General features: G+C 72.0%; 81 protein-coding genes (1 of these 81 only partly in view). 48 read left to right on the top strand and 33 right to left on the bottom strand.

Translation table 11 applies throughout. From position 1 onward, the window contains the following. Nucleotides 1–136 precede the first annotated feature (136 nt). From G407_RS27890 to metZ, 5 genes are all read right to left on the bottom strand, one after another. Nucleotides 137–1909 (bottom strand): SulP family inorganic anion transporter, encoded by a 1773-nt coding sequence (locus G407_RS27890; RefSeq protein WP_043539856.1) that lies wholly within the window; start codon nucleotides 1907–1909, stop codon nucleotides 137–139. Next, nucleotides 1906–2361, bottom strand: coding sequence for a DUF6691 family protein (locus tag G407_RS27885; RefSeq protein ID WP_043539855.1), 456 nt, complete (start codon nucleotides 2359–2361; stop codon nucleotides 1906–1908). The genes G407_RS27890 and G407_RS27885 overlap by 4 nt, the downstream gene beginning before the upstream one ends. A gap of 12 nt (nucleotides 2362–2373) precedes the next feature. Continuing rightward, a complete protein-coding gene (locus tag G407_RS0114715; RefSeq protein WP_029031421.1) occupies nucleotides 2374–2817 on the bottom strand; it encodes a YeeE/YedE family protein in 444 nt (147 codons plus the stop codon). A 118-nt stretch (nucleotides 2818–2935) separates the two neighbouring features. Then, entirely contained in the window at nucleotides 2936–3841 is a 906-nt protein-coding gene (locus G407_RS0114710) for a bifunctional helix-turn-helix domain-containing protein/methylated-DNA--[protein]-cysteine S-methyltransferase (RefSeq protein ID WP_029031420.1), read from the bottom strand. Between the two features lie 80 nt (nucleotides 3842–3921). Then, nucleotides 3922–5133: an O-succinylhomoserine sulfhydrylase gene (gene metZ / locus G407_RS0114705; protein ID WP_029031419.1), complete on the bottom strand. Its 1212-nt coding sequence runs from the start codon at nucleotides 5131–5133 to the stop codon at nucleotides 3922–3924. Nucleotides 5134–5322: 189 nt separating this feature from the next. Here metZ and G407_RS0114700 point away from each other — a divergent pair, with 189 nt between their 5' ends. From G407_RS0114700 to hisS, 9 genes are all read left to right on the top strand, one after another. Further along, on the top strand, nucleotides 5323–6360 hold the full coding sequence (locus tag G407_RS0114700) for a Glu/Leu/Phe/Val dehydrogenase dimerization domain-containing protein (protein ID WP_029031418.1): 1038 nt from the start codon (nucleotides 5323–5325) through the stop codon (nucleotides 6358–6360). Nucleotides 6361–6623: 263 nt separating this feature from the next. Continuing rightward, a complete protein-coding gene (locus G407_RS0114695; protein ID WP_029031417.1) occupies nucleotides 6624–9932 on the top strand; it encodes a maltotransferase domain-containing protein in 3309 nt (1102 codons plus the stop codon). Between the two features lies 1 nt (nucleotide 9933). Continuing rightward, nucleotides 9934–13212, top strand: coding sequence for a maltose alpha-D-glucosyltransferase (gene treS, locus G407_RS0114690; RefSeq protein ID WP_029031416.1), 3279 nt, complete (start codon nucleotides 9934–9936; stop codon nucleotides 13210–13212). Beyond that, nucleotides 13212–15419, top strand: coding sequence for a 1,4-alpha-glucan branching protein GlgB (gene glgB, locus G407_RS0114685; RefSeq protein WP_029031415.1), 2208 nt, complete (start codon nucleotides 13212–13214; stop codon nucleotides 15417–15419). The genes treS and glgB overlap by 1 nt, the downstream gene beginning before the upstream one ends. 7 nt (nucleotides 15420–15426) lie before the next feature. Continuing rightward, entirely contained in the window at nucleotides 15427–17538 is a 2112-nt protein-coding gene (glgX, locus tag G407_RS27880) for a glycogen debranching protein GlgX (protein WP_043539854.1), read from the top strand. 236 nt (nucleotides 17539–17774) lie between these two features. Continuing rightward, complete coding sequence (gene treZ / locus G407_RS0114675) at nucleotides 17775–19538, top strand: malto-oligosyltrehalose trehalohydrolase (protein ID WP_029031414.1); 1764 nt, start codon at nucleotides 17775–17777, stop codon at nucleotides 19536–19538. Further along, complete coding sequence (gene malQ, locus G407_RS0114670; protein ID WP_029031413.1) at nucleotides 19538–21559, top strand: 4-alpha-glucanotransferase; 2022 nt, start codon at nucleotides 19538–19540, stop codon at nucleotides 21557–21559. The genes treZ and malQ overlap by 1 nt, the downstream gene beginning before the upstream one ends. A 202-nt stretch (nucleotides 21560–21761) precedes the next feature. Further along, complete coding sequence (treY, locus tag G407_RS0114665; RefSeq protein ID WP_052341402.1) at nucleotides 21762–24491, top strand: malto-oligosyltrehalose synthase; 2730 nt, start codon at nucleotides 21762–21764, stop codon at nucleotides 24489–24491. Nucleotides 24492–24574: 83 nt separating this feature from the next. Then, entirely contained in the window at nucleotides 24575–26077 is a 1503-nt protein-coding gene (gene hisS / locus G407_RS0114660) for a histidine--tRNA ligase (protein WP_029031411.1), read from the top strand. A 3-nt stretch (nucleotides 26078–26080) separates the two neighbouring features. Here hisS and G407_RS0114655 read toward each other — a convergent pair whose 3' ends face one another. Continuing rightward, nucleotides 26081–26524: an iron-sulfur cluster assembly scaffold protein gene (locus G407_RS0114655; protein ID WP_029031410.1), complete on the bottom strand. Its 444-nt coding sequence runs from the start codon at nucleotides 26522–26524 to the stop codon at nucleotides 26081–26083. A gap of 176 nt (nucleotides 26525–26700) precedes the next feature. Here G407_RS0114655 and folE point away from each other — a divergent pair, with 176 nt between their 5' ends. The 3 genes from folE to G407_RS27875 all read left to right on the top strand — a co-directional run bounded on the left by folE (nucleotide 26701) and on the right by G407_RS27875 (nucleotide 29201). After that, the gene (gene folE / locus G407_RS0114650) at nucleotides 26701–27339 is read left to right on the top strand and encodes a GTP cyclohydrolase I FolE (RefSeq protein ID WP_029031409.1); all 639 of its coding nucleotides are present in this window, start codon (nucleotides 26701–26703) and stop codon (nucleotides 27337–27339) included. A 187-nt stretch (nucleotides 27340–27526) separates the two neighbouring features. Continuing rightward, complete coding sequence (hisI, locus tag G407_RS0114645) at nucleotides 27527–27961, top strand: phosphoribosyl-AMP cyclohydrolase (protein WP_029031408.1); 435 nt, start codon at nucleotides 27527–27529, stop codon at nucleotides 27959–27961. 157 nt (nucleotides 27962–28118) lie between these two features. Beyond that, nucleotides 28119–29201, top strand: a complete 1083-nt coding sequence (locus G407_RS27875; RefSeq protein ID WP_084327546.1) for a patatin-like phospholipase family protein — start codon at nucleotides 28119–28121, stop codon at nucleotides 29199–29201. A gap of 19 nt (nucleotides 29202–29220) precedes the next feature. Here the strand turns inward: G407_RS27875 and G407_RS0114635 are convergent, their stop codons facing one another. The 3 genes from G407_RS0114635 to G407_RS0114625 all read right to left on the bottom strand — a co-directional run bounded on the left by G407_RS0114635 (nucleotide 29221) and on the right by G407_RS0114625 (nucleotide 30894). Next, nucleotides 29221–29520, bottom strand: coding sequence for a hypothetical protein (locus G407_RS0114635; protein WP_029031407.1), 300 nt, complete (start codon nucleotides 29518–29520; stop codon nucleotides 29221–29223). Between the two features lie 67 nt (nucleotides 29521–29587). Further along, nucleotides 29588–30091: a methyltransferase family protein gene (locus G407_RS30570; protein WP_084327545.1), complete on the bottom strand. Its 504-nt coding sequence runs from the start codon at nucleotides 30089–30091 to the stop codon at nucleotides 29588–29590. 101 nt (nucleotides 30092–30192) lie between these two features. Beyond that, nucleotides 30193–30894: a PhoH family protein gene (locus G407_RS0114625; RefSeq protein ID WP_029031406.1), complete on the bottom strand. Its 702-nt coding sequence runs from the start codon at nucleotides 30892–30894 to the stop codon at nucleotides 30193–30195. Between the two features lie 523 nt (nucleotides 30895–31417). Here G407_RS0114625 and G407_RS0114620 point away from each other — a divergent pair. Beyond that, the gene (locus G407_RS0114620) at nucleotides 31418–31651 is read left to right on the top strand and encodes a hypothetical protein (RefSeq protein ID WP_029031405.1); all 234 of its coding nucleotides are present in this window, start codon (nucleotides 31418–31420) and stop codon (nucleotides 31649–31651) included. A 10-nt stretch (nucleotides 31652–31661) separates the two neighbouring features. Here G407_RS0114620 and G407_RS0114615 read toward each other — a convergent pair whose 3' ends face one another. Both G407_RS0114615 and crtD read right to left on the bottom strand, forming a co-directional pair. Beyond that, nucleotides 31662–32420, bottom strand: coding sequence for a hypothetical protein (locus G407_RS0114615; protein WP_245259092.1), 759 nt, complete (start codon nucleotides 32418–32420; stop codon nucleotides 31662–31664). Between the two features lie 128 nt (nucleotides 32421–32548). Next, entirely contained in the window at nucleotides 32549–34132 is a 1584-nt protein-coding gene (gene crtD, locus G407_RS0114610) for a 1-hydroxycarotenoid 3,4-desaturase CrtD (protein WP_052341400.1), read from the bottom strand. Between the two features lie 119 nt (nucleotides 34133–34251). Between crtD and G407_RS0114605 the strand changes: the two genes are divergently transcribed. From G407_RS0114605 to G407_RS0114530, 16 genes are all read left to right on the top strand, one after another. Then, on the top strand, nucleotides 34252–35121 hold the full coding sequence (locus G407_RS0114605; RefSeq protein WP_029031402.1) for a polyprenyl synthetase family protein: 870 nt from the start codon (nucleotides 34252–34254) through the stop codon (nucleotides 35119–35121). Between the two features lie 36 nt (nucleotides 35122–35157). Next, nucleotides 35158–36267, top strand: a complete 1110-nt coding sequence (locus G407_RS0114600; protein ID WP_029031401.1) for a methyltransferase — start codon at nucleotides 35158–35160, stop codon at nucleotides 36265–36267. A gap of 128 nt (nucleotides 36268–36395) precedes the next feature. Further along, nucleotides 36396–37352, top strand: a complete 957-nt coding sequence (gene bchC / locus G407_RS0114595) for a chlorophyll synthesis pathway protein BchC (protein ID WP_029031400.1) — start codon at nucleotides 36396–36398, stop codon at nucleotides 37350–37352. Then, nucleotides 37349–38296, top strand: a complete 948-nt coding sequence (locus tag G407_RS0114590) for a chlorophyllide a reductase iron protein subunit X (RefSeq protein ID WP_052341399.1) — start codon at nucleotides 37349–37351, stop codon at nucleotides 38294–38296. Before bchC ends, G407_RS0114590 begins: the two co-directional genes overlap by 4 nt. Nucleotides 38297–38310: 14 nt before the next feature. Next, nucleotides 38311–39909 (top strand): chlorophyllide a reductase subunit Y, encoded by a 1599-nt coding sequence (gene bchY, locus G407_RS27865; RefSeq protein ID WP_084327543.1) that lies wholly within the window; start codon nucleotides 38311–38313, stop codon nucleotides 39907–39909. Continuing rightward, a complete protein-coding gene (gene bchZ / locus G407_RS0114580) occupies nucleotides 39909–41360 on the top strand; it encodes a chlorophyllide a reductase subunit Z (protein ID WP_029031398.1) in 1452 nt (483 codons plus the stop codon). The genes bchY and bchZ overlap by 1 nt, the downstream gene beginning before the upstream one ends. Beyond that, nucleotides 41357–41623, top strand: coding sequence for a hypothetical protein (locus tag G407_RS0114575; protein ID WP_029031397.1), 267 nt, complete (start codon nucleotides 41357–41359; stop codon nucleotides 41621–41623). Before bchZ ends, G407_RS0114575 begins: the two co-directional genes overlap by 4 nt. Nucleotides 41624–41814: 191 nt before the next feature. After that, on the top strand, nucleotides 41815–42045 hold the full coding sequence (gene pufB / locus G407_RS0114570; protein WP_029031396.1) for a light-harvesting antenna LH1, beta subunit: 231 nt from the start codon (nucleotides 41815–41817) through the stop codon (nucleotides 42043–42045). Nucleotides 42046–42056: 11 nt separating this feature from the next. Then, nucleotides 42057–42239: a light-harvesting antenna LH1, alpha subunit gene (gene pufA / locus G407_RS0114565; RefSeq protein ID WP_029031395.1), complete on the top strand. Its 183-nt coding sequence runs from the start codon at nucleotides 42057–42059 to the stop codon at nucleotides 42237–42239. 141 nt (nucleotides 42240–42380) lie between these two features. Then, nucleotides 42381–43208, top strand: a complete 828-nt coding sequence (gene pufL / locus G407_RS0114560) for a photosynthetic reaction center subunit L (RefSeq protein ID WP_029031394.1) — start codon at nucleotides 42381–42383, stop codon at nucleotides 43206–43208. A gap of 16 nt (nucleotides 43209–43224) precedes the next feature. Further along, the gene (gene pufM, locus G407_RS0114555) at nucleotides 43225–44199 is read left to right on the top strand and encodes a photosynthetic reaction center subunit M (protein WP_029031393.1); all 975 of its coding nucleotides are present in this window, start codon (nucleotides 43225–43227) and stop codon (nucleotides 44197–44199) included. Then, nucleotides 44196–45302: a photosynthetic reaction center cytochrome PufC gene (pufC, locus tag G407_RS0114550; RefSeq protein ID WP_052341398.1), complete on the top strand. Its 1107-nt coding sequence runs from the start codon at nucleotides 44196–44198 to the stop codon at nucleotides 45300–45302. Before pufM ends, pufC begins: the two co-directional genes overlap by 4 nt. 31 nt (nucleotides 45303–45333) lie before the next feature. Then, the gene (locus G407_RS30565) at nucleotides 45334–46101 is read left to right on the top strand and encodes a hypothetical protein (protein ID WP_052341397.1); all 768 of its coding nucleotides are present in this window, start codon (nucleotides 45334–45336) and stop codon (nucleotides 46099–46101) included. A gap of 419 nt (nucleotides 46102–46520) precedes the next feature. Then, nucleotides 46521–47735 (top strand): cell wall hydrolase, encoded by a 1215-nt coding sequence (locus G407_RS0114540; RefSeq protein WP_052341396.1) that lies wholly within the window; start codon nucleotides 46521–46523, stop codon nucleotides 47733–47735. 99 nt (nucleotides 47736–47834) lie between these two features. Further along, nucleotides 47835–49019, top strand: a complete 1185-nt coding sequence (locus G407_RS0114535; protein ID WP_029031390.1) for a pyridoxal phosphate-dependent aminotransferase — start codon at nucleotides 47835–47837, stop codon at nucleotides 49017–49019. A 67-nt stretch (nucleotides 49020–49086) separates the two neighbouring features. Next, nucleotides 49087–49707, top strand: coding sequence for a YdeI/OmpD-associated family protein (locus G407_RS0114530; RefSeq protein ID WP_029031389.1), 621 nt, complete (start codon nucleotides 49087–49089; stop codon nucleotides 49705–49707). Nucleotides 49708–49758: 51 nt separating this feature from the next. On the opposite strand, the gene G407_RS27855 is transcribed toward G407_RS0114530, so the two are convergent. Next, the gene (locus G407_RS27855; RefSeq protein WP_043539848.1) at nucleotides 49759–50553 is read right to left on the bottom strand and encodes a ceramidase domain-containing protein; all 795 of its coding nucleotides are present in this window, start codon (nucleotides 50551–50553) and stop codon (nucleotides 49759–49761) included. Between the two features lie 191 nt (nucleotides 50554–50744). On the opposite strand from G407_RS27855, the gene xth reads away from it, so the two are divergent. Next, nucleotides 50745–51527 (top strand): exodeoxyribonuclease III, encoded by a 783-nt coding sequence (xth, locus tag G407_RS0114520; protein ID WP_029031388.1) that lies wholly within the window; start codon nucleotides 50745–50747, stop codon nucleotides 51525–51527. 7 nt (nucleotides 51528–51534) lie between these two features. Here the strand turns inward: xth and G407_RS30560 are convergent, their stop codons facing one another. From G407_RS30560 to G407_RS0114465, 11 genes are all read right to left on the bottom strand, one after another. Further along, nucleotides 51535–51924: a hypothetical protein gene (locus G407_RS30560; RefSeq protein ID WP_052341395.1), complete on the bottom strand. Its 390-nt coding sequence runs from the start codon at nucleotides 51922–51924 to the stop codon at nucleotides 51535–51537. Next, nucleotides 51921–52283 carry a TfoX/Sxy family protein gene (locus G407_RS0114510; RefSeq protein WP_029031387.1) on the bottom strand — a complete coding sequence of 121 codons (363 nt, stop codon included), beginning with the start codon at nucleotides 52281–52283 and terminating at the stop codon, nucleotides 51921–51923. Before G407_RS0114510 ends, G407_RS30560 begins: the two co-directional genes overlap by 4 nt. Nucleotides 52284–52299: 16 nt before the next feature. Next, nucleotides 52300–52689 (bottom strand): Fe-S cluster assembly scaffold SufA, encoded by a 390-nt coding sequence (sufA, locus tag G407_RS0114505; RefSeq protein ID WP_029031386.1) that lies wholly within the window; start codon nucleotides 52687–52689, stop codon nucleotides 52300–52302. A 107-nt stretch (nucleotides 52690–52796) separates the two neighbouring features. Beyond that, the gene (locus G407_RS0114500; RefSeq protein ID WP_029031385.1) at nucleotides 52797–53129 is read right to left on the bottom strand and encodes a type II toxin-antitoxin system RelE/ParE family toxin; all 333 of its coding nucleotides are present in this window, start codon (nucleotides 53127–53129) and stop codon (nucleotides 52797–52799) included. A 12-nt stretch (nucleotides 53130–53141) separates the two neighbouring features. Further along, nucleotides 53142–53471, bottom strand: coding sequence for a hypothetical protein (locus G407_RS0114495; RefSeq protein ID WP_029031384.1), 330 nt, complete (start codon nucleotides 53469–53471; stop codon nucleotides 53142–53144). A gap of 104 nt (nucleotides 53472–53575) precedes the next feature. After that, on the bottom strand, nucleotides 53576–53977 hold the full coding sequence (locus tag G407_RS0114490; RefSeq protein WP_029031383.1) for an SUF system Fe-S cluster assembly protein: 402 nt from the start codon (nucleotides 53975–53977) through the stop codon (nucleotides 53576–53578). An 18-nt stretch (nucleotides 53978–53995) separates the two neighbouring features. Then, nucleotides 53996–55249, bottom strand: coding sequence for a cysteine desulfurase (locus G407_RS0114485; RefSeq protein WP_029031382.1), 1254 nt, complete (start codon nucleotides 55247–55249; stop codon nucleotides 53996–53998). 53 nt (nucleotides 55250–55302) lie between these two features. After that, nucleotides 55303–56607 (bottom strand): Fe-S cluster assembly protein SufD, encoded by a 1305-nt coding sequence (gene sufD / locus G407_RS0114480; RefSeq protein WP_029031381.1) that lies wholly within the window; start codon nucleotides 56605–56607, stop codon nucleotides 55303–55305. After that, nucleotides 56607–57359 (bottom strand): Fe-S cluster assembly ATPase SufC, encoded by a 753-nt coding sequence (sufC, locus tag G407_RS0114475; protein WP_029031380.1) that lies wholly within the window; start codon nucleotides 57357–57359, stop codon nucleotides 56607–56609. Before sufC ends, sufD begins: the two co-directional genes overlap by 1 nt. Nucleotides 57360–57472: 113 nt before the next feature. Further along, on the bottom strand, nucleotides 57473–58945 hold the full coding sequence (gene sufB, locus G407_RS0114470) for a Fe-S cluster assembly protein SufB (protein WP_029031379.1): 1473 nt from the start codon (nucleotides 58943–58945) through the stop codon (nucleotides 57473–57475). 62 nt (nucleotides 58946–59007) lie between these two features. Continuing rightward, nucleotides 59008–60174: a cysteine desulfurase family protein gene (locus G407_RS0114465; RefSeq protein WP_029031378.1), complete on the bottom strand. Its 1167-nt coding sequence runs from the start codon at nucleotides 60172–60174 to the stop codon at nucleotides 59008–59010. Nucleotides 60175–60485: 311 nt separating this feature from the next. On the opposite strand from G407_RS0114465, the gene G407_RS27845 reads away from it, so the two are divergent. Continuing rightward, complete coding sequence (locus G407_RS27845; RefSeq protein WP_052341394.1) at nucleotides 60486–61244, top strand: alpha/beta fold hydrolase; 759 nt, start codon at nucleotides 60486–60488, stop codon at nucleotides 61242–61244. A 31-nt stretch (nucleotides 61245–61275) separates the two neighbouring features. Here the strand turns inward: G407_RS27845 and G407_RS0114455 are convergent, their stop codons facing one another. Further along, nucleotides 61276–61806, bottom strand: a complete 531-nt coding sequence (locus tag G407_RS0114455; RefSeq protein ID WP_084327541.1) for a VOC family protein — start codon at nucleotides 61804–61806, stop codon at nucleotides 61276–61278. 150 nt (nucleotides 61807–61956) lie between these two features. On the opposite strand from G407_RS0114455, the gene G407_RS27840 reads away from it, so the two are divergent. Together G407_RS27840 and G407_RS31225 are read left to right on the top strand one after the other, a co-directional pair. Beyond that, nucleotides 61957–62691, top strand: a complete 735-nt coding sequence (locus G407_RS27840; RefSeq protein ID WP_052341393.1) for an HAD hydrolase-like protein — start codon at nucleotides 61957–61959, stop codon at nucleotides 62689–62691. Between the two features lie 67 nt (nucleotides 62692–62758). Further along, nucleotides 62759–63088 (top strand): excalibur calcium-binding domain-containing protein, encoded by a 330-nt coding sequence (locus tag G407_RS31225; RefSeq protein WP_084327540.1) that lies wholly within the window; start codon nucleotides 62759–62761, stop codon nucleotides 63086–63088. Between the two features lie 36 nt (nucleotides 63089–63124). Here G407_RS31225 and ppdK read toward each other — a convergent pair whose 3' ends face one another. Continuing rightward, nucleotides 63125–65803 (bottom strand): pyruvate, phosphate dikinase, encoded by a 2679-nt coding sequence (ppdK, locus tag G407_RS0114440; RefSeq protein ID WP_029031375.1) that lies wholly within the window; start codon nucleotides 65801–65803, stop codon nucleotides 63125–63127. Between the two features lie 255 nt (nucleotides 65804–66058). Next, complete coding sequence (glyS, locus tag G407_RS0114435) at nucleotides 66059–68308, bottom strand: glycine--tRNA ligase subunit beta (RefSeq protein ID WP_029031374.1); 2250 nt, start codon at nucleotides 68306–68308, stop codon at nucleotides 66059–66061. A 291-nt stretch (nucleotides 68309–68599) separates the two neighbouring features. On the opposite strand from glyS, the gene argS reads away from it, so the two are divergent. The 5 genes from argS to scpB all read left to right on the top strand — a co-directional run bounded on the left by argS (nucleotide 68600) and on the right by scpB (nucleotide 74876). Then, nucleotides 68600–70360, top strand: a complete 1761-nt coding sequence (gene argS, locus G407_RS0114430) for an arginine--tRNA ligase (protein WP_029031373.1) — start codon at nucleotides 68600–68602, stop codon at nucleotides 70358–70360. Nucleotides 70361–70408: 48 nt separating this feature from the next. Then, nucleotides 70409–72049 carry an SPOR domain-containing protein gene (locus G407_RS0114425; protein ID WP_029031372.1) on the top strand — a complete coding sequence of 547 codons (1641 nt, stop codon included), beginning with the start codon at nucleotides 70409–70411 and terminating at the stop codon, nucleotides 72047–72049. 180 nt (nucleotides 72050–72229) lie between these two features. Continuing rightward, a complete protein-coding gene (gene nagZ, locus G407_RS0114420; RefSeq protein WP_052341392.1) occupies nucleotides 72230–73261 on the top strand; it encodes a beta-N-acetylhexosaminidase in 1032 nt (343 codons plus the stop codon). Between the two features lie 38 nt (nucleotides 73262–73299). Then, entirely contained in the window at nucleotides 73300–74130 is an 831-nt protein-coding gene (locus G407_RS0114415; RefSeq protein WP_029031370.1) for a segregation and condensation protein A, read from the top strand. Next, nucleotides 74127–74876, top strand: coding sequence for an SMC-Scp complex subunit ScpB (scpB, locus tag G407_RS0114410; RefSeq protein ID WP_043539846.1), 750 nt, complete (start codon nucleotides 74127–74129; stop codon nucleotides 74874–74876). The genes G407_RS0114415 and scpB overlap by 4 nt, the downstream gene beginning before the upstream one ends. Nucleotides 74877–75188: 312 nt before the next feature. Here scpB and parE read toward each other — a convergent pair whose 3' ends face one another. Further along, the gene (parE, locus tag G407_RS0114405; protein WP_029031368.1) at nucleotides 75189–77270 is read right to left on the bottom strand and encodes a DNA topoisomerase IV subunit B; all 2082 of its coding nucleotides are present in this window, start codon (nucleotides 77268–77270) and stop codon (nucleotides 75189–75191) included. A gap of 187 nt (nucleotides 77271–77457) precedes the next feature. Here parE and G407_RS0114400 point away from each other — a divergent pair, with 187 nt between their 5' ends. Further along, entirely contained in the window at nucleotides 77458–77883 is a 426-nt protein-coding gene (locus tag G407_RS0114400) for a SufE family protein (RefSeq protein ID WP_029031367.1), read from the top strand. A gap of 19 nt (nucleotides 77884–77902) precedes the next feature. Here the strand turns inward: G407_RS0114400 and G407_RS0114395 are convergent, their stop codons facing one another. The 4 genes from G407_RS0114395 to G407_RS0114385 all read right to left on the bottom strand — a co-directional run bounded on the left by G407_RS0114395 (nucleotide 77903) and on the right by G407_RS0114385 (nucleotide 80818). After that, nucleotides 77903–78697, bottom strand: coding sequence for a thymidylate synthase (locus G407_RS0114395; RefSeq protein WP_029031366.1), 795 nt, complete (start codon nucleotides 78695–78697; stop codon nucleotides 77903–77905). Between the two features lie 101 nt (nucleotides 78698–78798). After that, nucleotides 78799–79182: a hypothetical protein gene (locus G407_RS0114390; RefSeq protein ID WP_052341391.1), complete on the bottom strand. Its 384-nt coding sequence runs from the start codon at nucleotides 79180–79182 to the stop codon at nucleotides 78799–78801. A gap of 70 nt (nucleotides 79183–79252) precedes the next feature. Further along, nucleotides 79253–79546: a hypothetical protein gene (locus G407_RS30555; protein WP_156917594.1), complete on the bottom strand. Its 294-nt coding sequence runs from the start codon at nucleotides 79544–79546 to the stop codon at nucleotides 79253–79255. A gap of 150 nt (nucleotides 79547–79696) precedes the next feature. Further along, complete coding sequence (locus G407_RS0114385; protein ID WP_029031364.1) at nucleotides 79697–80818, bottom strand: baeRF3 domain-containing protein; 1122 nt, start codon at nucleotides 80816–80818, stop codon at nucleotides 79697–79699. Between the two features lie 231 nt (nucleotides 80819–81049). On the opposite strand from G407_RS0114385, the gene G407_RS0114380 reads away from it, so the two are divergent. Further along, a complete protein-coding gene (locus G407_RS0114380; RefSeq protein ID WP_029031363.1) occupies nucleotides 81050–81484 on the top strand; it encodes a GlcG/HbpS family heme-binding protein in 435 nt (144 codons plus the stop codon). An 18-nt stretch (nucleotides 81485–81502) separates the two neighbouring features. Here G407_RS0114380 and G407_RS0114375 read toward each other — a convergent pair whose 3' ends face one another. Next, nucleotides 81503–82057: a cupredoxin domain-containing protein gene (locus tag G407_RS0114375; RefSeq protein WP_029031362.1), complete on the bottom strand. Its 555-nt coding sequence runs from the start codon at nucleotides 82055–82057 to the stop codon at nucleotides 81503–81505. A gap of 175 nt (nucleotides 82058–82232) precedes the next feature. Here G407_RS0114375 and G407_RS0114370 point away from each other — a divergent pair, with 175 nt between their 5' ends. From G407_RS0114370 to G407_RS0114335, 8 genes are all read left to right on the top strand, one after another. Next, complete coding sequence (locus G407_RS0114370) at nucleotides 82233–82595, top strand: hypothetical protein (RefSeq protein ID WP_029031361.1); 363 nt, start codon at nucleotides 82233–82235, stop codon at nucleotides 82593–82595. 431 nt (nucleotides 82596–83026) lie between these two features. Further along, entirely contained in the window at nucleotides 83027–83731 is a 705-nt protein-coding gene (locus G407_RS32740) for a cold-shock protein (protein WP_029031360.1), read from the top strand. A gap of 330 nt (nucleotides 83732–84061) precedes the next feature. Then, nucleotides 84062–84310 (top strand): hypothetical protein, encoded by a 249-nt coding sequence (locus G407_RS0114360; protein WP_029031359.1) that lies wholly within the window; start codon nucleotides 84062–84064, stop codon nucleotides 84308–84310. Beyond that, a complete protein-coding gene (locus G407_RS0114355) occupies nucleotides 84307–84846 on the top strand; it encodes a DUF1523 family protein (RefSeq protein ID WP_029031358.1) in 540 nt (179 codons plus the stop codon). Before G407_RS0114360 ends, G407_RS0114355 begins: the two co-directional genes overlap by 4 nt. A 7-nt stretch (nucleotides 84847–84853) precedes the next feature. Then, nucleotides 84854–85966 (top strand): phosphoribosyltransferase domain-containing protein, encoded by a 1113-nt coding sequence (locus tag G407_RS0114350; protein WP_029031357.1) that lies wholly within the window; start codon nucleotides 84854–84856, stop codon nucleotides 85964–85966. After that, nucleotides 85963–86736 (top strand): HAD family hydrolase, encoded by a 774-nt coding sequence (locus G407_RS0114345; protein WP_029031356.1) that lies wholly within the window; start codon nucleotides 85963–85965, stop codon nucleotides 86734–86736. Before G407_RS0114350 ends, G407_RS0114345 begins: the two co-directional genes overlap by 4 nt. Continuing rightward, nucleotides 86736–87815, top strand: a complete 1080-nt coding sequence (locus tag G407_RS0114340) for a cysteine protease StiP domain-containing protein (RefSeq protein ID WP_029031355.1) — start codon at nucleotides 86736–86738, stop codon at nucleotides 87813–87815. The genes G407_RS0114345 and G407_RS0114340 overlap by 1 nt, the downstream gene beginning before the upstream one ends. Then, on the top strand, nucleotides 87812–88771 hold the full coding sequence (locus tag G407_RS0114335) for an HpcH/HpaI aldolase/citrate lyase family protein (RefSeq protein ID WP_210163117.1): 960 nt from the start codon (nucleotides 87812–87814) through the stop codon (nucleotides 88769–88771). Before G407_RS0114340 ends, G407_RS0114335 begins: the two co-directional genes overlap by 4 nt. A 7-nt stretch (nucleotides 88772–88778) precedes the next feature. Here the strand turns inward: G407_RS0114335 and G407_RS0114330 are convergent, their stop codons facing one another. Continuing rightward, on the bottom strand, nucleotides 88779–89146 hold the 3' portion of the coding sequence (locus G407_RS0114330) for a CoA-binding protein (RefSeq protein WP_029031353.1). It continues 193 nt past the right edge of the window; the window shows 368 of its 561 coding nt (coding positions 194–561); its start codon lies beyond the right edge, outside the window — the gene reads right to left on this strand; its stop codon occupies nucleotides 88779–88781.

The raw sequence follows: 89146 nt of genomic DNA, 5'->3' as shown, positions 1-89146 counted from the left end.
GCTGCCGGAGGCCTCCTCCGCCGCGGCGCTGGCGCGCCGCTCCATGAACACCTGTGATTCTGGGTCCCGGACTTGCTTCGCAATCCGGGATGACAGGGCGGCATCCTCCCTGGCGGGGAGGTGGCGGGTGGCGCGCCTACGCCGCCGCGCTGTCCCCGCGCGTCGCCGCCCGGGTCACGGCGGGGGAGAGCGCCAGCATGGCTTGATGCTGCGTGAGGAAGACGCGGCCCGTCAGGTGCTCCAGGAAATGGCTGCGGGCGAGGCGGTCCATGACCGGGCCCTTCACCTCCGACAGGTGGAGCGCGATGCCCTGCGCCTCCAGCCGGTGCATGATCAGCTCGAGGCTCTCGAGCGCGCTCATGTCGATCTCGTTGATCGCCGTGCACTGCAGGACGACGTGCGCGAGCGCCGGGCGCGCGGCCACCTGCTCCAGCACGAATTCCTCGGTGGCGCGGGCGTTGGCGAAGTTCAGGCTCTCGTCGATGCGCATGGAGAGCACCCGCTCGTCGGTGACGACGCGATGACGGAGGATGTTGCGGAAGTGCTCCGTGCCGGGCACCTGGCCGACGATGGCGATGTGCGGGCGCGAGGTGCGCCACAGCAGCAGCGCGATCGAGAGCACGACGCCGGTGACGATCCCCGCCTCCACCCCGAAGCCGAGCGTCACCAGGATGGTCGCGAGCATCGGCGCGAAGTCGTGGCGCGAGTAGGTCCAGGCCCGCTTCAGGGCGCCGAGGTCGACGAGGCTGAGCACGGCGACGACGATCGTCGCGGCGAGCGTGGCGATCGGCAGGAAGTGCAGGAGCGGCGTCAGGAACAGCGAGGCCAGCGCGATGCCCACCGCCGTGAAGGCGCCGGCGGCCGGCGTCTCGGCGCCGGCGTCGAAGTTCACCACGGAGCGCGCGAATCCGCCCGTCACCGGGTAGCCGCCGGAGAAGGCGGAGGCGACGTTCGCCGCGCCGAGCCCGATCAGCTCCTGGTTCGGCACGATCGACTGGCGCCGCTTGGCGGCGAGGGTCTGCGCCACCGAGACGGATTCGACGAACCCGATCACCGAGATCAGGAGCGCGGGCGCCAGCAGCGAGAGGAAGAGGCTCGCCTCCACCACCGGCACCGAGAACGGCGGCAGGCCCGCGGGGATCGCGCCGACGACGGCGACGCCCTTGTCGTCGAGGTCGAGCGCGACGACCGCGAGGATGCTCGCGGCGACCGCGATCACCGGCCCGCCCCGGGCGACGAGGCCCGCCGCGTAGTCGGACAGGCCGAGCCTGCGCAGGGCGGGCTTCAGCCCGGAGCGCACCCAGAACAGGAAGGCCGTCGCGGCGACGCCGATCGCGAGCGTCCAGGGGTTCGTCTCCGGCAGCGCCGCGAGGACGGACGCACCGACCTCGACGAGGGTGTGCCCGCCGGCCTGGACGCCGAGGATGTGCTTGAGCTGCGAGGCGGCGATGATCAGGCCGGAGGCCGTGATGAAGCCCGAGATCACCGGGTGCGAGAGCAGGTTGGCGATGAAGCCGAGCCGGAACACGCCGAGCAGCACCAGCATCACGCCCGACATCAGCGCCAGCGCCGCCGCCGCGACGACGTACTCCGCCGTTCCCGGCGTCGCCACCTCCGACACCGCCGCGGCGGTGAGGAGCGAGATCACCGCGACGGGACCCACCGCAAGCGCCCGGCTCGTGCCGAAGATCGCGTAGAGCACGAGCGGCAGGATCGAGGCCCAGAGCCCGACGACCGGCGGCAGGCCGGCGAGGAGCGCATAGGCCAGCGACTGCGGGATCAGCATGATCGTCACGATCACGGCCGCGACGAGATCGCTCGTGAAGGTGCGCGTGTCGTAGCGCCGGCCCCAGTCGAGGATCGGCAGGGCGCGCGCGAGGCGGGCGGGGAGCTTTCCGGAGGAGGTCATGGCCGGCTCGCGGCCGCGGCATCGTCGCCGCGGGCGGGGTTACGGGCTTCGCGCACCTTCACGCCGGCCCACAGGCCCAGCAGCATGGCCGGCACGAAGACGAGCGTGCCCGGCGCCAACAGCGGCAGCGCGGTGATGGCGGGGCCGGGACAGAAGCCGCCGATGCCCCAGCCGATGCCGAACACGACCGCGCCCGTCAGCAGCCGCCCGTCGATCAGCTTCGTGCCCGGCAGCTCGAAGCGCTCCATCAGCACGGGCGCCCGACGGCGCAGCACGAGGCGGAAGCCGAGGAAGGTCACGAGCACGGCAGCGCCCATGACGAAGGCGAGGCTCGGGTCCCAGGCCCCGAAGAGGTCGAGGAAGGCGAGCACCTTGGCGGGGTCCGCCATGCCCGAAACGATGAGGCCGATCCCGAAGAGGAGGCCCGCGAGGAAGCCGACGAGGCTGCGCATGATCTCTCTCCCTCAGCCGATCACGTGACGCACGACGAAGACCGTCGCGATCGCGGCGGCCATGAAGGTGAGCACCGCGACGAGCGAGCGCGGCGAGAGCCGCGCGAGGCCGCACACACCGTGTCCCGAGGTGCAGCCGGAGCCCAGCGCCGACCCGAAGCCCACGAGGAGACCGGCGAGCGCCATCACCGGCAGGTTGTCCGAGACAGTCTGCCGGACCGGCTCGCCGGTGGCGAGCCACACGAGCGGCGCGGCGGCCAGCAGCCCCGCGAGGAAGGCGAAGCGCCAGTTCCGGTCGGCGGCGGGAACCGCCACCGCGCTCATCGCGCGGGCGGCCACGCCGATGATGCCGGCGATGCGCCCGAGGAAGAGCATGAGGAGGACGGAGGACAGGCCGATCAGCCCGCCGCCGATCAGGGCGGCGAGGGGGGTGAACTCGGTCGGGGGGAGTGGCACGGGGGATCTCTCCGAAGGCACGGGTCGTCGGGAGGGGCGCCCGAGCGAGCGCCCCCGTGCCTCCTATCTATGAGATAGTCCTAAATTAGTCAATACTAAACAAAGAGATCGCCCGCGCTCACGCCACGCGCGCCGCCTCCCAGCCCAGGATCGCGCGCTTGCGGGTCAGCCCCCAGTGGTAGCCCGTCAGCGCGCCCGAGCGGCCGACGACGCGGTGGCACGGCACGACGAAGGAGATCGGGTTGCGGCCCACCGCCGCGCCGACGGCGCGGGCCGCCGACGGCTTGCCGATCGTCTCCGCCACGGCGGAATAGGTCGTGGCGCGGCCGAAGGGGATGCCGAGCAGCGTGCGCCAGACGCGCACCTCGAAGTCGGTGCCGATCAGCACGACGTCGAGGGGCTGGTCGGGCCGCCAGCGGCCGGAGTCGAACACGCGCTCGGCGTAGGGAGCAGTCGCCTCCTGGTCGGCGACGAAGATCGCCCGCGGCCAGCGGCGGCGCATGTCGGAGAGGGCGGCGCAGCGGTTGCCCTCGTCGACGAAGCCGAGCCCGGCGAGGCCGCGCGGCGTCGCCACCACGATCGCCTCGCCGAAGGGGGAGGGGTGATAGCCGTAGGAGAGCGTCAGGCCCGCGCCCTTGGCCTTGTAGTCGCCCGGCGTCATGGCCTCGTGATTGACGAAGAGGTCGTGCAGCCGGCCGGGCCCCGACAGGCCGAGCTCCAGCGTCGTGTCGAGCACGCTCGCGGAGGAATCGAGCAGCCGCTTGGCGTTGTCGAGCGTGATTGCCTGCAGGAAGGCCTTGGGCGAGAGCCCGGCCCAGCGCCGGAAGAGATGGTGGACGTGGCTCGTCGAGAGGCCGACGTGGTCGGCGATCGCCTCGAGCGAGGGCTGGTCGCGCCAGTTCTCGGAGATGAAGGCGATGACGCGGCGCACGACGTCGTAGTCGGCGCACAGCGCGGCGGGCGTCGCCGGTGCGTCGCGCGTGCGGTCGATGTCGGGGTCGAGGGTCCGGGCGATGTCGAGCATGGCGGATGAGCTCCTTGCACGCAGGGACCCTAGAGCCCCTCCCGCGTGCGCGACACCCGAAAACGCCGGTGCGCTCGCCGTCAGGCTGCCGCGGTCGCGTCGGCGGCCGCCTGCGCGGCGCGCAGCACGTCGGCGACGAGGTCCTCGGGGTGCTCCAGGCCGGCGGAGAGGCGCAGCATGCCCTCGCCGATGCCCATCGCGGCCCGCTCCTCGGGTGTGAAGCGCTCGTGCGTGGTGGTGGCCGGATGGGTGACGAGGCTCTTCGCGTCGCCGAAATTGTTGGACACCTTGATCACCTCCAGCGCCCGGCCGAAGGCGAAGGCGCCGCGCTTTCCGCCGGCGACGTCGAGCGCGAGCACGGTCCCGCCGCAGGTCATCTGGCGCCGGCAGAGGTCGTGCTGCGGCGAGGAGCTCAGGCCCGGATAGCGCACGCGCACGATGCCCGGCGCGCCGTCGAGCGCCTCGGCGATGGCGAGCGCGTTCGCGGCCTGCTGGCGCACACGCAGGGACAGCGTCTCGAGGCTCTTGAGCATGACCCAGGCGTTGAACGGCGAGAGCGCCGGGCCCGTGTGCCGCAGCCAGGGCTGGATGCGCTCCTCGATGAGGGCCTTCGATCCGAGCACGATGCCGCCGAGACATCGCCCCTGCCCGTCGATGTGCTTCGTCGCGGAGTAGGTGACGACGTCCGCGCCGAGCGCGAGCGGGTTCGAGACGGTCGGGATGCCGAGCGCGTTGTCGACGACGAGGATCGCCTCCGCCTCGCGCGCGATCCGCGCGATGGCGGCGATGTCGACGAGGTCCATCGTGGGGTTGGCGGGGCTCTCGAGGAAGATCGCCGCCGTCTCCGGCCGCACCGCGGCGCGCCAGGCGGCGGGATCGGTGCCGTCGACGAAGGTGGTGGTGATGCCGAACTTCGGCAGGATCTCCGCCAGGACGAAGCGGCAGGAGCCGAACAGGACGGATCCGGAGACGACGTGGTCCCCCGCTTTCAGCGGTCCCATCAGCGCCGCCGCCACCGCGGCCATGCCCGAGCCCGTCGCGCGCGCGGCCTCGGCGCCCTCGAGCGCGGCCATCCGCTCCTCGAACATCGCCACCGTCGGGTTGCCGAAGCGCGAGTAGACGAACCCCTCCGCGCCCTTGGCTTTGAACCGCGCCTCCGCGGTCTCCATGTCCGGGTAGACGAAGCCCTGGGTCAGGAACAGCGCCTCGGACGTCTCGCCGAACGGCGAGCGATGCGAGGCGGCGTGAACCGCGAGCGTTTCCGGGCGGAGCGGCGGGCGCTGGGTAGTCATCGGACGGTCATCTCGTTCTGTATAACGAACGATGCAAGGTTTGCCGGAAGCCGCGCCCGAGCGCAAGCCCTTTCGCCGGCGTTCCGTTTCCCGTGCACGATTGCGGGGAACGGCGGCCCGCCAGCTTGTGCGTGCGTCGGAACGGGGGCACGGTCCCGGCGGTTTCGCAAACCGAGGAGGACCCGACGCGTGCCCGTATTCGCCCACCCCGAGTTCGACGGCCACGAGCGCGTGCTTTTCGCGCACGACGCCGAGACCGGCCTGAAGGCCATCATCGCCGTTCATTCGACCCGCCTCGGCCGCGCCGCAGGCGGCTGCCGCATGTGGCCCTACGGCAGCGAGGAGGAGGCGCTGTCGGACGCGCTGCGGCTGTCGCGTGGCATGACCTACAAGAACGCGGTGGCCGGGCTCGATCTCGGGGGCGGCAAGTCCGTGATCATCGCCGATCCGCGCACGCAGAAGACGCCGGCGCTGCTGCGCGCCTTCGGCCGCGCCGTCGACGCGCTGGGCGGCCTCTACACCACCGCCGAGGACGTCGGCGTGAGCGTCGAGGACATGGAGATCGTGCGCCAGGCGACCACGCACGTGGCCGGCCTCTCGAGCGGGCCGCACGCGTCGGGCGATCCCTCGCCGGTGACGGCGCGCGGCGTGTTCGAGGGGATGCGCCGGGCACTCGCGGTGGCGACGGGCTCGGACGCCCTCGCAGGGCGCACGGTCGCGGTGCAGGGCCTCGGCCATGTCGGCCGGCACCTGTGCGCGCTGCTCCACGCCGCGGGCGCGCGCCTCGTCGTCGCCGACATCGACGCGGCGCGCCTCGCCGATGCCGAGCGCAGCTTCGACGCCCGCGTCGTCGCCCCCGACGCGATCGCCGCCGTCGAGGCCGACGTGTTCGCGCCCTGCGCGCTCGGCGGCGTGCTCGACGACGCCACGATCCCGCGGCTGCGGGCGCGGATCGTCGCGGGCGCGGCGAACAACCAGCTGGCGCGGCCCGAGCACGCCGAGGCGCTGCACGCGCGCGGCATCCTCTACGTCCCGGACTTCGCGCTCAACGCCGGCGGAATCATCAACGTCGCCCGCGAGATCGAGCGGCGCACGGACGCCGGCTGGCTGGAGGAGCGGCTCGCCGCGATGGTGGGCAACATCGAGGCGATCCTACGCGAGGCGCAGGCGAAGGACGTCTCCCCAAACGGCGTCGCCGAGGCCTTCGCCCGCCGGCGGCTCGGCTGAGCTGGCGCGGCGCGACGCCCCGCCGCAGGCTTGCGCGACGGCCGTGCTCTTGCTTAGCTTCGACGACGTCCGTGGGAACTCGCGCCTAGGCCGCGTGTTGACCGCCACCGGGAGAGCCCGCATCCGCCGGGCTCGCGACGCGCGAAACGAGAGTCTCGACGCCGGGCGGCACGGCCGCCCATCCCTTGCGCGCGCGGTTCTCGCGCGCGTCCACCGAAACCGACGACGACGCCGACACGAGACGAGCGAACACGCGAGGGACGATGGCCGATACCCCCATCCAGAAAGCGCCGCGCATCTACTACATGCACCACCGGCTGGTCGGGCCGCTCGGGCGTTTCGTCGACCATTTCGACCGGGTGCGACGCCTGGGCTTCGACCACGTGCTCGTCTCGCCGATCTACGCCCCCGGGCGCGCCGGCGACGTCTTCTTCCCCGCCGACCACGACGCCGCCCATCCCGCGCTGGAGACGGATTACGGCGCGAACGACGTGGTTCGCTGGCTCGTCGAGAAGGCGGGCGAGCGCGGCCTCTCCCTGATGCTCGACCTCGCGCCGCAGAGCTTCGCGCTGGAGCACCCCTTCGTCGAGGCCGCGCCGGACTGCTTCACCGTGCGCCGCGAGACGCCGATGGGCATCGTCGACCCGCGCCATCCGGCGAGCCCGCAGGGCACCGCGATGTCCCGGATCGCCGACGCCTGCGGCGAGCGGCTCGCGCAATTCTGGACGCCGAGGCTCGCCGCCTATGCCGAGTTCGGGGTGGCGGGCTTCCGCGCGCTCAAGCCGGCGACGCCGACGGCCGACCTCTGGGGCCGGTTGATGGCGGTGGCGCGCGACGTGAAGCGCGACACGGTCTTTATCGCCGACACCACGGGCGTGCCCCGCCCCGACATCACGGGCCTGCGCGGCATCGGCTTCGACCACACGCTGTCCTCGCTGGCTTGGTGGGACTACCGCGCCGGCTGGTACCTGGAGGAGCACGAAGCGCTCGCCTCCATCGCCCCGCCGATCGCGACGGTGGAGGCGCCCTTCGCCACGCGGCTCGCCGAGCGGGTGCGCGACAATCGCGGGCTTCGCCCTGCCTACGACCGGGCGCTCCACGCCGCCGCCGCGCTCGGCTGCGGGCTGCTGGCGCCGATGGGCATCGAGGTCGCCGCGCGCCGCCCGATGGACGCCGTCGTCTCGACGCCGGAGGACTACGACCGCGCCGCCGGCGAGGCGCCCTTCGACCTCACCGAGATGGTGGAGCGGGTGAACCGCCTCGTCGAGAGGACGCCGCTCCTGCGCCAGCGGCCGCTCCTGCGCCCGCTCACCGGCCCGTCCGCGCGCGTCACCGGCTTCCTGCGCACGGCGCGCGACCCGCGGATCGCCGAGGAGGCGCTCCTGGTCGCCATCAACCCGGATCTCTACGAGCCCAACGACGTCTTCGCGGCGAAGCTGCGCGGTCAGATGGGCGGCAGGTTCGGCGCCTTCGCGCCGGTCGAGGCGGGCGCCTCCGACGTCACCGCCTCCGCGGGTGACCTGATCGCGCTCCATCCCGGTGAGGCGTTCGTCGCCCGCGCCGAGCGCGCGGCTCCGGTGAAGGTCGGCCGCCAGCCGGGCAAGCGGGCGGTGACCACGGCCGCCACGAAGTGGCCGCGCATCCTCGTCGACAACCTCTCGCCCTCGGTGGACGAGGGGCGCTACGCGGTTAAGCGCGTCGTCGGCGACGCGATGGCGGTCGAGGCGGACGCGCTCATGGACGGGCACGAGGTGCTCGGCGTCGAGCTGCAATGGCGCGCCGTCGATGAGCAGGACTGGCGTCGCGCGCCGATGGAGCCCATCGGCAACGACCGCTTCCAGGGCATGCTCTTCCTCGAGCGGATGGGCCGGCACGAATACGTCGTCGAGGCCTGGCACGACGTCTACCAGACCTTCTGCCGTGACCTGACGAAGAAGTTCGACGCCAAGGTCGACTACGGCCTCGACCTGATCGAGGGCCGCCAGTACCTCGACGCCGCGCGCAAGCGATCCTCGGGCGAGCTCGCCTCGGGGCTCGAGGAGATCCTCGCACGGTTCGACCGGGCCGAGGGCGACGAGCGCGTGCACGTGCTCCTCGCCCCGCAGGCGCGCACCCTGATGCGCGAGGCCGACGATCGCCCCCACGTGGCGCGCTCCTACGCCCAGCCGATCGAGGCGGACCGGACGCAGGCGCATTTCGCGAGCTGGTACGAGCTGTTCCCGCGCTCGATGAGCGGCGACCCGCATCGCCACGGGACGCTGCGGGACGTCATCCCCGAGCTGCCGCGCGTGCGCGACATGGGCTTCGACGTGCTCTACTTCCCGCCGATCCACCCGATCGGCAAGAAGAACCGCAAGGGCAAGAACAACACCCTCACGCCGGGGCCCGAGGATCCGGGCTCGCCCTACGCCATCGGCGCACCGGAGGGCGGCCACGACGCGCTGCACCCGGAGCTCGGCACGTTCGAGGACTTCCGCGCGCTGCGCGCCGCGGCGGAGGAGCACGGGCTCGAGATCGCGCTCGACTTCGCCATCCAGTGCTCGCCGGACCACCCGTGGCTGAAGGAGCATCCGGGCTGGTTCGACTACCGGCCGGACGGCTCGATCAAGTACGCGGAGAACCCGCCCAAGAAATACGAGGACATCGTCAACGTCGACTTCTACAAGCCGGAATCGGTCCCGGACCTGTGGACGACCTTGCGCGACGTCGTGCTGTTCTGGTGCAAGGAGGGCGTGCGCACCTTCCGCGTCGACAATCCGCACACCAAGCCCTTGCCGTTCTGGCAATGGATGATCGCCGACGTGAAGGCGCAGTACCCGGACGCGATCTTCCTGTCGGAGGCCTTCACCCGGCCGAAGATGATGTACGGCCTGGCCAAGCTCGGCTTCACCCAGTCCTACACCTACTTCACCTGGCGCAACACCAAATACGAGCTGCAGTCCTACTTCGAGGAGCTCGCGAGCGAGGCGCCGAAGGACTTCTTCCGCCCGAACCTGTTCGTCAACACGCCGGACATCAACCCGTACTACCTCCAGAGCTCCGGGCGCGCCGGCTTCCTCGTGCGCGCCTGCCTCGCCGCGACGCTCGGCGGGCTGTGGGGCGTGTATTCCGGCTTCGAGGTGCTCGAAGGCGAGCCCGTGCCGGGCAAGGAGGAATACAAGGATTCGGAGAAGTACGAGATCAAGGCGCGCGACTTCTCGATGCCCGGGAACATCGTCGCCGACATCACCCGGCTCAACCGGATCCGGCGCGCCAACCCGGCGCTGCACACGCACACCAACACCCGCTTCTACAACGCCTTCAACGACGAGATCCTGTACTGGGGCAAGCCCTCGCGAGAGGGCGACGACATGATCCTCGTCATGGTCAACCTCAACCCGCACGTGGCGAACGCCTGCGATTTCGAGGTCCCGCTCTGGGAGTTCGGCCTGCCCGACGACGGCGCGGTGATGGTCGACGACCTCGTCGCCGACCGCGCCTTCGTCTGGCACGGGAAGACGCAGCACATCCGCCTCGACCCGTTCGAGTATCCCTTCGTCATCTGGCGTATCCGACCGCATCAGGGGGCCTGACTTGCCGCGCAAGAAGTCGCTCATCACGAACACCGATCCGCTCTGGTACAAGGATGCGGTGATCTATCAGCTGCACGTGAAGTCGTTCTTCGATTCCAACAACGACGGGATCGGCGATTTCGAGGGGCTGCTGCAGAAGCTCGACTACATCACCGAGCTCGGCGTCACCTGCATCTGGCTCCTGCCGTTCTACCCGTCGCCTCGGCGCGACGACGGATACGACATCGCGGACTATCGCAGCGTCCATCCGGAATACGGCAAGGCGCGCGACTTCAAGCGCTTCGTCGAGGAGGCGCACGCGCGCGGCCTGCGCGTGGTCACGGAGCTCGTGATCAACCACACCTCCGACCAGCACCCCTGGTTCCAGAAAGCCCGGCACGCCAAGCCGGGCTCGGCGGCGCGGGACTTCTACGTCTGGTCGGACGACGACAAGAAGTACTCCGGCACCCGCATCATCTTCGTCGACACCGAGAAGTCGAACTGGACCTGGGATCCGGTAGCCAACGCCTATTTCTGGCACCGCTTCTACAGCCACCAGCCGGACCTCAACTTCGACAACCCGCGGGTGCTGAAGGAGGTCTTCTCGATCATGCGCTTCTGGCTCGACATGGGCGTCGACGGGCTGCGGCTCGACGCGGTGCCCTATCTCGTCGAGCGCGAGGGCACCAACAACGAGAACCTGCCCGAGACCCACGACATCCTCAAGAAGATCCGCGCCGAGCTCGACGCCACCTATCCGGACCGGATGCTGCTCGCCGAGGCGAACCAGTGGCCGGAGGACACGCAGGACTATTTCGGCGAGGGCGACGAATGCCACATGGCGTTCCACTTCCCGCTGATGCCGCGCATGTACATGGCGATCGCGCAGGAGGACCGCTTCCCGATCACCGACATCATGCGCCAGACGCCGGAGATCCCGGAGAACTGCCAGTGGGCGATCTTCCTGCGCAATCATGACGAGCTCACCCTCGAGATGGTGACCGACAAGGAGCGCGACTACCTCTGGAACACCTACGCGTCCGAGACCCGGGCGCGCATCAACCTCGGCATCCGCCGCCGCCTGGCGCCGCTGCTGCAGCGCGACCGCCGCCGGGTCGAGCTGATGAACTCGCTGCTGCTGACCATGCCCGGCACGCCGGTGATCTACTACGGCGACGAGATCGGCATGGGCGACAACATCTTCCTCGGCGACCGCGACGGCGTGCGCACGCCGATGCAGTGGTCGCCGGACCGCAACGGCGGCTTCTCGCGCGCCGACCCGGCGCGGCTGACGCTGCCGCCGATCCAGGACCCGCTCTACGGCTACGACCGCGTCAACGTCGAGAGCCAGGAGCGCGACCCGTCCTCGCTGCTCAACTGGACGCGCCGCATGCTCGCCGTGCGCAAGCAGCATCCGTCCTTCGGCCGCGGCGCGATCCGCTTCCTGCGGCCCGCCAACCGCAAGATCCTGGCCTACCTGCGCGAGCTCGACGGCGACACGATCCTGTGCGTCGCCAACGTCTCGCGCCAGGCGCAGGCGGTGGAGCTCAACCTCGCCGAGTTCGCCGGGCGCATCCCGGTGGAGCTCTCGGGCGGCGCCTCGTTCCCGCAGCTCGGGCAGTTGCCCTACCTGCTCACCCTGCCGCCCTACGGCTTCTACTGGTTCCAGCTGTCGGAGACGGTCGAGCCGCCGCAATGGTCGACGGCCACCGCCGGCATCGAGCCCGAGCACCTCACCTTCGTGGTGCGCCGCGGCGTCGCCGAGGTGGTCGAGGGCAGGGCGCGCGACACGCTCGTGCGCGACGTGCTGCCGGGCTATGCGCCGCAGCGGCGCTGGTTCCAGCGCAAGGACCAGGCGATCGCCGGGGTCGAGCTGATCGGCGCCATGCCGCTGCCGGGTGCGGGCAAGGACATCCTGATGGCGCTCGTCGAGATCACGACCGCGGCGGGGTCGGAGCGTTACGCGCTGCCGCTCGCGATCTCGTGGGACGACGAGGCGCCCGCGCCCTTCGCGCCGCAGCTCGCGATGGCGCGGGTACGCATGGGCCGGCGCGTCGGCTACCTCACCGACGGCTTCGCCATGCCCGGCTTCGCCCGTGCGCTGACGCAGGGCCTCGCGGAGGAGTCGGTGCTCCAGACGGAGACGGGCGAGATCCGCTTCCGCGCCACCTCGCACTTCGCCGAGCACGCGCCCGAGGCCGACGCCGAGATCGAATGGCTCACCGCAGAGCAGTCGAACTCGACGCTGATCGTCGGCCGCCAGGCCGTGTTCAAGCTCCTGCGCAAGCTCACGCCGGGCGTCCATCCCGAGGCGGAGATGAGCCGCTACCTCACCGAGAACGGCTTCTCCAACGCGCCGCCGCTGCTCGGCGAGGCGGTCCACGTCGCCGCCGACGGCACGCCGACGACGCTCGCCATCGTCCAGGGCTTCGTGCTCAACCAGGGCGACGGCTGGCAGTGGACGCTGAACTATCTCGACCGCACCATCGACGAACTCTCGGCACATACCGAGGAGGACGAGGAGGAGAACGGCCACCGCTTCGAGACCTACGCCGCCTTCGCCGGCAACCTGGGCCGCCGGCTCGCGGAGATGCACGCGATCCTCGGGCGCGAGACGGACGATCCGGACTTCAGCCCCGAGACCGCGGATGCCGCCGAGGCGGAGCGCGTGCGCGCGAGCGTGCGCGGCCAGCTCGAGGCGGCCTTCGCCGCCATCGAGGCCTACGGCGAGTGGGAGAACGAGGAGGACGCGGCCCAGGCGCGCATCCTGCTCGACAACCGCGCGCGGCTCCTCTCCCTCGTCGACGAGAAGGCCGCCGCGCTCGCCGGCACGCGCCGCATCCGCGTCCACGGCGACCTGCATCTTGGGCAGGTCCTGGTGGCCGGCAGCGACGTCATGATCATCGACTTCGAGGGTGAGCCGGCCAAGCCCATCGCCGAGCGCCGCGCCAAGGCGAGCCCGCTGCGCGACGTCGCCGGCGTCATCCGCTCGTTCGACTACGCGGCCTCGAACCTGAAGAAGCACCGCCATACCCCGCAGGGGCCGATGACGGAGGCGCGCGGCGCGCAGCTGCGCTCGCTCTTCCGCCAGGTCGCCGAGGACGCCTTCCTCGCCGCCTACGCGGAGGTCGACCCGGACGGCGTCGCCAACCCGGCGCTGCTCGACCTCTTCGTGCTCGAGAAGGCGGCCTACGAGATCACCTACGAGGCGGCCAACCGGCCGGCGTGGCTGGACGTCCCGCTCAACGGGTTCGCCCACGTGGCCGAGCGCCTGCTCAACGCCAACGAGGAGCCATCCTGATGACCCAAGCCACGCACGCACCGGAGATCGAGGGCGTCGAGGCCGCGGCGATGGAGGCGCTCGCCGGGCGCCTCACCGACCCGTTCGCCTTCCTCGGCATGCACGACACGGGGCAGGGCCCCGCCGTGCGCGCCTTCCTGCCCGGGGCGGAGGCGGTCGAGGTCGTCTCGCGCGAGAACGGCGAGACCCTGGGGCGCCTGAGCCAGGTGCGCGAGGGCCTCTATGCCGGGCTCGTCAGCCGTCGCGAGCGCTACAGGCTGCGCGTCACCTGGCCGGGCACGGTCCAGGAGACGGAGGACCCCTATTCCTTCGGCATGGTGCTCGGCGACCTCGACCTGCACCTCTTCTCGGAAGGCGCGCATTGGGATCTCGCCGAGCGCTTCGGCGCGCAGCCGATGGAGCACGAGGGCGTGGAGGGCGTCGCCTTCTCGGTCTGGGCGCCGAACGCGCGGCGCGTCTCGGTTATCGGCGACTTCAACTCCTGGGACGGCCGGCGCCACCCGATGCGGCTGCGCCATTCAGCCGGCGTGTGGGAGCTGTTCGTGCCGCGCATCGGCCCGGGCGAGCGCTACAAGTTCGAGATCGTCGGCAAGCACGGCGAGACGCTCACGCCCAAGGCCGATCCGCTGGCGCGGCGCACCGAGACTCCGCCGGCGACGGCCTCCATCGTCGCCGCGCCCCACGCCTTCCGCTGGACGGACGAGGAGTGGATGGCCAAGCGCGGCGCGCGTCAGGCGCCGACGCGGCCGATGGCGGTCTACGAGGTGCATCCCGCCTCCTGGCTGCGGCCGGAAGGCGAGCCGCAGGGCACGCTCGACTGGGACCAGCTCATCGACACGCTGATCCCCTACGTCGCCGACCTCGGCTTCACGCATATCGAGCTGATGCCGATCATGGAGCACCCGTTCGGCGGCTCCTGGGGCTACCAGCCGCTGTCGATGTTCGCGCCGTCGGCGCGCTACGGCACGCCGGAGGGCTTCGCGCGCTTCGTCGACGCCTGCCATCGCGCCGAGCTCGGCGTCATCCTCGACTGGGTGCCCGCCCACTTCCCCACCGACCCGCACGGGCTCGCCCGCTTCGACGGCACCGCGCTCTACGAGCACGAGGACCCGCGCGAGGGCTACCACCAGGACTGGAACACCTACATCTACAACATGGGCCGGCGCGAGGTGCAGGGCTTCCTCGTCGCCTCGGCGCTGTGGTGGGTGGAGACCTTCCACGTCGACGCGCTGCGCGTCGACGCGGTCGCCTCGATGCTCTACCGCGACTACTCGCGGGAGCACGACCAGTGGATTCCCAACCGCTTCGGCGGGCGCGAGAACCTCGAGTCGATCGACTTCCTCAAGCGCATGAACGAGATCGTGCAGGAGCGCGCGCCCGGCGCGATCACGATCGCGGAGGAATCGACCGCGTTCCCCGGCGTCTCGCAGCCGGTCTCGAAGGGGGGGCTCGGCTTCTCCTACAAGTGGAACATGGGCTGGATGCACGATACGCTGCATTACATCCAGCGCGAGCCTCTGTATCGCTCCTATCACCACAACGAGCTGACCTTCGGGCTCGTCTACGCGTTCTCCGAGAAGTTCGTGCTGCCGATCTCCCACGACGAGGTCGTGCACGGCAAGGGCTCGCTGATCGGCAAGATGCCCGGCGACGAGTGGCAGAAGCTCGCCAACCTGCGCGCCTATTTCGGCTTCATGTGGACGCATCCCGGCAAGAAGCTGCTCTTCATGGGCTGCGAGATCGGCCAGCACCGCGAGTGGAACCACGACGGCGAGATCGAGTGGGCGCTCCTCGAGAACCACTCCCACGCCGGCCTGCAGATGCTGGTGCGCGACCTGAACAAGCTCTACGCCCGCGAGCCGGCGCTGTTCACGACGGACGCCGAGCCCTCCGGCTTCGAGTGGATCGTCGGGGACGACGCGCGGAACTCCGTCTTCGCCTACCTGCGGCGCGGGACGGGGGACGCCAGGCCGCTGCTCGTGGTGCTCAACATGACCCCGGTGCCGCGCCACGAGTACCGCATCGGCGTGCCCGAGGGCGGCACCTGGAGCGAGATCCTCAACACGGACGCGCAGCTCTACGGCGGGACCAACCTCGGAAATGCGGGTGCGGTGCGCACGGAAGCGATTCCCGCGCACGGGCGGAGCCATTCGGTCGGTATCACGTTACCCCCGCTCGCGGCGGTCGTCTTCCGCCATCAGGCCTGAGGAATCCATGCCCCTTCTCCCCGACCGGCTCTCTCCCGGCTCCGCCTATCCCCTCGGCGCGACCTGGGACGGGCTCGGCGTGAACTTCGCCGTCTTCTCGGCGCATGCCGAGCGCATCGAGCTGTGCATCTTCGACCCCACGGGCCGGCGGGAGATCGCACGCTACGACCTGCCGGAATGGACCGACGAGGTCTGGCACGGCTACCTGCCGCACGTGAAGCCGGGGCTGCTCTACGGCTTTCGCGCGCACGGGCCCTACGAGCCCCAGCGCGGCCACCGGTTCAACCCCAACAAGCTCCTCGTGGACCCCTACGCCAAGGCGCTCCACGGGGAGACCCGCTGGACGGACGCGCTGTTCGGCTACCGCGTGCTGTCGCCGCGGGGGGACCTGTCCTACGACCGGCGCGACAGCGCTCCGGCGGTGCCCAAGGCCGTCGTCGTCGACGACTCGTTCTCCTGGGGCGACGACCGGCCGCCGAACGTGCCCTGGTCCGAGACCGTGATCTACGAGGCGCACGTGAAGGGGCTCACCAAGCTCCTCGACGACGTGCGCATCCCCGAGCGCGGCACCTATTCCGCGCTCGCGCACCCCGCCGTGATCGAGCATCTGAAGCGGCTCGGCGTCACCGCGATCGAGCTCCTGCCGATCCACGCCTTCCTGCAGGACCGGTTCCTGCAGGAGAAGGGGCTGACGAACTACTGGGGCTACAACACGCTCTCGTTCTTCGCCCCCGAGCCGCGCTACATCGTGCCGGGCGGGGACAACAACGACCTGCGCATCGCCATCCGCCGCCTGCACGCGGCGGGCATCGAGGTGATCCTCGACGTCGTCTACAACCACACCTGCGAGGGCGGCGAGCTCGGGCCGACGCTGTCCTGGCGCGGCCTCGACAACGCCAGCTACTATCGCCTCCTGCCCGACGACCCGCGCCACTGCATCAACGACACGGGCACCGGCAACACGGTCAACCTGTCGAACGCGCGCGTGCTGCAGATGGTGATGGACAGCCTGCGCTACTGGGCGACGTCCTACCGCGTCGACGGCTTCCGCTTCGACCTCGGCGTCACGCTCGGGCGGGAGCCGCACGGGTTCGACCCCGGCGCTGGCTTCTTCGACGCGCTGCGGCAGGACCCGATCCTGTCGCGCAAGAAGCTGATCTCCGAGCCCTGGGACATCGGGCCCGGCGGCTACCAGCTCGGCCACCACCCGCCTTCCTTCGCCGAGTGGAACGACCGCTTCCGCGACGGCGTGCGGCGCTACTGGAAGGGGGACGGCGGCCTGCGCTCGGACCTCGCGGCGCGGCTTTCGGGCTCGGGCGACCTGTTCGATCGGCGCGCCCGGCGACCGTGGGCCTCGGTGAACTTCGTCGCCGCCCACGACGGCTACACGCTGGCCGACATCGTCGCCTACGAGGAGAAGCACAACGAGGCCAACGGCGAGGACAACCGCGACGGCCATTCGGACAACCACTCCCGCAACTGGGGCGTGGAAGGGCCGACGGACGATCCCGAGGTCCTCGCGGTCCGGGCCCGGGTGATGCGCTCGCTCCTCACCACCGTCTTCGCGGCGCTCGGCACGCCGATGATCCTCGCCGGCGACGAGTTCGGTCGGAGCCAGGGGGGCAACAACAACGCCTACGCGCAGGACAACGAGATCTCCTGGCTCGACTGGAGCACGGCGCGCTCGGACGCCGGCGAGGCGCTCACCGCGTTCACGGCGCGGCTCGCGGCGATCCGGCGCGACCACCCGATCATCCGCTGCCGGCGCTTCCTCTACGGCCAGGAGATCGCCGAGGGCATCCGCGATCTCGACTGGTTCGACGAGAACGGCGGCACGCCGTCGCCGGAGGACTGGAACGACCACGAGAAGCGCGCGCTCGTCATGCGCCGCGCCATGCGCCGCGACGACGGCGCGATCGAGATCGTCGCCTTCCTGCTCAACGGCTCGGACGAGCCGATCCGGTTCACGCTGCCCGGGCCCGCGAACGGCTGGCGGCTCCTCGTCGACTCCGCCGATCCGGACCGCCCCGAGGAGAGCCTCGGCGAGCCCGCCTACGAGGTGCTCGACCGTGCCGCGGTCCTCCTCGCCGCGACGATCCCGCCGGAGGGCGGGGGATGAGCGCGCCGAGCCCGCGTCCTCCCCGGCGGGGAGAAGTCCGCGCGCAGCGCGGGCGGTGGGGTCGTGCGGTGTGCGGTCGAGCCGGTCCGCCGCCCCCCCACCCTCCGGCCTGCGGCCGTCGTCCTCCCCTGCGGGGAGGAGGCGGGTGCGGAATTTGCATATAGGCTGACCCGATCGCCTGACCCGATCGCCTGACCCGATCGCCTGATCCGATCCCCTCGACGAGGACACCACCCATGGCCCGCCATTCACACCCCACGCTCTGGGGCGCGAGCCTGGTCTCACCGGGCCGAACGCGCTTTCGCCTGTGGGCGCCGATCCAGCGGCAGCCGCACCTCGTGATCGAGGGGCGCGATCCCGTGCCGATGGACAAGCAGGACGCCGGCTGGTTCGCCGTCGAGGTCGACTGCGGCGCCGGCACGCCCTACCGCTACCGGCTCGACGACGGCCTGCACGTCCCCGATCCCGCCTCGAAGGCGCAGCGCGGCGACGTGCACGACCCCTCGCTCGTCGTCGACCCCCACGCCTACGCGTGGCGGAACGACGCCTGGATGGGCCGGCCGCTCGAGGAGCTCGTCCTCTACGAGCTGCACGCCGGCCTGCTCGGCGGCTTCGACGGCGTGCGCCGGCACCTCCGGGCTCTCGCCGATCTCGGCGTCACCGCCATCCAGCTGATGCCGATCGGCGAGTTCCCCGGTGCGCGCAACTGGGGTTACGACGGCGTGCTGCCCTACGCGCCGGATGCCGCCTACGGCACGCCCGACGACCTGAAGCGCCTCGTCGACGAGGCGCACGGGCTCGGGCTGCAGGTCTTCCTCGACGTCGTCTACAACCACTTCGGCCCGGAGGGGAACTACCTGCACGCCTTCGCCGAGCCGTTCTTCCGCAGCGACATCGAGACGCCGTGGGGCGCGGCGATCGACTTCCGCCGGCACGAGGTCCGCCGCTACTTCGCCGACAACGTGCTGATGTGGCTGATGGAATACCGGATCGACGGCCTGCGCTTCGACGCCGTCCACCAGATCCGCGAGAAGGACTGGCTCGACGAGATGGCGGCCGAGGTCCGCCGCACGATCGAGCCCGGGCGGCACGTGCATCTCGTGCTCGAGAACGAGGAGAACGACCCCGGCTATCTCGGCCGCGAGATCGACGCGCAGTGGAACGACGACTTCCACCATTGCGTCCACGTGATGCTCACCGGCGAGGACCAGTCCTACTACGGCAACTACGTCCGCGACACGGCCGGCAAGCTGGCGCGCGCGCTCGAGGAAGGCTTCGTCTACCAGGGCGAGGCGCCGGAGAACGGGGAGGGCGGGCCGCGCGGGGGCCCGTCCGGGCACCTGCCGCCCACCGCTTTCGTCTCGCACATCCAGAACCACGACCAGGTCGGCAACCGCGCCTTCGGCGACCGGCTCGCGGCGCTGGTCGAGCGCAAGGCGCTCGATGCCGCGGTGGCGCTGCACCTGCTCTGCCCGCAATTGCCGATGATCTTCATGGGCGAGGAGACCGGGGCGAAGGAGCCGTTCCTGTTCTTCACGGACTATCACGACGCGCTCGCCGATTCCGTGCGCGAGGGGCGCCGGCGCGAGTTCGCGGCTTTCGCCGAGTTCGCCGATCCGCAGACCCGCGCCCGCATCCCCGACCCGAACGCGCCCGAGACCTTCGCGCGCTCGCGCCCGGCGATCGCGGGGGAGGGCGGCGACGAGGCGGTGCTCGCGCTCTACCGCCGGCTCCTCGCCGCGCGGGCCGAGCGGATCGCCCCGCGGCTCGCGGGCGCGCGGGCCGAGAGCGCGCAGGTCGTCGACGCGAAGGTCGTCGTCGGCCGCTGGCGCATGGGCGACGGAGCGCGCCTGACGCTCCTCTCCAACCTCGGCGCGATCCCCGCACCGCTCGGGTCCGTCTCCCTGCCGGAGGCCGAGCCCTTCGTCGTCGTCGGCGCGCCGCTCGTCGAAGGCGGCGTCCCCGCCCATACCACCATCGCCTGGCTGGAGGCCGCCTGATGGCCGACGCGCTCCACGCGCTCGCCGAGCAGGCGGGCCTGCACATCCGCTGGGAGGACTTCAAGGGTCGTCCGCAGCAAGTCTCGCCGGAGACGCTGCGGCGCGTCCTCGCCGCGATGGGCCTCCCCGCCGAGACCGACGGCGACGTCGCCGACAGCCGCGCGCGCCTGCGCGAGGAGGCCGGCGCGGGGCTCGCCTTCCTCACGACCGAGGTGGGGCAGCCGACGCCGCTGCCGCCGGCCTTCGCGCAGAGCGCGGTCGCGGTGCTGCGCCACGAGCACGGCGGGCGGCGCGAGATGCGCCTCGTCCCTTCCGCCGGCGGCATGAGCCTGCCGCCGGTGCTGGAGCCGGGCTATCACGGCGTCGAGATCGGCGATCATCACCTCACGCTCGCGGTCGCGCCGGAGCACGGGGTGCGGGTGGAAGACGCGGCGGGGGGCCGCGCGATCTTCGGGCTCGCGGCGCAGATCTACTCCCTGCCACCGCGGGCGGGAGAGGAGTTCGGCGACTTCGGTTCGCTCGCCGCCTTCTGCGAGGCCGCCGGGCGCGGCGGCGCGGACGTGGTGGCCATGAGCCCGACGCACGCGGGCTTCGCCGCCGACGCGACGCGCTTCAGCCCCTACTCGCCCTCGACGCGCCTGTTCCACAACGTCCTCTACGCCGACCCCACCGCCGTCTTCGGCGATGTCGACCTGCCCGGCGAGGCACCGCCGCGCGGCGATCTCGTCGACTGGGAGGCCGGCGCCCGCATCAAGCTCGCGCGGCTGCGCGCGCTGTACGACCGCTTCGCGGCCTCTGGAGACGCGTCGCACCGGGCGGACTTCGCCGCCTTCCGGGCGCAGGGCGGCTCGCTGCTCGAGAACCACGCCCGCTACGAGGCGCTGCACGCGCGCCTCGGCGGCGCGGGCTTCCACGACTGGCCGGAGCCCTACCGCGACCCGGGGAGCGCCGCGGTCGAGGACTTCTGCCGGGAGCACATGGACGAGGTCGTCTTCCACGCCTTCCTGCAATGGCTCTGCGAGCGCTCGCTCGCCGACGCGCAGGCGCGTGCGAAGGGCGCGGGGATGGCGATCGGCCTCGTCGCGGACCTCGCGGTCGGGATGGACGGCGGGGGCAGCCACGTCTGGTCCCGGCGCGAGGACGTGCTCGACGGACTCTCCATCGGCGCGCCGCCGGACCTGCTCGGGCCGACGGGGCAGGACTGGGGGCTGACCAACTTCTCGCCGCGCGCGCTCCAGGCGACGGGGTTCCAGCCCTTCCTGGCGACGCTGCGCGCGGCGATGCGCTGCGCGGGCGGCGTGCGCATCGACCACGCGATGGGGCTGCGGCGCCTGTGGGTCGTGCCGCAGGGCACGACGCCCCACGAGGGCTGCTACATCTCCTATCCCGAGGAGGACATGCTGCGGCTCGTCGCGCTCGAGTCGCACCGCTCCGGCGGTCTCGTCATCGGCGAGGACCTCGGCACGGTGCCGCCCGGCTTCCGGCCGAGGCTCGACCGCGCGGGCGTCCTCGGCATGCGCGTGCTCTGGTTCGAGCGCGAGGGGGACGGCGGCTACACCCCGCCGCCCGCCTACGCCCGCCACGCCGCCTCGATGACGACCACGCACGACCTGCCCACCGTCGCCGGCTGGTGGCGCGGCAACGACGTGGCCTGGCGCGAGCGCGTCGGTCACGGCGACGCCGCCTTCCACGAGGCACAGCGGACGGAGCGCGACGCGGACCGGTCGAAGCTGTGGGGCGCGTTCGTAGACGCCGGCACGGCGCTGGGCGAGCCGCCGCCGATCGAGGAGACCGATCCCGTCGTCGATGCCGCACTCGGCTTCGTGGCGAAGACCGCGTCGAACCTCGCGATCCTCCCGGCGGAGGATCTGCACGGCCTCGTCGAGCAGCCGAACCTGCCCGGAACCCTCGACGAGCACCCGAATTGGCGTAGACGGCTTCCGTCCGAGGCCCTCGACCACCCGGCCGCCCGCCACCGCATGGCGCTGCTCGCGCGGGCGCGGCCGCGGGGGAAGACATGAGCCGCGCCGGCTCCTCCCCCGTCGGGGGAGGTGGACCGGCGCCGCAGGCGACGAGACGCAGGGGGTGCGCCGAAGGCGCGCTTCGGTAGAGCCGAAACGGGACGCGTCGAGCCGGGGGACCCCGCCCCTGGCTCGCGGCGCTCGCCGTCCCCGCCCCGACGGGGCGGGAGCGAGACGGCGCACAGGACAAGAGGCCCGAGGGATGACGCACGACACACCGATCGCCCCGCGCGTGCCGCGCGCCACCTACCGGCTCCAGCTGCGTCGGGAGTTCCCGTTCGAGGCGGCGGAGCGGGTCGTGCCCTACCTCGCGGCGCTGGGGATCAGCCATCTCTACCTCTCGCCGATCCTCGCCTCGCGCCGGGGCTCGGTGCACGGCTACGACGGGGTCGACTTCACCGACGTCGACCCCGAGATCGGCGGCGAGGAGGGGCTGCGGGCGCTCGTCGCCGCCGCGCGCCGGCACGGGATGGGGCTCATCGCCGACATCGTGCCCAACCACATGGCGGTCGGCGGGGCGGACAACCGGTTCTGGCTCGACGTGCTGGAGAACGGGCAGGCGAGCCGCTACGCCCACTACTTCGATATCGACTGGAACACCCCCGATCCCGTCCTCGAGGGCAAGGTCGCCGCCCCCTTCCTGGGCGTGCCCTACGGCGAGGCGCTGGCGAACGGCGAGATCGCGATCGTCTTCGATCCGCGGATGCGCCGCCTGTGCGCCGCCTACTACCATCACCGCTTCCCGCTGAACCCCGGCGACTACGGCGAGATCCTGCGCGCCGGCGACCCCGCGCTGGTTCCGCTGGCGGAGCGCTTCGACGAGGCACGCACGCCGGAGGCCTTCAAGGAAGCGCGCCTGTCGCTCGCCCGCGAGGCGGGCGAGACGCTCGAGGCGGCGCTCGCGCGCGTGTCGGAGCCCGCGACGCTCCACCCGATCCTCGAGCGCCAGAACTGGCGCCTCTCCTGGTGGCGCACGGCGGGCGACGAGATCAACTGGCGGCGCTTCTTCGACATCACGGAGCTCGCGGGGCTCAGGGTCGAGGAGGCGGACGTGTTCGAGGGCGTGCACGCCGAGATCTTCCGGCTCTACGCCGAGGGCCTGATCGACGGGCTGCGCATCGACCACGTCGACGGCCTCGCCGACCCTGCCGGCTACGGCCGGCGCCTGCGCGAGCGGCTCTCCGAGCTCGAGCCCGAGCGCCCGCCGGAGGCGCCGCGCGGGCCGGCGATCGTGCTCGTGGAGAAGATCCTCGCGCACGACGAGACGCTCCCCACGGATTGGGCGGTCGACGGCACCACCGGCTACGAGTTCATGGACGCGGTGGGCGGGCTCCTGCACGACCCGGACGGCGAGGAGATGTTCACCGACCTGTGGAGCGAGATCTCCGGCCGCTACCCGGACTTCGCCTCCGAGGAGCTCGATGCGCGCAACGAGATGCTGGTGCGCAACTTCGCGGGCCAGCTCGACGCCGTCGCGCACGCCTTCCACGACCTCGCCCGGCTCGACCTCGAGACCCGCGACGTCACCTACCACGCGCTGCGCCGCGCGCTGGTGGCCCTGGTCGCCGCCTTCCCGGCCTACCGCACCTACGCCACCGCGGGCGCGGCGCCCGGCGCGGACGCGCCGATCCTGGAGCGCGCCGTCGCCGCCGCCAAGGACATGGCGGGACCGGGCGAGGCGCCAATCGTCGATCTCGTCGCCGGCTGGATCTCGGGCGTCGGCGTCGCCGACCAGGAGATCCGCGCCCGCGCAGTCGTCGCCTTCCAGCAGCTCTGCGCGCCCGTCGCGGCGAAGTCGGTCGAGGACACGGCTTTCTACCGCTACGGCCGGCTCGTCTCGCGCAACGAGGTCGGCTCCGACCCGGGGCGCTTCGCCGTCTCGCGCGACGCCTTCCACGCGCAGTCGATGGAGCGCGCCGAGCTGTTCCCATACTCCATGATCGCCACGGCGACCCACGACCACAAGCGCGGTGAGGACGTGCGCGCCCGCCTCGCGGCCCTCTCCGAGGTCCCCGCCGAGTGGGCCGACCGGGTGGGCTCCTGGCTCGACATCAACAAGCGCCACACGCGCGACGCCGTCGATCCGGCGGACGAGTACGTCCTCTACCAGATGCTGCTCGGCGCCTGGCCCTACGGGCTTTCGCCCGACGACGCCGAGGGCGTCGGGCGGCTCGGGGCGCGGCTCGTGCGCTGGCAGGAGAAGGCCCTGCGCGAGGCGAAGCTCAATTCGTCCTGGACCGAGCCGGACGCGGACTACGAGGCCGCCTGCGCGAGCTTCGTCGAGGCGGTCACCGATCCCGCGGTGGCGCCGGCCTTCCTCGCCTCCGTCCACGCCTTCGCCGAGGCGCTGGCACCCGCCGGCGCGGCGAACGGGCTCGTGCAGGCCTTCCTGCGCTCGACGGCCCCCGGCGTCCCGGACTGCTACCAGGGCCGCGAGTTCTGGGACTTCTCCCTCGTCGACCCCGACAACCGCGACCCGGTCGACTACGAGGCCCGCGAGGCGGCGCTCGCGGACGGGTCCGCGCTCGCGGATCTCGCCGCGCGGTTCCGCGACGGACGCGTGAAGCAGCGCGTGATCGCCCGCTGCCTCGAGGCCCGCCGCGCGCTGCCGGACCTGTTCGCGGAGGGCGAGTACATCCCGCTGGGGGTGCGCGGACGGCGCGCGTCGCACGTCGTCGCCTTCGCGCGCCGTCGCTCCTCCTCGCTCGCGATCGCGGTGGCGGGGCGGCTGATGGGCGGGGCGCTGATCGGCGGCGCGGCGCTCGCGCCGGCCGCCGAGTGGTGGGGCGACACGCGCCTCGTCCTGCCGGACGACCTCGTCGACTCGCAGCTCGGCGACGCGCTCGGGGACGGCGCGCGGACCTTCGGCGGGGAAACGCCGGTCGCCGACCTGCTCCCGATCCTGCCCGTCGGCCTCTGGACCGCCGCCTGACGCCGCACGCCGGAGCCATGCGGGTTGCCCACGGGGCGCACGCGCGCTATCGCGTGGCGCTCGGAACACGGGCAGGACGGATCATGGCCAAGTCTGGCAAGAACGACGACGCGAAGGCGAGCCGGCTGAAGGCGCGGGTGCCGCGAGGCTTCGTCGACCGCGGCCCCGGCGAGCTCGCCGCCGCCGAGCGGATGCTCGCCGAGATCCGCGCGGTCTACGAGCTCTACGGCTTCGAGGCGGTGGAGACGCCGCTCGTCGAGTACACCGACGCGCTCGGCAAGTTCCTGCCCGACCAGGACCGCCCGAACGAGGGCGTATTCTCGTTCCAGGACGAGGACGAGCAGTGGCTGTCGCTGCGCTACGACCTCACCGCGCCGCTCGCCCGCTACGTCTCGGAGAACTTCGAGGCGCTGGCGAAGCCCTACCGCTCGTATCGCGCGGGCTGGGTCTTCCGCAACGAGAAGCCCGGCCCGGGCCGCTTCCGGCAGTTCATGCAGTTCGACGCCGACACGGTGGGCGCGGCCTCCGTCGCGGCGGACGCCGAGATGTGCATGATGGCCGCCGACACGCTCGACCGGCTCGGGCTCGCCGGCCGGTACGTCGTCAAGGTCAACAACCGCAAGGTCCTCGACGGCGTGATGGAGGCGATCGGCCTGTCCGGCGAGGACGAGGCGGGGCGCCGCCTCGTCGTGCTGCGGGCGATCGACAAGCTCGACAAGGTCGGCGCCGAGGGCGTGCGTGCGCTGCTCGGCGAGGGGCGCATGGACCCGAGCGGGGACTACACCAAGGGCGCCGGCCTCGACCCGGCCCGGGCCGAGCGTGTCGTCGCCTTCACCGAGGCCGCGCGCGCCACGCTGGACGAGACCTTCGCGGCGCTGGAGGCGGTCGTCGCCGGCTCCGAGCGGGGCGGGGAGGGCGTCGCGGAGCTGCGCGACATCGCCGCCCAGATCGCCGCGGCGGGCTACGCCGACCGGGTGAAGGTGGACCCCTCCGTCGTGCGCGGCCTCGAGTACTATACCGGCCCGGTCTTCGAGGCGGAGCTGACCTTCCCCGTGACGAACGAGGACGGCGTGCCGGTGCGCTTCGGCTCGATCGGCGGGGGCGGGCGCTACGACGGCCTCGTGGGCCGCTTCCGGGCCGAGCCCGTGCCGGCGACGGGGTTCTCCATCGGTGTCTCCCGGCTCCTCTCGGCGCTCAGGCTCGTGAACAGCCCCATCGTCGCCGGCGCCGAGCCGCAGGCGCCGGTGGTGGTGCTGGTGATGGACCGCGAGCGCGTCGCCGACTACCAGCGCCTCGTCGCGACCCTGCGCAATGCCGGGATCCGAGCGGAGATGTATCTCGGCTCGGCCGGCATGAAGGCGCAGATGAAGTACGCCGACCGCCGCCGGAGCCCCTGCGTCGTCATCCAGGGCTCGGACGAGCGCGACCGCGGCGAGGTCCAGATCAAGGACCTGGTCGAGGGCGCCAAGGCCTCCGCCACGATCGAGACCAACGAGGAATGGAAGGCCGCGCGCCCGGCCCAGGTCTCCGTCCCGGAGACGACGATGGTCGACGCCGTGCGCGAGATCCTCGCCCGGCATCGGTGAGGCTCACGCCACCTTCGCGGCCTTGCCCTCGATCTCGTCGAGCGCCTTCACCACGGCGTCGAAGGTGAGCAGCGTCGAGGCGTGGCGGGCCTTGAAGCCGCGCACGGGCTCGAGCACGGCACACTCGGCCCAGTCGCCGCCGGGCGGCGGGCCGTCCTCCTTCAGCATCGCCCGCATCGCGTCCCGCAGCGCGCGCAGCTCGCCGGTTGTCTTGCCCACCACGTGCCGCGCCATGATCGAGGACGCGGCCTGCCCGAGGGCGCAGGCCTTCACCTCGTGGGCGAAGTCCACGACATGCCCGTCCTCGACGACGAGGTCGACCGTCACGGTCGAGCCGCAGAGCTTCGAGCGCACGGTTGCGCTCGCCTGCGGCGCGGGGAGCCGGCCGAGGCGCGGGATGTCCGCCGCGAGAGCCAGGATCCGTGCGTTGTAGATGTCGTCGAGCATGGCAACGTCCGGCTCGTCATTTCCGCGTCGAGGCCCAATATAGGTCGGAGAACCTCGGAGCGCGAGGGATCGGGCAGGGCCCACGCGTCCTTCGCTGCGGCCATGTGCCGCGAAGCGCCATCCGAGGCGGGAGCCGGCGCGTAAGCGTGGGCATGAACAGAGCGGGAGGCGCCACAATGGATGCCGTGGTTAAGACCTTGTCCGCGCGTGTGGATGCGCACGACGCCGGCGAGAAGACGATCATCAAGCCCAGCCGCGAGGAGGCGGAAGCGGCGGTGCGCACGCTGATCGCCTATGCCGGCGACGACCCGGACCGGGAGGGGCTCAAGGAGACGCCCAAGCGCGTCGCCAAGGCCTATCGCGAGCTCTTCGGCGGCTACGAGGAGGATGCGGGCGCGGTGCTCGCCAAGGTCTTCGAGGACGTCGAGGGCTACGGCGACATGGTGCTGGTGCGGGACATCCCGTTCCATTCGCATTGCGAGCACCACATGGTGCCGTTCCACGGCTCGGCCCACATCGCCTACTTCCCGACGAAGGGGGTGGTGGGGCTCTCCAAGCTCGCCCGCGTGGTCGACGTCTTCGCCAAGCGCCTGCAGACGCAGGAGACGATGACCCAGCAGATCGCCGACGCCATCGAGGACGCGCTGCGCCCGCGCGGCATCGCCATCCTGATCGAGGCCGAGCACATGTGCATGTCCATGCGCGGCGTGCGCAAGGCCGGCGCCTCGACGGTGACGACCGTCTTCACCGGCGTGTTCCGCGAGGAGCCCGCCGAGCAGGCCCGGTTCTTCACGCAGGTGCGGCTGGGGAAGTGAGCGAGCCGGCGCGGGCGTGACCGGGCGGGGCACGCGCCCCGCCCCGGATGCGAAGGGTGTGCGCCGAGGGCCGCCGAGGGCGCTCCCCTGCAGGGACGGAGCGTCTGACCGGCCTTGACGCGCCCGCCGTGCGCGAGCCACCTGTGCGCCCGGCCTCCGCCGGCCGTTCTCTCACCGGACGAGCCCGATGACGCACGCGACCTTCCCCGCCGCCCGAGACAAGCACGCCCTCGAGGAGGGCGAGACCCTCGCCCCGCGTTTCGGGGCCGACGGGCTCGTCACGGCCATCGCCGTCGACGCCGACACGGGCGAGATCCTGATGCTCGCCCACATGAACGACGAGGCCCTGGCGAAGACGCTGGAGACCGGCGAGGCCTGGTACTGGTCGCGCTCGCGCGGGGCGCTCTGGCACAAGGGTGCGACGTCCGGCCAGGTGCAGACGCTCGTGGAGATGCGGGTCGATTGCGACCAGGACGCGCTCCTGCTGCGCGTGCGCGTCGGCGGCGACGGCGGCTGCTGCCACACCGGCCGGCGGGCGTGCTTCTATCGGCGCGTCGTCCCCGGCGAGGGCGGGCCGCGGCTCGTTCCTGTCCCGGCGGGGGACGAGAACGGAGCGGCCTAAGCTACGCTTTTTTCGCGATCTCCCGCATCGATCCACAATGGTCACGCGTTGTTCAAGCCTCCTTCATCGATCGGGGGAGACGATGCGTGACGGTGGTGAGGAGTGCGGCATGCTGCTGGGAGACCTGGCGCGGAGAGCCTTCGGAGGGACGAGCTCGATGGGCGCGAGCATCGCTGAGACCGCGCCGGGCCCTGTTCTGGCCGAGCCCGTGACGTCCGCCGCCGAGGCGACCGCGCCGGAGGCGGCGACCGCGACCACGCTCGCCAGGAAGCCGCCGCGCTCGCGCAGCCGCCTCAAGATCGGCATCGCGCTCGGCGGTGGAGCCGCGCGGGGGTGGTCTCACATCGGAGTCCTGCGGGTGCTCTCCGAGGCCGGCATCGAGCCGGACGTGATCGCCGGCTCTTCCATCGGCGCCGTCGTCGGCGGCTGCTACGCGGCGGGCAAGCTCGACGATCTCGAGGGTTTCGCGCGCGGCCTGACCAAGCGCCGGGTGCTCGGCCTCCTCGACTTCCACATCGGCGCATCGGGCCTGATCGCCGGCCATCGACTGAAGCGGCTGCTCGAGGTGGACCTCGGCGGGCTGCGCATCGAGGACCTGTCGCGCAGCTTCGCGGCGATCGCCACGGAGCTCGGCACCGGCCACGAGGTCTGGCTGACCAAGGGCCCTCTCGTCCAGGCGGTGAACGCGTCCTACGCGCTGCCCGGCATCATCGACCCGGTGCGCATCGGCGGGCGCCTCTTGATGGACGGCGCGCTGATCAACCCCGTCCCGGTGACGACCGCCCGCGCGCTCGGTGCGGATCTCGTCGTCTGCGTCAATCTCAACGGCGATCTCAAGCTGCGCGGGACGACGATCCAGTCGCTCGAGCCGCATCCGGAGGACGAGGAGGAGGACGAGATGGTCGAGGCCGTGATCGAGGAGCCGCGGCGCTGGGGCCTGTTCGGCCCCGTCCGCGGCGCCGCCGATCGCGTGCGCAACCGCCCGGCACGCCCGCGCATCGGTCCCGGCGTGGCGAGCGTGATGATCGACGCCTTCAACATCACGCAGGACCGCATCTCGCGCTCCCGGCTCGCGGGGGACCCGCCGGACCTGATGGTCTCGCCGAAGCTCGGCGCGGTCGGCCTGTTCGAGTTCCACCGCGCGGCCGAGGTCATCGATCTCGGCGCCCAGGCGGCGCGGCGGATGCTGCCGGACCTGCAGGAGCTCCTCGCCGAGGCCGAGCGCCAGCTCGCGCGCTGAGCCGGGTCGCGTGTCCCGCTCACGTGGCCGGGCAGGCCTCGCCGGTGCGCCGCCAGTTCATCACGTTGATGGCGATCGTGCATTCCGCGAGCCGTCCGGAGAGGCAGACCCGCTCGCCGGGCTCGAAGGCGCGCCCGAAGGCGCGGCACATGCAGGCGTGCGGGCCGAGCAGCGGCTGTGCCCCGGGGGCCGTCACCGGGGCGGTGGGCCGCGTTGCGGCTCCCTCCTGCGCCACCGCGGAGTTCGCGAGCGTGCCGAGGACGACGCTCAGGGCGCAGGCGCGCGCGAGGCGTGCGGCGTGGCGGGCGAGGCGGGTCATCGACGCGTCTCCCTCATCGAGGCGTGCGTCATGCTCCCGCCGCGGGTCCGCGGCTGTCAAGCGCCCGTCACGCGCCCGCGATGTCGCGCCCGACGTCCCCCCTCGGGCGGCGCGGCGGGCCGATCCAGCGCGGCGTGCGCCGCGCCCACTCCGCGAACTCGGCCCCGAAGGCGTCCGCCAGCGCGCGTTCCTCGGGCCGCACCACGAGGAGCGTCATCGCCGCGAGGTAGAGCCCGACGCCGAGCACCGCGGCGAGGGGCGACCAGAGCGCGAAGCTCGCGAGCGGGATCACGAAGGCGAGGTAGATCGGGTTGCGGCTCACCGCGAAGCTCCCGCTCGTCACGAGCCGGCGCGGATCGCCGAAGCTGGACGCGCGCAGGGCGAGCCCCATCTCGCGCTGGAAGCAGGCGACGAGGCCGATGAACAGCGCACCCGCGCCCGCAAGCAGAAGGAGACGCGGCGAGGGCGCCGCGAGATCGGCTGCGAGCCTTGGAGCGAGCGCGAGCGCGAGGCCGAAGGTGGCCGCCCAGGCGGCGCCCGCGACGATCGCGCTGCGGTGGGGCAAAGTCATGGGTTCGTCCTTCCGGGGGCACGGTCCGGCATGCACGCCATCCTGACGCCCGAGCCCTGAAGGAAGGGTGGACGCGCGCCCGCTGCCGGCGCGCGCCCCCGTCACACCGCCGCGTGGGCTCCCTCCAGCGCCGAGAAGGCCCGCACCCACATGGCGCACACGCCCGAGCGGACGATGTCGCCGGCGCCGAACTCGACGATCGGCACCGGAAGCGCCTGGGCGCGGATCATGGCGATGACCTGGGCGAGGCCGGACGTCTCCCTCAGGTCGCATTGCGAGACGTCGCCGTTGATCACCGCGGTGCAATCCTCGCCGAGCCGCGTGAGGAAGGTCTTCATCTCCTGGAGCGTCGCGTTCTGCGCCTCGTCGAGCAGCACGAACGTGTCCGACCAGGAGCGCCCGCGCATCACCTCGAAGGGCACCATCTCGATCTCGCCGTTCTTCACCGCGATGTCGAAGGCCCCGCGCCCGATCCGCTCGCGGATCGTCTCGACGACCGGCGCGGCCCAGGGCGCGAACTTCTCCTCGAGCGAGCCCGGGAAGAAGCCGAGCGAGCGGCCGGCGGGGACGTTGGGGCGGGTGAGGACGATGCGGCCGATCCGCCTCTGGCGGTAGAGATCGGCGGCATGGGCGGCGGCGATCCAGGTCTTGCCGGTGCCGGCGGGCCCGAGGACGATCGTCTGCGGGTTGGCCTTCAGGGCCGCGAGGTAGGCGGCCTGCGTCGCGTTGAGGGGCTTGATCGGAGCGAGCGCCCGCTCGTGCTCGAACTTTCCGCTGGCGAGACCTCCGTGGAGCTCGACGATCTCACCGGATTCGAAGGAGCGACGGGTGCGGCGCTTCTGCTTGTCGTAACGCTTGCTCAACGGCCTGTCTCCTTGGCGGCGACGCGGGACCACCGCCCCGGGCGCCGCGTCGGAGCGTCCGGAACGTCTCGCGAGGAGGGGAGTGGTGCGGGCAGGAGCGGGCGGTGACGAGGGGGCGCGCCGACGGGTCTCGGCTTGTGCCGTGATCGCGAAAGGGAAGGTCTGCGCGACGCTTCACACGATCCTCGTCGGTTCGAGGGACCCGCTCCGAAAAGCAAGGTGCCCGATTCGTATGACAGTTTAGTTCACACGCCCGGGAGGAGGCGAGTCCGGGTGCCCGGCGTGTCGAGATCCGCCTCCCCGCCGGGAGAACGCCGCTGCGTTCCGGAAGGTCCGGCCGCCTCGCCTCCGGCGGCCTCCGCGCCATTCGGACGCGGCCGGGGATCGGGACGGCCGCGTCGTCGTTGTCGCTCGACGACGTCCGCACCCGAGACTCCCATAGACGACCGGAGGAGAGCTTCCGATGGATTGGGCGAACTTTCTCGCAGCGCAGAACGTGATGACGATCGGCCTCGTGCTCGTCCTCGCGATCGGCCTGTTCGCGTTCTTCCTGCGCCGCAAGTCGAACCGCCGCGCGGCCTCGAACGCCTTCTCGGGCGACCCCGACCGCTCCGCGCTCGCCCGCAAGGCGGAGAACACCAGGCGCGACCCCGGTCCCGCCAGCCGCCCGAACGACCCGGCCGGACCGCCGCGGTAGAGCGTGGCGATCACCAGATCTTTCGCGGCATCCGGAACGGCAGCAGCGCCTGCACCCAACCCCTGGTGAACCGCGGCATCGACAGGCTCTCGTGCATCGCCCGCACGTCCTCGCCCAGGAGCCGCGTCGCGATTTCCGAGCGGGTGTAGAACGGCGTGTCCTCGAAGGTCGTCAGCACCCGGGGCGGGGCGCCGCCCGCCTCTGCGCGGGTCTCGCGGGGCATGCGCCAGATGGTGCCCGGCGGCAGGGGCGCGACCGGCAGCTCCTCGAGGTCGCGCACGCTGCCGTCGCGGCCGATGTCGAGCGCCAGCACCTGGCGCGAGCCGTCCAGCCGGATCACGTCGTAGAGCACGCAGGCGCCGCGGGACGTGGGCGCGCGCGACCAGTTCCACCAGTCGAAGTCCGCCTCGAGCGGCCGGGCGCCGTAGTTCATGTCGAAATACGCGTCGCCCGAGAAGCTTACGCCGGGATGCTCCAGCGTCACCTCCGCCCGCGAGGCCGGCGCGATCGGCCACCACATGTGCCGCGCGCCCGCGTCGAGCCCGAAGCGCTGCGGCGTGATTCCCGACGGGGAGAGCCGCACGCGGCCCTTCAGCCGCCCGGGCACCGGCATCGTGCGCTCGTCGAAGTCGACGATCAGCGCGCCGTCCTCCCAGCGCATCTGCGAGGGGCCGATCGCGAGCGAGGTCGTGTCCCGCGAAAGTGCCTCGCGGCGGCGCTCGGTGAGCGCCCAGCGCTTGTGCCCGTGGCCGTAGAGCACGACGTTCATCGCCGGGAAATCGTGCGGATCCGCCGGCCGGCCTCCCTGCGCGCTCTTGCGCCGCGCCCAGGCATAGTAGGGCGAGAACACGTTGCCGATGAAGGCGATGATCGTGAGCCCTAGGGTTCTGTCGTCGCTCAGGACGTCGACGTACCACCAGCAATACCCGCTGTCCGGGACCGTGCGATCGAAGCGGAATCGCGGGATATCAGATGCGCGGCCGTCCAGCCCGACAGGGCCGCCATCGGCACCCCCGCTCCCGGATGCACGCTCCCCCCCGCCAGGTAGAGCCCCGGCAGCCGCGTGCGCACGCTCGGGCGCTCGAAGCTCGCGTTCCAGCCGTGGCTCGCCCGCCCGTAGAGCGCGCCCCCCGTCCCCGGGAACAGCCGCTCGAAGTCGCTCGGCGTGGTGATGCGCGTGCCCTCCGGGCTGCGCTCCACCGAAAGGCCGAGGCGGTTCAGATGCCGAAAGGTCGCCGTCTCGCATGTGGCGATCTCCTCTTCGCCGAAGGGGCGGGTGTCGCCGGTGGCCGGCGCGTTGACGATCAGGAACAGCCGCTCGGGTGCGCCGTCCGCGGCGCCGTCGATCCGCACGCCATGGTCGTCGCGATCCTGCGCGCAGACGTAGACGGTCGGCTCGTCCGGCAGCCGGCCGCGGCGGAAGATCGCCTCGAACTCGGCCGGGTAGTCGCGCGAGAAGAACACCGTGTGGCGGGTCAGCGGGAAGCCCGCCGTGCGGGCGTGGAGCGACAGCGTCATGGCCGAGAGCGAGCGCTGCGCCGGCGCCGTCGACGGCACCGCGCGGGCGGCCTCGCGGCCGAGGATGCCGTTGGCGATCGCCCCCGAGTCGGCGTTGGCGACCACCCGGGCGGCGGGGATGCGCTCGCCCTGCGCCGTCACCACGCCCGCGACGTGCCCGCCCTCGACGAGGATCTCGCGCGCCGCGCAGCCGAAGCGGAAGGTCGCGCCCTTTTCCGCCGCCAGCGCGTGCAGCGCGTCGGCGAGGCGCTGCATCCCGCCCTCGACGAGCCAGACGCCCGCCTGCTCGACATGGGCGATCAGCATCAGCGTCGCCGGGGCGAGATAGGGCGAGGAGCCGGTATAGGTGGCGTAGCGCCCGAAGAGCTGGGCGAGGCGCGGGTCGCGGAAGTAGCCGGCGAGCGCCGGCATCAGGGTCGTGAAGGGGCGGATCGCCAGGAGCTCGTGCGCACCCATCATCCCGCGGCTCGCCATCAGCTTCGGCAGCGACGGCTCGGGCGCGCGGATGAACGGCTCGTCGAGCATGGCGAAGACGCGCGCCGAGGCCGCGCAGAAGTCCCGGAAGCCCTTCGCCTCCCGCGCGCCGGCGAAGGCGCCGATCGCGTCCGCCGAGCGCTCGACGTCGGCGAAGAGGTCGAGCCGGGCATCGCCGTCCCAGGCGTGGCGGGCGAGGATCTCCGCCTGCCGCAGGCGCACCCGCTCGTCGAGCCGCGCGCCGGCCGCCTCGAAGATCGCATCGAAGACGCCGCGCAGGGTGAGCACGGTCGGCCCCGAATCGACCCGCACCCCGTCGACCGTCACCTCACGCATCTTTCCGCCCGGCGTCGCCGCGCGCTCGAGCACGGTCACCGGCCGGCCGGACGCGGCGATCAGCACGGCGCAGACGAGGCCGGCGATTCCGGCGCCGATCACGACGGTTCCGTCCTTGGAGAGGTCTGCCGCGGGGGCGGGTCCGAAGTTCACCGAAGCATCCTGACCGTTGACATGCCCGAAAGCTATGTCAGTCTGAGTTGACAGTCTATACAGACAAAACCGGTTGACAGAACCGGTCGAGCGACCGGGAGGCCCGCATGGAAGTCCGCATCGACGCCGGAACCCGGATCGAGAGAGCGCTCGAGGCCGCGCTCGCCCGTGCGGGCGGGCCGGACGCCCCGCCGCTCTTGGCCTCGGCCATGCGCTATGCCGTGTTCCCCGGCGGGGCGCGGATCCGCCCGCGGCTGGCGCTCGGCGTCGCGGCCGCCTGCGGCGGCGGCGCGGGCGAGCTCTCGGAGGCGGCGGCGATCTCGATCGAGCTGATGCACTGCGCCTCCCTCGTCCACGACGACCTGCCCTGCTTCGACGACGCCTCGACCCGGCGCGGCAAGATCTCGGTGCATTGCGCCTTCGGCGAGCCGCTGGCGGTGCTCGCCGGCGACGGGCTGATCGTGCTCGCCTTCGAGGTGCTGGCGCACGCGGGCGCCGCCGCACCGCGGCGGCTCGCGCCGCTCGTCTCGACCATCGCCGCCTCGACCGGAATGCCCCACGGCATCGTCGCCGGGCAGGCCTGGGAGAGCGAGCCGGCGATCGACCTCTCGCTCTACCACCGCGCCAAGACTGGCGCGCTCTTTTCCGCCGCGACCCGCGCGGGCGCGCTCGCCGCCGGCGGCGATCCGGAGGCCTGGCGTCCGCTCGGCGAGCTGCTCGGCGAGGCCTACCAGGTCGCCGACGACCTGCACGACATCGCGTCCGACGCCGAGGAGATCGGCAAGCCCACGGGCCAGGACGCCGCCCACGGCCGCGCCAGCGCGCCGGCGCTGCTCGGCGTCGAGGGTGCGATCGACCGGCTGGAGAGCCTCGTCGCCGATGCGATCGCCTCGATCCCGCCCTGCGACGGCGCGGCCGAGCTGAAGGCGGTGATCAACTTCGCCGCCAAGCGCTTCGTGCCCAAGAGCCTCGCCCGCGTGGCGGCCTGACGGACGGGCCGCGCCGCGCAGATCCGGACCGGGGCCATGCGCCTGCCCGACTTCGTCCTCTCCTGGCGCGACAGGCTCGTCTCGAGCGAGCGCTTCCAGGCCTTCGCCGAGCGTTTTCCGCTCACGCGCCCGATCGCCCGGCGCCGGGCGGCGGCGTTGTTCGATATCGTCTCCGGCTTCGTCTACACGCAGACGCTCCTCGCCTGCCTGCGGCTCGACCTGTTCGAGATGCTGCGGGCGCAGCCGCTGGCGCCCGCGGAGATCGCCGCACGGACGGGGCTGCCGGAGGAGGGTGCGCGTCGCCTCCTCGACGCCGCCTGCGCCATAGGGTTGCTGCAGGCGCGCTCCGGCGGCCGCGTCGGGCTCGGGCCGCATGGCGCCGCGGTGCTCGGCAACCCCGCCGTCGCGCCGATGGCGCTGCACCATCCGCTGCTCTACGAAGACCTCGCCGACCCCGTCGCCTGCCTCGAACGCGGGCCGGGCGGCGGCGCGCTCGCGCGCTACTGGGCCTATGCCCGCAATGCCGAGCCGGGCGCGCTCGCGGACGAGGCGGTGGGTGCCTACACCGACCTGATGGCGGCCTCCCAGCCGATGGTCGCACGCCAGATCCTCGACGCGTACGACATCTCGGGCCATCGCCGGCTGATGGACGTCGGCGGCGGCGCCGGCGCCTTCCTGCGCGCGGCCGCCACCCGCGCGCCGAAGACCGAGCTCGTCCTGTTCGACCTGCCCCCGGTCGCCCGCGCCGCCGCCGTGCGATTCGCCGCCGAGGGGCTCGACGGGCGAATCGAGACGGTGGGTGGCAGCATCTTCACGGATGCGCTTCCAGCGGGCGCCGACGCGATCTCCCTGGTGCGCATCCTGCACGACCACGACGACGACGAGGCGCTGGCCATCCTGAAGGCCGTGCGCGCGGCGCTGCCCGCGGGCGGGACGCTGCTCGTCGGCGAGCCGATGGCGGAGACGCCCGGCGCGCGGGCGGTCACGCAGGCCTATTTCGGCCTCTACCTCTGGGCCATGGGCTCCGGCCGGCCGCGCACGCCCGCCGAGAACGCCGACCTCGCGCTGCGCGCCGGATTCGCCCGCACCCGCCTCGTGAAGACCCGCATGCCGCTCGTGGCGAGCCTCCTCGTCGCGACGGCATGACCTGCCCGAGCGTGATCCGGACTGGTCCGGACAAGCCGCATCGGGTGTTAGTTTAGATTGACATCATGTCGTGTAAGTCTAGATTGACATACACAACGAACAGGCTCGTGATCAGGGAGGGCCGCGCCATGACACATACCCACGCCGTCGTCCTGCGCGAGCCCGAGCGCCTGAGCCTGGAGACCGTCGCGCTGGATCCGGCGGGGCCCGAGGACGCTGTCGTCGAGGTGGCCTATTCCGGCATCTCCACGGGCACGGAGCGCCTGCTCTACACCGGCCGCATGCCCGCCTTCCCCGGCATGGGCTACCCGCTGGTGCCCGGCTACGAATCGGTCGGGCGGGTGGTCGAGGCCGGCCCGCACAGCGGCCTTTCGGTGGGGCAGGGGGTCTACGTCCCCGGCGCGCGCTGCTACGGCGAGATCCGCGGCCTGTTCGGCGGCGCCGCCGCGCGGCTCGTCAGCCCCGGCGCGCGCCTCACGCCGCTTCCCGACGCCTTCCTCGAGCGTCCCGACGGGCTCGCGCAGGGCACGCTGCTGGCGCTCGCCGCCACCGCCTGGCACGCCGTCGCCATCGCCGACGCGCTGCCCGACCTGATCGTCGGCCACGGCGCGCTCGGGCGGCTGATCGCCCGCATCGCCGTGATGAAGGGCCACGCGCCCACCGTGTGGGAGACCAACCCCGCCCGGGCCGAGGGCGCCGTCGGCTATACGGTGGGCCATCCCGCCGACGACGAGACGCGCGGCTATCGCTCGATCGTCGACGTCTCCGGCGACGCGGGCCTCCTCGACACGCTGATCTCGCGCCTCGCCCCCCGCGGCGAGGTCGTGCTCGCCGGCTTCTATGCCGAGCGGCTCTCCTTCTCGTTTCCCCCGGCCTTCATGAAGGAGGCGCGCATCCGGGTCGCTGCCGAATGGAAGCGCGCGGACCTCGACGCCACGGTCTCCGCCGTGGCCTCGGGAGCGCTCTCCCTCGACGGCCTGATCACCCATCGCGAGGACGCCTCCGAGGCGGCGCGGGCCTACCGCACCGCCTTCGAGGACGCCTCGTGCCTGAAGATGATCCTGGACTGGAGGCGCACCCGATGAATGCCGTCACCCCCATCGAGCAAGGCCCGCCCGAGAAGAAGGAGACGCAGATCATCGCGATCTACGGCAAGGGCGGCATCGGCAAGAGCTTCACGCTGGCCAACCTCAGCTACATGATGGCCCAGCAGGGCAAGCGGGTGCTGCTCATCGGCTGCGACCCCAAGAGCGACACGACCTCGCTCCTGTTCGGCGGCAAGGCCTGCCCGACGATCATCGAGACCTCCTCGAAGAAGAAGCTCGCCGGCGAGGACATCACCGTCTCCGACGTCTGCTTCAAGCGCGACGGCGTCTTCGCCATGGAGCTCGGCGGGCCCGAGGTCGGCCGGGGCTGCGGCGGGCGCGGCATCATCCACGGCTTCGAGCTGCTCGAGAAGCTCGGCTTCCACGACTGGGGCTTCGACTACGTCCTGCTCGACTTCCTGGGCGACGTGGTCTGCGGCGGCTTCGGCCTGCCGATCGCCCGCGACATGTGCCAGAAGGTCATCGTCGTCGGCTCGAACGACTTGCAGTCGCTCTACGTGGCGAACAACGTCTGCTCCGCGGTGGAGTATTTCCGCAAGCTCGGCGGCAATGTCGGCGTCGCCGGCCTCGTGATCAACAAGGACGACGGCACCGGCGAGGCGCAGGCCTTCGCCGAAGCGGTGGGCATCCCGGTGCTGGCGGCCATCCCCGCGCACGAGGACATCCGCCGCAAGAGCGCCAACTACGAGATCATCGGCCGGCCCGGCGGCGAGTGGGCGCCGCTGTTCGAGCAGCTCGGGCTGGCCGTCGCAGAGGCGCCGCCGCGCCATCCGACGCCGCTCACGCCCGAGGGGCTGCTCGACCTGTTCTCGTCCGAGACCGTCGGTCGCGGCGTCGTGCTCGAGCCCGCCTCCTACGAGGACATGTGCGGCATCGATGCGGTGGCGGCCAGGCCGTCTCTCGAAATCGTCTACGACAGCTGAGCCGGGGGAGCGTGATGACCACCACCCTCGACGACACGCCCCGCAGGACGACCACGCTCGTCTCGACCGTGGAGCGCCCCGCCGCGGCCGCGGCTTCGCCCGCGCCGGGGTCGGTCGCGGCGGCGGGATCGGGCTGCCACGGCGGCGCCGAGACGCTGCGCGCCGCAGCCCGCGCTGCCGGCCTGAACGAGACGCTCGACCAGTACGCCGCCGACTACCCGAAGGGCCCGCACGACCAGCCGCAATCGATGTGCCCGGCCTTCGGCTCGCTGCGGGTGGGCCTGCGCATGCGCCGCACGGCGACGATCCTCTCCGGCTCGGCCTGCTGCGTCTACGGGCTGACCTTCACCTCGCACTTCTACGGCGCCAAGCGGACGGTGGGCTACGTGCCCTTCAACTCCGAGACGCTCGTCACCGGCAAGCTGTTCGAGGACATCCGCGACGCCGTGCACGACATGGCGGACCCGGCGCTCTACGACACGATCGTCGTCACCAACCTGTGCGTCCCGACCGCCTCGGGTGTGCCGTTGCGGCTCCTGCCGGACACGATCAACGGGGTGCGCATCATCGGCATCGACGTGCCGGGCTTCGGCGTGCCGACCCATGCCGAGGCGAAGGACGTGCTCGCCGGCGCCATGCTGAAGTTCGCCCGCTCCGAGGCCGAGCAGGGCCCGGTCCAGGCGCCGCGCAACGGCCGCTCGGAGCGCCCGACCGTGACGCTGCTCGGCGAGATGTTCCCGGTCGACCCGGTGACCATCGACGCGCTGCTCGCGCCGATGGGGCTCGCCGCCGGCCCGGTCGTCCCGACCCGCGAGTGGCGCGAGCTCTACGCCGCGCTCGATTGCGTGGCGGTGGCGGCGATCCACCCCTTTTACACCGCCTCCATTCGCGAGCTCGAGGCGGCGGGCCGCCCGGTCGTGGGCTCCGCGCCCGTAGGCCGCGAGGGCACTGCCGCCTGGCTCGAGGCGATCGGCAAGGCGGCGGGCGTCGACCCGGAGCGGATCGAGGCGGCCGTCTCGGCGGCGCGCGCGCCCATCGACGCGGCGCTGGCGGCGAAGCCCATCGCCGGCAAGATCACGCTCTCGGGCTACGAGGGCTCGGAACTGCTGGTTGCGCGCCTCCTCATCGAGAGCGGCGCCGAGGTGCCCTACGTCGGCACCGCCTGCCCGAAGACGAAGTGGGCGGAGGCCGATCGCGCCTGGCTCGAAGCGCGCGGCGTCACCGTGCGCTTCCGCGCCTCGCTCGAGGACGATCTGGCGGCGATGGACTACCACCGCCCGGACCTCGCGGTCGGCACCACGCCGGTCGTGCAGAAGGCGAAGGCGCAGGGCATCCCGGCCCTCTACTTCACAAACCTGATCTCGGCGCGCCCGCTGATGGGCGCGGCCGGCGCGGGCTCGCTCGCCCAGGTGATCAACGCCGCCATCGCCGGCAAGAGCCGCATGGACGGCATGAAGGCCTTCTTCGAGGGCGTGGGGGAGGGCGACAACGCGGGCATCTGGGAAGGCACCCCGATCTCCCGGCCGGCCTATCGCGAGCGCTACGCCAAGCAGCGCGAGGCGATCCAGCGCCAGCGCGCCAAGGCCGAAGCGCCGACCGGGGAGATGATCTGATGCTCGTCCTCGATCACGATCGCGCCGGCGGCTACTGGGGCTCCGTCTACGTCTTCACGGCGATCAAGGGCCTGCAGGTCATCGTCGACGGCCCGGTGGGCTGCGAGAACCTGCCGGTGACGGCGGTGCTGCACTACACCGACGCGCTGCCCCCGCACGAGCTGCCCGTCGTCGTCACCGGCCTCGCCGAGGAGGAGCTCGGCCAGACCGGCACCGAAGGCGCCATGCGCCGCGCGCACGAGACGCTCGACCCGGACCTGCCCTCCGTGGTGGTGACGGGCTCGATCGCCGAGATGATCGGCGGCGGCGTCACGCCGGAAGGCACCAGCATCAAGCGCTTCCTGCCGCGCACCATCGACGAGGACCAGTGGCAGAGCGCCAACCGCGCCATGCTCTGGCTCTGGCGCGAGTTCGGGCCCAAGAAGGTGAAGCCGCCCAAGCCCGTCGCGGTGGGCGAGAAGCCGAAGGTCAACATCGTCGGGCCGATCTACGGCACCTTCAACACCTGGTCGGACCTCGCCGAGATCCGCCGGCTGATCGAGGGGATCGGGGCGGAGGTCCACATGACCTTCCCGCTCGGCTCCCACGTCGCCGACGTGCCCAAGCTCTCCGAGGCGCAGGTCAACGTCTGCCTGCATCGCGAGTACGGCCGGCTGCTCTGCGAGGCGCTGGAGCGGCCCTGGCTGATGGCGCCGATCGGGCTCGGCGCCACGACGGCCTTCCTGCGGGCGCTCGGCGCCGAGCTCGGGCTCGACCCGGAGCCCTTCATCGCCCGCGAGAAGCACACCACGATCAAGCCGATCTGGGACCTCTGGCGCTCGGTGACGCAGGACTTCTTCGCCACCGCGAGCTTCGCGATCGTGGCCAACGAGACCTACGCCCGCGGCATCCGCCGCTTCCTCGAGGACGAGATGGGCCTGCCCTGCGCCTTCGCGGTGGAGCGCAAGCCCGGGGGCAAGACCGACAACGCCGAGGTGCGTCGCCTCTGCCACGAGAAGCCGCCGCTGGTCATGCTCGGCTCCTACAATGAGCGCATGTATCTCGCCGAGAAGGGCGGGCGCGCGGCCTTCATCCCCGCGAGCTTCCCGGGCGCCATCGTGCGCCGGCACACGGGCACGCCGTTCATGGGCTACGCGGGCGCGACCTACCTCGTGCAGGAGGTCTGCAACGCGCTGTTCGACGCGCTCTTCCACATCCTGCCGCTCGGCCAGGACCTCGACCGCGTCGACCCGACGCCGTCGCGGCTCGAGCGCCCGCTCCCCTGGGAGCGCGAGGCCAAGCAGATGCTCGACCTCCTGGTCGAGGACTATCCCGTGCTCGTGCGCATCTCGGCGGCCAAGCGGCTGCGCGACCGTGCCGAGCGCGACGCCCGCCGCGCGGGCGAGGACGAAGTCACCACCGAGAGGCTGGCTCACGCCCATGCACGCCTCGGCGAAGGGGAGCTCGCATGACGATGACACCCACGATCGACACCCACGTCCACCGGGCGCCCGACGCGGCGCGCCGCGAGGTGCTGGCGGCCCGCAAGGGCGATGCGCTGGAGTACCGGCTGATCCTGGCCGGGCTCCTGCCGGTCTTCCTGGTCATCGAGGTCGTCTCCCGGCTCGTGCCCCGCGGGGCGGCGGCGCAGGGGGGAACCGCGCGGCGCGGCCCGGTGTGGGAGGAGGCGAAGGCCGCCGCCTGCCGCGCCGTGCCGCTGGCCTTCATGGGCTAGCGCGCCGCGCACGATCGGGGGCCGGCATGCGCGACCCCACGGCAGCCGTCCGGCTGCTCGCGCTCCGGCCCAGCGAATTCCGCCGACGTCTCGCGACGCCGACGGAGGCCTGCCGCGGGCGAGTCCCGCGGCGTCCAGGGCCGCGGGACTAGTCGCGGTCGAAGCCGAAGACTCATGACCAGGAGGTAAGAATGGCAGAGTCGACGACACCCGTCAGGGGCACGCTCACGGGCCTCACGGAAGGCGAAGCGAAGGAATTCCACTCGATTTTCATGTCGAGCTTCATCGCCTTCACCGTGATCGCCCTGATCGCCCACATCCTCGCCTGGATGTGGCGCCCCTGGCTCCCCGGCGCCGACGGATACGCCGCGCTCGACGGTGCGACGCAGCTCGTCGCGTCCATCACCCCGATGATCGGGTAAGGAGGTCCATCATGTGGCGAGTTTGGCTGCTGTTCGATCCGCGTCGCACGCTGATCGCGCTGTTCACGTTCCTCTTCACCCTGGCCCTCCTGATCCACTTCATCCTGCTGTCCACGGACCGGTTCAACTGGCTCGAGGGTCCGCGGGCGGCCGTGATGATGGAAGTGCCCCAGAACTCCCCGATGCCCGGCTGACGCCGGGCGGGGGAGCCGCTCCCTGAGCCGTCGCGAACGGGACGGGGTCGCACCACGGTCCCGCCCCGTTCGCTGAACCCTTTGCGCCGTCGCGCAGCGGTGCCCCATGCACGACCGCTCCCACGATGGGGGATCACCAAAATGTCCATGCTCAGCTTCGAGAAGAAGTATCGCGTCCGTGGCGGGACCCTGATCGGGGGAGACCTCTTCGATTTCTGGGTCGGTCCGTTCTACGTGGGCTTCTTCGGCGTCACGACGATCTTTTTTTCCGTTCTCGGCACCGGCCTGATCGTCTACGGCGCCGCAATCGGTCCCACCTGGAACATCTGGCAGATCTCGATCGATCCACCGGACCTCAGCTACGGCCTCGGCTTCGCTCCCTTGAAGGAGGGCGGGCTGTGGCAGCTCATCACCATCTGCGCGATCGGCGCGTTCGGGTCCTGGGTCGGCCGGCAGGCCGAGATCTCACGCAAGCTCGGCATGGGCTACCACGTGCCCGTCGCCTTCTCGGTGGCCGTCTTCGCCTACATCTCCCTCGTCGTGATCCGGCCGGTGCTGCTCGGCGCCTGGGGCCATGGCTTTCCCTACGGTATTTTCAGCCATCTCGATTGGGTCTCCAACGTCGGCTACCAATATCTTCACTTCCACTACAACCCCGCGCACATGATCGCCGTGACGTTCTTCTTCACGACGACGCTCGCGCTCTCCATGCACGGCGGCCTGGTCCTGTCGGCGGCCAACCCGCCCAAGAACGACCGGGTGGTGAAGACCGCCGAGCACGAGAACACCTATTTCCGCGACATCATCGGCTGGTCGATCGGGACGCTCGGCATCCACCGGCTCGGCCTGTTCCTGGCGCTCTCCGCCGGGTTCTGGAGCGCGGTGTGCATCATCATTTCCGGCCCCTTCTGGAGCCGCGGCTGGCCGGAATGGTGGGGCTGGTGGCTCAACCTTCCGATCTGGTCCTGAGCGAGGAGGTCGCGACATGGCCGACTATCAGAACATCTTCACCCAGGTCCAGGTGCGCGGCCCCGCCTACGCGGGCGTGCCGATCGCGCGGGGGCCCTGGGTCCGCTCCAGCAAGCCGGGCTTCGTCCACGTGCTCGGGCGCATCGGCGACGCGCAGGTCGGGCCGGTCTATCTCGGCTGGCTCGGGCTCGCCTCGCTCCTGTGCGGCTTCATCGCCATCGAGATCATCGGGCTCAACATGTGGGCCTCGGTGAACTGGGACCCGATCGAGTTCGTGCGGCAATTGCCGTGGCTGGCGCTCGAGCCGCCGCCGCCGGCCTACGGCCTGTCGCTGCCGCCGCTCAACGACGGCGGATGGTGGCTGCTGGCGGGCTTCTTCCTGACGGCGTCGATCCTGCTGTGGTGGCTGCGGGTCTATCGCCGGGCGCGCATGCTCGGGATGGGCACGCACATCGCCTGGGCCTTCGCGGCGGCGATCTGGCTCTATCTCGTGCTCGGCTTCATCCGCCCGATCATGATGGGGTCCTGGGGCGAGGCGGTGCCCTTCGGCATCTTCCCGCACCTCGACTGGACGGCGGCCTTCTCGATCCGCTACGGCAACCTGTTCTACAACCCGTTCCACGCGCTCTCGATCGTCTTCCTCTACGGCTCGACCCTGCTCTTCGCCATGCACGGCGCCACCGTGCTCGCGACGACGCGCTACGGCTCCGAGCACGAGGTCGAGCAGATCGTCGACCGCGGCACCGCGTTCGAGCGCGGCGGCCTGTTCTGGCGCTGGACCATGGGCTTCTGCGCCACCGCCGAGTCGATCCACCGGTGGGCCTGGTGGTTCGCCGTCCTCACGCCGATCACCGGCGGCATCGGCATCCTGCTCACGGGCACGGTCGTCGACAACTGGTACCTGTGGGCCGTGAAGCACGGCGTGGCGCCGCCGACCCCGGTGGCCTATCCCGTCCTGCCCGACCCGGCTCTGATTGGGGGTGCGCAATGAGCGACCGCAACGCTTGGAGCAACTTCTGGCTGGGCCTGGGCGGCGCCGTCGCCGTCGTGGTCGGCGCGGGGATCGTCTCCACCTTCGAATGGCCGGACACCGAGACGGTCCAGACCGGCTATCGCGGCAACGGCATGGTGCAGGTCTACAACCAGGTGGCGCTCGCCAACCAGGTCGCGCAGACCACGTTCCCCGAGCCCGAGCCGGTGGACGAGCCCTTCGGCATCCCCGCCTCGGAGTTCTACCTCAACGTCCAGGTGCTGGGCCATCTCGACATCTCCGACTTCAACCGGCTGATGGTCGCGATGACGAGCTGGGTCGCGCCGGAGGAGCAGGGCTGCCTCTACTGCCATGCGGAGGGGGAGGAGCTGTCGTCCGACAGCCTCTACACCAAGCGCGTGGCGCGACGCATGATCCAGATGACCATGACGGTGAACCAGGAGTGGGACGCCCACGTCGCCCCCACCGGCGTCACCTGCTACACCTGCCACCGCGGGCAGCCGGTGCCGGACAACATCTGGTTCCTCGATCCCGGCCAGTGGCGCACGACCGGCATCGTCGGCAACCCCGCGGGCCAGAACATGCCGGCGACCGCCGCGGGGCTCTCCTCGTTGCCCTACGACCCGTTCGTCACCTTCCTCCGGGAGGACCCGGCGAACATCCGCGTGGCGGGGCTGGAGGCGCTGCCCTACGGCAACCGAACGTCGATCAAGCAGACCGAGTGGACCTATTCGCTCATGATGCACATGTCGACCTCGCTCGGCGTGAACTGCACCTTCTGCCACAACAGCCGATCCTTCTCGGACTGGGAGCAGAGCCCGCCGCAGCGCACCACCGCCTGGCACGGCATCCGCATGGTCCAGGAGCTCAACGCCACCTATCTCGACCCGCTCCAGGGCGAGTACCCGGCGATCCGGCTCGGGCCCACCGGCGACGCGCCCAAGGCCAACTGCGCCACGTGCCACCAGGGCGCCTACAAGCCCCTGTACGGCTACTCGATGATCGGGGACTATCCCGCGCTGGCGGCCTACGGCCCGCCGGAGCTGCAGGACCCGCCGATGGCGATGCCGGGCACGGGCGAGGGCGCTGCGACGAGCCAGTGATCGAGGGCACACGAAGAGGGGGACCGCGGGCATGATCATGACCATCGTCGACAGCGGCGGGAAGCTGCCGAAGGGTGCCGCTGCCGCGGTCTTCGCGATGCTGGCCTACGTGGCCGCGGCCAGCATCGTCGCCGGGCTCGGCGACCTCGGGGCGGGGCTCCTCGTCCTGGTCATGGGCGCGGTCACCGTCGGCGTCGTCGACTACGTGATGTGGCGCGATCTCTCCCGAGAGAACGCGAGCGCGGGGGAGGGGGCGCACGCCGGCACGGGCGCGCGCCTCGGCTCCTACGTCCTCGCCGGCCCCGAGGGCGCGGGCTCTCCCGGGATGCCCGCCGCGATCCTGCCGTTCCACGCGGTGCGCACGGAAGCGCCGACTGCGCCGCCCGCGCTCGCGGAGCCGCCGGCGCTCGCGGAGCCGCCTCGTGACCCGGCCCCGGCGGAGCCGGCGCCTGCGGCCGCGCCCTCCGCAGAGCCGGCCGCCCAGGTGCCGGCACCCGCGGCCGCCGCGGCGCAGGCCGACAGTGTCGGCTCGCGGCCCCCGGCGCTCGACGGGCCTCGGGGTGCGGCCGACGATCTCAAGCGCATCGCGGGCATCGGCCCGGCGAACGAGAAGAAGCTCAACGCGCTCGGCATCTACCACTTCGACCAGATCGCCGGCTGGGACGAGGCGCAGGTGCGCTGGGTCGGCACCTACCTCGCCTTTCCCGGGCGCATCGAGCGCGAGAGCTGGGTCGCGCAGGCGCGCGCGCTGGCCGGGACGCCCGCCGATGCGCCTGCGGAGCAGACGGCGCCGGCCTGAGGACGCCGGTGCCGGGTCGCCGCGGCCGCCGACCGGCGCTCACGGCGCTCGACGAACACATCTTCGTTGCGCCTCGCCGCCACAGGCTCCGCCGCGGTATCGGGCGCGAGGGCGGACGCGCTCCCGCCCCATTGGGGCGGGGCCGATCCGCGCAGCGGATCAGGGGCGGGGTCCCCCACTCGGCAGCCGCCGTTTCGGCTGCGCCGAAGCGCGCCTTCGGCGACCCCCCTCCGTCTCGTCGCCTTCGGCGCCGATCCACCTCCCCCGATGGGGGAGGAGCGATGAGGCGGCCCATCGCCGTGGCGCGCCGGCCACAGCGCGGCACGGCCTCGCGGCACGGTTAACTCATCCTCAACTCGATCGCGCGATCTTCACGGATGCCGGCGGGCGGCTCGCCGGCCGTTCGTGGAGTTGTCACCGTGCGCCTGCGCCGCCGCCCTCGCAAGATCGACCGGATGCGCTGGGTCTGCGCTACCGCCGCCCCCTGGGCGCTCGGGGCGGGCCTGCTCGTCTCCTTCACCGCCACCGCCGGCGTGAACATCGAGGTCGGCCGCTCGATCGAGACGCCGCGCCCGGCCGAACGCCTCGCCGCCCTCGACCACCTCGTCGCGCCGGCCGCCCCCGATCTCGCCGGGCGCCTCTCCCTGGCGGTCGAGGCGAGCGCCATCCGCTTCACCGCGCACGGCCTCGCCGCCCGAGCGGCCGCGCCCCGCGACGGCGACGTCCCGCGCATGCAGGACAAGCCGGTCGCCGAGGGCGACGTCCCCGCGCGCGCCAACCGGGCTGCCAAGGGCGATGCCGAGGGCGCGGTCCCCGTCTCGCTCGGGCGCATCGGCCGTACGCTCGAGGCGCAGTCCTCGTCGCTCCTGGGGCCCGACGCGGCACGCTTCCCGGCCGAGCGCCTCGCGCACGGGGAGGCGATGCCGATCCTCGTCGTCACCGCCGGCGTGTTCGAGCGCCGCGAGGAGACCGCGACCGAGATCGCCACCGCCGCGCTCTCCCCCGCCGCTGCCGCGCAGGGCTCGACCGGCCGCGGCCTCGCCCGCGGGATCGCGCAGGCGCGCGAGGGCGCCACCCCCGGCGTCGCCCGCGCCGCCTCGCTCGCGTCCTCGACGCCCACCGCGCGCACCTGGTCGCCCGTCGAGGTCGCCGCCGCCCCCGTCTCGCTGCCGCCCGCCGTGATGGCCGGCGCGCCGCGCTTCCTCGATCTCGTCGATCCCGCGAAGCTCGCGCGCGAGCGGCGCTGCCTCGAGCAGGCGGTCTATTTCGAGGCGCGCTCGGAGCCCGAGGAGGGCCAGGCGGCGGTGGCACAGGTCGTGCTCAACCGCGTGAAGTCGAGCCTCTACCCCAGCACGATCTGCGGCGTCGTCTTCCAGAACAGCCACCGGCACCTCGCCTGCCAGTTCACCTTCACCTGCGAGGGCAAGAGCCTGCGCATCACCGAGCCGGCGGCCTGGGACCGCGCGCGGCGGATCGCGGCCGCCGTGCTCGAGGGCGAGACCTACCTCGCCGACGTCGGCAACGCGACGCACTACCACGCGGATTACGTTCGCCCCCGCTGGGCGAGCCGCCTGCGCCGGGCCGACACGATCGGCCGGCACATCTTCTACCAGCTGCGGCCGGGGCAGCGGTGAGCGCGGGCGGATCGGGACGCGCGCGACGCACAGCCGCTTGACCCCGCCGCGCACCCACGCACAATCCGCGCCCCGACCATCCGCCGCCGGAGCGCCCCGATGCCGACCCCGATCTCCGCCTTCTCCCGTCTCGGCGAGGAGAACGCCTTCGCCGTCCTGGCGCGGGCCACCGCACTCGCGCGAGCGGGGGCGGACGTGGTCAATCTCGGCATCGGGCAGCCGGATTTCGCCACCCCGGCGCACGTCGTCGAGGCGGGCGTGAAGGCGCTGCGCGACGGGCACCACGGCTACACGCCCGCGACCGGCATCCTTCCTTTGCGCGAGGCGGTCTGCGCCGACCTCGCGCGCCGCACGGGCGCCGCCGTCGACCCCGAGCGGGTGATGATCGTGCCCGGCGGCAAGGTCAGCATGTTCATGGCGATCCTGATGCTGGGCGAGCCCGGCGCCGAGATCGTCTACCCGGACCCGGGCTTCCCGATCTACCGCTCGATGATCGCCTTCACCGGCGCGCGCCCGGTGCCGATCCCCATCCGCGAGGAGAACGGCTTCGCCTTCTCCGCCGCGGAGATGCTGGCGCTGATCGGCCCGAAGACCCGGCTCGTGATCCTCAACTCGCCGGCGAACCCGACGGGCGGCGTCACGCCGCGCGCCGAGATCGAGGCGCTGGTCGCGGGGCTGGCGGCGCATCCGCAGGTCGCGATCCTCTCCGACGAGATCTACGGCTCGATGACCTACGACGGCGCCGAGCACGTCTCGCTGCTGTCGTTCCCGGAGATCCGCGACCGGCTGATCCACCTCGACGGCGCGTCGAAGACCTACGCGATGACGGGCTGGCGGCTCGGCTGGTCGGTGTGGCCGGACGGGCTGTTCGAGGCGGCGCGCAAGCTCGCGGTGAACTCGTTCTCCTGCGTGAACGCCCCGGCCCAGCACGCCGGCATCGCGGCGCTGACCGGCCCGCAGGACGCGGTCGCCGAGATGATGGCGGCGTTCGACCGTCGCCGCCGCCTCGTGGTCGAGGGGTTGAACGCGCTGCCGGGCGTGTCCTGCGTGACGCCGCAGGGCGCCTTCTACGCCTTCCCGAACGTCCGCGACACCGGCTGGGGCGCCAAGGCGCTCGCCTCGGCCCTGCTCGAGCGCGCGCACGTCGCGACGATCGGCGGGCCGGACTTCGGCGAGTACGGCGAGGGCTACCTGCGCCTGTCCTACGCGGCGTCCGAGAGCGCGATCGAGTCGGCGCTCGGGCGGATGGAGCGCTTCCTGCGCGAGGAGCGGCCGGCGGCCTAGTCCCGGCGTCCGGCGCCGGTCCGCGCAGCGACCGACCTCTTCGCGCTACCATGCTTCGGTGGTACCGATGATCACAGACGTCGAAGACTATTTCGCCAGAGGGTGTGGCCGGTGCGCGCGGTTCGATACTGCCGCGTGCTCCACGCGGTCGTGGCAGGCCGGCCTGCTGCGGCTCAGATCCATCTGCCGTGCCGCCGGTCTCGTCGAGACGGTCAAGTGGGGCCACCCGTGCTACATGCATGCCGGCCGCAACATCGCGATCATCGGTGCCCTGCGCGGGGATTTCCGGCTGAGCTTCTTCAACGCGGCGCTGATGGAGGATCCGCACGGCGTCCTGGAACGGCAGGGGCCGAACACCCGGCACCCGGACATGCTGCGGTTCACGTCCGACGGCCAGGTCGCGGAGAAGGAGGCGATCGTCCGTGCCTATCTCGGCGAGGCGATGGCCTATGCCGAAGCGGGAACGAAGGCTCCGCAGGATCGCGGCGAACCCGATCTGCCCGACGAGCTGGCCGAGGCGCTCGACGCCGACCCGGAGCTCGCGGAGGCCTTTCACGCGCTGACACCAGGGCGTCGCCGGAGCTACGTGATCAACCTGAACGCGGCGAAGCAGCCCGAGACGCGCGTGAAGCGCATCGCGACGTTCCGTGCGAAGATCATCGCAGGCAAGGGCGCCATGGAGCGCTGAACGGCCCGTGTCGGTCGCTCGTCGGTCGGATCGCGTCGATGCGTCCGGACCCTAGGCCGCCGCGGCCGCCGGCCCGGGTTGCACCCGGATCGCGGCGCGCACGCACAGGAACAGCACGACCGCGTTGAGCCCGTGCCAGAGGAAGTGCGTGCCGAGCGGGAGCCAGCCGCAGACGGCGACGTCGATCGAGCGGAAGACGAGGGAGAGGGCGAAGGTCGCCGCGGCCAGCAGCAGCGCCGTGCCGGCGGTGTGCGGGGCGACGACCTTGTCGAGGAAGGCGCGGGCGCGCGCGTCGTCGTCCTCCTCGCCGGCCCAGGCGCGGTTCTTGCGGTTGGCGAGCACCGTCTCCGCCCGGCGCGCCCGCAGGACGAGGAGGGCGCCGACGCCGATCAGGGCCAGCGCCGCCGGAAAGTAGGAGACCGAGCCGTTCACGTCCGCCTGGGGCCCGAGCAGCGCACCCCACGCCGCCGGGAAGGCCACGCTCGCGGCAAAGAAGGCGCCGGTCGCGACGCCCGCCCACAGCGCGCCGAGCCGCAGGAAGCGGCGCATGGCGAGGAAGAAGAAGCCGTAGATGAACAGGGTGATCGGGACGACATCGGCGAGCAGCGACCAGCGGTTCGCCCAGGTGTGGAACAGGAACGAGCCGATCCCCGTCGCCGCGACGACGCCGATCAGCACGAGCGCGTAGACGTCCTGCGCGCCGGCGCGGCGCCAGAGCGCGAATGCGGCGAGCGCCGCGACCAGGAAGGCGGCGTTCGAGGCGGCGTTCACCGGCTCCGCCCAGAAGCCGACGCCTGCGCGCTCGCAGTAGAGGTCGATCGGGGCGCACCAGCCGGTCTCGTCCATCGCGATCGCTCCCCCCGGAGGTTCTCGTTGCGACGAAAGTAGCAGGACGCGGCGGATGCGCAACACGGCCGAGCAAGGCGGCGCGCACGGGCCGGCGCCCGGCCGCCGGCTCTTGCCATCGCCGCTTGGGTGCCCGATCAAGGGCTCTCCCGCCGCGCTTCCCGCGCCAAGACCGCTCGCCCGAGGCCCCGATGCGCATCACGACCTGGAACGTCAACTCGATCCGTCAGCGCCAGGCGCATCTCTTGGACTTCCTGAAGGAGCACGCGCCCGACGTCGTGTGCCTGCAGGAGCTCAAGACCACGCTCGACGCCTTCCCGAAGTCCGAGATCGAGGATGCCGGCTACAACGTTGCTGCGGTGGGGCAGAAGGGATTCAACGGCGTGGCGCTGCTCTCGAAGCACCCGATCGAGGACGTACGCGAGGGCCTGCCCGGCAACGACGGAGACGTCCAGGCGCGCTACGTCGAGGGCGTGATCGCGACCGGCTCCGGCGTCGTGCGTGTCGCCTCGATCTACCTGCCGAACGGCAACCCGTTGGGAAGCGAGAAGTACCCCTACAAGCTCGCCTTCATGGAGCGCCTGATCGCGCATGCGCGCGACCTGATGCGGCTCGAGGAGCCGCTCGTGCTCGCCGGCGACTACAACGTCATCCCCGAGCCGCGGGACGCGGCCGATCCGGCGGCCTGGGAAGGGGACGCGCTATTCCTGCCGCAGACGCGCGCCAAGTTCCGCGAGCTGCTGGCGCTGGGCCTCACCGATGCCCTGCGCGCCTGCGACGAGGCGGCGGGGCGCTACACCTTCTGGGACTATCAGGCCGGCGCCTGGCAGCGCGACAAAGGCATCCGCATCGACCACCACCTGCTCTCGCCCCAGGCCGCGGACCGGCTCGAGGGCGTGACCATCCACAAGCAGGAGCGGGCGAAGGAGAAGCCCTCCGACCACGTGCCCGTCACGGTGCGGCTGAAGGCCTGAGACGCTCTCACGCCCTGCGGGTGAGCCGCGGGATCTCGTCGCGCAGCCGGAAGCGCAGGGCCGACCAGGTCTCGTCGAGCGCCACCTGCAAGACCGGCAGGAAGCCCGCACCGGTGACCGGCTCCCAGCCGACGTCCCGGGTCGGGTCGGTGGCGATGCGGCCGTTGCGCTTGGGATAGGCGAGCCAAAGATGCCCGCCGCGCCGGTAGGCGCCGCAGGCCTCGGGCGCGGTACGGGCGAGCGCGGCGCGATCGGCCGCGAAGGCGAGGATCCAGTCCGGCGCGGCCGCCGGCTCGCCCGGCGGGACGACGACCTCGGCGAGCGCCGGCGGGATGTCGAGGACGCGCCACGGACGGCCGACGCGCCAGCCGAGCTTGTCGAGCAGCGAGCGGCTCACGACGCGTGTCGCCGAGGCTTGCGCGGACGCTTCGCCGCCGCGGCGCTGCGGGCGGCGGCCAGGGCGAGGCGGCCCCAGCGGGCGGCCTCGTCCGGATCGTCCTGCGCGGCGTCCGGGAGCGTCCAGTAGCTCATCACCGAGCGGGCGCCCTTCGCCTCGTAGACGAAGGGCCGCGCGCCGGCTTCCTCGAAGGCGGGCTTCGTCTCGTCGTCGACCTTCAGGTAGAGCTCACCGTAGGCGACGAGCGCGAACATCGCCTCGCCCGCATAGACGCCGAGCCCGCCGAACATCCGGCGGGTGCGGATCGGGGAGAGTTCCGGGGCGGCGGCGAACAGGTCCTGGATCGCCGCCTCGTCCATCGTGCGTATCCGTCGCTCAGTGCGCGTCCGCGCCGTCTAGCTTCGCCGGCGAGAGCGCGACCGATTCGCCGCAGCCGCAGGCCGAGGTCTGGTTGGGGTTGTTGAAGACGAACTGGGCGGAGAGCTTGTCGACCTTGAAGTCCATCTGCGTACCGAGCAGGAACAGCACCGCCTTGGGGTCGACGAAGACCTTGGCGCCCTTGTCCTCCACGACCTCGTCCCCCGGCAGGGGGCTCTCGACGAGGTCCATGACGTAGGACATGCCGGCGCAGCCGCCGTTCTTCACGCCGACGCGCAGGCCCTCCACGGGCTTGCCGGTCTCGCCCTTGCCGGACTTGCCGACGATCGTCTTGATGCGCTCCGCCGCCGCATCGGTCAGCGTCACGACCTTGAGGTTTCCGAACATCCGCACACTCTCCCACCGGGTTCAAGGCCCAGGCTTCGCGAGGTTTCCCCGGTAACATAGTCACGGGAGGGGCGCAGGTCGAGGGGCGGGAAAATGCCGAGGCGCGATCAGGGCTCGCCGCTGAGGCGCTCGCGGTTCTCGCCGGGGCCGACGACGCTCACGACCTCGATCACCGGCTCACCAGGGGAGGCCGCGGGATGATCCTCCAGCACGCGATAGAGGACGACATAGCCGCCGCGCACCGATCTCCGGCGCAGCGCCGCCGAGCCTCGATGCAGAGGCCAGCGATAGGGCGCGTCCGGGAGGTCGTGGAGTGCGCGGGTGAGGGCAGCGAGTCGCGCAGTCGCCCGCGGGCCCGCTCCCGACTGGCTGAGCCACACGAACACGCGCCCGAGATCGGCCGCGGCCGGAGCCGAGAGCAGCAGGCGGCCGACCTGCACGGCGACCTCGGCTCAGGTGCCGTACTTCTCGATCACCCATTCGGGGATGGGTGGCGGGCGCCCTTCGGCGAGCGCCTGCAGCACGGCCGTGGACTCCTCGGCGCCGAGAACGTCGCCGGCCTCGATCGAGCGCAGCCCCTCCTCGATGCGCGCATCGAGGTAGGCGAGCTGCGCCCGCCGTCCCTCGATCGACCGGGGCGGGTGGCCGCCCGAAGCGCCCGGCTCCTGCGCGACGCAGTCGAGCGCCTCCAGCAGGTCCGGATCGCTCAGGTCGAACCCGTCCGCGTCGAAGGGCGCCTGAGACCTCTCGCCGAAGCCTCCGCCCGGCATGCGCGTGGTCATATACCGCCCCTCCGTGGCATCGGAGCGATCATGCGCGAGAATGGACGCGAACGCAACTCCCGTCGCATCGCGCCGGAAAATACATCTCACGCGCGAACTTCGGCTCACCACATGTCGAGGGCGACGCGGGCCTCGTCGGACATGCGGCTCTGGTCCCACGGCGGATCGAAGACGATCTGCACGTCGACCTCCTGGACGCCCTGCACGGCGGAGACCGCGTTCTCGACCCAGCCGGGCATCTCGCCCGCCACCGGGCAGCCGGGCGAGGTGAGCGTCATGTCGATGGCGACCTTGCGCTCGTCGGAGATCTCGACGCGGTAGATCAAGCCGAGCTCGTAGATGTCGGCGGGGATCTCGGGATCGTAGACCGTCTTGAGCGCCGCGACGATGTCGTCGGTGAGGCGATCGATCTCCTCCGGAGGCAGGCCGGAACCGCCCGCCTCGCCGGTGGTGGCGACCTGCGGCTCGTTGGATTGGGACGTGTCCGTCACAGGGGTCTCGCTCATCGGGGGGATTTCCTCGCGTCAGGCGAACAGCGTCTCGGCCTTGCGCAGCGCGTCCACCAGCTTATCGACTTCCTCGCGGGTGTTGTAGAGCCCGAAGGACGCACGGCATGTGGACGTCACGCCGAAGCGCTGCAAGAGCGGCATGGCGCAGTGGGTGCCCGCGCGCACGGCGACGCCCTGGCGGTCGATGACGGTGGCGACGTCGTGGGCGTGGGCCCCCTTCATCTCGAAGGAGAAGATCGCGCCCTTGTCCGGGGCCCGGCCGATCAGGCGGATGGAGTTCATCTCTCCGAGCCGCGCCTGCGCGTAATCGCGCAGCATCGTCTCGTGCGCGACGATGTTCTCGCGCCCGAGCGCGGTCATGTAGCGCAGCGCCGCGCCGAGCCCGATCGCCTCGAGGATCGCCGGCGTTCCGGCCTCGAAACGGTGGGGCGGCTCGTTGTACGTGACGGTGTCGGTCGTCACCGTCTCGATCATCTCGCCGCCGCCCTCGAAGGGCGGCATCCGGTCGAACCATTCCTTCTTGCCGTAGAGCACGCCGATGCCGGTCGGGCCGTAGAGCTTGTGGCCGGTCATGACGAAGAAGTCGGCGTCGAGCGCCCGGACGTCGACGGTCATGTGCACCGCCGACTGGGCGCCGTCGACGAGGACCGGGATGCCGCGGGCGTGCGCCGCCTCGATGATCGCCTTCATCGGCGTCACCGTGCCGAGCGCGTTCGACATGTGGGTGATCGCGACCATCCTGGTGCGCGGGCCGAGCAGCTTCTCGTATTCCTCGAACAGGAATTCGCCTTCGTCCGAGACCGGCACCCACTTGATCACGGCGCCCTTGCGCTCGCGCAGGAAGTGCCAGGGCACGATGTTCGAGTGGTGCTCCATGATCGAGAGCACGATCTCGTCGCCCTCGCCGATGCCGTGCGCCCCGCCCATGCGCCCGAAGCAGTCGGCGACGAGGTTGTAGGCGGCGGTGGCGTTGCGGGTGAAGACGATCTCGTCGGTGGAGCCGGCGTTCAGGAAGTCGCGCACGGTCTCGCGCGCCGCCTCGAAGCCCTCGGTGGCGACGTTCGCCATGTAGTGCAGGCCGCGGTGGACGTTGGCGTAGCCGGTCTCCATGGCATGCGACATCGCCTCGATCACCGCCTTCGGCTTCTGGGCGGAGGCGGCGTTGTCGAGGTAGACGAGCGGCTTGCCGTAGACCTGCTGCGAGAGGATCGGGAAGTCCCGCCGCACGGCCTCGACGTCGTAGGGGAGGGCGGTCGTCTTCGTGTCCATGGTTCGCCTCCGGACCCCTCTCCCGTGGGGGAGAGGGGCTGGGGTGAGGGGTGTCAGCCGCGCGCCGCGAGCCAGGCCTCGACGACGCCCATCAGCGCCTCGCCGACGACCTCGTCGTCGAGGCCCTCCTCGACGGCCTCGCCCAGGAAGGACTCGATGAGCAGCGCCTCCGCCTCCGGCCGCGGCAGGCCGCGCGCCATGAGGTAGAACAGGAGGTCGTCGTCGAGCTCGCCGCAGGTGGCGCCGTGGGCGCACTGCACGTCGTCGGCGAAGATCTCGAGCTCGGGCTTGTTGTTCATCGTGCCCTCCTCCGAGAGGAGGACGGCCGCCGACATCATCTGGCCGTCGGTCTTCTGCGCGCCGCGCGCGACGTTGATGCGGCCCTGGAACACGCCCGTGCCGCGCCCGTCGATGGCGTGCTTGAACAGCTCGCGGCTCTCGCAGCCCGTCGCCTTGTGGTTGACGACGAGCGTCGTGTCGGCGTGCTGATCGCCCGAGAGCATCGTCGCGCCGCGCACCGCGCCGCGCGAATCGGCACCCGCGAAGGTCATCCAGACCTGGTGGCGCGACACCGCGGAACCGGCGACGACGTTGCGGCTGCCGAACGCGACCTCGCCTCCGAGATGCGCGGTCAGGGTCGAGAGCGCCAGCGCCTTGTCGCCGTTGGCGTTCAGCCGGACGTGCGCGACCTTCGCCCGGTCACCGACGACGAACTCGACGACGGAGTTGGGCTGATGCGCCACGCCGTGCGGGCTCTCGTGGGTCTCGAGCAGCGAGATCGCCGCACCGGGCTCCACCACGACGAGGACCCGCGTGGCGGTGGCCACCGGCTGCGCGCCCGCCGTGACGAAGCGCAGCGCGACGCGCCGGTCGACCGCGCCGGTGACGTGCAGCACCACGCCGTCCGTCATGAAGGCCGCGTTCAGCGCGTAGGCCGCGTTGCCCTCGGCGTCCGAGACCGCGCCGAGCTTCGACAGCAGCGGATGCCCCTGCGCCAGCGCGACCGCCAGCGGCACGGCGGTGACGCCGGCGGGCATCGCGTCCGCCGTCGCGAGGTGGCCGTCGACGAAGGCGATCGTCGCCGGCTCGGCGGCGGCGAAGACGCTCTCGACCGAGAGCGCCCGCGCGACGCCGGCCTCCGACGGCTTCTCCGCGAGCGGCGCGATCTCGCGCATCAGCGCGCGCAGGTCGGTGTACTTCCACTCCTCGACGCGGCGGTGGGGCAGGCCCTTCTCCGCGAAGCGGTGGAAGGCGTCCTCGCGCGAGCGCGCGTCGCCGGGGAGCAGGCTCTTCGAGCGCGCGAAGAGATCGGCGAGCGCCGTCTCCGCGGGCGTCTTCAGGGTGGCGACCTCGGCCATCACGCGGCCTCCTGGGCCTTGTAGTCGGCGTAGCCGTTGGCCTCGAGCTCCTCGGCCAGCTCCTTGCCGCCCGAGCGCATGATCTTGCCGTTGGCCATCACGTGCACCGTGTCCGGCACGATGTAGTTCAGGAGCCGCTGGTAGTGGGTGATGACGAGGAAGGAGCGCTTGTCCGACTTCAGCGCGTTGACGCCCTCCGAGACGATGCGCAGCGCGTCGATGTCGAGCCCGGAATCGGTCTCGTCGAGGATGCACATGCGCGGCTGGAGCAGCGCCATCTGCAGGATCTCCATGCGCTTCTTCTCGCCGCCGGAGAAGCCGACGTTGAGGGCGCGCTTGAGCATGTCGCGGGGGATCTCGAGCTTCGCGGCGGCGTCCTGGACGGCCTTCATGAACTCGGGCGTGGTCAGCTCGGTCTCCTCGCGGGCGCGGCGCTGGGCGTTCAGCGCCGCCTTGAGGAACGTCATCGTGGCGACGCCGGGGATCTCGAGCGGGTACTGGAAGGCGAGGAACACGCCGGCCGCGGCGCGCTCGGAGGCCTCCATCTCGAGGATGTTCTCGCCGTCGAGCAGGATCTCGCCGTCGAGGATCTCGTAGTCCTCCTTGCCGGCGATGATGTAGGAGAGCGTCGACTTGCCGGACCCGTTCGGGCCCATGATCGCGGCGGTCTCTCCGTCGTGGACGGTGAGGGACAGGCCGTCGAGGATGCGCTTGCCCTCGATCTCGGCCACGAGATTCTTGATTTCGAGCATGTCTTTACGTCCGTACGTTCCGATGTGTCGGTGAACGGCCCGGCGGGGCGCTGCGAGACCGGAGCCTCGCGCGCCCGTCGCCGATCCGGGCCGGTGCGTCGTGTGGCGGGCGATCAGCCCACCGAGCCCTCGAGCGAGATCGCGATCAGCTTCTGCGCCTCGACCGCGAATTCCATCGGCAGCTTCTGGATGACGTCCTTGACGAAGCCGTTGACGATGAGCGCGGTGGCCTCCTCCTCGTCGAGGCCGCGCTGCATGCAGTAGAACAGCTGGTCCTCGGAGATCTTGGAGGTGGTCGCCTCGTGCTCGAAGACCGCCGAGGCGTTCTTCGACTCGATGTAGGGGACGGTGTGCGCGCCGCACTGGTCGCCGATGAGCAGGCTGTCGCAGTTGGTGAAGTTGCGCGCTCCGCTCGCCTTGCGGTGGGCCGAGACGAGGCCGCGGTAGGTGTTCTCCGAACGCCCCGCCGAGATGCCCTTCGAGATGATCCGGCTGGTCGTGTTCTTGCCGAGATGGATCATCTTCGTGCCCGAGTCGACCTGCTGCATGCCGTTCGACACCGCGATCGAGTAGAACTCGCCGCGCGAGCCGTCGCCGCGCAGGATGCAGGACGGGTACTTCCAGGTGATGGCCGAGCCCGTCTCCACCTGGGTCCAGGTGATGATCGAGTTCTTGCCGCGGCAGTCGCCGCGCTTGGTCACGAAGTTGTAGATGCCGCCCTTGCCGTTGGCGTCGCCGGGGTACCAGTTCTGCACGGTCGAGTACTTGATCTCGGCGTCGTCGAGCGCGATCAGCTCGACCACCGCGGCGTGGAGCTGGTTCTCGTCGCGTTGGGGCGCCGTGCAGCCCTCGAGGTAGCTGACGTAGGAGCCCTCGTCGGCGATGATCAGCGTGCGCTCGAACTGGCCGGTGTTCTTCTCGTTGATGCGGAAGTAGGTCGACAGCTCCATCGGGCAGCGCACGCCCTTGGGCACGTAGACGAACGTCCCGTCGGTGAACACGGCCGCGTTCAGCGTGGCGAAGAAGTTGTCCGTCACCGGAACGACAGTGCCGAGGTACTTGCGCACCAGCTCGGGATGCTCGCGGATCGCCTCCGAGATCGAGCAGAAGATCACGCCCGCCTCGGCGAGCTCCTTCTTGAAGGTGGTCGCGACCGACACCGAGTCGAACACCGCATCCACCGCCACGCGGTTCGCGGGCTCGACGCCGGCGAGCACCTCCTGCTCGCGCAGCGGGATGCCGAGCTTCTCGTAGGCCTTCAGGATCTCGGGATCGACCTCGTCGAGCGACTTCGGCGCCGCGTTCAGCTTCGGCGCGGCGTAGTAGTAGATGTCGTTGTAGTCGATCACGTCGTAGGAGCCCCGCGCCCAGTTGGGCTCCTTCATCGTCTGCCAGCGCTTGTAGGCGTCGAGCCGCCAGTCGAGCATCCAGGACGGCTCGCCCTTCTTCGCCGAGATGAAGCGGATAATGTCCTCGCTCAACCCCTTCGGAGCCTTGTCGACCTCGAGAATCGTCTCGAACCCGTACTTGTACTGATCGACGTCGATGGCCTTGACGCGATCGATCGTCTCCTGAACTGCCGGCATCGTCACCCTCCTCTCACGGTTTCAAGGACCGCGGAACGGTTCTGCTACTGTACCCAACGCGCTCACGCCGCCTGAGATCGGCGTGCGCGTCTTTCCTCTACGTCTTCGAGAACGGACGCGAAACGGATCACCGCCTCGTCGTCCGTCGCCCACCCCCAGGAGACGCGCAGCGCCCCCTCGGCGAGCGCCGGATCGACGCCCATGGCATCGAGCACATGCGAGCGCTTGACCTTGCCCGACGAGCAGGCCGAGCCCGAGGAGAGCGCGACGCCGCCGAGATCGAAGGCGATGAGCGCCGTCTCGGCCCGCAGGCCCGGGACGGCGAAGAGAAGCGTGTTGGGCAGGCGCGGCGCGCCTTCCCCGAAGATCACGGCGCCCGGCGCCCGCGCGCGGATCGCGGCCGCGAAGGCCCGCCCCAGCGCGGCGAGGCGCGCGCCCTCGTCGGCGAGACCCTCCCGGGCCGCGCGCGCCGCCGCGCCGAAGGCGACGACGGCGGGGACGCTCTCGGTCCCGGCGCGATGCCCACGCTCCTGCCCACCGCCGCGCAGGAGCGAATCGACGGCGACCGCGCTCGACGCCAGCACCAGCGCGCCCGCGCCCTGCAGCCCGCCGAGCTTGTGGGCCGACAGCGTCAGCGCGTCGACCCCGAGCTCGCGGATCGATACGGCGATGCGCCCCGGCGCCTGCACAGCGTCGGTGTGGATCGCGGCACCGTGGGCGTGGGCGATGCGTGCGGCCTCGGCGACGGGCTGGATCACGCCGGTCTCGCCGTTGGCGAGCTGCAGCGACACGATCGCCCGGCGCGGCGCGAGTGCGGCGAGCCGCGCCTCGAGCCATCCGAGATCGACGATGCCGTCGGCGGAGAGCGGGATGCGCTCGACGGCGTCGGGCGCGAAGCGATGGCCGTCGAGCACGCACGGGTGCTCGCCCGCACCGACGAGCAGCGCCTCGGCCCGCGGCGCGCCGACCGGGCCGAGACCCGGCGAGAGCGCGAGCGCGTTCGCCTCCGTGCCGCCGCTCGTGAAGATCACCGCGTCCGCCGGGGCATCCACGAGCCGCGCGACCTCGGCGCGGGCGCCCTCCAGCGCGGCGCGGGCCGCGCGGCCCTCGGCGTGGACGGAGGAGGCGTTTCCGGTGCGCGCGAGCGCCTCGACCAGCGCGCGCGCCGCCGCCTCCCGCAGGGGAGCGGTCGCGTTCCAGTCGAGATAGGTGCGCGCCTCTCGGTCCATTCCCGTGCCGGTCTCCTTCGGCCGTGTCGTGCCCCGTCGCGAGCGCCGCGACGAAAGCCTTGCTCTTCACCCCGCTTGCCGTGCTACAGCCTGCGGACCACATCACGGTGGTCCCCAGCGGAACGCCGGCGACGCTCTCTTTAGAACGGTTCTAAGCGGTTAGAATTATTCTAAGAGTGATTTAGGGAAGCATCCCGCGGCAAGTCAAGGCTCGCCGACGCGTTTTCCGGCGCGGCGGCGGGCGCATCCGCCGGGACCGCGTTCCGGGCCGGCGGCCGCGGCCGTGGCGACCCGTGTCGAGAGGACGAGGCATGCCTGAAGTGATTTTCGCCGGCCCCGCCGGCCGGCTCGAGGGCCGCTACCAGCCCTCCAAGAGGAAGGGCGCGCCGATCGCGATCGTGCTGCACCCGCACCCGCAATTCGGCGGGACGATGAACAACCAGATCGTCTACAACCTCTACTACGATTTCGTGCAGCGCGGCTTCTCGGTCCTGCGCTTCAACTTCCGCGGAGTCGGCCGCTCGCAGGGCGCGTTCGACCACGGCGCGGGCGAGCTCTCCGACGCCGCGGCGGCCCTCGACTGGGCGCAGTCCGTGAACCCGGACGCGCGCTCCTGCTGGATCGCGGGGGTGTCCTTCGGCGCCTGGATCGGCATGCAGCTCCTGATGCGCCGTCCGGAGATCGAGGGCTTCGTCTCCATCGGCGCGATGGCCAACCGCTACGACTTCACGTTCCTCGCGCCGTGCCCGTCCTCGGGCCTGTTCGTGCACGGCTCGGAGGATCGCGTCGCGCCGGTCAAGGAGGTCATGAGCGTCATCGAGAAGGTGAAGACGCAGAAGGGCATCCAGATCGAGCACGCGGTGATCGAGGGCGCGAACCACTTCTTCGACGGCCGCATCGACGAGCTGATGGAGGCGGTGGGCACCTATCTCGACGGGCGCGTCGGTCCCAAGACCGAGGAGGCCGCGCGCCAGCCGGCTCCGGCCCTGCCGAGCGAGGAGGCCGAGGCGGCGGCCGCGCAGAGCGCGCTCCCCGCGGCCGACTCGGCGCGCGAGGGCGGCGAGGGCTGACGCGCGTCGCGCCCCGGGCCCGGGGCGTGCCTCAGGCCCGGAGCAGGTCGTCGAGGTCGAGCCGGCGGGTCGTCATCGCGAGCCCGCCCGCCTCGTCCCGCGGCCATTCGTCCTCCGGGCGGTCCCGATACAGCTCGATGCCGTTGCCGTCCGGATCCTCGAGGTAGATCGCCTCGCTGACCCCGTGGTCCGATGCACCGGCGAGCGGCACGCCCGCGGCGAGGACGCGGCGCAGCGCCGCAGCGAGGTCCGCACGCGTCGGGTAGAGGATCGCGAGGTGGAACAGCCCCGTCGTTCCCGGCGCCGGCGGCGCCCCGCCGCGGCTCTGCCAGGTGTTCAGCCCGATGTGGTGGTGGTAGCCGCCGGCCGAGAGGAATGCCGCCTCGCGGCCGTAACGCTGGGTGAGGGCGAAGCCCAGCACGTCGCGGTAGAAGCCGATGGCGCGCTCCAGGTCGGCGACCTTCAAGTGCACGTGGCCGATTCGTGCGCCGGTCGCGATCGCTCCGTCGGCCGGCGCAGGGACGCGAGCGGGGCTGGGTGCGGGGGTTTGATCGTTGCTCATGCGCGGATGATGCTCCCGGTTTGTCGCGCAGGCAATTGCATGGATGCAAGCGCGTTCCGCGCATCCGGGCTGTCCCGGGTTGCGTTGCCGGCTTGTGCGACGCACAATCCACCGGAAGGCCCCGCCGAGAGGTCCGGAAGAGGGATCGTGATGACGCCGCGTACCGCCGAAGCCGCGCGACCGATCCGCTCCGGGACGACGGTCACACCGCCCGAGCCGCCCTTCGCCCTCGCGATCTTCGACTTCGACGGCACGCTGGCGGACACGCTCCCGTGGTTCTTCGCCCAGCTCGACGATCTCGCCGGGCGCTTCGCGATCGCGCTGCCGCGCCCGCTCGACCTCGATGCCATGCGCGGGCTCTCGGCGCGCGAGATCATGGCGCTCCTGCGCATCCCGGCCTGGAAGCTGCCGTCCATCGCGCGCCATGTCCACGCCCGCGCCGCGCGCAGCGAGATCGCGCTGTTCGCGGGCGTCCGGGAGATGCTCGCGGCGCTCCACGATGCCGGCGTCGCCGTGGCGGTGGTCAGCTCGAACGGCGAGGCGGCCGTGCGCCGCGCGCTGGGGGCGGAGGAGGCCGCGCGCGTCTCCCAGTTCGCCTGTGGCGCCAAGCTCTTCGGCAAGGCACGGGTGTTCCGGGCGGTGGCACGGCGCGCCGGGGTCGCGCCCGCGCGCGTGATCTGCATCGGCGACGAGATCCGCGACGGCGAGGCCGCCCGCGAGGCGGGGCTCGCCTTCGGTGCCGTGGCCTGGGGCTACAACACGCCCGAGGCGCTGGCCCGCGCGCTGCCGGAAGCACACCGCTTCGAGGAGGTCGCCGACATCGCGGCGGCGCTGATTCCCGATTGCGGGGTGGACGAGCGCATAACGCGCATCGCGGGAATGTAGATCTCGGCGTTGTGACGCTTAGCTTTGGTTGCGAAACTCCAGGTAGGTTGCGCCCTGGAGATCGCCCATGCCCGCTCGCATCGCCCGCCAAATCGCCCTGGCCGGCCTCCTCGCCGGCGCCGCGCTGGCCGGCGCGGCCGCGGCCGAGAGCCCCGGCTTTCGGGCGCTCTCGACGCCAATCCCGTCGCTGGAGGGCAGGTCGGTGCCGACGCAAGGCGCGCCGATCGTCCTCGCCCAGCGCCGCACCTGCCGCTCGGCGCGTTCCTGCCGCGAGGCGGTGGAGATGTGGTGCGGCGGCTATCGGCGGGCGGACGGGGACGGCGACGGCATCCCTTGCGAGTCCGTCTGCCGCTCCCGCGCGCAGGTCGAGGAGATCCGCAGCGCGATCGGATGCTGACGCCAGGCTCCCCGTCCGCGCGGCGTCCCCCGGAGGTCACGCCAGCGAGCGCGCCTCCCCGGCGAGCGCCGCCTGCGCCGCCGCGAGGCGGGCGATGGGGACGCGGTAGGGGGAGCACGAGACGTAGTCGAGCCGCAGACCCTCGCAGAACCGGATCGAGGCCGGGTCGCCGCCGTGCTCGCCGCAGATGCCGAGCTTGATGTCGGGCCGGGTCGCCCGCCCGCGCTCGGCCGCCATCGCGACGAGCTCGCCCACGCCCTCCTGGTCCAGCGTAACGAAGGGGTCGAACTCGATCAGCCCCTTCTGCACGTAGGGCCCGAGGAAGGAGGCCGCGTCGTCGCGGGAAATGCCGAGCGTCGTCTGCGTGAGGTCGTTCGTGCCGAAGGAGAAGAACTCCGCGGCCTCGGCGATCTCGGCCGCGCGCAGCGCCGCGCGGGGCAGCTCGATCATGGTGCCGACCTGGTACTCGAACGTCGCGCCGGTCTCCTCCATGACGGACTTCGCCATGGCGTCGATCCGGGCCTTGACGAGGTCGAGCTCGGGCTTCGTCATCACGAGCGGCACCATCACCTCGGGGGTGACCGGCGCGCCGGTGTCCTTCGCCGCCTTCACTGCCGCCTCGAAGATGGCGCGCGCCTGCATCTCGGCGATCTCGGGATAGGCGACGGCGAGGCGAACGCCGCGGAAGCCGAGCATCGGGTTGGCCTCGGAGAGCTCGGCGGCGCGACGCTTGAGCTTGTCCGGGGACGCGCCGATCGCCTTCGCCACCTCGGCGAGCTCCTCGTCGGTATGCGGCAGGAACTCGTGCAGCGGCGGGTCGAGCAGGCGGATCGTGACGGGCAGGCCCTTCATGATCGTGAACAGCTCGACGAAGTCCGCGCGCTGCATCGGCAGGAGCTTGGCGAGCGCGGCGCGGCGGCCCTCCGCGTCGTCGGCGAGGATCATCTCGCGCACCGCGACGATGCGGTCGCCCTCGAAGAACATGTGCTCGGTGCGGCACAGGCCGATGCCCTCCGCGCCGAAATTGCGCGCGGTGCGGGCATCGAGGGGCGTCTCGGCGTTGGCGCGCACCTTGAGGCGGCGCACGCCGTCGGCCCAGACCATCAGCTTGGCGAAGTCGCCGGACAGCTCCGGCTGCAGCATCGCCACCTCGCCGACGAGCACCTGGCCCGCGCCGCCGTCGACCGTGACGATGTCGCCCTCGCCGAGCGTGCGGCCGGCCACCGTCAGCGTCTTCGCCTTGGCGTCGACGCGGATCGAGCCCGCGCCGGAGACGCAGGGCTTGCCCATGCCGCGGGCGACGACCGCCGCGTGCGAGGTCATGCCGCCGCGGGTGGTGAGGATCGCCTCGGCGGCGTGCATCCCGTGGATGTCTTCCGGCGAGGTCTCGACGCGCACCAGGATGCACTTGCGCCCGGCCTTCCGGGCGGCCTCGGCGGCTTCCGAGGTGAACACGATCTCGCCCGACGCCGCGCCGGGAGAGGCGGGCAGGCCGGTGGCGAGGAGGTCGCGCTCGGCCTTGGGGTCGATCGTCGGATGGAGCAGCTGGTCGAGCGCCTGTGGCTCGACGCGGCCGATCGCTTCCTGCTGCGCGATCACGCCCTCCTCGACGAGGTCGCAGGCGATCTTCAGGGCAGCGCGCGCCGTGCGCTTGCCGTTGCGCGTCTGGAGCATCCAGAGCTTGCCCTTCTCGATGGTGAACTCGAGGTCCTGCATGTCGCGGTAGTGCGCCTCGAGCCGATCGCAGATCGCGACCAGCTCGGCATAGGCCTGCGGCATCACCGTTTCCATCGACGGCTTGTCGGCGCCGGACTCGCGGCGCGCCGCCTCGGTGATGTCCTGGGGCGTGCGGATGCCGGCGACCACGTCCTCGCCCTGGGCGTTGACCAGGAACTCGCCGTAGAGGCGCTTCTCGCCCGTCGAGGGGTTGCGGGTGAAGGCGACGCCGGTGGCCGACGTGTCGCCCATGTTGCCGAACACCATCGCCTGCACGTTCACCGCCGTGCCCCAGCTCGCCGGGATGGCGTGGAGCTCGCGGTACTTCTTCGCGCGCGGGTTCATCCAGGAGCCGAACACGGCGCCGACGGCGCCCCAGAGCTGGTCGCGCGGATCCTGCGGGAAGGGCGCGCCGAGCTTCTCCCGGACGATGGCCTTGAAGCGCTCGATCAGGCTCTTCCAGTCCTCAGCCGAGAGGTCCGTGTCGAGCTCGTAGCCCTTGCGCTCCTTGTAGCTCTCCAGCGCATCCTCGAAATCGTGGTGCTCGAGGCCGAGCACCACGTTGGAGTACATGGTGATGAAGCGGCGGTAGCTGTCGTAGGCGAAGCGCGCGTCGCCGGCGTCCTCGGCCAGCGCATCGACGGTGGCGTCGTTCAGCCCGAGGTTGAGGACGGTGTCCATCATGCCGGGCATCGAGGCGCGGGCGCCCGAACGCACGGACACGAGGAGCGGCGTCTTCGCGTCGCCGAAGGTGCGCCCGGCGATGCGGCCCACCTCGGCGAGCGCCGCGTTCACGGCGTCCTCGAGCTCCGGCGGATAGGTGCGGTCGTGGTCGTAGAAATAGGTGCACACCCCGGTCGTGATGGTGAAGCCGGGCGGAACCGGGAGCCCCAGGTTCGACATCTCGGCGAGGTTGGCGCCCTTGCCGCCGAGCAGGTCGCGCATCGCCGCCTCGCCCTCGGCCTTGCCGTCGCCGAAGGTGTAGACCCATTTCGTCATCGTCCACCTCGATCGCGTGATTGGAAAAACGCGCCACAGCCATAGCCCCCCGGCGGGGATTTGCCAAACGGGCGCGGTGCGCAGCGGCTCTGCGCCGAGCGGGGAGGGTAGGCGCGATGCTGCACGCGGGGGATGCAGCAGCGGGGCACGTCGCGGCGCGCGGGCGCGCCGCTCTCCCGGCGCAGGGAGCCGTGCCGGAGTGTGCCGGGACGAGGCGGCGCCGAGACGCGCGGATCGCCCGAGCCGCCGCCCGTGTCAGCCCTGGATCTGCGAGAAATCGGCGACCGCCAGCGTCGCCCGGCGCAGGCCGGCGAGGAGGCGCAGGCGGTTGGCGCGCAGCTCCGGGTCGTCCGCGTTCACGGTGACGTCGTCGAAGAACGCGTCCACCGGCGCGCGCAGGCGCGAGAGCGCGCGCATGGCGCCGGCGAAGTCCTCCGCCGCCACCGCCGCGGACGCCTCCGCCTCGGCGCTCGCGAGCGCCGCGAGGAGTGCCTGCTCCGCGGGCTCGCCGCGGGCGGCGACGAGGGCCGCGTCCGGCGCGGCGTCGTAGGCAACGCCGTCCTTCTTCTCCTCGATGCGCAGGATGTTCGCCGCGCGCCGGTGCCCGGCGAGCAGGTTCGCGCCGTCGTCGGTCTTCAGGAACGCGTCGAGCGCCGTCACCCGCTCGACGATCATCAGGAGGTCGTCCTGGCCGGGGAGGGCGAACACCGCGTCGATGAGATCGTGGCGCAGGCCCTCCTCGCGGAGGTGGACCTTCAGGCGGTCGGCGAAGAAGGCGAGGAGGTCCGCAATACTTGTGGCCAGACGGGAGGCGCTTGCGAGCGCGATGTCCGGCATGCGGATTCGCATGCGGCCAATGAAGTCGTCCATTGCCGTGTCACGCGTGAAAAGGCCCTCGTCGATGGCCTCCTCGGCGCGAGAAAGCTCCCCGGCCGCAATCTTGATGGCGAGCTGGCTCTCGATGCGAGCCAATGCATCCTCGAGCTGCCACCGCAACGAGACGCGCAGCGCATTCTCCAGCACCAGCCGCACCACCCCCAGCGCCGCCCGCCTGAGCCCGAACGGATCGCGCGAGCCCGTCGGTTTCTCGTCGATCGCCCAGAAGCCCGCGAGCAGATCGAGCTTGTCGGCGAGCGCCACCGCCACCGACACCGGCGCGGTGGGCACCCGGTCGGACGGGCCGAGGGGCTTGTAGTGCTCCTCGAGCGCCGCGGCGACGGCCGGGTCCTCGCCCTGGAGCGCGGCGTAGGTGCGGCCCATCAGGCCCTGCAGCTCGGGGAACTCGCCCACCATCTCGGTGACGAGATCGGCCTTCGACAGCTCCGCCGCCCGCTTCGCCAGCGCCGGATCGGCGTCGACGACCGGCGCCAGCGCCTCGGCGAGCGCCGCGATCCGCGCCACCCGCTCGGCCACGGTTCCGAGCCGGTCGTGGAAGACGATCGTCTCGAGCTTGGGGAGCCGCGCCTCGAGCGTCGTCGCCTTGTCCGTCTCGAAGAAGAACTTGGCGTCGGACAGCCGCGCGCGCACCACCCGCTCGTTGCCGGCGACGATGGCCGCGCCGCCGTCCGTCGCCTCGATGTTGGCGACGAGCACGAAGGCGGGGGCGAGCGCCCCCGTCTCCCGGTCGCGCAGCACGAAGCACTTCTGGTTGGCGCGGATCGTCGCGCGGATGGCCTCGGCCGGGATGTCGAGGAAGCGGTCCTCGAAAGCGCCGATCATCACCACTGGCCATTCGACCAGCCCCGCCACCTCCTCGAGCAGCGCCTCGTCCTCCACGAGCGCCAGGCCCCGCGCGAAAGCGAGGTCGCGGGCGTCGTGGAGAATGACGTCCTTGCGCTCGTCGGCGTCGACCCGCACCCTGGCCCGGGCGAGCTTCGAGGCCCAGTCGTCGAGCCGGCGCACGCGGATGGCGGCGGGCGCGTGGAAGCGGTGGCCGTAGGTCGTGTCCCCGCTCTCGATCTCGCCGACACGGAAGCGCACGACCTCCGGCTCCTCGGTCTCCGGCCCGAAGGTGCAGACGATGGCGCGCAGAGGGCGGATCCAGGTCAGCGAGCCGGGCTCGGCCGAGGCCGCGCCCCAGCGCATCGCCTTGGGCCAGGGGAACCTGCGCACGATGTCGGGCAGGATCTCGGCCAGCACGTCCGGCGTCGGCCGGCCGGGGCGCTCGATCACGGCGACGTAGAAGTCGCCCTTCTTCGGGTCGCTCTCGATCTTGGCCTCGTCGATCGAGGCGAGGCCCGCGCCCTTCACGAAGCCCTCGAGCGCCTTCTCCGGCGCGCCGACCCGCGGCCCCTTGCGCTCCTCGCGCACGTCCTGCCCCTTGGCCGGCAGCCCCGCCACGTGCAGCGCGATGCGCCGCGGCCCGTGGAAGGCCTTCGCGCCCTCGTAGAGGAAGCCGCGCTCCACCAGCGCGTCGGTGACGAGCCGGCGCAGGTCGTCCGCCGCCTTGCGCTGCATGCGCGCGGGGATTTCCTCGGAGAAGAGCTCGAGCAGGAGGTCGGGCATGGGGCGGGGCCTTCGGGAGGGGGCCTATCGGCGACGTGCGAGGGCATTCGAGGGACGCTCCGCGGATAGAGGGGCCGGCGTCGGGACGCAAGCCCCGGCTGGCGCGGGGACGGGCGGGGAGGGGCCGCGGCTCCTTCTCTTTCCCCTCCAGGAAGGGAGATCGTCCCGCCTGGACTCCCACACCCGCGCCACCCCCTTCCCCCCCGCCGCGTTCCGTCCTAAACCCCGCGCACGAGAACGAGACGATCCCGCGCCGGCCGGCCGTGCCGGCGCCGAACGGACGGGTCCAGCATGAACCTCTTCGCCCTCTTCGAGGCCCGCGTCGCCGAGGCGCTGCATCGGCTCGTGCAGGCCGGCACCCTGCCCGAGGGGCTCGACCTCGCCCGGGCCGTGGTGGAGCCGCCGCGCGACCCCGCCCACGGCGACCTCGCCACCAACGCCGCCATGGTGCTCGCCAAGGATGCCGGCACGAAGCCGCGCGACCTCGCCGACGCGATCGCCGCCGACCTGCGCCGGGACCCGCGTGTCGCCGAGGTCGAGATCGCCGGCCCCGGCTTCATCAACCTGCGCCTCGCGCCCTCCGTGCTGCACGACGTCCTGCGCGCGGCGGTGCGGGCGGGCACCGGCTACGCGCGCGGCGGCGCGCCGGACGGCGCGAAGGTCAACGTCGAGTACGTCTCGGCCAATCCAACCGGCCCGCTCCACGTCGGCCACGGCCGCGGCGCCGTGTTCGGCGACGCGCTCGCCAACCTGCTCGCCTTCGTCGGGCGCGACGTGACGCGCGAGTACTACATCAACGACGCCGGCGCCCAGGTCGACGTGCTCGCCCGCTCCGCCTACCTGCGCTACCGCGAGGCGCTCGGCGAGGACATCGGCTCGATCCCCGAGGGGCTCTACCCGGGGGACTACCTCGTCCCCGTCGGGAAGGCGCTGGAGGAGATCCACGGGCCGGGCCTGCTCGAGCAGGACGAGGAGACCTGGCTTCCGATCGTGCGCGACACCGCCATCGACGAGATGATGGCGATGATCCGCGCCGACCTCGCCGCGCTCGACATCGTGCACGACGTGTTCTTCTCCGAGCGCTCGCTCGCGACCGGCGACGTCGACGACATCGATTCCGCCATCGCCGACCTGCGCGCGCGCGGCCTGATCTACGAGGGCCGGCTCGAGCCGCCCAAGGGTGCCAGGGACGAGGAGTGGGAGGACCGCGAGCAGACGCTGTTCCGGGCGACGCAGTTCGGCGACGACACGGACCGGGCGCTGCTGAAGTCGGACGGCTCCTACACCTACTTCGCCGCCGACATCGCCTACCACCGCTCGAAGTACCTGCGCGGCTTCTCCGAGATGATCGACGTCTGGGGCGCCGACCACGGCGGCTACGTCAAGCGCATGAAGGCGGCGGTGGCGGCGGTCACGGGCGGGGAGGGGGCGCTCGACGTCAAGCTCTGCCAGCTGGTGAAGCTGCTTCGCGCCGGCGAGCCGGTGAAGATGTCGAAGCGCGCCGGGGACTTCGTGACGTTGCGTGAGGTGGTGGACGAGGTCGGCCGCGACGCCGTGCGCTTCATGATGCTGATGCGCAAGAACGACGCGCCGCTCGACTTCGACCTCGCCAAGGTCGTGGAGCAGTCGAAGGACAACCCGGTCTTCTACGTGCAGTACGCGCACGCGCGCTGCGCCTCGATCTTCCGTCAGGCGGCGGAGCAGATGCCCGGCGTCGATTTCGGGCCGCAGGCGCTGGCCCGGGCCGATCTCGCGCTCCTCTCCGACGAGGCGGAGCTCGATCTCCTGCGGCGGATCGCGCTGTTCCCGCGCACGATCGAGCAGGCCGCCTCCGCGCACGAGCCGCACCGGGTGGCGTTCTACCTCTACGACCTCGCCGCCGCGCTGCATCAATTGTGGAGCAAGGGCAAAGACTTGCCGCAATTACGGTTTGTTAATCAAGCCGACCGAAAGTCCACCGAGGCGCGGCTCGCGCTGGCGCACGCCGTACGTTGCGTGATCGCCTCCGGACTTTCCATACTGGGCGTCGCGGCCCCGGACGAGATGCGCTGAGCGCGTCGCGTCCGCCGCGAGGCGTGCGAGGCTGAGGATATCGGCGCGATGAGCGACAACGCGAAACGGCGGCTCTCGATCGATCTCGACGAGATCGAGCGCCAGCTGCGGCAGACGGGCGGGGACCCGCGGGCGGGCGCGCTGCACGGGCAGGCGCCCGCGCCGAAGGCGGACCCGCTGGCGGAGCTCGCCCGAATCGTCGGCCAGGACGACCCGTTCGGCGCGCTCCTCGACCAGGACGCGGCGCGCGCCGGCGCGCGGCAGGCGCCCTCCGCGCCGCAGCCGCCCGCGCGCCGGGCGGACGTCGAGGATCCGCGCGCGGCCTACGCCGCGCAGGGCTTCTCCGTCGACGACCCGCGCGACCCCGGCCGCGCCGATCCACGCCACGGGGACCCGCGCTACGACGATCGGGCGCAACACCAGGGCTACGACCAGGGCTACGACCCGGAATACGACGAGGCCTACGAAGAGGCCTACGACGACGCCGGCGCCTGGGACGATCCGCACGGCGCACACGGCGCCGCGCACGACGACGCGGCCGACTGGGCCGGCGGCGCCTACGACGACGAGATCGACGAGGAGGAGCCGCGCCGCCGCGGCGCCGGCCGCAAGAGCATGGTGACCGCCGGCGCGCTGATCGTCGTCGCCGCGATCGGCGTCGGCACCGCGCTGTGGTTCGCCGGCTCCGTCGACCAGGCGCCCTCCGATCCGCCGCTCATCGCCGCCGAGAGCGAGCCCGCCCGCGTGGCGCCGGCGGACCCCGGCGGCGTCGAGATCCCCAACCAGGACACGGCGCTGCTCGGCGCCGACAGCGGCGAGGCCCGCGTCGTCGATCGCGAGGAGCAGCCGGTCGACATCGCCGGTCTCGGTGGCCAGGCGGTGGGCGAGGCGCCGCGGGTGGTGCTGCCGCAGCCGGGCGCCGCGCCGGGCCAGGTGCCGGCAGCGGAGGATCCGATCGCGCAGGCGCTCGGGCAGGACGGCGTCGCCGGCCTCGACGCCGGCCTGCAGCCGCCGCTCGTGAGCTCGCCCGCCGTGGCGGCGCTCGGCGAGCCGCGGCGCGTGCGCACGGTCACGGTGCGGCCGGACGGCACGATCGTGGCCCCGACCGGCCTCCAGCCGGCGACACCGCCGGCCGGCGAGGCGCCCCTCCAGGTCCCCGCGCAGCAGGACATCGCCGCTCTCGCCCCGCTCGAGCCGATCGGGCAGCCCGCCGCCGACGATCTCCCCGCGCCCGCGGCGGACGACCTGCCCTCGGCGGATCTCCCGGCGGCGGACGCGCCCGCGCCGATCATCGCCGCGCCCCCGTTGCCGCCGCCGGCCCCGCCGCGCGAGTCGCTTCCGGTCGCGACGCAGCCCGCCCGGCCCGCCGCGCCGAGCGGCCCGCTGCAGCTCTCGGCGGTGCCGCAGACGCCCGCGCCCGCCGCCCAGCCGGCGGCGCCGACGGGTGGCTTCGCGGTCCAGCTCGCCATCCGCGGCTCGGAGGAGAGCGCCCGCGCGGCCTTCGCCCAGCTGCAGGGGCAATATTCCGGCATTATCGGCGACGGCCAGCCGATCATCCGCCAGGCGGTGGTCAACGGCAGCACGATCTACCGCGTCCGCGTCGGACCCTACTCGCGCGAGCGCGCCACCCAGGCCTGCGACCAGATCAAGGCCGCCCAGGGCGACTGCTTCGTCGCCGCCAACCAGTGAGGCGGCCGCTTCCTCCCCGGAGGGGAGGAGTCCGCGCGCAGCGCGGGCGGTGGGGCCGTTCGATGGCGAAGCGAGCGGCGTCGCCGCCCTCCCCACTCTCCGGCCTTCGGCCGTCGTCCTCCCCTGCGGGGAGGAGGTGGTCGGAGGGCGTCATCGCTCCGTCGCGCCCGAGGTGATCCCATGCCCAGCGCCCTGATCCTCGGCCTCGCCGGGACCGTTCTCGCGCCGGAGGAGGCCGCCTTCTTCCGGGATGCGGACCCGTGGGGCTTCATCCTGTTCAAGCGCAACGTCGGGAGCCCCGACCAGGTGCGTGCGGTCTGCGCTGCGCTGCGCGAGACGGTCGGGCGCGACGCGCCGGTCCTCGTCGACCAGGAGGGCGGGCGCGTGCAGCGGCTCGGGCCGCCGCACTGGCCGGCGCATCCCCCCGCGGCCGTCTACCACCGGCTCGACCGCCCGCTCAAGGAGCGGCTCGACCTCTGCCGCCTCGGAGCCCGGCTGATCGCCGCCGAGCTCGCCGACGTGGGGATCGACGTCGACTGCGTGCCCTGCCTCGACGTGCCGGTGCCGGGCGCCCACGGCATCATCGGCGATCGCGCCTATGCCGACACGCCCGCCCTGGTCGCCCGCTACGGCCGCGCCGCCGCGGACGGGCTCCTCGACGAGGGCGTGCTGCCGGTGATCAAGCACATCCCCGGCCACGGCCGCGCCGGCGTCGACAGCCACCTCGCGCTGCCGCGGGTCGAGACGACGCGCGAGGAGCTCGAGGCCAGCGACCTCGCGCCTTTCGTGGCGCTGGCGGACATGCCGCTCGGCATGACCGCCCACGTGGTCTACACCGCCGTCGACGGGCACGATCCCGCGACGACCTCCCGGCGGGTGATCGCCGAGGTGATCCGCCGCGACATCGGCTTCGACGGGCTGCTGATGACCGACGACCTCGGCATGAAGGCGCTCGCCGGCGGCTTCGACGCCCGCGCCCGTGCGGCGCTGGAGGCGGGCTGCGACGTCGTCCTGCACTGCTCGGGCGCCATGGACGAGATGCGCGCCGTCGCCTCCGCCACGCCGGCGCTCGCGGGCGACGCCGCCCGGCGGGCGGACGCCGCGCTCGCGATGCGCGCGCGCCGGGCCGATCCGCTCGATCCTGTGGATGCCCGCGCCCGCCTCGCCGCCGCGCTCGCGTCCGTGCTTGCTACCGACACCCGAACCGGGTGATTCTCTCCTGCTGGCGCAGGAAGGGATCCGGGTTGGGAATCGCACGCACCATCGGCTTCGACGAGGAGGACCGTGCGCCCGTCCGCGAGGACGGCGAGCCGGCGCTCGTCGTCGACGTGGGGGGCTACGAGGGACCGCTCGACCTGCTGCTCGACCTCGCCCGGCGGCAGAAGGTGGACCTGCGCGAGATCTCGATCCTGGCGCTCGCCGAGCAGTACATCGCCTTCGTCGAGGAGGCGCGGCGGATGCGGCTCGAGCTCGCGGCGGACTATCTCGTGATGGCCGCCTGGCTCGCCTACCTGAAGTCGCGCCTGCTGCTGCCCGAGCCGCCGAAGGGCGAGGAGCCCTCCGCCGAGGAGCTCGCCACCGCGCTCGCCGAGCGCCTGCGCCGGCTCGAGCTGATCCGCGCCGCCGGCCGGGCGCTCGACGCGCGCACGCGGCTCGGCCGCGACGTGCACGCCCGCGGCGCGCCCGAGCCGATCATGGTGCGCACCCGCCCGCTCTACGAGGCGAGCCTCTACGATCTCCTCAAGGCCTATGCCGGGCAGCGCCAGAAGCAGGTCGCCTCCCGCGTCACCTTGCGGCGGCGGGTGGTCTGGTCGCTGGCGGAGGCGCGCGAGGCGCTGGAACGGATCGTCGGGCACGCGGTGGACTGGCTCGTGCTGGACGAGTGGCTGCTGCGCTGGGCGGCGACGCCGGCGGAGCGCGCGACGGTGCGCGCCTCGGCGCTCTCCGCCTCCCTCGAGCTCGCCCGCGAGGGGCGTGTGGCGCTGCGCCAGGAGCGCGCCTTCGGGCCGATCTGGCTCAAGGCATCCGGCGAGAAGCGGGCGGAGCCGGCCTCGGAGCCGGTCTCGGAGGCTCGGCCATGAACGCCGATCGCCGCTTCGCGGCGCTCTCCGAGCGGCTCTCCACCGAGATCGCGCAGGCCCGGCAGCACGCCGAGCACCTGCGCATGGCGGAGGCGCTGCTCTTCGCCAGCGCCGTGCCGCTCTCCGAGGCGGAGCTCGTGGAGAAGCTGCCGGCGGGGGCGCGGGTGCCGCGGCTGATCGAGGATCTCGAGGCCTACTACGCGGGGCGCGGGGTCAACCTCGTGCGGGTCGCCGGCGGCTTCGCCTTCCGCACCGCGGGGGATCTGTCCTGGCTGATGGCCAAGGACGTGGTCGAGCCGCGCAAGCTCTCGCGCGCGGCGCTGGAGACGCTCGCCATCGTCGCGTACCACCAGCCGGTGACCCGCGCCGAGATCGAGGAGATCCGCGGCGTGTCCACCTCGAAGGGCACGCTCGACACCTTGATCGAGGCCGGCTGGGTGCGCCTGCGCGGCCGCCGCCGCGCCCCGGGCCGCCCGGTCACCTACGGCACGACCCGCGCCTTCCTCGACCATTTCGGCCTCGACGCCATCGGCGACCTGCCGGGGCTCGAGGAGCTGAAGGGCTCGGGCTTCTTCGACGGCCGCCTGCCGCCGGGACTGTCCGTGCCGCTTCCCTCGGACGACGACACGCTGCGCGAGGACGAGGAGCCGCTCGAGGCGGACGACCTGTTCGTGCCACTGGAGGTGGAGCGCGACGACGACGAGGACTCGGGCGAGGACGAGGGCGACAACGGGGACGACGCGTAGGACGCGCGCGACGTGGAGGTGGTCCTCGACGATGTCGAACCTTGTCCTTCCCTGTAGGGGATGGATCGGCGCGCAGCGCCGAGACGGATGGGGCGCGCGGCACGCGCGTTCGGCGCAGCCGAAATGCGCCGGCGGCCGCGGGCAAGGTGGTTTTCCGCTTTGCGGAACGCGTCGCTCTCGCGCCGCGCCCCATCCGTCACGCCGCCTCCGGCGGCGCGCCACCTTCCCCTGCAGGGAAGGAGAAAGGCCTGCGTCGACTCTCCGAACCAGCCATTCCGAGGGAGTCGAGAGAGCCGGGCAGCGCCCGCACCGTCAGATGTCGAGGTCGATCGTCTCGGCGAAGGCGGCGCGCTCGGAGATGAAGGCGAAGCGGGCCTCGGGCTTGTTGCCCATCAGCCGCTCGATGGCGTCCGACGTCGCCTCGCGGTCGTCGGCGACGATGGCGACGCGCAGGAGCTTGCGCTTGGCCCGGTGCATCGTCGTCTCCTTGAGCTGCGCCGGCATCATCTCGCCCAGCCCCTTGAAGCGGCTGACCTCGACCTTCGCGTTCGCCTTGAACTCGCTCCTCGTCAGCCGCTCGCGCTCCGCCTCGTCGGCGGCATAGACCGACTTCGCGCCGTGGGTGAGCTTGTAGAGCGGCGGGACCGCCAGGTAGAGGTGCCCGCCGTCGATCAGCCGCGGCATCTGGCGGTAGAAGAAGGTGATCAGAAGGGAGGCGATGTGGGCGCCGTCGACGTCGGCGTCCGTCATGATGATCACCTTCTCGTAGCGAAGGTCGTCGTCGCGGTAGTGCGCCCCCGTCCCGCAGCCCAGCGCCTGGACGAGATCGGCGAGCTGCTGGTTCGCCGCGAGCTTGTCGCGCCCGGCCGAGGCGACGTTGAGGATCTTGCCGCGCAACGGCAGCACCGCCTGCGTCTGCCGGTCGCGCGCCTGCTTGGCGGAGCCGCCGGCCGAGTCGCCCTCGACGATGAACAGCTCGGAGCCCGCCGCGCCGGCGTTCGAGCAGTCGGCGAGCTTGCCGGGAAGCCTGAGCTTGCGCGTCGCGGACTTGCGCGCGACCTCCTTCTCCTGGCGTCGCCGCAGCCGCTCCTCGGCGCGGTCGATCACCCAGTCGAGCAGCTTCGCCGCCTGCGCCGGGGAGGACGCCAGCCAATGATCGAAGGCGTCGCGCACGGCGCTCTCGACGATGCGCGAGGCCTCGAGCGTGGCGAGCTTGTCCTTGGTCTGACCCTGGAACTCCGGCTCGCGGATGAAGACCGAGAGCATCGAGGCGCAGGTGACCATGACGTCGTCCGCCGTCACCGCGCTCATGCGCTTGTTCTGGTTCACCCGCTCGGCGTGGTCGCGCAGCCCGCGCAGCAGCGCGATACGAAGGCCGGATTCGTGGGTGCCGCCCTCGGGCGTCGGGATCGTGTTGCAGTAGGACGAGGAGAACCCGTCCTCGCCGTTGGCGAGCCAGGCGATCGCCCATTCGAGGGAGCCGTGGCCGCCCGGCTTCTGAATCTTGCCGGAGAAGAGCTGGTCGGCGACGAGGTCCTTGCCGGCGATCTCGGCGGACAGGTAGTCGCTCAGGCCGTTGGGGAACTTGAAGGTCGCCTCCGCCTCGTAGCCCTCGCCGGGGACGACGAGGGACGGGTCGCAGCGCCAGCGGATCTCGACGCCGCCGAAGAGGTACGACTTCGAGCGCGCCATCTTGAACAGGCGCAAGGGCGAGAACTTCGCCTGCTCCCCGAAGATCTGCGCGTCCGGCTTGAAGCGCACCCGCGTGCCGCGGCGGTTGTGCACGCGTCCTACCGTCTCCAGCGGGCCGAGCGCGTGGCCGCGCGAGTAGACCTGCCGGTAGAGCGTCTGCCCGCGGGCGACCTCGACCTCGAGCCGCTCGGAGAGCGCGTTGACGACGGAGACGCCCACGCCGTGCAGGCCCCCCGACGTCTCGTAGACCTTCGAATCGAACTTGCCGCCGGCGTGCAGCGTGGTGAGGATCACCTCGAGCGCGGACTTGCCCGGGAACTTCGGATGCGGGTCGATCGGGATGCCGCGGCCGTTGTCGGTGACGGTGATGAAGCCGTCCGTCCCGAGCTCCACCTCGATGAAGCTGGCGTGGCCCGCCACGGCCTCGTCCATCGAGTTGTCGATCACCTCGGCGAAGAGGTGGTGCAGCGCCTTCTCGTCGGTGCCGCCGATATACATGCCCGGGCGCCGACGAACCGGCTCGAGCCCCTCCAGCACCTCGATGGAGGAGGCGTCGTAGCCGTCCTCGCCCGGGGAGCCCTGCGCGTGACCCGGCGCCGCCTTCCCGGCCGCGCGCGCGCCGCGCCTCGCCGCGGGCGCGCCCCCGCGCTCGTCCAGCTTGCGCGCCGCCCCGCCCTCGAAGAGATCGTCCCCGTTCGCCATGAAGCCGCTCGTCTCCGTCGCCCGAATCGGTCCTCGCGCGCGGACGCGCGCCGCCTGCCTCTATAGGAGAACAAAAGACCAACTGCAAAACCGAACCGGCCCGCGGGCGCGCCTGTGCGCACTTCTCCACAGGCCGCGCCGCCGCGGGCCCCTTGCCTCGGGGCGGCACCGGGCCGATGTAGGGTCCATGCTGCCGAATTTCGACGAGATCGTCGCGAACCTCGAGTTCCTCGACGATTGGGAAGAACGCTACCGCTACGTGATCGAGCTCGGGCGCCTGATGCCCGAGCTGCCGGAGGACGCGCACACGGAGGCGAACCGGGTGCACGGCTGCGCGAGCCAGGTCTGGCTCGAGACCCGCCGCGAGGGCGAGGCGGGCGATCCCGTGCTCGTCTTCCGCGGGGATTCCGACGCGCACATCGTGCGCGGCCTCGTGGCGCTGCTGGTCGCGCTCTATTCCGGCAGGCCGGCCTCCGAGATCTCGAGCACGGACGCCGTGGAGATCTTCGATCGGCTCGGCCTGCGCGAGCACCTCACCCCCCAGCGCTCGAACGGCGTGCGCGCCATGGTCGAGCGCATCCGCCGCGACGCGATCGCCGCCAAGGCGGAGTGAGCGCGCGTTCGCCGGCCGGTCACACGGCGATGGGCGCCCTGATGGCCGGGTGCGGGTCGTAGCCCTCGATCGCGATGTCCTCGAAGCGGAAGGCGAAGAGGTCGGTCACGTTTGGGTTCAGCACGAGGCGGGGGAGGGGGCGCGGCTCGCGGCGGAGCTGCTCGCGCGCCTGATCCAGGTGGTTCGAATAGAGGTGCGCGTCGCCCAGCGTGTGGACGAAGTCGCCGACGCCGAGCCCGGTCGCCCGCGCGATCATGTGCGTGAGGAGCGCGTAGCTCGCGATGTTGAAGGGCACGCCCAGGAACACGTCGGCCGAGCGCTGGTAGAGCTGGCAGGAGAGCCGGTTTTCCGCGACGTAGAACTGGAACAGGCAGTGGCAGGGCGCGAGCGCCATGCGGTCGAGATCCGCCGGGTTCCAGGCGGAGACGACGAGGCGGCGCGAATCGGGATTGCGGCGGATCTCGTCGACGACCCACTCGATCTGGTCGATCGTGCCGCCGTCGGGCTTCTCCCACGAGCGCCACTGCTTGCCGTAGACCGGCCCGAGCTCGCCGTCCGCGTCCGCCCACTCGTCCCAGATGGTGACGCCGTTCTCCTGGAGCGTGCGCACGTTGGTGTCGCCGGCCAGGAACCAGAGCAGCTCGTGTACGATGGAGCGGATGTGCAGCTTCTTCGTCGTGACCAGCGGAAAGCCCTCGGCCAGGTCGAAGCGCATCTGGTGGCCGAACACGGACCGCGTCCCCGTTCGCGTGCGGTCGGACTTCTCGACGCCGGCGTCGAGGATGCGCCGGAGGAGGTCGTGGTACTGATGCATGGGGCGGGCTCCCGTGGGGGCGCGATGATAGCGCGGGTGTCCTGCGCTCGCACCCGACCTCCTCGCATTTCCACAGGACGACGATAAGTCGCTTCCGCCCGTCAGCTCCTCCGGTCCAGCATGACGAATGCGAGGAACGCACGTTTGTCGCGTTCGCCGACCCGCTGAAAGCGCACGATCGCGATCTCTGCTGATGCGACGTCGGCGAGCACCTCCGAGGAGCGAAAGCTGCAACACGGGTCGTAGTCGGCCGCATGACGCTTGGTCTGCAGGCGCACGACGAGGTTGGCGAACTCCGCGAGGTCGCTCGACGGGAGTGCGAGAATCTCCAATGATCGGCAGGCGCGCTTCAGAGAGCCGTGATTGAGCGATCGGTAGACATGCTGCCAGGCCGGTTCGCTTCGGCCCGTCGTCGTCTCGCCGACGAGCAGGTCGGCCGCGCTTCGGCACAGACAGTGGAAGACGGCGTAGTAGGCGGTGCTCATCGCACGTTTCAAGCCGGCTTGCGACGATCCTGGCTCGCCGGTCGCGAGGAATGCGGCTAGCGCGATCAGCTCAAGCGGCTGCAGGTCGCAATCCTCCTGCCTCCGACGCCGAGACGAACCGCAGAACCGGGAACGCCTCCTCGCCTGCGGCGGCGAGAGCATTCCGCAGGTGGCGCGTCAGCGCGGCGGTCTCCCACGCATCGAGCGCGAGGGCGTCTCCGGCCGCCACGAGCGTGATGTCGAGAATGGGGTCGCCGTCGTGATCGGTCGCGCGAAACGCGTGGGCGGTGCCGATCTGCGGGCCGCGGGTGAGCCGTTCACGCGACACGCGCATGGTGAGGCGCTCGATTGCGCGGTCCGTCAACGCCGATCCCATTCGCTGCATTCCTCGCGACGGATAGCTCGGTGGCGGCAACGGACATGCAAGATGCCGTTGCCGTCATCCGCAGGTTAGTATCGTCGCGAGGCGGGCGTCAACGTCGGATTCGCATCCGACCTGCACCCGAGACCCCCCTCACGCCGCATACCGGAACGTCGCCGCCGCCTTCAGCCCTTCGGGCAGGCGGTCGGCATGGGCGGCGAGCACCCGCCCGCCGGTGCGCACGGTGCGGCCGACGATCTCGTCGAGCACGTCGTAGGTGGCGACGCTCGCCTCCTCGCCTGGCACGAAGGAGCCGATGCCGTCCTCGAGCCGGCCGTAGACCGTCTCGTCCAGCGAGACGACGAGGGTGTCGACGCGGCCCTCCTCGGCGGCGCGGGCGATCTCCGAGAGGTCGCTCGAGCCCTTGCCGACGTTGCGCAGCTCGTCGACCCGCGCGAGCGCCTCCGCCAGCGCCCGGTCGAAGCGCGCGTCGACGATGGCGCGGGCGCGCTCGGCGATCTCCTCGTCACCGGTGCGGCTCTGGTTGCCCGCGATCGCCTCCTCGGCGAGGTGCGGATAGGTGTTCACCTCCCGGTAGAAGCCGAGGATCGACTCGACGCCGGCCAGCACGAGCGGCGTGCGCCGGCCCTGGAGCACGCGGCGCATCACCTGCTCGACATGGTGCGCGAACTGGCGCTGGCGGATCTTCTTCTCGCTCGACTGCTGGATGCCGGAGGTGACCGTGTTCTCCGGCGTGCGCTCGTGCTCGACGAAGTCGTCGAGGTCCTTCGGCAGGCCGGTGTCCTCCACCTCGGTCACCTGCCCCTCGTCGACGCGCAGGAGCCGCACGCGTCGCTGCTCGAGCTCGAGCACGTAGGCGTCGTGGCGATTGGTCAGCAGCGGGGCGAGCGGCTTGATGTGGAAGCGGTCCGAGATCTCGATGCGGCGCGCGAGCGTCTCGGGCAGGCGTACGGTGCGCAGCATGCCCGGCTTGACGAAGACCACGAGGCCGTTCGCCACCCACTTCCAGAACGTGCCGTCCTCCTCGAGCGCCCGGAGCCGCTCGTCGATGTCGGCGATCGCGGCCTTGTCGAGGCCGGCGGCCTCGAGGCGTCGCACCGCCTCCTCGCGCAGATCGCGCAGGGCGAGCGTGTCCTCGCGCAGCGACGGGATGGTGGCGGGCTGGGTCGGCATCGTGAGGGTCACGCAGGGCGTCCCGCGCTGCGCGTCGAGCCGGCGCAGGTCGTCCTCGGTGACGGGGTCGAGATGCAGCATGTCCGGTCTCCCTGTTTCGGCGCCTGCTTCCTCTCCGAGGCCCGGGCGCGGCGGCGCGACGGGCCTCGGGTGTCGGTGTGAGACGTGTGCGGCGCCGTCCCGGTTCCGCGTCTTCGGGACACCGCCGCGGGGCGAAGGCACCTTTGCCGGCGTGCGCCCTTCGCGGGCGCCGCGCGATGGCGTATGGCTGGCGCCGACCCGTCGATCGATCACCCCGAAGAGGACGACATCATGGCCGACATCACCCGCGCCCAGGCGCGCACCATCGTCGAGACCGCGCTCGCCACGGGCCGCGAGCGCGGCTTCAAGCCCCTCGCCATCGCCGTCTACGACGCCCGCGGCGCGCTCAAGGCCTTCGAGGCGGAGGACGGCACGTCCCTCAAGCGGGGCGAGATCGCCATGGGCAAGGCCTTCGCGGCGGTGGCGCTCGGCGTGCCCTCGCGCACCATCAACGCGATGGCGCTGGAGCGCCCGCACTTCGTCGGCGCCCTCGGCGCCGTCGTCGGCGGGCCGTTCGTGCCGGTGCCGGGCGGCGTGCTCGTGAAGGCGAGCGACGGGACGCTCGCCGGCGCCGTCGGCATCTCGGGCGACACGTCCGACAACGACGAGGCGGCGGCGCTCGCCGGCATCGCAGCCGCCGGGCTCGAGGGCGTCACCGGCGCCTGAGCCGCGGCGGCGGACGACCTATCGGTCCTCCACCACGAAGACGCCGCGTGCGGGGTCCGTCCCGTCCGGGTCGGCGCAGGCGAAGGCGTGCTCGCCCGCCTCGTCCGTCTGGAACACGATCTGGCCGATCGTGCCGGGCGCGACGATCCAGGCGCCCTGCGCGTCGTCGTACGCGGTGTCGACGGCGCTCGCGACCGTCGCCTCGTCGATGAGCGTCGGCGCGGCGAAGGCGCCGACCGTCTCTGTCCCGTTGACGATCTGGAGCGTCAGCTGCTCCCCTGCGGGGAGCGGGGCGCGGTCCGGGCGGCAGACGATCCGGCCGTCTTCCACGCTCATGGCGATCTCGACGGCGACCGGCCGGGCCGGATCGGCGATCGGCACGTCGGCCGTCGGCGCGCCGGGCTGGACCTGCGCCTGGGCGGGCGCGACCACGGCGAAGCAGGCGAGCCCGAAGGCGGCGAGGACGGCGTCGCGCACCCGCGCGCAGTTCGCCTCGCGGGTGTCGATGGCCCGGGCCCGGGCGGCCCCGGTGGCGGCGGTGCTCTCGCCACGAGCCGGCAAGGGCGATGTCATGAAGAATCTCCCGAAATACGTCCGTATCGAACATCGAACACGGAGCGAACGCGGGCTCGCCGCGCGGCGTTCCGGAGGGCGGTGCGGAGGAGGGGCGGAACGGGACGGCGCCCGCGCCGTTCGCCAACGAGCGCGGGCGCGCCGGTCGTCGAGGAGCCCGCGAGGGAGGAGAGCCGTGACCCTGCGAGACGCGCCCCGCATCCCGACGTTCGCCGCCGCCGGGCTCGCCCTCGCGGCACTGGCCGCGCCCGCCGCCGCCGACGATCCGCCCCTCGCGGAGGGGCGATCCGCGCAGGTCGAGGCGCCCGCGACCGGCGACCTGCCGCGGGGCGACGCCGTCCTCGACGCGATGCCGCTCTTCACCGGCGCGATCGGGGACGCCGCCGGGAGCGGGGAGGGCGTTCTGGAGACGCCCGCTCTCGGCGACCGCCCGACACCGGCCGAGGCGCGCCGGCGCGGCGAGGTCGGAGAGACGCGGATGCGCCCGCGAGGCGGCTCCGCCACGGGCGGCAAGCCGGACGTGCCGCCGGAACGCTGACGCCTCGCCCGGCGGGCCGACCGCGGAAGCATCCGCGTGGGGCATTCGCGCACATGCGCACTGTGGATTGGGGTGGAAATCCCGTACTTACGGCACCTCGGGTCGAGACGCGCGGCGCGTCATTTGTTAGACACTCCGTGAAGACGTGCCCGCCGCGTTCGGAATCGCGGCGCGCGCGCGCCTTTTTGCGAGCCGGTGTCTTTACAAGGCCCAGGTTTTTGGGCACTCTCGCGTGCGAGGGCGGAAGTAAACCGCCTCGTCGACCGCTTTAAAAGCAATTCTATGCGATACGCCAGAAGAGCCAAGAGACCGGTCTGAGGGGTGCTTGTTTTCGGACCGGATCATTGCGCCTCGTCGCGATCAGCTCCAGTCCCGAAACACACGTGTGGGCGTTCAACGTCAGCTGCAAGAGCGCGAGAGCGAGAGAATACATGGGTCGAGGTCGAGAGTTCCGCGATTCGGGCCGTCGTGGGTTCGATGATGATTTCGGTCAGCGTCGCGCTGACTTCTTCGAGCCGCGCGCGGAACGCGGCTCCTTCGGTGGCGGCGCCCCCAGCGCGCCGCGCCCCGTCGGCGGACCGCTCGTCGACGCCGTCGTCAAGTGGTTCAACCCCGAGAAGGGCTTCGGCTTCGTCGAGGTCGCGGACGGCACCGGCGACGCCTTCCTGCATATCCGCGCGGTCGAGGCCGCCGGCCACAGCGACCTGCAGCCGGGCACCCGGCTCGAGGTCCGCACCGCACAGGGCCAGAAGGGGCCGCAGGTCACGGAGGTGATCTCGGTCGACACCTCCACGGCCGAGGCGCCCGCGCCGCGTGCGCCCGGCGGCTTCGGTGCCGGCCCCGGCGCCGCGCGTCGTCCGCCGCGTCCCGGCTTCGGTGCCGGCGGTGGTGGTGGTGGTGGTCCGCGCCACACCGGGCCGACGACGGAGCTCATGGGCACCGTCAAGTGGTACAACCCCACGAAGGGCTTCGGCTTCATCGTGGCGGAGGACGGCGGCAAGGACGTCTTCATCCACCGCTCGGTGCTGATGCGCGCGAACCTGCCCGACCTGATCGAAGGACAGCCCGTTCGCATGGGCGTCGTCGACGGCATGAAGGGCCGCGAGGCCGCCACGATCGAGCTCGGCGACGCCTGAGCGACGGTCGATGACGTGATCAGGAGGGGCGGGTCCCGCGAGGGGCCCGCCCTTTCGCGTTCTCCGGCACGGATCCTGCCGGCACGGATCCCTGCCCGGCACGGATCCTCCCCGGTGGGGGCGTCCGCGCGCGGCGCGGACCGTGGGGCCGTCCGAGATCGCGGCGAGCCGTATCGCCGCAGGCCCCGTTCTACGGTCTGCGTCCTCCCCCGCGGGGAGGGGGCGGGGTGGCGCCGCGGGGGTGCGTCGTGCGAAAATGCGGCGCGCGGCGGAACGGGGGCGGCTCTTGGCGAGAGGCTGTGACGCACACACGAGGTGGAGGGCGTGCGCATGACGCGCTGGCTCACCGGCTTCCTCGTGCTCGCGGCGCTCTTGACGCTGACCCGCGAGGCGGTGCTGACGCTCGGAGAAATTCGTCGGCGCCGGCGCGCGAGGCTCGCCGACGAGCTTGACGGCGCGGCCTTGGAACACGACATCGCCCAATGGCGACGCTCGACCGGGCGGCGCCTCTGGATCCAGCTGGTGGGCGTTCCCCTCCTGCTCGTCGGCATTCTCATCTTGGTCGGAGTCTTCGGATGAAGGACATGTTTCGCGGCACGCTGGTGAAGGTGCTGCTTCTCCTGATCGTGCTCCTGCCACTGGGCGCCTTCCTGCACTACAACCTGCCCGGCTACGACGTGGTGCGCATCACCTCGACCGACATCCGCCGCGTCGACCGCGACGGCGAGGCCGCCAACAACGAGCTGCCGGGCGCCACGCGCGACGTCTACGTGATCTTCGCGGAGGACCCGGAGAGCGGCGCAGCGCGCGTCTACTACAACGAGGATACCGGCTGGGGCTTCCCCTGGTACTTCAAGTTCGATTCCGCCAACGTCCACCAGCGCGCCGGCGCCATTGCCCGGGAGGCCGACAACCGCGCCCTCGTCACGCATTACGGCTGGCGTGTGCCGATGCTCTCGTGGTTCCCCAACGCCGTCTCCGTGGAGCGCGTGGAGCCCGGCTACACGCCGATCCCGTGGTTCAACATCGTCTTCTTCGTCCTCCTGGCGGCGGTGATCGGCTGGATCTGGTGGTCGGTGGCGCGCTGGCGCCGTCGGCGCACGGCGTCCCTCTGACGCCGCGATGAGGCTCGAGGCGCGGCTCGCGACGGGGACGATCGGCGTCACCGTCGCGCGGAGCCTGCGCGCGCCGGGAGATCTGTTCGGCTTCGCCGAGCGGCGCAACCCCAAGCGCGCCTTCCTTTTCGTCTCGAAGGTGCTCGGGCGCCACATCCCCGTGGCGCCGTCGATCATGCGCGCGGCGACCCGCGACCTGGCGGCGGCGATCCCGGCGGACCTGCCGGGGCCGGTGCTCGTCGTCGGCATGGCCGAGACCGCGATCGCGCTCGGCGCCGGCGTGCAGCAGGACTATGTCGCCGCCACCGGGCGCGACGACGTCCTCTACCTGCCCACCACCCGCCATCCCCTCGGCTCGCCTCTGTGGCTGACCTTCGAGGAGGAGCACAGCCACGCGACGCGTCACCTCGTCCACGCCCCCGTCGACCCCGCGCTCGCGGCGCTGGCGCGCGGGGCGAGGAGCCTCGTCCTCGTCGACGACGAGGCCTCGACCGGCAGGACCTTCCTCAACCTCGCCCGCGCCTTGCGCGAGGCGGGTCTCGCGCCGGAGCGCATCGTGCTCGCGACGCTCACCGACTGGTCGGGCGGGGAGGCGGCGCGCGCGCTCGCTGCGGAGAATGCGACGTTGCTCGAGGGGAGCTACGTGTGGCAGCCCGTTCCCGGCGCGCCGCTCCCCGAGATGCCGGCGGTCGACGTCACCGCGCGCGGGGCCCATTCGCCCGATCCGGCGCGGGACTGGGGTCGGCTCGGCGTGCGGACGCACCGCCCTCCGGCTGTCGCCGGCCTCGCGCCGCGGCCGGGCGAGCGCATCCTCGTGCTGGGGACGGGCGAGTACGTCTTCCCGCCCTTCCTGCTGGCCGAAGCGCTCGAGGCCATGGGCGCCGACGTGCGCTTCTCCGCCGTCACGCGCTCGCCCATCGCGGTCGGCCACGCCATCGGGACGGCGCTCGCCTTCGGCGACAATTACGGCCTCGGCATCCCGAACTTTCTCTACAACGTCACGCGCGAGCCCTACGATCGCATCCTCGTCTGCGTCGAGACCGGGAGCGCCGCGCTCGACCCGGCGCTCGTGGCGGCGCTCGGGGCGCAGGTCCTGGAGGACGCGGAGATCCAGCCATGAGCCGGCCCATCGTCTTCGTCGATCTCGACGACACGCTGTTCCAGACGCGCGCCAAATGCCCGCCCGACGCGCCCGAGGACGCACTCACCCTCGCCGCGCGCGCGACCAACGGTGCGCACTCGCTGATGACGCGCCGCCAGAAGGCGTTCGTGGACTGGCTGATCGCCACGGGCGAGACCATCCCCGTCACCGCCCGCTCGCGCGAGGCCTATTCCCGCGTGGCGATCCCGTTCGCCTCCTTCGCCATCGTCTCGAACGGCGCGGTGATCCTCGACGCCGCGGGCGTGCCCGATACGGGCTGGGCGGAGGTGATGGCGCGGGATCTCGGCGCCCACGAGGAGACGCTGGCGGCGCTCCTCGCCCAGGGCCGGGCGGCGGCGGAGACGGCCGGGATCGACGCGCGCTCCTGGATCGTCGCCGAGGAGACGGTCTCGACCTACGCCGTGTTCAAGCAGAACGACGGGGACGGCACGCGCCTCCCCGAGATCGCGGACGCGCTCGCCACCACGTTCGACCTCGCCGGCTGGACGGTGCATCACAACGGCAACAATCTCGGCCTGCTGCCGCCGGCGCTCTCGAAGCGCCGCGCGGTGGCCCATCTCCTGGAGCGGCTGCGCGCCGACGCGCCGGACCGGCCCTCGCTCGGCTTCGGCGACAGTCTCACAGACCTCCCCTTCCTCGCGGCCTGCGACTTCTGGGGCGTGCCGGCGAGAAGCCAGCTCGCGCGGGCGCTCGACGGGGGAAGCCCGCCGCACGGGGGAGGGTCGTGATGGATGGCGGCTTTCCCGGCTCCTTCGCCGAGGGCGACATCGCCTTCCTGCTCACGCCGCTCGCCCTCGCCGAGACGCCCGCCGAGGAGAAGGAGCGGGCGATCCAGTCCGGCGCGCGCCACTATTCCGAGATGATCGGCCGCGAGGAGCCTCCCTCGGCCGCCTATCGCGCGCTCTACGCGGACGCGCTCGCCCGCCACGCCCCGCGGGCGGCCCGGGAGATCGCGGGGCTGGCGAAGGGGCTCGCCGCGGCGATCGACGGGCCGATCACGCTGCTGAGCCTCGTGCGCGCCGGCGCGCCGCTGGGCGTGCTGCTCAAGCGCGCGCTCGCGGCGCTCGGGCGCGACGTGGATCATGCCGGCGTCTCGATCATCCGGGACCGGGGCATCGACGCCGTCGCGCTCGCCCATGTCGCCGCGCGGCGCCCGACCGGGGGCGCCGTCTTCGTCGACGGCTGGACCGGCAAGGGCGCGATCGCCGGCGAGCTCGCGCGCACGCTCGAAGGACGCACCGACTGGGCGCCCCGCCTGGTGACGCTCGCCGACCCCTGCGGCCGCGCCTGGCTTTCGGCCTCGGGCGAGGACTGGCTGATCCCGTCCGGCATCCTCGGCGCCACCGTCTCGGGCCTCGTCTCGCGCACGATCCTCAACGAGGCGGTTCGTCCGGGCGACTTCCACGGCTGCCGCGTCTGGGACCACCTCGCCGCGTACGACGTCACCCGCGATCACGTCGAGACGCTCTGGGCGCGCGTCGCGCCCGCCCTGCGCGATCCCGCCGTCCGGCCGATGCAGCCCGAGGATCCCGACCGGGCGCGGCGCCGGGACGCCTCCCGCGCGGTCGTGGCCGGGGTCGCGGAGCGCTTCGCGGTGGACAACCACAACCGCATCAAGCCCGGCATCGCCGAGGCGACGCGCGCGGTCTTGCGCCGGGTGCCCGAGCGGGTTTTCGTGGCGTCCGCGGCGGACCCCGACTGCGCGGCGCTCGTTCATCTCGCGCGCGAGCGCGACGTTCCGCTGGAGGAGGCGGGCGAGGCGATCGCCCCCTACCGCGCGCTGACCTTGATCCGGAGGGTGTCGTGACGAAGACCGCGCATGACGTCGTCTCTCCCGCCCGCGGCATCGACCCGCTCGCGCTCGGCGCGACGCTCTACGTCCCCGCGACGCGGCCCGACATCCGCGCCGTGGCGACGGGCGCGAAGCTGTCGGGCCTGCGCTCGATCGTGCTCTGCCTCGAGGACGCCGTCGCCGAGACCGACATCGGCGACGCGCTGGCGAACCTGCGCGGGCTCCTCGCCGCGCTCGAGCGCATCGACGCGCCGACGCCGGACGCGCCGCTGCTGTTCGTGCGCCCGCGCTCGCTCGCCATGGCGCGCGAGATCGCCGCGCTCCGGGGCGCCGAGCGGCTCGCGGGGCTGGTGGCGCCCAAGGTGCGCCCCGGCGAGGTGGCCGCCTGGGTCGCCGCGCTCGGCGGGCGCGATCTCCTCCTGATGCCGACGCTGGAAACGCCGGAGGTGTTCGATCCATCCGCCATGCGCGACCTGCGCGACGAGCTCGTGGCGGAGGCGCGCGGGCGCGTGCTGGCGCTGCGCATCGGCGGCAACGACCTCCTCGCCTGCCTCGGCCTGCGGCGCATGCCCGGCGAGACGCTCTACGAGGGGCCGCTCGGCCCGCTCGTCGCCCAGCTCGCGGGACTGATGATCCCGGCCGGCTTCGCGCTCACCGCGCCGGTGTTCGACATCGTGCGCGACCCCGCGACGCTCGCCCGCGAGGCGGCCCGCGACGTCGCCTTCGGCCTGTCCGGCAAGACCGCCATCCACCCGATGCAGGTGGCGATCATCCACGCCGCCTACGCCGTGCGCGCCGACGATCTGGCGAGCGCGCGGGCGATCCTGCAGGAGGATGCGCGCGCCGTCTTCCAGCACGCGGGCGCCATGTGCGAGCCGACCGTTCATCGCGCCTGGGCCCGCCGCGTCGTCGCCCGCGCCGCCCTCTACGGCGTCGCCGAGGAGGCCTGGGCGGCGGATGCGACGGGGTGAGGCCGCCTCAGCGCTTGGGGCCGAGCGTCAGCTTCTGGACGCCGCCCGTGGCGCGGGTGGGCTTCCTGGCGGAGAGGACGCGGGAGTTCACCCCCTGCCAGGAGATCTCGCCGGAGAGACGGCCGAACTCGATCTTCGGGCAGCGGTCCATCACGACCCGCACGCCGGCCGCCTCCGCGCGGGCCGCGGCCTCGTCGTTGCGGACGGAGAGCTGCATCCAGATCGTACGCGGCTTCGGCTCGAGCGCCAGCGCCTCGTCGACGATGGGGCCGGCGGCCGCCGAGTTCCGGAAGATCTCGACCATGTCCACCGGGCGGTCGAGATCCGCGAGGCTCGCGTAGACGCGCTGGCCGAGGATCTCGCTGCCGGCCTGGC

It is taken from the genome of Salinarimonas rosea DSM 21201 (assembly GCF_000429045.1).
Taxonomy (GTDB): domain Bacteria; phylum Pseudomonadota; class Alphaproteobacteria; order Rhizobiales; family Beijerinckiaceae; genus Salinarimonas; species Salinarimonas rosea.
Note: the sequence above shows the minus strand (reverse complement) of the source record. Positions and strands in the feature narration are given on the sequence as shown.

Coding starts and splice junctions, on each gene's coding strand:
- G407_RS27890 (WP_043539856.1), bottom strand. CDS start 1,909: ATGACCTCCTCCGGAAAGCTCCCCGCCCGCCTCGCGCGCGCCCTGCCG.
- G407_RS27885 (WP_043539855.1), bottom strand. CDS start 2,361: ATGCGCAGCCTCGTCGGCTTCCTCGCGGGCCTCCTCTTCGGGATCGGC.
- G407_RS0114710 (WP_029031420.1), bottom strand. CDS start 3,841: ATGCTCGACATCGCCCGGACCCTCGACCCCGACATCGACCGCACGCGC.
- metZ (WP_029031419.1), bottom strand. CDS start 5,133: ATGACTACCCAGCGCCCGCCGCTCCGCCCGGAAACGCTCGCGGTTCAC.
- G407_RS0114695 (WP_029031417.1), top strand. CDS start 6,624: ATGGCCGATACCCCCATCCAGAAAGCGCCGCGCATCTACTACATGCAC.
- glgB (WP_029031415.1), top strand. CDS start 13,212: ATGACCCAAGCCACGCACGCACCGGAGATCGAGGGCGTCGAGGCCGCG.
- glgX (WP_043539854.1), top strand. CDS start 15,427: ATGCCCCTTCTCCCCGACCGGCTCTCTCCCGGCTCCGCCTATCCCCTC.
- treZ (WP_029031414.1), top strand. CDS start 17,775: ATGGCCCGCCATTCACACCCCACGCTCTGGGGCGCGAGCCTGGTCTCA.
- malQ (WP_029031413.1), top strand. CDS start 19,538: ATGGCCGACGCGCTCCACGCGCTCGCCGAGCAGGCGGGCCTGCACATC.
- treY (WP_052341402.1), top strand. CDS start 21,762: ATGACGCACGACACACCGATCGCCCCGCGCGTGCCGCGCGCCACCTAC.
- hisS (WP_029031411.1), top strand. CDS start 24,575: ATGGCCAAGTCTGGCAAGAACGACGACGCGAAGGCGAGCCGGCTGAAG.
- G407_RS0114655 (WP_029031410.1), bottom strand. CDS start 26,524: ATGCTCGACGACATCTACAACGCACGGATCCTGGCTCTCGCGGCGGAC.
- folE (WP_029031409.1), top strand. CDS start 26,701: ATGGATGCCGTGGTTAAGACCTTGTCCGCGCGTGTGGATGCGCACGAC.
- hisI (WP_029031408.1), top strand. CDS start 27,527: ATGACGCACGCGACCTTCCCCGCCGCCCGAGACAAGCACGCCCTCGAG.
- G407_RS27875 (WP_084327546.1), top strand. CDS start 28,119: ATGGGCGCGAGCATCGCTGAGACCGCGCCGGGCCCTGTTCTGGCCGAG.
- G407_RS0114635 (WP_029031407.1), bottom strand. CDS start 29,520: ATGACCCGCCTCGCCCGCCACGCCGCACGCCTCGCGCGCGCCTGCGCC.
- G407_RS30570 (WP_084327545.1), bottom strand. CDS start 30,091: ATGACTTTGCCCCACCGCAGCGCGATCGTCGCGGGCGCCGCCTGGGCG.
- G407_RS0114620 (WP_029031405.1), top strand. CDS start 31,418: ATGGATTGGGCGAACTTTCTCGCAGCGCAGAACGTGATGACGATCGGC.
- G407_RS0114615 (WP_245259092.1), bottom strand. CDS start 32,420: ATGAACGTCGTGCTCTACGGCCACGGGCACAAGCGCTGGGCGCTCACC.
- G407_RS0114600 (WP_029031401.1), top strand. CDS start 35,158: ATGCGCCTGCCCGACTTCGTCCTCTCCTGGCGCGACAGGCTCGTCTCG.
- bchC (WP_029031400.1), top strand. CDS start 36,396: ATGACACATACCCACGCCGTCGTCCTGCGCGAGCCCGAGCGCCTGAGC.
- G407_RS0114590 (WP_052341399.1), top strand. CDS start 37,349: ATGAATGCCGTCACCCCCATCGAGCAAGGCCCGCCCGAGAAGAAGGAG.
- bchY (WP_084327543.1), top strand. CDS start 38,311: ATGACCACCACCCTCGACGACACGCCCCGCAGGACGACCACGCTCGTC.
- bchZ (WP_029031398.1), top strand. CDS start 39,909: ATGCTCGTCCTCGATCACGATCGCGCCGGCGGCTACTGGGGCTCCGTC.
- G407_RS0114575 (WP_029031397.1), top strand. CDS start 41,357: ATGACGATGACACCCACGATCGACACCCACGTCCACCGGGCGCCCGAC.
- pufB (WP_029031396.1), top strand. CDS start 41,815: ATGGCAGAGTCGACGACACCCGTCAGGGGCACGCTCACGGGCCTCACG.
- pufA (WP_029031395.1), top strand. CDS start 42,057: ATGTGGCGAGTTTGGCTGCTGTTCGATCCGCGTCGCACGCTGATCGCG.
- pufL (WP_029031394.1), top strand. CDS start 42,381: ATGTCCATGCTCAGCTTCGAGAAGAAGTATCGCGTCCGTGGCGGGACC.
- pufM (WP_029031393.1), top strand. CDS start 43,225: ATGGCCGACTATCAGAACATCTTCACCCAGGTCCAGGTGCGCGGCCCC.
- pufC (WP_052341398.1), top strand. CDS start 44,196: ATGAGCGACCGCAACGCTTGGAGCAACTTCTGGCTGGGCCTGGGCGGC.
- G407_RS30565 (WP_052341397.1), top strand. CDS start 45,334: ATGATCATGACCATCGTCGACAGCGGCGGGAAGCTGCCGAAGGGTGCC.
- G407_RS0114535 (WP_029031390.1), top strand. CDS start 47,835: ATGCCGACCCCGATCTCCGCCTTCTCCCGTCTCGGCGAGGAGAACGCC.
- G407_RS0114530 (WP_029031389.1), top strand. CDS start 49,087: ATGATCACAGACGTCGAAGACTATTTCGCCAGAGGGTGTGGCCGGTGC.
- G407_RS27855 (WP_043539848.1), bottom strand. CDS start 50,553: ATGGACGAGACCGGCTGGTGCGCCCCGATCGACCTCTACTGCGAGCGC.
- xth (WP_029031388.1), top strand. CDS start 50,745: ATGCGCATCACGACCTGGAACGTCAACTCGATCCGTCAGCGCCAGGCG.
- G407_RS0114510 (WP_029031387.1), bottom strand. CDS start 52,283: ATGGACGAGGCGGCGATCCAGGACCTGTTCGCCGCCGCCCCGGAACTC.
- sufA (WP_029031386.1), bottom strand. CDS start 52,689: ATGTTCGGAAACCTCAAGGTCGTGACGCTGACCGATGCGGCGGCGGAG.
- G407_RS0114495 (WP_029031384.1), bottom strand. CDS start 53,471: ATGACCACGCGCATGCCGGGCGGAGGCTTCGGCGAGAGGTCTCAGGCG.
- G407_RS0114490 (WP_029031383.1), bottom strand. CDS start 53,977: ATGAGCGAGACCCCTGTGACGGACACGTCCCAATCCAACGAGCCGCAG.
- G407_RS0114485 (WP_029031382.1), bottom strand. CDS start 55,249: ATGGACACGAAGACGACCGCCCTCCCCTACGACGTCGAGGCCGTGCGG.
- sufD (WP_029031381.1), bottom strand. CDS start 56,607: ATGGCCGAGGTCGCCACCCTGAAGACGCCCGCGGAGACGGCGCTCGCC.
- sufC (WP_029031380.1), bottom strand. CDS start 57,359: ATGCTCGAAATCAAGAATCTCGTGGCCGAGATCGAGGGCAAGCGCATC.
- sufB (WP_029031379.1), bottom strand. CDS start 58,945: ATGCCGGCAGTTCAGGAGACGATCGATCGCGTCAAGGCCATCGACGTC.
- G407_RS0114465 (WP_029031378.1), bottom strand. CDS start 60,174: ATGGACCGAGAGGCGCGCACCTATCTCGACTGGAACGCGACCGCTCCC.
- G407_RS27845 (WP_052341394.1), top strand. CDS start 60,486: ATGCCTGAAGTGATTTTCGCCGGCCCCGCCGGCCGGCTCGAGGGCCGC.
- G407_RS0114455 (WP_084327541.1), bottom strand. CDS start 61,806: ATGAGCAACGATCAAACCCCCGCACCCAGCCCCGCTCGCGTCCCTGCG.
- G407_RS27840 (WP_052341393.1), top strand. CDS start 61,957: ATGACGCCGCGTACCGCCGAAGCCGCGCGACCGATCCGCTCCGGGACG.
- G407_RS31225 (WP_084327540.1), top strand. CDS start 62,759: ATGCCCGCTCGCATCGCCCGCCAAATCGCCCTGGCCGGCCTCCTCGCC.
- ppdK (WP_029031375.1), bottom strand. CDS start 65,803: ATGACGAAATGGGTCTACACCTTCGGCGACGGCAAGGCCGAGGGCGAG.
- glyS (WP_029031374.1), bottom strand. CDS start 68,308: ATGCCCGACCTCCTGCTCGAGCTCTTCTCCGAGGAAATCCCCGCGCGC.
- argS (WP_029031373.1), top strand. CDS start 68,600: ATGAACCTCTTCGCCCTCTTCGAGGCCCGCGTCGCCGAGGCGCTGCAT.
- G407_RS0114425 (WP_029031372.1), top strand. CDS start 70,409: ATGAGCGACAACGCGAAACGGCGGCTCTCGATCGATCTCGACGAGATC.
- nagZ (WP_052341392.1), top strand. CDS start 72,230: ATGCCCAGCGCCCTGATCCTCGGCCTCGCCGGGACCGTTCTCGCGCCG.
- scpB (WP_043539846.1), top strand. CDS start 74,127: ATGAACGCCGATCGCCGCTTCGCGGCGCTCTCCGAGCGGCTCTCCACC.
- parE (WP_029031368.1), bottom strand. CDS start 77,270: ATGGCGAACGGGGACGATCTCTTCGAGGGCGGGGCGGCGCGCAAGCTG.
- G407_RS0114400 (WP_029031367.1), top strand. CDS start 77,458: ATGCTGCCGAATTTCGACGAGATCGTCGCGAACCTCGAGTTCCTCGAC.
- G407_RS0114395 (WP_029031366.1), bottom strand. CDS start 78,697: ATGCATCAGTACCACGACCTCCTCCGGCGCATCCTCGACGCCGGCGTC.
- G407_RS0114390 (WP_052341391.1), bottom strand. CDS start 79,182: ATGAGCACCGCCTACTACGCCGTCTTCCACTGTCTGTGCCGAAGCGCG.
- G407_RS0114385 (WP_029031364.1), bottom strand. CDS start 80,818: ATGCTGCATCTCGACCCCGTCACCGAGGACGACCTGCGCCGGCTCGAC.
- G407_RS0114380 (WP_029031363.1), top strand. CDS start 81,050: ATGGCCGACATCACCCGCGCCCAGGCGCGCACCATCGTCGAGACCGCG.
- G407_RS0114375 (WP_029031362.1), bottom strand. CDS start 82,057: ATGACATCGCCCTTGCCGGCTCGTGGCGAGAGCACCGCCGCCACCGGG.
- G407_RS32740 (WP_029031360.1), top strand. CDS start 83,027: ATGGGTCGAGGTCGAGAGTTCCGCGATTCGGGCCGTCGTGGGTTCGAT.
- G407_RS0114360 (WP_029031359.1), top strand. CDS start 84,062: ATGACGCGCTGGCTCACCGGCTTCCTCGTGCTCGCGGCGCTCTTGACG.
- G407_RS0114355 (WP_029031358.1), top strand. CDS start 84,307: ATGAAGGACATGTTTCGCGGCACGCTGGTGAAGGTGCTGCTTCTCCTG.
- G407_RS0114350 (WP_029031357.1), top strand. CDS start 84,854: ATGAGGCTCGAGGCGCGGCTCGCGACGGGGACGATCGGCGTCACCGTC.
- G407_RS0114345 (WP_029031356.1), top strand. CDS start 85,963: ATGAGCCGGCCCATCGTCTTCGTCGATCTCGACGACACGCTGTTCCAG.
- G407_RS0114340 (WP_029031355.1), top strand. CDS start 86,736: ATGGATGGCGGCTTTCCCGGCTCCTTCGCCGAGGGCGACATCGCCTTC.